Source organism: Psychrobacter luti, from assembly GCF_014192115.1.
Taxonomy (GTDB): domain Bacteria; phylum Pseudomonadota; class Gammaproteobacteria; order Pseudomonadales; family Moraxellaceae; genus Psychrobacter; species Psychrobacter luti.
Map to the genome: position 1 here is coordinate 346,029 of NZ_JACHXL010000003.1, position 115,343 is coordinate 461,371.

Consider the following 115,343-nt stretch of genomic DNA (forward strand, 5'->3'; position numbering starts at 1 on the left):
CTTTATGGCGCTGTCCGAGGACTTGTAAATCCGCGGTTAAGATAAGCGCAGAACAATTGGCAGCCTTAGCACGGCGAATCAAGTTTGCCATGAATTCTTGGTCGCGCATCACATACAGCTGAAACCAAAATGGCGCACTGGTGTTTTCTGCCACATCTTCGATAGAGCAGATACTCATGGTCGAAAGCGAGAAGGGCACGCCAAACTTTTCCGCTGCCCGTGCGGCGTGAATCTCACCATCCGCCCACATCATGCCAGTAAAGCCAGTAGGCGCGATAGCAACGGGCATTTTGACTTTTGAGCCCAGCATGTCAGTGGTAAGCGAGCGCCCTTCCATATTGACCAATACCCGCTGGCGCAATTTAATACGGTCAAAGTCAGTTTCATTATTGCGATAAGTGGTCTCAGTCCATGAGCCTGAATCGACATAATCATAAAACATGCGCGGTACTTTACGCTCGGCAACCCGGCGCAAATCTTCGATTTCCGTTATTTTCTTTAAATCTTTCATAGGTTTCTCATTATTATGATTATTTTATAATGGCGTTCTTATATTGGCTGTTTTATAAAGACTGCTTTATAAAATTCGTTTTATGACGCTACTAATAGTTGCTGCAAATCTAGCACTGAAAACGGATAATTCAAGCGTTTTGATGGCGTTAATATCACAGGAATCGTGGTGGCAAATTCCATCATGAGTGATTCATCAAAATCGGCAATATCAACATTCTGATAGCTTATGGGCTGCACTGTTTGAAACTGGCTTAGCAACTGTTCCGCGATGTCACAAAGATGGCAGCCAGATGTGCCGAGTAGCCACCATTTATCCTGATTTTCAGCGGTACCAAGGTTGGGATTGGCGGCAATCATACGTGCTCGTAGCATTGGTACGATGCTATTATTATAATCATCATTATCCATATTCACGCTCTTGTTCTTATGTCCGTTTATCACATTTGTCGCCAAGTGCTTATCTTAAGTCTTTTAAGAAAAAGTATTCATATCACTTGGTATTATTTACATGATAAAGAAATGGGGTAAATAATGACAGCGATTGTGAGATTAGGTAAGATGACCTGCTATTTATCATTGCGCATTATTAGCATCTTATTGATAGCTTGCCGTTTATAGCGCGCCATTTATAGACAGCCGCTTTTTATATGACTATTTTTTAACCACTCGGATATCGCACGCATGACAAGTTTTGGCAAATTTATCAAACGCTTATTATTGGCATTCATGTTGTTAGTCGTGGCATTCCATATATTGGTCGCGGGGCTCCTGTTGATTTGGAAAACCCAGCCGATTAATAACAGTATGTTTATGCTGACCCATCGTTTAACGGGCGGTACCGTCACCCAGACATGGGCTGAGTATGACGCCATTGCCAAATCTGCCAAACAAGCAGCGATTGTCAGTGAGGATTCGACGTTTAGCCAGCATAATGGTTTTGATATGAAAGGCATTAAGGCGGCACAGAAAAAGAACGAAGAGACTGGCAAAATGTCAGCGGGTGGCTCAACGATCACCCAGCAATTGGCCAAAAACTTATTTTTGACTTCGCATCGCTCTTATACCCGTAAAGCTGAGGAAGCGATTATCACGGTGATGATAGAAACCTTGTGGGATAAGCAGCGCATTTTGACCGCCTATCTAAATGTGGCAGAGTTTGGCAATGGCATTTATGGTATCGATGCCGCCGCCCATCATTATTTTGATAAGTCAGCTGCCAATCTAAACCGTGACGAATCTGCTTTACTAATTGCCATGCTGACCAATCCAAAATACTATGAAAGTCATCAAAGTGACAAACGCTTGCGTAACAAACAACGCATTATTAAAAAACGTATGAAAAATGCCGTTTTGCCACAATCGGCTTAACTTGCTCGCTCAAACTGGAAGTTGAACTTATCAGTTACTATAGCTGTTTAAATGGTTCATGATTTCAAATGGCGGTAAGACTAATTGTGCTATGTTATAGGATGCCAATATAGATAGTAGGTAGCTACTCTAAAAGAAATTGGCGTAAATATAATCAAAAAGAGTATTAGCGTAAAAATGGCATAAAAGTTTTTTAGGGCGTGTCCTCATTTTATAAATGGTGATAAAAATAAAAGATGATGGCGTATCGATAACGCTAAAGGAGTGGGAAGATGGCAGAGATAGATAATAAGCATGAAGTTAATGACAGTGTTGATATGAGTATAAAAACTGACAATGAAATAAGCCCAAGCCTTATTGAAGTGAGTGACAATTCGATTGATGGTTTAACCGATAGTGTGACTAACAGTTTAACGGAGAGCTTGACTGACATTGATTGGCAACGTTCAGAAGATGGCAGCTATTCACCGAGCAGCTATATCAATCGCGACCTGTCATTATTACAATTTCATTTGCGGGTTTTAGCGCAGGCGGCAAGTTCGCGGCATCCCTTATTAGAGCGTCTATTTTTCTTAATTATTTTTTCATCCAACATCGATGAGTTCTTTGAGATTCGCGTTGCCGGTATCATGCAAAAACTCAATCTAGGTGATGTATCGACCAGTGTCCACGGTATGCGCCCAAGCGAAGTATTAGAAGAGATATCCGTTATCACTCACGCTGCCATCGCTGAACAATACCGTATTTTAAATGAAGATATCCTGCCCGCACTTGCCAAAGAAGATATTCGCTACTTAAAACGTGATGAGCTAAATAGCGAGCAATCGGCGTGGATGAAGCGCTATTTTACCGAGCAAGTATCACCGGTCTTGACGCCTATCAGTATTGACCCTGCGCATCCATTTCCACGCTTGGTAAATAAAAGCCTAAACTTTATCGCTACCTTAGAAGGCAAAGATGCCTTTGGTCGTGATATCAATTTGGCGATTGTGCCAGCACCGCGCAGCTTGCCGCGCGTGATTCGTCTGCCTGACGAGCTGACAGGTGGTAAAGAGCACCATGTGATGCTATCAGCCGTGATTCATGAGCATATCGGTGAGCTCTTTCCTGGGATGAATGTCACGGGTTGCCATCAGTTTAGATTGACGCGCAATGCGGATTTGGACTTGGCAGACGATGTCGATGATATTGCCAAGGCATTGGAGGGCGAGCTTGAAAACCGCCGCTTTGGTGACAAGGTGCGTTTAGAGGTCACCACCGACTGTCCGACGCCCATTAGTGATTATTTGCTCAATGAGTTTGAGCTGCATGACAATCAATTATATCGCGTCAATGGACCGGTGAACCTAACGCGCCTGCTGTTTGACTTTAATATTCCAGCGCTGCGTTATCAGCCGTTTACCCATGTCGTACCCAAGCCTTTTCGCCGTGAAGTCGATAAGCTTGATAAAGCGACCAGTATGTTTGCAGCGATGCGTAAAGGTGATGTCTTGGTTCATCATCCGTTCCATGCGTTTTCACCGATTATCAATTTGCTCTGGCAGGCGGCAAGCGACCCAAAAGTGTTGGCCATTAAACAAACCTTATATCGTTCAGGTACCAATTCAGAAATCGTCAAAGCCCTAGCGGCAGCAGCGCGTCATGGTAAAGAGGTGACGGCGGTTATTGAATTACGCGCCCGCTTTGATGAAGCGTCTAATATAGCGGTTGCCAACTATCTACAAGAAGCAGGCGCAGTCGTGGTTTACGGAATTGTTGGCTATAAGACCCACGCCAAGCTGATGCTCATCGTGCGCCGTGAAGACGATAAGATTCGCCGTTATGTTCATCTAGGTACTGGTAACTATCACGCTGCCAATGCCAAAGTTTATACCGATTATGGCTTATTTAGTGCTGACCCCGATATCTCAGAAGATGTTCATAAAATATTCCAAGAACTAACGGGAATGGGCAAACCAGCCAATTTGAAAAAACTCCTGCATGCACCGTTTACCTTGCACGAAAAGCTAATGAGCTTTATCGATGACGAGATTGCTCATGCCAAAGCAGGCAAGCGCGCTCATATCATGGTCAAGGTTAATGCGCTGACCGAGCGCCGTCTAATTGATAAATTATATGATGCGTCGCAAGCAGGAGTTAAGATTGAGCTAATTTTGCGCTCCATGTGCTGTCTGCGTCCGCAAGTAAAGGGGTTGTCAGAAAACATTACCGTGCGTTCTGTTATCGGGCGTTTTTTGGAGCATACACGTATTTATTATTTCCATAATGATGGGGATGAGCGCTTATATTGCGGTAGTGCCGACTGGATGGATCGCAATTTATTCCATCGCGTTGAGGTGGCGTTCCCCATTGAAGACAAAAAGCTATTTAAACAGATTTATGAAGATGGTTTATTAAATTATCTCAAAGATAATGTGCAAGCATGGACGCTTGATGGTAATGGTATTTGGCAGCAGACAGAACCTGCCGCAGGTGAGCTGCCGCATATCGCGCAAGATTATTTATTAAAGGTTATCAATCGCGTTGGCGAGTCAGTTTAGAGAAATGGCTTTAATCAGCTGGTTTTACTAGCGTAGCTTGTTGATGTTTTTTATTAACCTAAATAGTATTAACTTTTAACAGTTCTAATTAAATTATTCTAATTCGAAGCCAAGCGTGGATTTAACCTGCGCTTGGCTTTTTGGTGTTAATAATCTGTATTGGGAATAATGATAAGCAGTGTAAGGACGAAACATGCGTTACAAACTGTCTGGTAACATCACATTTATTCACACATTGATACCGCAGTACACTGGTTAGCGATTGAAAGTTCTTCCTATAATTGATGTAGGCTTTGTTACTCATACATCAATTATAAAAAAATAGGAAATGAATCATGAGCAATACCAATAATGATACCTCAGATATTAAAAAAGCAGCAGAGCAAGCAGATAGTCAGCGAATCGAGAAGAATTTACAAGAAAATAAACCAGTCGATGCGCCGGAAGAATTAAGTGAAGAAGAACAGACTTCTTTTATTAATGATGAATTACGCACTGATAAGTGATATTAACTTCATTACAAAGAGATCAGTAGCAATTAGCATCTTTATTAATTCATAAAAATAAACAATATTTTAAACCATAAAAGCGAGGGACGCGCCATGCCAAATAATACCCATCCAAACCATGAAGAAGCGGTACCCGTTCGTGATCCAGCAGCCTTACACCCAGATAATACCCAAGATAGTTATGAAGGCCGTAAGCACGAGCCAGATATCGATGGACCACAGCAGAAATCACAGGAAACGGACGAGATATATTCCGATCCTCGTAAAGAAGAGGATTTACCAGCAGGCGGTAAGAATGTGGCAGATTTAAATGCTTATGATTTATCCCAAAAAGGTAACGAATAACATTAAGTTGTCGTTTAATTTTATAAGTAAATAAGCAATATTAGACATTCAATGATTAATACTAAAGATAACCGCAATATTTGAGCATGATAATAATTAAACATGATAAGGATGCCATGATGCAAAATGAAAATATGCAAACCAAAGATCCAGCTTTGACCAAAACGCGTTTAGATGATGCTGATGTTTCTACTGATATAGAAAATAGCATGACTGAAAATAAAGGGACAGATACCTTTAAAGAAGGCGTTATTAATTCAGAACACGTTAATGATAATGACAATCCTGCACGTCAACCAGATCGCCGTGACCAAGAAGGCAATGCATTTGACGAAGGTATCAACGAACACACGACTGTTAGCGATGCTGCTAAAAGCGCAGGTATCAATGACTTAAATCGCTATGCAAACGTTGATAATGCCCAAACGCGCGTATTAAATCCTGATGAAAAAGATTTCTAAGAATTAGGTTTTCAGCATCAATTTAATGAGGCGCTAGATGTTAAGGTGAATACTATTTTTCGTTTAGATAGCAGTTTATATACTACTGTATATACTAGTGATGCTAACAAGGTTAGAAAAAGTAATTGCCATGAATATGCCAGATGATAGGGATGCGGAAACGAGTGATTTAAAAACGGCTCATTTAAATGATGGTATGCCGCTCAAAGATGCCGATGATAATAATGGTATTGTTGCCGATGATGCATTGCAAACAGCCAATCCAGCAGAAGCAGCAAGGTTAACGGATGACCAAGATCCGCATCATGTCGCAAAAAACCATAAAGATTACGACAGCGCTCTAATGGAGAGCGATAAATAACAGTTTTAGAAAGCATGAAGCCAAAATGTGCAACAGTTAGCCGATTCTCATTTCGCTAATTATTGCACCTTTTTCTTTTTAAACCACCTTTTAGATTGGTTAAAATCCTAGCCGTTAAGATATGGCTCAAACTCTATAACTAAGTAGGTTCACCACTATGAAAACGTAGCTCAGTATCTGGGCTCGATATCAGCTCTGACTCTACTGCTTTAAAAAAAGCAACGCGCTCGTCGATATTGTTCTCAGACAGTGACTGCGCAAGTGCCAAATAATCTTCAAAATGACGGCTTTCTGATTTAAGTAAGTAGCGATAATATTTCGCCAGACGCTCATCATTGATGACTTCAGCCAATGCGGCAAATCGTTCACAAGAGCGTGCTTCAATAAACGCCCCAATAATTAATACATCTATCATCGCTTCTGGCTCGTAGGTACGTTTATGTTTTAGCATGCCTTTGGCATAACGTCCGGCACTTAGATATTGCCACTCTTGCCCGCGCTCATTTATGATGCTGAGCACCTGCTCATAATGCAGCATCTCCTCGCGTATCAACTGCGCCAATTTACGTTGTAAATCATAAGAAAACTCATACCGAAATAATAAGTTCATTGCTGTGCCAGCCGCTTTCTTTTCACAATTGGCATGATCTTGAATGATTAATGGCAAGTCAGCAATGGCGGCATTTACCCATGCTTGTGTGGTTCGCGCACCTAAAAACTCGTAAATAGGTGATAGGTCGACCTTTATAGGCGTTCGTAATTGCGCAATATCGACGCTATCTTCTTGAGTACTGTTTTGTTGAATGCTGTTTTCTTGGGTTAAAGTTGCAAGGTTTTGTGTGTTGATAGTCATAGTTTTATTGGGCTTTATTAACGAGTGGGTGTAGGGCAGTATTTATTAGAGAATAATGAAAAGGTCTGAGAATGAATAAGTCTGCTATAGTCGATTCAACTTAAAAAAGAATACATGGCTGTTGAGATAAATTTTGCAAAGCATCGAAAAGTGCGAAGCGCACAGCAAGCAAGAAAAATTTATCCCAGCAGCAGGCTATTTTTAACGTGCCTTTTTTATATTGAACTGAATATATATTGGCAAATATCTTTAATGGCGTTTGGAATTTCTGACATGGCGGATAATCTGACGCACTTGGTACTTTCAAATACCTTAGCTTAATAGATAACCATTAAGCATAAATCGAGATAGTAATGATTACTTACAGTTTATATATCATTTCAATTATTGGACTTGAGCAATGTTTTTATGGTATCTAAAGCCATACGTCTTATAGAGTATCATTTATCTACAGCCTAAGTATTTACTTGCTGAATGATGTTTCCTTGTTTATTTCATTATTTGATAGTAGGATGAGATTTTGCTTTTGGACATTCTGTCTTACTATTAAATGCTAGTGAATAGTTGGATACTCAGCATTATATCAATTATCAATGCTATCGCAAAAAGTAAGGATTATCGCCTTAGTATTTGCTCAAAGCTGGTCTAAATAGTAGCAACTCAGATAGTAGTAACACGGGATTAACACACTTCACGAACAGATAAGGATAATAATATGAGCCAGTCTTCTAACGCCAATCGTATTCAAAAGGGCATTCTTGCCATCGATAAGCAGATGTTCGATTTTATTGAAAACGAAGTGCTGCCGAAAGTCGGTGTGGATTCAGACAGTTATTGGTCAGGTTTTGAAAAGGTCATTAAGGAGTTTACGCCGCGTAATAAAGCGCTGCTTGCAACCCGTGACAAAATCCAAGCCCAGATTGATCAATGGCATCTAGACAATCCTGCCAAAGACGGCGACATTGACTATCCTACTTATAAAGCGTTTTTGCAAGAAATTGGCTATCTGTTACCAGAAGGTGATGATTTCAAAGTCAGTACCCAAAACGTCGACGACGAGATTGCCCATATCGCAGGCCCGCAGTTAGTCGTACCCGTACGTAACGCGCGCTATGCATTAAACGCGACCAACGCTCGTTGGGGCAGCTTATATGATGCCTTGTATGGCACAGACGTGATCAGCGATGAAAATGGTCAAGAAGCAACAGGTAGCTATAACCCAACTCGCGGCGCCGCTGTCGTAGCCTATGCCAAAAAATTCTTAGATGAAAACTTTGCCCTAGCATCAGGATCCTACAACGATGCCACTAGCTTCAAAGTTGTCGATGGCAAGCTTGAAGTAGCACAAGGCGATAGCAGCACTCAATTAAAAGATGCTGCTCAATTTGCGGGTTTTGTGGGTGAGGCTGAAAGCCCAACCGGTATCTTATTAAAGAATAATAACTTACACGCTGAAATTCAAATCGATGGCAGCCATCCAGTAGGTAAAGACGATCCTGCGAACATCAAAGATGTACTACTAGAATCAGCCATCACTGCGATTCAAGATTGTGAAGATTCAATCGCTGCGGTCGACGCTGAAGAAAAAGTTGAAGTATATCGCAACTGGTTTGGTTTGATGAATGGTGACTTGCAAGAAACCTTTGAAAAGGGTGGCAAAACCCGTACCCGTAAGCAAAATCCAGACCGTGAATACACCACGCCAGATGGCGGCACACTTACCTTACCAGGTCGCTCGCTACTATTAATTCGTAACGTTGGTCATTTGATGCAAAACCCTGCAATCTTAGTCGATTTGGGTAATGGTCAAGAAGAAATTTTTGAAGGCTTGATGGATGGTTTGATTACACCGCTATTGTCTTTGAATGATTTAAAAGGTAAAAATGAGCTATCAAACTCGCGCAAAGGTTCAATGTATATTGTTAAACCAAAAATGCATGGTCCTGAAGAAGTCAAAATGGCCAATGATTTGTTCAATGCCTCAGAGGAATTATTGGGCTTAGAACGTAATACCCTTAAAATCGGTATTATGGACGAAGAACGCCGTATGACGGTCAACCTAAAAGAAGCGATTCGCCAAGCCAAAGAGCGCGTTATCTTTATCAATACAGGCTTCTTAGACCGTACCGGTGATGAGATGCATACCAGCATGAACGCCGGACCTTTTGTACGTAAAGGCGATATGAAGTCAGAAGCATGGCAGCCAGCCTACGAGCAGTGGAACGTTGATATCGGTCTAGAGACGGGTCTACAAGGTCACGCCCAAATTGGTAAAGGCATGTGGGCGAAGCCTGATGAGATGAAAGAGATGATGGAAACCAAAGCCGCGCATCCAAAAGCAGGCGCTAGCACAGCGTGGGTACCATCACCAACGGGCGCAACCTTGCACAGCATGCATTATCATGAAGTGAATGTCGCTGAGGTTCAAGACAAGCTAAAATCACGCGCGCGTGCCAGCTTAGACGATATCTTGACCATTCCATTGGCAAAGAACACCAACTGGACGGAAGAAGAGAAGCAGCAAGAGCTTGATAATAACGCTCAAGGTATCTTAGGTTATGTCGTACGCTGGGTAAACCAAGGCGTTGGTTGCTCTAAAGTACCAGATATCAACGATGTTGGTCTTATGGAAGACCGTGCGACATTACGTATCTCAAGCCAGCATATCGCTAACTGGCTGCATCATGGGGTCATCAGTGAGCAGCAAGTGATGGATACTATGAAGCGCATGGCAAAGGTCGTCGATGAGCAAAATGCTGACGATAACGGCTATCACCCCATGGCAACTGACTTCGATAACTCGCATGCCTTTAAAGCAGCCTGTGACTTGGTGTTTAAAGGCCGCGAACAGCCAAGTGGTTACACTGAGCCATTACTTCATCAAGCACGTCTTGATTTAAAAGCCAACTGCTAAACCAATTAGTCCATATGATTGATATGGCTAGCGTCAGTTGTTAATAACGGGCTTTTCTTTAGGGCTACTTATCTAGTTATAAGTAGCCCTTTATTGTTTGTTTTTCAATAAACGCATCAAATAAGTCTATGTTGTTAGTGCTGATATTTCTCAATATCACCTCTATTTGCCCATGGCGAGTAGGGGTGTTTTTTTGTCTCTAATTAAATATAGGTTAAACCTCATAGTGGACATGGCTTTGAAGATTTTTTGTCATTAAAGACGTAAAAAATATGTTGCAAATTATGTCAAAGTTGTTATGCTTGTACTCGAAGTATGAGTTTGGTAACGGATGTTACGCAACAGAGCGATAAAGACCAACGTTTACATGGCAGTTACGATTTTGATCCCAGTTATGTAAGTCATGGTTTTTTTCATCTTACGGTAATAGAACTTCGCCACACTTGTTTCTGACTAATCTCGGTAGCCAGTTACACATTATATCTTTGAGGATTTGTGACGATACCATTTTGGGCACCGGCTAATAATAGCTCGCTCATTACTAAAATTGTAAAGTGGAGATACCCCCATGAAAAAACTACTTTTAGCTACAGCAATCGCTGCCCTATCTGTATCTGCAGCCAATGCAGCCCCAACTCTATATGGTAAAGTATCCTTATCAGTAGATGTAGTGGATTCTGATATCAGTGATTCTACCGATGTGTCTCTAAACAGCACGGCATCACGTATTGGTCTAAAAGGCTCTGAAGCTTTGACTGCTAACACTGATGTAATCTATCAGTTAGAATACGTTGTAAATCCTGATGATGCAGACGGTAAACAGTTTGAATCACGTGATACTTACATCGGTTTCAAAAACAACACAGCTGGTACTTTTAAGTTTGGTCGTAACTCTTCAGTCACAGATGGTATTAACAACGTACAGCAAGCATTCGGTGGTATTCAGGGTACTGTATCTGGCATCGCTGATGGTAACCGCGTTGATAACTCTATGATTTGGACAGCACCTACCGCTGCCAACCTCCCAGTACAATTAAACCTAATGGCTTCTACTGAAGAGAACTTTGGCGACGCAGGTTATGGCGCTTCAGTTATGTTTGACCAAGGCGCTGGTTACACACTAGGCCTAGCATATACAGATACGCTAGATGCTGACGCTGAAGTACTACGTGTTACTGGTAGCTATGACATGGCTAAAACCATGGCAATTCCTGCAGAAGTAGGCATTATGTATCAGCAAGCTGACTGGAATAATGTTCCAGGTTCTGTTAAAGAAAAAGAGCTAATGGTAACTGGCGCTTACAGTGTTGCAAACACCCCATGGACTGTATGGGCTGAGTTTGACCAAGCGAAAGATTGGGCTGGTATAGATGATGCAAAAATTACTAAAATTGCTGTAGGTGGTCGTTACGCCTTTAACCAAGTTGCCACTGGCCATATCTACGCAGGTAATGTAGACTATAAAAACGTCTTTAGTGTAGACGGTGACGATATGATTGTTGGTACTGGTATCGAATACAAGTTCTAATCTAACCATTAGAATCTGATTATAAAAAACTCATCCTTCGGGGTGGGTTTTTTTGTTGTATGAGTTTAATGATAAAAGAATGTCGATGATAAGCACCAAAAAATAAGAGTTTTGAGCAGTTTGCGCTTTTGCCCTATATTTTGTGGCGGATTTTTAGTAAAATCCTTCTTTACCAATTACCGAAAGAGTACTATGACCAAGTTTATATTTGTGACCGGTGGGGTAGTGTCCTCACTAGGAAAAGGTATTACAGCCGCTTCTCTTGCTGCCGTTCTAGAAGCGCGTGGCGTAAACGTGACCATGACCAAAATGGATCCGTATATCAACGTCGATCCAGGTACGATGAGCCCGTTTCAGCACGGCGAAGTATTCGTGACCGAAGATGGCGCCGAGACCGATTTAGATTTGGGCTACTATGAGCGTTTTTTACGCCATTCAAAGATGAGTAAAAGCAACAACTTCACCAGTGGTCGCATCTATCAAAACGTGCTGAATAAAGAACGCCGCGGTGAATATTTGGGCGGTACGGTGCAGGTGATTCCGCATATCACTGATGAAATCAAAAGCAAAATCCTTGCCAGTGGCGAAGGCTATGACATCGCTATTATTGAGATTGGCGGTACGGTCGGTGATATTGAGTCACTACCATTTATGGAAGCCGTACGCCAAATGCAAGTAGAGCTAGGTCGCAATCGTGCCATGCTGATGCATTTAACGCTGGTGCCTTATATCGCGAGTGCTGGTGAAACTAAAACCAAGCCGACCCAGCATTCAGTTAAAGAGCTGCGTTCTATTGGTTTGCAGCCTGATATTTTAATCTGCCGCTCTGATCATCATATCTCACAAGACAATCGTCGCAAGATTGCGCTGTTTACCAACGTCGAAGAGCGTGCGGTTATCATGTGTGAAGATGCGCAAAGTATCTATCAGATTCCGCGCACCCTACATGAGCAAGATCTTGATGATTTAATCTGTGAGCGTTTTGGTCTTGATTTGCCAGAAGCGGATTTAAGCGATTGGGATAAAGTGGTTGAAGCACAGCTGAATCCTGAAGCGACGGTGACGGTAGCGATGGTTGGTAAATATGTTGAATTGCCGGATGCCTATAAGTCTATCAATGAAGCCTTGCTACACGCTGGTATCACCCATAAAGCCGACGTCAAAATCGACTATATCGATGCTGAGCTATTAGAAACAGATGATGCGTTATTTGCTCGTCTAAACGATGCCGATGCTATTTTAGTACCAGGTGGATTTGGTGAGCGCGGTACCAATGGCAAAATGAAAGCCATTACCTATGCACGCGAAAACAACGTGCCCTATTTAGGTATCTGCCTTGGTATGCAGTTGGCTGTGATTGAGTATGCTCGTAATGTACTGCACATCGATGCCAACTCTTCTGAGTTCCACCGCACGGCGGCTGAACCTATCATTGGTCTGATTACCGAATGGTTAGATGAGCGCGGCGAATTACAGATTCGTAGCGATGATTCAGACCTTGGTGGTACTATGCGTTTAGGTGCACAGCAAGCGGAACTGGTTGCTGGTAGTAAGCTTGCCCAAATCTATGGCTCAACGAATATCACTGAGCGTCATCGCCATCGTTATGAGATGAACAATCGTTATATCGAGCCATTAGAGCAAGCAGGTATGAGCATATCTGGTTATTCTGCCAAGCAGCATTTGGTCGAGTCGGTTGAGATTCCTACTCATCCTTGGTTTGTCGCGGTACAGTTCCATCCTGAATTTACCAGCTCGCCACGCGGTGGTCATCCACTGTTTAATAGCTTTGTAAAAGCAGCAAGAATCTATAGTGATAATAAATAATCGTTATCGCACGACCGCTTGATAGTTATAAAAAAGACTGATCTTCGGATTGGTCTTTTTTTTGACCTTAATTTAGCATTTTTCGATGGCGGTTTTTATAAATATAGATTCTACATAGGTCAGTTATGATTATCGATTAAGTCTAATTACGCCCAATTACTCTTGAATACTTTTTTTCATGGGGCTATCGGTTACAATATGGGAGAGTAATATTAATAAGAACTGTTCATAACAACAGTAAATAACGACAGTAAATAACAATAGCGAGGTTCACCGCTTCATGGAAAATCTATTAACGGCGCAATCACATATTCAGCTTACAACGCCAAATGGCAATACGATTAAAATTGGTAATGACCAACCATTTGTATTATTTGGTGGTATGAATGTCTTAGAATCAAAAGAATTGGCGTTTGAGATTGCCGAGCAGTATGTCGAAATATGCCAACGTTTAGGTATCGGCTATGTATTTAAAGCCAGCTTTGATAAAGCCAACCGTTCAAGCTTAAATTCATATCGCGGCCCGGGTTTAGAGCAAGGTATCGATTGGCTTGGGCAAATTAAAGAAAAATTCCAAGTGCCAATTATCACTGACGTCCATGAGCCGTATCAAGCAGCGCCTGTCGCTGAAGTTGCCGATATTATTCAGCTTCCTGCGTTTTTATCGCGTCAGACTGATTTGGTGCATGCGATGGCAAAGACAGATGCGATTATCAATATCAAAAAAGCGCAGTTTTTAGCCCCACATGAGATGCGTCACATCGTTAACAAGTGCCTTGAAGGTGGTAACGATAAGCTTATCCTTTGTGAGCGTGGTAGTGCCTTTGGTTATAATAATCTGGTCGTCGATATGCTCGGTTTTGATACTATGAAGCAGATGGATATCCCGGTGTTTTTTGATGTAACGCACAGTTTGCAGCAACCAGGTGCGCGTAGTGATAGCGCAGGCGGTCGCCGTGAGCAAATCACAACCCTTGCACGCGCAGGTATGGCAACTGGATTGGCAGGGTTATTCTTAGAGGCGCATCCAAGTCCAGAAATCGCGAAGTGCGATGGCCCGTGTGCACTGCGTATGAATCAGTTAGAGCCGTTTTTACGTCAGCTAAAGCAGATTGATGAGTTGGTCAAAGGCTTTGAGGTATTAGATACGCATTAATGATGTTAATAATGATATCGATGAGAGGATAAGACGATGGCGATTAAAATGGCGCAGGTAAGTATCGAAAATATCGGCGATACCGAAGGGCTTGAGAGCGTGATGACGGCGCTAAAAAACATTACCGGTGTGACTGAAATTGAGCTGGAGCCTGAGAATGGTGTTGCCTTCATTCATTATGATGATACGCAAACGACTATTCACGCTTTCGTTGCTGCAATCAGTATGGTTGATTATGTTACTCAGCCGTTTCCTATCGATGCCCCACAAAATCCACGTTATCATGATTAGTGGTGAAGCACTGATAAAGGAACATCATTTTCGTAAAGCGGTTTCGTAAAGATACGAGTAATCAAACTTGTTGTTCAGCTTAATTGAGCTTATGCTAGTTAAATGCTGCAATTACTTTATTTAGAAAACAGTGATGAAAGCAGTTTATTTAAGCGATAAAAATACTCATTAATAAAAACTCATTTATAAAAATAAGGAGCCTCTCATGGCAAACCAAACACGTATTATTAAAATTGATGGCATGACTTGTGGCGGCTGTGTGGCAAGCGTCCATAATGCCACCGCCGATATCGATGGTTTAGATGATATCAGTATCGAGCTTGCAGACAACCAAGCGACAGTCACCTTTGATGATAGCAAAACCAGTGCAGAAGTCATTGCTGCTGCTATCGATGAAGCGGGCTTTGATGCAACCGTTGCTAACTCGTAAGCATTGTCATTTACTTAAGTAAACCAGCTATCATGGCTGGTTTTTTAATGGATATCTAAATGGTTTTTTTAATTGACAGTCACTTTTCATACATATCAGTTTGCTTCAGTCATTGTGCTAAGCGTTATTAAGCTGTAGAGAGTGTCATACTTGAATAGCCACTATTCGTAACCATTTAATATTTAGTATTCATTAATATTTGATTTTTAATCTTAGAATGCTTTATTTGTTTCATTTAGATTTCCCCTCCCTGATATTTTTATGGCCATATCAATTGATAAACGCTATAACGCGCTATAACGCAACAACGAGTTCTATTTATGAATGATTCTACCCGTACCACCAATGAGCAGTCCTATGATGTTGACACTGATATTCAGTCCAATACGACGACATCGCCTACGCGTGCACACTTGCAACTGGCCATTGATGGAATGACGTGTCAGGCCTGTGCCTCAAGAATCGAGAAGGTACTAAACAAAAAGCCGTCGGTATATGAGGTGAGTGTAAACTTCGCTGGCGAGACCGCCAATGTCGATTATGACCCAACGCAGACCACGCCTGAGCAGGTTACAGAATGGGTAAATAAGACAGGTTTCGTTGCTAACTTGCAGGCAGCCGATAGCCTGTTTGAACAGACGGATGAAGATACACGTACTCAGTATCCATGGCGATTAATTGGGTTATGGATTTGTTTGGTGCCATTTTTAATCGGTATGGCAGGTATGGTTGTTGGTCAAGGTATGGCGTGGATGCCGCCGGTTTGGATGCAGTTTATCCTAGCGACGGTTGTCCAATTTGGTTTTGCATTGCCATTTTATAAGAGCGCTTGGGCATCTATTAAAGGCGGTCTTGCCAATATGGATGTGCTTGTGGTCATCGGTACGGTAACTATTTGGGCGTATTCCACGTATCTATGGCTGACCCATGGCGATGGTACGTTAAACAGTCTGCTGCAAAGTGGGCATGCTGGTGGGCACGGTCCAGCAGTGTATTTTGAAGCAGGCGTAATGGTCATTGCCTTTGTGCGTACCGGTAAATATCTTGAAGATCGCACCAAAAAGCACAGCTTAAACAGTATTGATTTATTATTGTCATTAACCCCTGATGAAGTTGAACAACAGCAGCCAAATGGCGACTTTCATAATGTAGCGCTACAAGATGTGCAAGTAGGTGATATTCTGCGTGCTAAACAAGGCAGCCGCGTTGCAACCGATGGGACAGTTATCGATGGTAGTGGCTGGTGTGTGGAGAGTCATCTAACTGGTGAGTCAGTACCACTCAAAAAAGAAGTAGGTAATGGACTGCTAGCAGGCGCTCTAGTCGAAAATGGCAGCTTACTCTATCGCGTCAGTGCTAAAGGCAGCGATACCAAGCTGGGTGATATGGTGCAAGCGCTCAGTGATGCTCAAGGCTCAAAAGCCAATCTGGCGCGCCTTGCTGATAGAGTAACGGCAGTATTCGTTCCAGTCGTCGTTGCCATTGCACTTATTACCTTTGGCTTAACGTGGTGGCTGACCGGTATGATTGACACTGCGTTAATGCATGCCGTATCAGTATTGGTGATTGCTTGCCCATGTGCGCTTGGTTTGGCAACGCCAGCCGCTATCATGGCTGGTATGGGGGTAGCTGCGCGTCATGGCGTCTGGTTTAAAGACGCACAAAGCTTAGAGGCGGCAGGTAATATCGATACGGTCGTACTTGATAAGACGGGTACATTGACTATTGGTAAGCCGACTATCGTTGATCATGTGATGGTAGATAAGTCGCTTGCCGTTGATGATGTCTTGCAAATTGCCGCAAGTGTTGAGGCGCATGCAAGTCACCCACTAGCGACTGCACTGATTAATGCTGCTACTGAGCGAAACTTGCCATTGATGAATGTCACTGATATCAGTGTGATAAAGGGCGCTGGTATACAAGCAAATATCGAAGGATTGGGTCTGGTAAAGGTTGGTAGCGCAGAGTTTGCTAATTTGACTCTACCAAAGCTGATGCCAAAAGTATGGCAAATCGCCAGTACGGTCGCTATTAGTATTAACGATGAGCCGCTAGGTGCTTTTGCCCTTGCTGATGACTTAAAGGATGACACGCCGCAAGCCATAAGAGCGCTACAAGATGCTGGTATCAATGTGATATTGATGAGTGGTGATAAGCAATCCGTCGTCGATCATGTAGCAGGGCAGCTGGGTGTCGAGCAAGCTTACGGTAAAATGAGCCCACGCGATAAAGCAAGCCAAATTGCTTTATTGCAAACCGCTGGTCATAAAGTTGCCATGGCAGGTGATGGCGTCAATGATGCGCCAGCGATGGCAACCGCTGATGCTAGTTTTGCGATGTTTGAAGGTACGGATGTCGCCCAGCATAGTGCTTCTGCACGCTTGATGGGTGAATCGCTGATGCATATCGATGCGGCGCAAAAAATTGCCCAAGCAACGCTGCGTAATATCAAGCAGAATCTATTTTTTGCCTTTATTTATAATTGCCTCGGTATTCCGCTTGCCGCTTTTGGCTTTTTAAATCCTATGATTGCCGCGGCTGCAATGGCACTCAGCTCTATTTCAGTATTAATGAATGCCTTAAGATTGACACGATTTAAAACCAAGGTTGAGCTAGATAACACTGTCTCTAGCTCGCATACGAAAGCGGAACGTTTAACAAAAGCATAAGCGTTACCTCATTGCTAATAAAGGCGCTAATAAAACGCTTTGATAATGACTACTATAGCTGCTCATATGTGATTTTATGGGCGCGAGTTGGTGTAAGATAAGGGAAGTTTGGCAAAATTTATGCTATGATGCCAAGCATTATAGCCGACACTTAAAGTACCAAACCAACTTTCCACTATTGGCAAAACCATGTGCTAAATAAGCGAGTTGTATCACTCGTATAAGATGATATAAATCATATAAATAGGCAGGACTGGCTGGTTTGGGCATATTCGCTATACGATATTTTTTTATCTTTTTTGTATTCTAGTTGCCGTTATTTATCCCACAAACTTGGCATGACCAAAGGAATTAACAGACATTATGTACGCTGAAGAAACCACCAACGTCACCGCAATTAAAGACATTCGCGCCCGTGAGATTTTAGACTCGCGCGGTAACCCAACGATTGAAGCCGATGTTATCCTAGCTGATGGCACTATTGGCCGTGCTGCTGCCCCAAGTGGAGCATCTACTGGCTCACGTGAAGCGCTTGAGCTGCGTGATGGCGATCAAAGCCGCTACATGGGTAAAGGCGTCAAAAAAGCCGTTGCCAACGTCAATAGCCAGATTCGTAGTGCGCTAATGGACAAAGATGTCACCGAGCAGCAAGGCATTGATGATGCAATGATTGCGCTAGATGGCACAGAAAACAAAGATAGCCTTGGCGCTAATGCCATGCTAGCAGTCTCTCTTGCGACTGCTAAAGCCGCTGCCAAGTCACAAAGTCTGCCACTACATCAATACATTGCAAATTTGCGCAATCAGACGTCATTGACGATGCCTGTACCGATGATGAACATTTTAAACGGTGGCGAGCATGCGGATAACACGGTTGATATCCAAGAATTTATGATTGAGCCTGTTGGTTTCACCAGCTTCTCAGAAGCGCTGCGTGCGGGTACAGAGATTTTCCACAGTTTAAAATCTGTTCTAAAATCACAAGGCTTGAATACAGCGGTTGGTGATGAAGGCGGTTTTGCACCAAACCTACGTAGCAACGAAGAAGCTATCACCGTTATTATGCAAGCGATTGAGCAAGTCGGCTATAAAGCTGGCGAAGATATCCACCTAGCTTTAGATTGCGCGGCCAGTGAGTTTTATAAAGATGGTCAATATATTTTGGCAGGCGAGGGTAATAAGTCCTTTGATAGCCAAGGTTTCTCTGACTATCTAGTAGGCTTGGCGCGTCAATATCCTATTATCTCTATCGAAGACGGTCTTGATGAGTCGGATTGGGACGGCTGGAAGTATTTGACTGAGCAGATTGGTGATAAGGTCCAGTTGGTTGGTGATGATTTGTTTGTGACCAACCCTGCTATCTTGCAAGAAGGCATTGATAAGAAAATTGCCAATGCGATTTTGATTAAGTTTAATCAAATCGGTACTTTATCAGAAACGCTAGATGCGATTTATCTGGCGAAGAAAAACGGCTATGCAACGATTATCTCGCATCGTTCAGGTGAAACCGAAGACAGTACGATTGCAGATTTAGCAGTTGGTACGGCTGCTGGTCAGATTAAAACTGGCTCACTATGCCGCTCAGACCGTGTCGCGAAATACAATCAGTTGCTACGTATTGAGCAACAAGTACGTGCAAGCTACCGTGGCCGTGAAGAATTTATCGGTCTACGTGGCTAATAAGCTATACAGCTAAACAATTAGACTTAAAAATAAGCGATATATTGTCATTGATAGGGTGATATATCGCTTAATAAGCCTATTTGGTTTTTTACTTTAATCTTTAATCTCTTTTTCGTTTGGCGTGATCAATTTATGAAATACTTTAGCCAATTTATGCTACTTGCTTTAGCCGTTGCGGTGCTGTTAGGACTGCAATATCAGTATTGGCTGGGTGAAAACGGTCAGTTTGAGCATAATAAATTGCTGACACAGATTGATGAGCAGCAGCGCTTAAATGATAACCAAGTAGCCGCAAATAACTTGCTACGGACTGACGTTCATGATCTAAAGACAGGTCTTGAAGCAGTGGAAGAGCACGCGCGTTTAGATTTAGGCTTAATTAAGCCAAATGAGACCTTTGTACAAGTATCAACAGCGCCGACGACGCACAGCCGTTATTAATCGCTCTTAATGTTATATGATGTTCTTATACTATCTATAATAGAGACATTATTTTTCTTAAAGTCCTTTTAAAATTTCTACCTCATTTTTTGACTTCTTTCCAGTCATATCATCATGGAACCCAACCATGAGTATTAATCAAAACTACCTTATGAATACCACGCCTAATATACATGCCATGATTGTTGCTGCTGGTCGCGGTAGTCGTTTTGGTGCCTCTATTGCTAAGCAATATACCAGGTTGCAAGGGCAGACCTTGCTACAGCTTAGCGTGGCAAGGCTTGCTAGTAGTGCTTATATTGATAAGTGCTTATTGGTTATAGCGGCCGATGACAGCACGGCAAAGACACTCAACTTTGCGTTGCCGATACAGTATGCCACCGGCGGTGCTGAGCGTTGGCAATCGGTACAAGCAGGGGTAGAAGCCATCCGTCAGTCAGGTGCTGAGGATTCAGACTTGGTAGTTATACATGATGCCGCGCGTCCTGCAGTGCCTGAACAAGATATTGATAAGGTGATTGAAGCGGCGATGCTAGAGCCTTATGGCGCTATTCTCGCCACCCCAGTAGCGGATACCTTAAAACAGTCCTACACCCAGACTAATGCACAATCTGAGACCACAAACAGCCTTATAGATAAGCCTGACAATAGTAGCAGTACCCACTCTTATGTTAAGCGCACTATCGACCGTAGTCATATGTGGCAGGCCCAAACGCCGCAAGTATTTCGCCTAGGTGAGTTGCAGCGAGTACTAACCTATGTTGCTAAAAATCAGCTAGAAATTACCGATGAGGCCAGCGCTTTTGAACATTTAGAGCACCCGATTCGCTTGGTGTCTGGTAGCCGCCAAAATATTAAACTCACTTATCCTGACGATGCTATTTTGCTCGCAGCGATTCTTACCGCCCAATCCTAACGATTATAAAAAGCGATAAAACACTCTTCAGTTCTTCTTCTCCATCTAAATTATTTCTATCTAAATTATTTCTATCAATCTTACCGTTCTCAATATCCAAATTGAGCGCTTATAACTTAATGCGCGTGTTTTTTCCGTTGATATGTCTTAGTCTTTGAAATTTCTTATTCTATGAAGATAATGGATATTTATGCTATATTTTAAATATAAGTGATTCTAAAACACAGTTTGGCATTAATAAGTAGTGACTTAAGATAAACATATATTGCTTTGATGACGAAAATAGCCTATGATGTAACCAACTTAATACAATTAATATAAACATTTATAAATCAATAATATAACAAGTGTATTTGCTGTCCTGAAACGTCTTGTCAGTATTTTTTATCTAAAGTTAGTATGGTTGTCTTAGCTACATTTACCTGAAAATAGGGAGAAGCTGATTGTCAACAGTTAATGATTCGACAAATCCAGTAACGCCAGATCTCTGCCAGCTTGTATATCTGAGCCACATTACGTCGACTGGTCTTGCAAGTGCGAGTACGCTTAACGACATCGCAGAAGTCGCTATTAAGCTGAATAAAGCCGATAATATTACTGGTATTCTTTGCTACGGCAATGGATACTTTTTCCAGTGTGTGGAAGGTTCTGAGCAAGCATTAACCAATCTCAAAAATCGCTTATTGGTAGATGATCGACATAAAGACTTAAAGATATTGGATTTTTCATCGATTACTGAGCGCCGTTTTGCTGGCTGGTCACTACGTTCTATTACGCTTGAGCGTTGGATGGTGAATGAGCCTAAGCTTAAAGCCTTTATGCCGTTTAAGCCCAATACGTGGGGCGCCAATGAATGGCAGCGGTTTTTAGATATTCTGCAAGGCTATTATGAAGAACAAGAAAAATCCGGTGAGCTTGATACGCAGCCGATAAAATATAATACGCTAGGAGTAACCTTAGGCAAAGTAGTCGGACAGCACCAAGCCTTTTTCCTTATTCAGACCATATTGGGTGGCTTGATTGTATTGGCGTTACTTTGGCTGATGCTAGCAGATAAGTTTTGGTAAATTTTTCTAAATAATGAAACTCATATATTAAAAAAGCCAGCTAATCATGCTGGCTTTTTGCTGTCCTAAGTTTTTTGCTTTTATAAATTTACCATACATAAAGCGTTTTATTTTCACTCATAGGAAATTATGAGAAATGAGCAGGCATAAAAAAAGCCCAATCACAAAAAATGTGATTGGGCTTTTTGATGGTACGCTTATTAGTCTTATCAATGCTTCGCAGCAAATTTGCTAACAAGTGACGCCAAATAGTGGCGTCCCCAGGGGGATTCGAACCCCCGTTACCGCCGTGAAAGGGCGGTGTCCTAGGCCTCTAGACGATGGGGACTAGTACAACGCTTCAGCTGCTTTCACCTTTATGCTGAAGTGGTGCGTATTCTAATGGCGTCTGCGTTTTCTGTCAAGCCTTTTTCTTCGTCTTTTTAAAATTAAATATCTTTTTTTGAGCGCGCGCCGTGGATGTAGGTCATTACGCTTCAAATGATGCCGAATCCATAATGACGTACAAGTGCTAATGGTTAAAGCGAGCAGCATATAACCAATGATGGTTGCCCATAACTTAAACTGTGGCTCCATAGCAAAGTCCCTCTTGTTAAGCTTAAATAATCCATAGCAAGCTATTAACTATAGATAGCATTATTATTTGCGTTTAACAATGTAGGACGTGTGCTTTACGTTACTGGGTGTCGCTATCGGTTGGTTGTATGTTGGTGTCAGCCGTACTACCTTCTGTCATCTCTGAATCGCTCTGTTCGACATGCATTGCATTCGCTAGCATAGGGTAGCTGTTAAGGATATGACAAAAGAGCTCAGCGGTCTTTTGAGTATCATAGAGCGCTGAATGAGCGTCTTTACCATCAAAATCAATGCCAGCTGCCTTACAGGCACGTGCTAACACTGTCTGTCCAAATGCTAAGGCAGATAGGGTCACGGTATCAAAGACTGAAAAATTGTGAAATGGGTTGTGGTTTTTGCTATTGGTACGCAGCACCGCCGCATTTAAAAAGCCTAAGTCAAAATGCGCATTGTGTCCGATTAGGACGCATTGGCGGCAGTCTTCAGTACGGCGCACTTCCTTTAGACCTTTAAAAATACGGCGTAGGGCAGTTTTTTCATCTTCAGCAATGGCTTTACGTAGTGGGTTTTTAGGGTCGATACCGGTAAAAGCGAGGGCGCTTGGCTCGAGATTCGCCCCTTCAAAGGGTTCGATATGAGCATTTAAAGCCTCGCCCGGATAAAACACACCCTGCTCATTTAATAGCACAGGAATACAAGCAATTTCTAATAAGGCGTCTGTTTGCGCATTAAAGCCGGCCGTTTCGACATCGACTACGACAGGCAAGAATTTGCGAAAACGCTCCTTTAAGGTCATGGGCGCTTGTTCGTCTGTGTTGCCATTAGTCGTGCTGGTTACATTGCTAGTATTAGTGACATTGCTAGTGTTGTTTATGTTGTTTTCAGGTAGGGCGGCATCGTTTTGAATGGTCATATCAAGTTAAATCGCTTTTATCAGTCGTGCTGTGGCATTGAAGTAAAAAATTAAGTTAAAGAATTAAATTAAAAATCGCTAAAAAATAAACATCCTATGATATGAGTATTGCTAAGGAAGTTGCCTTTTAGCATAAGAGCATTGCTTATCATAGGATACAATAGAGGCGCAGATGACTTTACATCGTCTCTATTAGGCTTTAATGGACCAAGGCAACATCTCACCAGCCATTAATGGCGTTAACGACGAGCCATCAAAGTAAGGATAGTCGGTTGGTACTTGCATCGGCGTATTTATCAAAGTAATGGTGCTCTCGTGTACCGGTAAGCCATAGAATTGAGCGCCAAAGCGGCTGGCAAACCCTTCTAATTTGTCTATTTTACCGACACTATCAAAAGCGGTGGCGTATAGCGGTAGCGCAGTAGAGGCGCTATAACAACCGGCACAACCGCAAGCAGATTCTTTCGCATCCGTTGCATGAGGTGCAGAATCAGTGCCTAAAAAGAATTTCGGATTGCCACTGGTGGCGACATCTAACAGTACTTTTTGATGGCTTTCACGCTTCAAAATAGGCAAGCAATAAAAATGCGGCTTAATCCCACCGACCAGTAAATGATTGCGGTTAAACATTAAATGCTGCGGCGTAATAGTGGCGGCAACTTGATTACCTTGCGCTAAGACAAAGTCAGCGGCATCACTGGTGGTTATATGCTCTAGTACAATCTTCATAGTCGGAAATTTGATGATGATTTGCGCCAACACTTCATCTAAAAAGCGCTTTTCACGGTCGAAAATATCGACATGGTCGTGAGTCACTTCACCATGGAGTAGTAAAGGTAGATTGTATTTTTCTAATGCTTCAAAGATATCGACACGGGCATTAATATCGGTGACACCATCAGCAGAGTTGGTGGTTGCGCCAGCAGGGTAGAGCTTGACCGCTTGGACGATACCTGATTTTGCCGCCATCTCGATATCATTGGCTGTTGTGTTATCGGTGAGATATAGAGTCATGCGTGGGTCAAAAGCCGCTTTACGCTCAGCACTTAAATCACTTGCTTGTAGCTGCTGTATGATACGCGCACGGTAAGCATGAGCATCATCGACATTTTTAACTGGTGGCACAAGGTTTGGCATACAGATAACGCGGTTAAAGCTTTGGGCGGCATGAGCAACGGTGGTTGCTAACGCTTTATCATCGCGCAAATGAATATGCCAATCATCTGGCTGCAGGATGGTTAATTCTCTAATCGAATCGGTCATGGTGTCATCGCGCTCTATATTGTCATATACGGGAGTGAAGGGGCAGTCTTGCTGTGCTGCTATCATAACAGATTTGCCTACTTGACTAAATATGCGGTGAAATATCTGTACATAAATGATAAGGGTTTTATCTACCCAATTAACTTTTGCTAGAGCTTTAAGAGTGTGGTTAGAAATGATGGTTGATTAAGTTGTCTGATATTTTAAATAAGCCTATTTCTAGAATTAACCTCAAATATAAGGGAAAACCCAGTGGCTGATAGCCGTGCCACTTTTGCCGTTAGTAAATATGATGTACACTGAGCAGGCAATCTATCTTTTATTGATTTCATCCCATCATTCGCATTTTACGTCCCATTAAATGTATTCGACAATAAATTCTTATATTAGGAGTTATTCATGGCTCAGCTTGATCCAAAAACTATTAATAAAATCGTCTTGGCATATTCAGGTGGTCTTGACACCTCAATTATCGCCAGATGGCTACAAGAAACCTATGATGCAGAAGTGATTACTTTCACCGCTGACATTGGTCAAGGTGAAGAAGTTGAGCCTGCGCGCGCCAAAGCTGAAGCGATGGGTATCAAGCATATCCATATCGAAGACTTACGTGAAGAATTTGCCCGTGATTATGTATTCCCAATGTTCCGTGCCAATGCAATTTATGAAGGCGAGTATCTGCTAGGGACGTCTATCGCGCGTCCATTAATTGCCAAGCGTTTGGTTGAAATTGCTAAAGAACATAACGCCGATGCCATCAGTCATGGTGCGACCGGTAAAGGTAATGATCAAGTACGTTTTGAGCTTGGCGCGGTTGCTCTATCGCCTGATGTGGTTACCATTGCGCCATGGCGTGAGTGGGATTTGTCGAGCCGTGAAAGCTTGATGAAGTATGCTGAAGAACATAATATTGCTATCGATTATGCCGGCAATAAGAAAAAATCTCCGTATTCAATGGATGCTAACTTACTGCATATCTCTTATGAAGGCGGTATTTTAGAAGATCCATACGCCGAAGCAGAAGACGATATGTGGCGCTGGTCAGTCAGCCCAGAAGAAGCACCAGATGAGGCGCAATATTTAGAATTAGAATACGAGAAAGGGGACATCGTTGCTATCGATGGTGAAGCGCTTAAGCCTTATGAAGTGATGATTAAGCTTAATGATATTGGCGGTAAGCATGGTATCGGTCGTTTAGATATCGTTGAAAACCGTTATGTCGGTATGAAATCACGCGGCTGCTATGAAACGCCAGCGGGTACTATTATGCTAAAAGCACACCGCGGTATCGAATCATTGACGCTTGACCGTGAAGCGGCGCATCTAAAAGATGAGCTGATGCCACGTTACGCTAAAATTATCTATAACGGTTATTGGTTCAGCCCTGAGCGTATGATGCTACAAGCCTTGATTGACAAATCACAAGAATATGTCAACGGTACAGTACGCGTTAAATTATATAAAGGTGCGGTAAGCGTCGTCGGTCGTAAGTCAGATGATTCATTGTTCGATGAAAAAATCGCCACTTTTGAAGATGATGCAGGCGCTTATGATCAGAAAGACGCAGAAGGTTTCATCCGTCTAAATGGTCTACGTTTGGCGATTGAAGCCAGCCGTGGTCGTGATTTATCGAAGTAAGCAGGTTTTACTAGGCTGTGCTAGCTAAAGCATGAATAAAAAAACATGAAGAGAAAAGGCGCTATTAAGATAGCGCCTTTTTTTTGGTTTTTTGCAGGTTGGTTCGACTGCTTTTTGATGCTTAAGAAGTTATGTACTAATTTCCGTCACTTATCATTGTGCTACTTTTGCGTCTTTAGCATCAGCTTTATCATCGTCCACCATAACAATGGCCACATCTTGCTGTTGACGCTCCTTGATAAGGTCTTGCTCAACGACCTCTTCTGTCGCCAGTAACATGCCATCAGATTTTTGGCTTTGATATTTAAGAGCGGCAAGTCCGCCTAGCACCCCAATAACGGCAATAATAATCAGGATAACGGGGTTTTTCCAGAGAGGTATAGGCGCGTCGTATTCAATGGGTTTTTCACTAGCAGTGGTCGGCGTATTTTCGTTATTACCACCGATTAGACCCAAGCTGACCAAAGGTGGTTTCGGTGCGCTGGCAGGCTCGGAGGTGATACGTAGGCGGTTACGCTGTAAGTATATTTCTGAAATCTTGGCCAATTGCAGCAACCAGCGTTGGTGCGGTAAGCTGATAGCGGTCATTTCTGCAAACACCAACAAATCATTATGTTTACCTTGCTGAGCATTTGCAGATGAGCGCCCGATGACTTTTAAATAATTACCAGTTGCTAATTGCATATCTTGCACAGGCTCATGACGTTCAGGCTTGAATGTCGTGAATTCATACCAGTAAGGATTGAAAGTTGGCGGGGTATCCGCAAGCTGCGCTATGCTCAATAAGGTGCGTTCTATATTGGGACTATTTCCAGCCTCTTCTTTTATTTCTGCTGCCGAATCTAAAGCGCCTTCTGTTGGCGTAGTTAAACCTTTATCTTCATTTACTTCGATAGAGACTGACGGTTGCTGATTGGCGGCAAAACGAGCAGTTGATAAGAATTGCGGTTGTAAGGCAAACCATTTATCCATCTCGTCATTATCAAGTTGGCTATATTCGGCTAAAATAGCCAGCTCACGTAAGACAATCACACATAGAGATGTAAGCAATATTTGCACTTGCGACGTCGTCGCGTCAATCTGTTTAGCAATGTCTTCACTGGCTTTAATCACGCGGGCATTATCATAAAATATGGCATCCGCCGCTTCATGGCGATGATATAACGTCGCATTGATGGTCAAAAAATTCATCGAGTTATATTGACGTAACTCTTTAACAGCACCGCGGCCAAACAGCTTTTTGCTCACGGCTTGCCCATCATTGTGCTGCTGATAAGCAAGTAGGGCGCTGACAATGGCTTGCAAGCTGGCATCCATCGCCAAGCGTGCTTGCGGTAATGAAAGCTTGGCGGCATCTGCCAATAAGGACACCATCGGCTTGGTATCTTGATAGAGAAAATCATACATCGACACACGTGTCGGTGAAATAGTCGTCATAATCTGCTAGCATCAAAAAGTGTGCCCCTATATTACGGTGCCAAAAGCCTTGATACAATCCCTTAATAATAGAAAAATTCAATCAACTTACTCATCATGCTGTCAATAATGGTATCCATTAGATGAATGACCGCCGGAAGACTTCTATGACAAATAACGAAAAATTTAATAAAAATTCTAATGCGCATCTAGTAATTAATATTGCTCAGCAAACGCTCGCGCTCTATGAATACGATAAAGAAGTGACTCAATATACGGTATCTACTGCTAAAAATGGCATTGGCAGTCAGCAAGATAGCGGCTGCACGCCTCTTGGTAAACACTTTATCGCCAAAAAATTTGGTGCAAATGAACCCATGAATGCGGTATTTAGTGGGCGTGTTCCTACGGGCGAGATATATAGTGCAGAGCTTGGCAATTGCTATCCTGAACGCGATTGGATATTAAGCCGTATTCTTTGGTTGAGTGGTATGGAAGAAGGATTCAATAAAGGCAGCAATAGCCAAGGTGGCTGCGATACCTATCAGCGTTATATTTATATACATGGTACGCCAGACAGCGAGCCGATGGGTGAGCCGCTCTCGCATGGCTGCATACGTATGCGTAATGAAGATATTCTGGAATTATTCGAGCAGGTTAAAGAGGGCACAGTAGTAACGATTATCGCTAATTAGCTGCTAATTATTACTCATTAAAGCTTAAGTAAAATAGAATAACTTTATAGAGTGATTGATAAAATAAACTTTATAAAGAATATAATTCGTTTAGTATATTGATATAATAGCCTCCTTGTTAATGTCAACGTGTCATGCCAAATACGGCACGTTTAACCTACATTCTATTATAATTATCGGGATAATGATGATGTCTAAAGAAAGTCTAGTCACTTTACAACAAGCCTTTGATGAGCGCCGTTCGGTATATGCATTGGGCAATGAGCTACCAGTAGCGACACAAGAGATTGTAAATATGGCAGAGCGTGTTTTATTGCATACGCCTTCTTCTTTTAATTCACAATCTTCGCGCTTGGTGGTACTGTTTGGTGCTCAGCATCAGCAGTTGTGGGATATCGCTGAAGAAAAACTGCGTGCAGCTGTCGGTGATGGCGACTTTTCTGGCAGCAAGCAAAAGCTGGATGGCTTCCGTGCTGCAGCGGGTACCGTGCTGTTTTATGAAGATAAAAGCGTAACTCAAGCGCTGCAAGAGCAATTTGCGCTATATGCAGACAGATTCCCAGTTTGGGCGCAGCAAACATCAGCCATGCATCAGTATGCGATGTGGACAGAGCTACGTACCTTGAACGTTGGTGCTAACCTACAACACTACAATCCTCTTATTGATGAAGATGCCGCTAAAGCATTTTCTATCCCAGATAGTTGGGAATTGGTGGCGCAAATGCCGCTTGGTAGCATTGTTGAGCCTGCTGGCGATAAAACCTATCAGCCAGTCAATGAACGTATGAAAGTGCTGGGATTATAAGAGCGCTAAGCTTATAAAATAGCTAGGCTTAGAAAAAACGATATCAATCTTCGAGATATAATTAACTAAATTTAGATGTTGATTTTATAGCTTAGTTTAGTTCTCTAATTGAAAAAAACTCTTTAAAAAAGCGTATTTCAAAAAAAGACAGCTCATATAAAATGAGCTGTCTTTTTTATTTTAAGATTTTTTATTTTGGGGATTTATTTATTCTAAGTTTTGTTCATACTGCTATGAGTGTTTTTACTGAAATATCGAGCTGTCTATCACTTTAGCTAAGCGTTTTTCGGTATGCTTATAGTCTATCGCAAGCATTGCCGCAAACCAGCCAGCGCCATATAAGGCATTGATATCAGTCTCTGATTTCAACTGATAGCGCTGTTGATATGTTAGATAATTGCGATATTGATTCAAGGCTGTTTGCGCTTTTACCAAACGTTTGGTTTTCTTTTTTGACTTTTTCTTATCTAATAATGGCGCGGCAAATTCACTGATATAAAGTAAGGTTGTTAACTGGCGATGAAGCTCATGAATGGCTTGCTCTTCATCGTTATCATCTATATCAACGTTTTCTATATCGTCATTTTCTACATCAAGGTTTTTTGAATTGATGCTTCCTGAGTCAATATCTTTTGAACCAACACTTTTTGAATCGTCATTTATTAAGTCATTATTTTCTACAGTGATGCTATCAGATTTATCACTCTTTCTACTCTGTAGAGTCTGCGCCACTTTGCCAAGCTTTGCATACTGTTTGGATAATGTTTTTGCCAGCTTATCGATGACGGGTTTATCAGCTTGCGGTTCAAGGCTTGGGTCGCTCATGGTAAAGGCAATCAGCTCAAGTAAGGTAAGCTGAAAATCATTGGCGCTGACAGCATCCTTTGGGGTCATCTTTAGCGCATCAATGTTTGTTGTCCAATCGACGATAGGTGCGCCTTGCTTTTGCAACTCAGGCTCTATGTGCGAGGCGAGATAGGCAAGCTCTCGGTAGTCATTAATTAAAGCCGCTGTTTGTTTTATTATTGGTAGCCAGTCTGGATTGATCTCATCAGAGTAACTGGCAAATGCTTGTATGGCAGCTTGCAAGCGGGTGATACCAATGTACAGTTGCAGGATATGGTCGTCATCTTCGCTGCCCGCGACGATGGCACTGCTATTTGGCAGTATTTGCAACAGACAGTTATGCACTACTGCGCGTATAAATGCAGGTATGCTGCTGTCTTTGTTGATAGTCAGTTGGTTGAGGTCAGCGCTAACCGCTGGGCTATGATTTTGCTCAGTGATTAACAGACCACCGCGCTCAGCCTTGGTAACTGTAGACAGGCAAAGCTTATAACGCTTACACCATGTTTTGGCTGTGGCAAATAAAAAGTCTATATCGCCTGATATCAGCTCAAACTCAATCTCTTGAATAACATCGCGCTGGCTATCATCATTACCGTGGATAATTTCTCCATAATCATATGCCATTTCGATGTGGTTATTGGCCTCATGATCACTATCATCTAGCAGCAATCGTGTGGTGCGCTTTACATCGGTCAAGTATAACCGAGCAAGATTTTTGGCCAGTTTTTTTAGTTTAAATTCAGCCAAAGCAGGAGCGACAGAGGTGTTTTTATAAATGCTTAAGTCGGGCACAAGCGTATTACTATCGAGCATTGCCTGTACCTGCTCATTATCTAGTGGCGCATTGTGCTCTAAACGTGCCGCAATACCATCACCGCCCGCTTTGATGGTCTGTACCCAAGCATCGCCTTCCTTACGAATACGTAAGCCAATGCCTGCCTGTGCAAGCTGTTGGTCAGGGGTATCATAATAATGGGCCGCCAGTTGCGTTACTTCAGATGATTTGACTTGTGCTTGGCGCAGCAAGCCTTTTAGTCTCGACTCTGGTACCAAAAATTTTAGCTCTATCTCTTGCATGATGGCTCCCGATTATTTTAATAAGTTTTAAGTTATTACCATCGTATGAAAGCTATCGCTGAATAACAAGTAAAACTTTTGTTTTGGTTGGCCGGCTTAAACAATAGGAGGATTGAGTGAATGAATGGCGGTTAATGAAACGATTGCTTAAGTAGTGTTATTATTGCAGGAGATAGGGTTATGTATAGCGCATAAAAAAGCCGCCCTACAAGGTAGGACGGCTTTTCTTAAAACTTTTACTTATAAAATGTACTTATAAGTGGTCAGACATTAGAACTGGTTCATCGTGTTCTTGCCGCCGCCAGCTTTAAGGGCGTTTTCACCAGAGAAGATTTCTTTGTGATCATCGCCAAGGTCAGAACCGGCCATTGCTTGATGCTTAACACAAGCGATGCCTTCACGGATTTCTTTACGTTGTACGCCAGCTGCATAAGCAAGCATACCGTCATCACCGAAATAGCCTTTAGCAAGTTCATGAACGCTAAGAGCAGTAGTGTGATAAGTAGGTAGCGTGATTAAGTGATGGAATACACCTGCTTCACGTGATGCATCACGTTGGAAGTTTCTAGCCGCTTCGTCAGCTGCTGTATCAAGTTCAGTACCATCGTAATCAGCACTCATTAAGTCATCTTTATTGTAGGCAGAGATGTCTTTGCCTTCTTCTTCCCACTGAGCGATGATTTGCTTACGGAAGTTAAGCGTCCAGTTGAACGATGGGCTGTTGTTATAAACAAGCTTGGCTTTTGGCTCTTGCTCTTTAATACGATCAACCATCATTTTGATGTGTGCTACGTCTGGAGTTGGTGTTTCGATCCATAGTAGATCCGCACCGTTTTGCAAAGCAGTTACACAGTCAAGTACAACACGGTCGATGTTCGTTTCTTCACGGAATTGATATAGACCGTTTGGCAGACGAACTGGACGTACTAGTTTGCCGTTGTGCTTAAGCAAGCTGTCATTTTCTTTTGCGTTCTCTAGCGTCACTTCTTCCATCTCGATGAAGTCGATGTACTGAGAAGCAAGGTCGCCTGGCTCATTTGATACTGGGATTTTTTGCGTTAGTGACGCGCCTTCAGAGTCAGTACGAGCAACGATAACACCGTCTTCAACACCCAATTCTAGGAACGCATAACGAATCGCGTTGATTTTTGCGATGTAATCTTCATGCGGTACGGTTACTTTACCAGCTTGGTGACCACACTGCTTAGCATCAGATACTTGGTTCTCAACTTGGATAGCACAAGCACCAGCTTCGATCATTTGCTTGGTTAGCAAGTAAGTTGCTTCTTCGTTACCGAAACCTGCATCGATATCAGCAATGATTGGAACAACGTGTGAATCAAAGTTTTCGATTTTTTCTAGGATAGCTGAAGTGTCTTGACCGGCTTCTTCTGCAGCGTTTAGCTCACGGAAGTAATCGTTTAGTACTTTAGCATCAGCTTGACGTAAGAATGTGTAGATTTCTTCGATTAGCTTAGGTACAGAGGTTTTTTCATGCATAGATTGGTCAGGAAGAGGACCAAACTCAGAACGTAGAGCTGCAACCATCCAACCTGATAGGTATATATAAGTTTTTGACGTCGTACCAAAGTATTTTTTCTTAGCGTACATGGTTTGCTGGGCAACAAAACCATGCCATGCACCTAAAGACTGCGTGTACTGAGACGTATCATTGTCATAGTCTTCCATATCTTGACGCATGATTTTTGCAGTATATTTTGCGATATCTAAACCGGTTTTAAAACGGTTTTGTGACATCATACGTGCCGCATCAGTCTCGCTAATGTTCTGCCAGTTACCGTGCTTTTGCTTTAATTCACGTACTAAATCGATCGCTGATTTATATGCAGTTGACATCTATAGTCTCCTTGGTGGGGTGTAAAAAACGAAAAATTAATTGTCAAAACAATTAAAGATGGGGCAACTAACCTTGTATCTTACTAAATATATATCTTACTGACTTTGTATTTTACTAATACATAAACCTAATTCTTATGGTCACTATATCAAGCTTGTATGACATCAAATATGACAATTTACGTAATATGTTCAATTTAATATCGCTCAAACTAGGTTGCCGTTTAATCATCCAGCCTTACTTACCCTAAACAAACTTGCCTATTAATACAAGGCTATTACTGAACTTGTCAGTTACAGATCATTCAGCTAAAAACGAACGGGTAAAATAGTTGCTGACTATCAAATGACTATAATTAAGTGAAGGTATTTAGCTGATAGTGGTTGAGCGACGATAGCTAAATATATCGATAGTTATTAAAATTTTTATACGCCCAAAAAGCTTCTATATAATAACGTTTAAGCAATTATGGGTTAGCAGTGTCATATTTGGTGATAAGAGATGTTACAATAATCGATGCTGTCTTTAAGACAGGCGATAACACGATAATTTATGATGGCTCATTGTCCATTCAATCGTATTTTGCTATCACAACTCATTTTTTAAAGTGCTGTTATTGTTAAGCGTTTAGACTCACTACATTTAACGCTCAGACCGGATTTTTGTGGTCTTCACTGTATTTGGTCTACGGCAATCACTATAACTGCCTTACCAAGATTTATCTAATTTATGATTATTATCTTGGGTATTTCACTGGCTTATAGTATAGATAAAACAATGGCTTATGCTGGTTAAATTGAGTTATAATAGAGATATGCTAAAAAAAATCAGTGATAAACAGGGTTGTATTATGCTGTTATTGCAGCTTCAGCTAAAATAACAGCGCAAAAAATGCCAAGCTTGCTCAAGCTTATTGTAGTATTTATTCTAAGGCAAAGAGAAAAATATATGAATTTGCAGCGGGTTGATTTGAATTTATTGGTGCATTTAGATGTGCTACTTCGTGAAAAAAACGTCACACGTGCTGCTGAGCAGCTCGGCATTACCCAGCCTGCGATGAGTAATATTTTGCGTCGCCTGCGCAAATTGTTTAATGACCCATTATTGGTACGTTCCTCAGAGGGCATGACACCGACTGAGCGTGCGCTGGAGCTGCAGCCACGGATTCGTGAGATATTGGCAGATTTGACCCAAGTGCTCGAGCCGCGTACTGAGTTTCGACCTTATAGTACCTCGCGCGTTTTCCGTATTATGACCTCAGACTATGCTGAGGCGACTTTGGTGCCAAAGCTTGTTAAAGCACTGCGTTCTGAAGCGCCAAATGTCATTTTGGATTTCTTGACGCCATCTGACGTTTCATACCGAGATATGGAGCAGGGGCGGGTAGATTTGGCAATCAACCGCTTTAACGAGATCCCGCAAAGCTTCCATCAAGTGTTGGTATGGCGTGATACCTTTAGCTGCCTACTGTCTTCTGAAAGTCCTTATGCCCATCGCTTTAATCTCAAAAACTATCTAAAAGCTCAACATGTTTGGGTATCTAAAACTGGTATGGGTGTGGGCTTTGGGGTTAATCCAGAAAAATCTGGCGGCTTAGGTTCTATTGATCAGGCTTTACAGCGTTTAGGTCAAAAGCGTCAAATCAGCGTTTTTACCCGTCATTATCAGATGCCAGCAATGCTTGCCGCTAATAAAGATTTGATTGCGACCTTGCCGACCCGTGTGGCAAAAATGCAGGCTAATAACGACAGTATCATCATGGAAGAGCCACCATTTTTTATACCAGAATTTGAACTGACCATGGCGTGGTCGCCATTATTACAGCACCATCCGGCGCATCGTTGGTTGCGCCAACTTATCATGCATGTGGCTCGCCAAATCGTCGATGATGAAGAGAATCCACCGCAAGAGATACCGATTATTAATCACCTTTTTTAATACGCTAACAATAAAAATAGCGTTTAATAAATGAGTAAAACCAGCCCATACCTTATGTGCTGGTTTTTTTATGCTCATTAGACGCTCAGATTTTATTTATTCGGTTCAAGCTATTTATTTGCAGCAAAATTTTAATGACATTTTTTAATGACACATTCTTAACATCTTACGCACACTTCTTTATAACTTGTAAAACTATGGTCAAATCCTTTTGTTAGGATAGATGTATCTTAAGTAAAAAGATAGGTTTCACAGGCATTGTTAAGGAATACGATATGATTGTTAGCTCCTTTAACTATTATTTTGACTCTTTATCCATCTCAATACAGCTATTTCAATGTGAAGTGGCTTGTTAATTTCTCAATATTGTTATTTATCTAGCATAAAGACTTAGATAGTAGTTATATATAGTAATCATATTGAGTCATTTATTGATAAAACGCTTATTAAAAATAATCTTAATCAATCATTTATTAAATAATAATCAAATAAATAAGGATAATTATCATGGCAGATATTACCACTGTGAACCCAGCGACGGGTAAAGACATTAAAAACTATACTTATATGAGCAGCGATGAAGTCAATAAAATTATCGATGCTTCACATAAAGCATTTTCAGAATGGCGTTTAGTCAGTGCCGATGAGCGTGCCAAAGTGATCAATTCCATTGGCGAGACGCTGATGAAATATAAAGAAGAGCTAGCGAAGCTGATGACCGAGGAGCGCGGTAAGACCTTGGAGGCGAGCTTAGGTGAAGTGGATCTATGTAAAGCGATTTGTGATTTTACCGCTGGTGAAGGAATTGCTGCCCTAGCTGATGATGAGCGCGATATCGAAGGTATCAAAAAAGGTTTAATCAGCTACAATCCTATCGGTATTATCTATGGTATCCAGCCATGGAACTTTCCTGCTTATCAGGTATTTCGCTATACCATTGCTAACTTAATGGCAGGTAATAGCATCTTGCTTAAGCACGCCTCAAACGTGACTGGATCAGGTTTGTTGATTGAAAAAATCATGCATGAGTCTGATTTGCCAAACGATTTATTCCGTACGCTCATCATTAACCATGATCAGTCTGAAAAGGTTATTGAACATGAAAAAGTACGTGGTGTCACCTTGACGGGTAGTGATGTCGCCGGTCGAGTGGTGGCGCAGCAAGCGGCAAAAGTGCTAAAAAAGACCGTTATGGAGCTTGGTTCAAACGATGCCTTTATCGTATTAGAAGATGCGGACTTAGACCTAGCAGCCACTACTTGTGCCCATGCGCGCCTATATAATAATGGTGAAACTTGTATCGCGGCTAAGCGTTTTGTGGTCGTCGATAGTGTTTACGATAGGTTCCGTGATTTGGTTATTGAGAAGTTTAAAGGCTATAAAATCGGCGATCCAATGGACGAATCGACTGACGTAGGTCCGATGTCAAGCAGCAAGCAGCGTGATGAGCTGCATAAACAAGTGCAAGAAAGTGTCAGCAAGGGTGCGACCATTACTTTGGGCGGCGAAGTACCCGATAAGCCGGGTGCCTTTTACCCACCAACAATCTTGGAAAATATCAAACCAGATCAACCCGCTTATAAAGATGAGCTATTTGGTCCTGTTGCGGCGCTTATTCGTGCCAAAGACCAAGACGATGCTTTCCGAATTGCTAATGACAGTCGCTATGGATTGGGCGGTGCTATCTTCTCAAAAGATGAAGAGAAGGCGATTAATTTAGCGCAGCAGCATTTTGACACTGGTATGGTTTATATCAATGGTTATAACTTAGTCAATCCAGGCTTGCCATTTGGTGGCGTGAAGGATTCAGGTTATGGTCGTGAACATGGCGGTTTTGGTATCAAAGAGTTTGTGAATATTAAGGCTGTGCACGTGGTTGGTAAAAAGCCTGTTTAACTATTAAAATGCTTCAACCTTTTAATCTTAAATACCTCGTTATTCCGTAACGAGGTATTTATTTGCAATAAATTACCCATTATTTAAGCGCACAAAAAAAGCAGAACCAATTACGGATTCTGCTTTTTTAAAATATATGAATAAAATTCAAGCTTTAGTCGTTTAGCCATAGCTTTAAAGGTAAAGCGGGTAAATAAGACGATTCAGCATCATTATGCGGATTATTCAGATCAATTATACCGTGAGCAATTAGTAATATCGTCCAAGGTAGCAGTTGATGTTCACCCTGTTGTACGCGTGCTTGTAGGCTATCAGCAGTATCTTTTTGATTGATTTCAAGCAGGGCCTGAGTCAAAACAGCACCGGCATCAAGCTCAGCGGTGACCACATGGATGCTACAGCCATGATGGCGTTCGCCAGCTTGTATGGCACGCTGATGGGTATCAAGACCCTTATAAGCAGGCAATAGAGCAGGATGCAGATTAATCATTGGGGCAGGCGCATTGTCGATAAATGAGCCACTTAGCACGCGCATAAATCCTGCTAAGACAATCAAATCAGGCTGCCAAGCGCTTAGCTGTGCGCTGGCATGGGTTTCAAAATTTTTGATACCCATACGTTTGCCGCTCGCAACGTGAGATAAGATAGCCACTGGAATCGCAGCGTCATTAGCGCGTGTGATGGCATAAGCGTCTTCACGGTTACTGATGACGCCAACAATCTCAATCGGTAGCGCACCAGCTTGCATGGCATTAATCAATACTTGCAGGTTGCTACCACTACCAGATACCAAGACAGCGACGCGTAACGGTTTAGCTGATTTTTTTGCAATACTTTTTAAATTGTCGTCTGGCATTAACGGTACACCACAGCATCCGCTTCACGGCTAACCATTTCACCTAATTTCCATGCCTTTTCACCAGCATCGGTCAAGGTTTGAATAGCAGCATCTGCTTTATCTTTAGGCACCACGATGACGAAACCAACGCCGCAGTTAAAGGTGCGGTACATCTCGCTTTGCTCAATATTACCTTGAGTTTGTAACCAAGTGAATAGCTCTGAAAACTGCCAGCTAGCCGTATCGATACTAGCGGCTAAGTTATCCGGTAGTACGCGTGGCAGGTTATCTGTTAAACCGCCACCAGTAATATGTGACATGGCATGTAAGGCTGAGCTACCAAGGGTGTCTTGTAGCGCTTTAATCGCTTTAACATAAATGCGGGTAGGTGCCATCAACGCGTCTTGAATAGGCTGACCGTCTAATTGCTCATCGCTACTGGTAACATCAATACCGCTGACTTCGATGACTTTACGCACCAATGAGTAACCATTAGAATGCGCGCCACTTGAAGCAAGGGCAATGAGTACATCACCTTCAGCGACGTTTTCGCCAGTGATGACTTCCGCTTCTTCAACGACACCGACACAGAATCCCGCTAGGTCATAATCATCATCTTGATACATACCTGGCATCTCAGCCGTTTCACCGCCGATAAGCGCGCAATTTGATAATTTACAGCCTTCGCCAATACCAGTAACCACCGTCGCTGCTACATCTACATCGAGCTTGCCAGTTGCATAATAATCTAAGAAAAATAATGGCTCCGCACCACAAACCAATAAATCATTAACGCACATGGCGACCAAGTCAATACCGATGGTGTCATGGCGGTTTAGTTGTAGTGCCAGTTTAAGCTTGGTGCCGACACCGTCAGTGCCTGAAACCAATAACGGTGAGGTATAACCAGTCGGAATACGACAAAGCGCCCCAAAACCGCCAAGTCCGCCCACAACCTCAGGACGAGAGGTGGCTTTTGCCACTGATTTAATACGTTGAACCAACGCATCGCCAGCATCAATATCAACGCCAGCATCTTTGTAGCTTAAAGAAGGCTTGTTACTCATGGTCATCTCACAAATTTTATAGGGAATGAAGGTCTGTCAGTAGAAAAGCGGATCGGTCGTGTTAATTTTGCAGATAGTGCGCGCATTATACCCAAAAACGACCCCCTCTCGCAAAGCAACTTACCAATATTTGGCCGATATTTAACGAAGAGTGGTAATAAAGACTGAATAAGGCACAATAAAAATTTAAGAAACAAAAAATGACTGATTTTTTGTTGTACTCTGCGATAATAGAACGCCAAAGTTGTCGGCAAAATTTACTGCCATGACAATGATAAATACCATTATAAATATAAAGCCATCAACTACCTATTTCCGTTAAAAAACCATCGTAAGCTAGCATTTTACATTGACTTAATCGCAGGGTTACCCTTCATGATAAACCAACCACTAGATCCCTTTTTTCGACGACTATTCATCGTCGTTGCTATTGTTGTGGCTGTAGTTTTATTGTATTTAATGATGCCGGTCATCGTACCGTTTATCTTTGCTTTTGTGCTGGCTTATTTATTTAATCCGCTGGTAAAGCGTTTATCAAAATATATTAAACGCTGGATTGCCATTATTATTGTTTATTCTACGATTACTTTAGGAATGGTGTTGCTGCTTTGGTGGTTGATACCGACATTGTGGCATCAGCTGCAAGCGGCATGGGATTATTTGCCAAAGCTTTTAACTTGGTATAATGAGGTGGTACGTGGATGGTTCGCTAGCAATAGTCGCATTCAACTGCCAGAGTTGGAATCCAAAGGTTTCTCTGACACCTTGGTTGAATACATGCAAACCAATTATAAGTTTGAAGATGCCAGTACCATGATGAGCCAAGTATTGGCGTCTAGCATGAACTTTATCAATAATGCGGGCTTGATTGTGCTGGTACCGATTCTAACCTTTTATTTCTTGTTTAATTGGGATCAGCGCCTGCAAACTTGGAAAATGGCGATTCCAGCCCCTTATTGCAAAAAAGTAATCGGAATTGCTCAAGAGTGTGATCGCGCACTGATGGCATTTATTAAAGGTCAGCTGCTAGTGATGGTGCTATTGGGTGCTATTTACGCAGTACAGCTGCAGCTTATCGGACTTGAGCTTGGCTTGATTATCGGTATGGTTGCCGGTGTTGCCAGCTTTGTACCTTATTTGGGCTTTGGCATTGGTTTTATTGCGGCGATTATCGCTTGCCTGTTCCAGTTCGGCTTAAACTGGACGTATTTATCATTAATCGTTGGAGCATTTTTAGTCGGGCAAGCCGCTGAAGGCTATATCTTACAGCCCTTGTTGCTAGGCGATAAAATTGGCCTGTCACCGTTATGGGTTATCTTTGCGGTATTGGCAGGAGCAAGTTTATTGGGCTTCGTTGGTATGCTGATTGCGCTGCCTGTATCCGCTGTTCTAAACGTTTTATTCCGTCATCTATATGCTTATTATCAATCGACTGACTTTTATAAAGGTCGTAAACAATTGGCCTTGTTTGATAAAAAATAAATTCATAAAGAACAGGTTAAGAAAAAATAACTCAGCAAGGAATAAGTATTTTATGGCTCTCATCAAATCAATTTCTTAATAATTTTATAGCGTGATTAGGAGTTGATGATCACTTGTAAAGTAGATAAATGAGGATTGATTGGGCTTAATGGGTAAAAGACTTGTCAGTCATTTTGCAAATATGTTATATATAGGCGCAGTATTAACGGTATTGACCGTTACTAGGTTGGCTTTGATAAACGTAAAAGTTAGCAAAGCCAGTTTAAAGAATATTAGTCGTTTAGCCTTTTTAGTGATTGCGCTACGCAAACCGAGTTGATGATTCATGGCAGAAGCACAGCTAAGTCTCAATCTGGACATTAAGCATGATGCGAGTCTCAGCGACTTTGCCGGTCCGGGTTGGATGTCTATTATCGATGCAGTGCGGCAGCTACATGTCGGCCTGATTGGTCAGCTGTACCTATTTGGCAGCCCTGAGACGGGCAAGTCGCACTTATTATCCGCCGTTTGTGAATCGTTTATAGAGATGGATAAATCAGCGATTTGTCTATCATTAAATGAATTGATTCATACGGATGTCAATGTCCTATCTTCTTTAGAGAACTTTTCCCTGATTGCGATTGATGATTTAGAGGTACTTGAGCAAAGTAGCCAATGGCAAGAGGCTCTATTTCATCTGATTAACCGTAGCCGCGAAGGGCAGCGTCAGCTGTTGTTCGCTTCTAATAAACCGGCGACTGAATTGCCGTTTCAGCTAACAGACTTACTCACCCGTTTGGCGCAATCGCCCAGTTTTAAAGTGCCAAATGGCCATGATTTGGCTGACCGCCAAGCTTTGTTACAGTCTATCCTACGTCGGCGTGGCTGGCAGTTTGATGAGCGTATTATTAATCATTTACTGACCGAAGGACCGCATCGTATCGGCTCTATGATGGAGGTGCTGAACTACATTCAGCCGATGTTCTCCAATCTTGGCCGCAGTAATATATCCAAGGCGGTCATCAGCGATGCGCTGCGCACCATCGATGAGCAGACGCTTGCCGCCGAGCTTGCTGATATCGCGCAGGAGACGCAAGTGGATAATGATATCGCCAACCAAGACCAACATACCATGCCGCTTGATTTTTAATATGAACCGTCACTTTCTTCAAAAAATTTAGAAAACACTTTTACTATTCATGGAATAACTTATGAAAACCAACGCTTCTTTGCTAAAAAAACTGACGATGGGCACACTACTAATCACTGCTGGCTCAGTCTCAATGCTGTCGCATGCGGCAGTGACATTGCTGGTTGATGACCATATCAAAGTAACGGCTATTAATGGACAAGAAATCCAGCAAAGTGCGTTTCAGCCATTAATGAAATCCTTTACACTAGAGCCGGGTCAGCATGCGATTACGGCTAAATATGACCGTCTATACAATTTGACACGTGATGAGCACGATTATTTGCGTTCGGGTAACGTAAGTGTGACGGCAGAACTGATGGACAATCAAACCTACCGTCTCACCATGCCAAATCAGCCAGAAAAATATGTAGTGGCTAAAGAATATGCCAAACGTCCAACGCTTGCGGTGCAACAAAACAACACTGTGGTTGCAAGTCAGCAGGGCGTGGCTGGCAATGAAGGGGGGGTGCTGTCAGGTTTGGGTAAAGCATTAGGCGGCGTGTTTGGTGGTGCTGATGATGCCGAGCTGCAAAACAAACGTGCGATTGCTGCTTTAGATACGCCGGCTGTCAGCACTCAAAGCAATGTAAATACAGGGACAGTGACTACCGTTAAGCAAACGACAAGCGCTGCTTCATCTACCAATACTTTAGATCAGTTTATGCAAATTTGGCTACAAGCAACCCCAGCTGAGCGTGAAAAAATGCGTCAGTGGATTCAGAAGTAAAGTAATTGAGCAATGAGTAGCTATTGGTAAAAGAAGCATAAAAAAAGCACCTAATCTAATTAGGTGCTTTTTTCTTACTTACTATTAATAATGAATCGCTTTAGAGATAGTTATTTTAATGATGAATTATTTTTTAGCAGTTATTAGCCTAAAAAAGCGTTGTACATCCAGATAAGCTTTTCTTGCTGTTGTACATAGTCATCAACTAAGTCGGCTGTACCTTGGTCTTCACTTTCTACTGCCAGTGCCGAAACCTCACGCTGCTCAGCTATAAGCGATTGTAGACCAGTCACCACACCTTTCACACAAGCATTACCGTCTTTCACGTTTTTATCTTCTTGAATGCTAGTATGTTGGCTAAAGTCGCTATAAGCATGAAGCGGCGTGCCACCCAAAGTCAAAATACGTTCAGCGATTACATCAATTTCTACTTGTAAGCTGGTATATAACTCTTCAAATTTTGGATGTAAAGTGAAGAAGTGTTCACCTTTTACGTTCCAATGATAGCCACGCACGTTAATATAAAACATATGGTAGCTTGATAGTAGGCTGTTTAACTTAGCAATCACTTCGCTCATGTCTGATTTTTCTAGACCGATTTGGTTGGTCGCATTATTAGTTTTACTCATAATATTATCCTTATAATTTGAGTGTTCATTTGATAGATTGGTTATTGTTATAGACTTAGTATTCGACATACTCAGCTGAGTATAGGAGCACTAAGTTAAATATAGAAGCCTAAGAGTGTAGCAAGTCATATTCTTCATTGCTATGCTCGTTATCTATCTTCTATACTTTTCATCTCTTCTATACGTTATCTGTTTATGCTTATTATAATAGCAAAGAAACCATGACAAGTTAAATTCAATTAATCTAAGTCTGTAATTTATTTAACTAAACCACGGCGTCTTTATTATTTAGTTTTGGCTATTCAGTCTATATTATACAATTCAAGCTATCCTACAAGGCTAATAAGTCATGCAAACAACCTAGCAGCTGATTTATATTTTTGTAGGAGGTTGCAGATTCTCAGGGTTTAAGCCTTTAGCAGGAATCACTTCTAACAAATGCTGTCGAACCGTATCGATTGGAAACTTCTGTGCTTGTAAGCGTTTCGGAACGATTTGGCTGCCTTGCTGACCTTTCATCTCAAACATCATAAAGATATAGTCATCGGTCTCATCCCAGCTTTTAATCGAAGTCCAAGGAACAACTGCTTGCTGAGTGCTACCGGGACGCATTTGCATGCCACGCATCTGATTGCTATTAAACATGTCAGGCTGATTGACTGGCATTGCCATCACAAGACCATGTTTTTGCACCCCCAATTTCATTTGGCGCATCTCATCGGGCATTTCTTGGTCAGCGACTTGTTTTTCAAACTCTCTTTTGACATACCATTTAAACCCAAGGGTTCGCACCAATAGATAAATAACAACAGACGCTAGCATGAGCCAAAAAATAATGGTCGAGTAACCAGTTAAAAAAACCAGACCAGCAAGGGCTAAAATGACAGTCACTGCCATAATAATCCACTCTTTCATCTTAATGCTCGACAGGCCAAAAGAGGGGCTGGCACTGGCAAATAGCTCATACTGTGCTTGGTGAAATTCAGCCTCGGTTAAGTTTAAGGCGACAGGTTGTAGCGTGTAGGGGTACAGGGCCATAAAGGTTTCTCAGATACTTATATTAAGAGCGTGGGATGAAAAGCGCCAAAGCGAAGCTGCGATGCCGTGCTTGGCTGGCAGTAGAATAAAGATATGCGCTTATCTTACCGAAAACTGCTCTTAAATGAAACATATAAGCGGGTCTGTTGACGGATAGCAGGGTTATTTCTTAGATAGCATCATTATTTATATTAGGGTCAATGATACAACTTGATTCATAAGAGAATTATACGGCTCATATTATTGCTTATTTAATCCGTAAAGCTACCGTAAAAAACAGGCTGGATTTAGGCAAAATATAGCCAAAACATGGTCAAATCTGCTGGGTCTTGGTATGATAGCGACTACTATTTATTCTTATGATTGACATGGCGTCATTGCGAAGCTTTATAACCATATTATAGGGCTTTGCGCGCCATTTTTTGTTTTACCTCATTACATAGCTACTTATACTCAGTTATTATACTTAGCTACTATTTTTCTCTTTTAATTTCTTACTCACTTTTAGCGCTACAGGCAACTATTATGATTGACCCAAAACTCTTACGCGGTGATTTAACGGATTTACAACAGCAGCTGGCCACTCGTGGTTATACGCTTGATATGGCGTTTTGGCAAAGTATCGAAAACGAACGTAAGTCTTTACAAGTCAAGACTGAAGAGCTGCAATCGCGCCGTAATGCGGGTGCTAAGCAAGTAGGTGCGCTAAAGAAATCGGGCGAAGATGCTAGCGAATTATTAGCAGAAATGCAAAGTGTCAGTGGTGAGATTAAAACAGCCGAAGACGAGCTACGTACTTTGCAAGAGCGTATTAGCCAGGCGGCAATGCAAATCCCCAATATCCCGGCAGCAGATGTGCCAGTTGGTACGTCAGAAGATGATAATGTCGAAGTACGCAAATGGGGAACGCCGCGCGCGTTTGATTTTGAGATTCAAGATCATACTCATATCGGCGAAACGCTCGGTATGCTCGACTTTGAAGCGGCAGCTAAATTGACCGGTAGCCGTTTTAACGTGTTAAAAGGTCAGCTTGCACAAATGCATCGCGCCTTGATTCAGTTTATGCTCAATACCCATACCATTAAGTACGGCTATACTGAGACGTATGTTCCTTATATTGTTAACTCTGAAAGTCTAAAAGGTACGGGTCAATTGCCGAAGTTTGAAGATGATTTGTTTAAATTGACCAATCATACCAATAATGAAGGTACAGATTTTTATCTGATTCCAACGGCGGAAGTACCAATGACCAACTTGGTACGTGGTGAGCGCTTAGATATTAAAGAGCTACCATTAAAATTCACCGCACATACGCCATGTTTCCGTAGTGAAGCCGGCTCGCACGGTCGTGATACCCGTGGTCTGATTCGTCAGCATCAGTTTGAAAAAGTTGAGATGGTCAATATTGCTAGCAGCGAGCAATCAGATGAATTGCTTGAAGCGATGACTGGGCAAGCTGAGTACATCTTACAGCAGCTCAACCTGCCATATCGTGTGGTACAGCTATGTACCGGTGATATGGGTTTTGCGGCACAAAAGACTTATGATATCGAAGTATGGTTACCGAGCCAAGAGACCTATCGCGAAATCTCTAGCTGCTCTAACTGCGGTGATTTCCAAGCACGTCGTATGGGTACGCGTGTTAAAGATGGCAAGCAGACCAGTTTGGCGCATACGTTAAATGGTTCAGGTTTGGCCGTTGGTCGTACCTTACTTGCGGTGATGGAAAACCATCAAAATGCCGATGGCAGCATCACAATTCCAGAAGTGTTGCGTCCATTTATGGGTGGTATTGAAACCATTAGCGCTTAATAAGTCAGTTATCTATCATAATTTTCAACAATAAGCTGCGAGTCACTAAGCGGACTCGCAGTTTGTGATTAGGAATCTAACATTGTTTATTGTTTAACAAAACTGATAGGAGTGATTGCTAAATACAAACGCTTCTGTCAGCGCATTTTTAGTTAGGCTTATGGCAAATATGTTAAAATTGTCATTTAATATGGTCGTTTAATTAAATCCCTAATTCTTAAGAGCGTTTATCGCGTTCTTATTCTATTGTTTCATGTTTATTGTTCCATCGATTTTTTGTTTGTCATCCATACTTCTCATTTGAATATTAGGACACTCTATGCCAGCTCCAATTAGCGAACGTAAATTAGCCAATGCCATCCGTGTGTTGTCGTTTGATGCGGTTCAAAAAGCCAACTCTGGACATCCAGGCGCGCCGATGGGTATGGCTGATATTGCTGAAGTTTTGTGGCGTAAGTTTTTAAAGCATAACCCAGCCGATCCACAATGGCATAACCGCGATCGTTTTGTATTATCAAACGGTCATGGCTCGATGCTTATTTATTCATTGCTGCATTTAACGGGTTATGATGTCAGCGTTGATGACCTAAAAGGTTTTCGTCAGTTGCACTCAAAAACCCCAGGCCATCCTGAGCTTGGCTACACCCCAGGTATTGAAACGACAACTGGTCCATTAGGTCAAGGTATTGCGAACGCCGTTGGTTTTGCAATTGCAGAGAAGACGCTAGCCGCGCAGTTTAACCGTGACGGTCATAAAATCGTCGACCATCATACTTATGCGTTCTTGGGTGATGGCTGCTTGATGGAAGGTATTAGCCATGAAGTTTGCTCATTGGCTGGCACATTAGGATTGGGTAAGTTGGTATTCTTTTATGATGATAATGGCATTTCAATTGATGGTAATGTCGAAGGCTGGTTTACTGACGATACGCAAGCGCGTTTTGAAGCCTATGGCTGGCAGGTTATCAAAGTCGATGGTCATGATACCGATGAAATTACGCAAGCCACTGAGCAAGCGATTGCTGAGACCACTAAGCCAAGCTTAATCATCTGTAAAACCACGATTGGCGCGGGTAGCCCAAACAAGCAAGGCTTAGCAGCCAGTCATGGTGCACCACTTGGTGATGACGAAATTGTCTTAACCCGTGATGCGCTATCTTGGAAGCATGCACCATTTGAATTAGATGACGAAATCTATGAAGCGTGGGATGCGAAAGCCAAAGGCGATGTACAGCAGAAGAACTGGGATGCCGACTTTGAAGCGTATAAAAAGGCTTATCCAGAATTAGCAGCTGAATTACTACGTCGTTTAAATGGCGACTTGCCAGCGGAATTTGACAAGCAAGCACAAGAGTATATTCAGCAAACGCAAGAAGCGGGTGGTGATGTTGCCAGTCGTAAAGCCAGCCAAAATGCCATTAATACCTTACAGCCATTATTGCCAGAGCTATTGGGCGGTTCAGCGGATCTAGCGGGCTCGAACCTTACGTTATTTAAAGATGCTAAAGGTATCGAAAAAGATGCTGACGGCAACTATATCTATTATGGTGTACGCGAATTCGGCATGACGGCGATTGCCAATGGTATCGCGCTGCATGGTGGTTTTATCCCTTATGTTGCTACTTTCCTTATGTTTATGGAATACGCACGTAACGCTGTCCGTATGGGCGCGTTGATGAAACAACGTATCATCCATGTTTATACACATGACTCTATCGGTTTGGGTGAAGATGGTCCAACGCATCAGCCAGTCGAGCAACTAACCAGCCTACGCACTACGCCAAATCTACGTACATGGCGTCCTTGTGATGCGACCGAGTCTGCTAGTGCTTGGGTTGAGGCAATTAAATCAGAAAACAATCCATCAGCGCTAATCTTTAGCCGTCAAAGCCTGCCACATCAAGCACGTGATGCTGAGCAAGTTGCTAATATCACTAAGGGTGGTTATGTGCTTGCCAAAGAGCAAAGCGAGCTACAAGCAATTATCATCGCGACTGGTTCAGAAGTCGGCCTTGCTATGCAAGCGTATGAGACGTTAAGTGCAAATGGCGTTGGCGTCCGTGTGGTCTCTATGCCGTGTGCTGAAATCTTTATGGAGCAAGATGCTAGCTACCGTGAAGCGGTATTGCCAGCCAATATCCGTGCTCGCGTCGCTGTAGAAGCCGCCCATGTAGATTACTGGTATAAGTTTGTCGGTCTTGATGGTAAAGTCATCGGTATGACGACTTATGGTGAATCAGCGCCTGCTGAGGAATTATATAAAGAGTTTGGCATTACTACTGATGCAGTGGTTGATGCGGTCAATAGTTTGGTCTGATTAATCAAGGCTTAGACTTGGTTTTTAAGTCTATAAAAGAGCTGCTGGAGTAATCTGGCAGCTCTTTTTTATGTTTCGATGCATAAATTAAGATGTTCTAGTAGGACTAGAGTTAGGTATACAGCCCCAACTTAAAATTAACTCACCAATCTTATTCCAGTGAGTTAAAATATCCGGTTCTACATCAAGTGAGTTTAAATTTAGTTTGTTCATATAATCAAGTGATCTTTTAAGAATATTATCTCCAAACCCCTCGATTTTTCCACATTTATGGCACTCATAGCAAGTTTCATTGATGAGACATTGTGATGAGGCAAACTTATGATTTGTATGTAATATACTCAGCCAATAATCTCCATGTTTACTATCAAGATTAATAGCATTTTTTAAGGATAATCCTTCTTTATGATCAAAATACTCTCTGAAACTTATATTTACAGTTTTAAACGCTTTGATGATATCTAAACTCTCTATATCTTTAGGGACTTTGTTCTCGCAAACAACTTCTTCGATGACTTTAATAGGTAGTAATGACTCAATCTCTCTGACATCAATAATATGAGCAAGACTATTGTTATTGTATTCTTTGTCAAAATCTTTGAATAAATTTGCCGTACTACCTTTGCCTTTTGCTGGATGAGATTTATCATTATCTATTATGCACAGAGTTATCTCACTATCGTTTGTTAAATCGTCAAATCTTTGCTTGCATTGGCTACCAGCTCCCTGACAAAAATTTAAACCTACTCCAAGATTTAAAGGAGAAATTTTCCTTACATAATATTTAGCAATTAGTGTATACATATCAAAATCATTCTTTCCTTCAGTAATGAAATTTACATACTCAGTATTAGAAGTACTAACAAAGTATTTATAACCCATTCTAATAGCAAATTGGTTATTAGATAGACTGCATTCTATACCGTTAAAATTGAAATCTACAATACAATATACTAGAAGTTGAGGAACTATTTGATGGTACTCACGCCTTGTGATATCTATCTCATAAACAAAATTTTTCGTAGGTGTGTCATAAATATTTGAGTTTAATATTTGATTGATTGCGTCAGTACCTAAAATAACTATATTTTTTCTTAACCCATAACTTGTAATTAAGTTCCTTAAAGCTAAGTAACGATTTAAGTCGTTTACATAATCAGCAGGATTACAATTAATTATCTTGAATAACATTATTTCCGTCCTGAAAAGAAACCAACAGGCCATGATTCAAGAAAGCCTTCATTATTGAAATATGAAAATTTAATATTAGTGGTACTACTATCGTTGTCTTTGTCAAATAGAACTATGTTAACATCTTGGGGATCTAGCTTATTATTTTCTATACAATCCCCAAGAGTATCAATTATAGTTTGGCTATGAGTTTCAAAGGTTATAATTAATGGTATTCTTTTCTTTTTAGAAAGCTTAATTGCTGAAACGAACATTCTCGCTAGTCTAGCCTGATATTCAGGATGTAAATGTAATTCAGGTTGTTCAATAGCAAATATCAAAGTCACACGCCGATCAAAAACAGTTTTTCGTTTTGTCATTTCTATCCAAATAGATGCAACAATAGGAAGTATTTGGGAAAAACCGAAGCCCATATCATTGATATTATATTCTCTTCCATCATTTCCTATTTTTATTTTTAAAGCATAATGTAAACCTTCTTCTTTGACTTGAACTTGAAAGTCAAAATTTTCAATTGTCCAATCAGAGAACCTTTTGTTTTCATTGCTATCAAAAGACTTTAGTAACATTGCTAAGTTTGAACCAGTATGGTCAATCTCTTTAACTTGTAAGTCTTGATGCCGGTAATATCGCTCTGCTGTAGAGCGAAGAGGGGCTATATATTTGACATTCTTAAAAGTTCTTTCCATTTCATTATTTAACTGTTCTAAAACGTGAGGTATGTTTGCAGATAGGGAAAGCTGATAAACAATATCGCAAATTTCTTTTTCATTATCTTCTAAGTTTGACATGAATTTATGGTTATTTTTGAATATTTTTATTAATATGTTTTTTATCTCATCTCTTTCAACTATTCCTATACACAAAAGCTTTCGGAAGATTCTGTCTTCACTGTCTTCACTGTCTTCACTGTCTTCACTGTCTTCACTGTATAATTTCAACTTAGTAAAAAGAGAGTCGTAGAAAAAATCTCCTAATCTATCTTCATTAAAACCATACTCTGACTTATCATTTATTAAAGTAATACGAGGTAGAAACTGGTTGGTAGAAACATACCTTAATTTCTCAGGAAATGACTGTAAATTATCATTTATATATAATTCACAATCAAGATTTTCATTAAAAATAAAACTATATTTAATATCATAAATACTTATAATTAACTCTTTAGCTATAGTCTTGTTCTTAGCTTCAGTAACCCCTACGTTCACTATAACAGGTATATCTTTAGAGTTATATTTATCTATTCCTATTAGTCTTTGTTTTCTCCTGAGAACTGTATGGTCTATAAAATTCAAAGTTAGCTTAAAATCAAAATATATTATATTCTCTTTACTATCATCTTTTTTAGCTTCTGAAAAAGCTCCAAAATCTACATAAGAGCTATACCATAATATCGGTCCAGTAGTATTAGCTTCAACTGATTGTCTTAATAATGGAAGGCTTCGTAAAAACGAGCTTTTACCGCTACTATTCTTACCTATTAGAACTGTTAAAGGCTTCAAGTCTACATAAGGCGCATCATCGTCGTTCGGAAAACTACGTAGGTTTCTAAGTCTTATTGATTTTAACATTATATTATTCCAGTGAAACAAGATTAAAGTTTGCAATATATCATAGTGATAATTACTATACTCAATATATTTAGGTGGATATACAAATATTGAGCATTGAAGTATCTAATCTATATTCATTGAATTATTTTTAGTTATATTGAGAGCTATGCTTTTTATTCAAGCAAGGTGCATAATCTGACTTTAAGGAAATATGCTTTAAAACCAAAAAAAGAGTTGCTAGGATTTCTAGCAACTCTTTTTTTTGACTATTTTTAAAGTTATTTAAAATCAGTTAGCAGCAATCAGCTTACCTGATATCTCAAGTGGGATGATATTACTAATAAGTTTTGGGAAAGCCGTCACCCCGTAGTTATAGCGATCTACCATGCCCGTGGCGCGAAACTTTAACGTCGGTTGAGAGGTGACAGGGTCAATTTCGACATCCGATAAAGTCACTCTTACCGTTAACGGTTTGGTTTGACCTAAGGCGGTAAAGTCGCCCGTGACACTGGCTTCTTTAGGCGTAATCATCTTGATTTTTTTTGAGACAAACGTCATCGTCGGATATTGCTGTGTGTTTAGCAGCTCCTTACGTCGTAAAAAAGAGTCACGTAGCCTGCGCTCGGTATCGATGCTATTGGTATGCACGGTAAAATTAATGGTCGTACTCTCAGGCTTTTTGACGTCATAATTGATCGCCCCATTTACCTTACGAAACTTACCGTCAGTGGTCGCCTTGCCTAAGTATTTGACCTCAAAATCTGCGCTGGTCTTAGGTACGTCCAGCTTCCACTTTTGTGGCATCGTATTAGCGGCCAGTCCCATCATAGGCAAAGATAATAATAAAGAGGTGCCAAGCGTAATTTTTAGCAAAGAGGCGGCGCGAGTATTCATACGTATGATCCAAAGGGTAGTAATAAAGTCGTCAGTATTAAACATGCTTTTAGAGCATGACTGAGCGTTATAGCTGAAATAATAATGTGATAGCCTACTACAATTGTGCTGTTTCAATGTATTATTAAAGTTATGAGCGATTTAGAAGTAAGCATTAGTAAGGGCGTATCGCTTAAAATAAGTAATTTAATCCTTTATATAGTAGAAAAAATCATGTCGCTAATGTCCAGCTTTAAAGGTGTTTTAGGCGAAACTGTCATCAACATTGCCATGTGGCTAAAACTTGAAAAAGACGTTTATCATCGCCTGAATAATATCACTTTGCCATTAGCGGATGGCGGCAGCACCCAAATCGACCATGTCATCGTTTCTATATATGGCATCTTTGTCATCGAAACCAAAAACTATAAAGGCTAGATATTCGGTAATGAGAAGCAAAGACAGTGGACGCAGGTCATCATGGGTCGTAAGTATAAATTTCAAAATCCACTACGGCAGAATTATCTGCATATCAAAACATTAGCAGATTTGTTAGAGCTGGATTTGAGTTATTTCCATTCGATGATTGCGTTCATTGGTGAGTGTGAGCTTAAAACTCGCGATGAGCTGCCTGAGCATGTATTGACCAGCGGCATGGCATCTTATGTTAAGAAAAAACAGGATAAGTTACTAAGCGAGGATGAAGTTAAAGCTATTGTTGAGCAGATTGAAAGCAATAGATTTAGCAAGTCTTGGAAAACCAATAGACAGCATAAAGCCTATTTAAAAGACAAACATAGCCCGTCAAATAAGCAAGCTAGTGATAAACCAAATGCTAAATCAGTTACTAAACCAGCTAATCAGCTTGCGTCTAAGCCAATAGTAAAAGAGTCTCCTAAAAAAACCACCCTTCAAAGCATAGGAGTGCCGCGATGGTCTGGTCAGACTGAAATTGAGTCTAGCGATTTACTGAATGATAGTTTAAGTACTCAGCAGATAAGTACGCCACATAATATGGCTGATAAAGTGTTTGTCACGCCGTTTGAGGTTTTGGAATCAGCGCCAATAAACCAAACAACTATTTTAGCTCAAGCGCCAAATTGCCCTAAGTGCAATAGCGAGATGGTTAAACGCGTTGCCAAAAAAGGCCAGCAGCAAGGTCAGCCCTTTTTTGGTTGCAGTCAATTTTCTAAGTGTCGCGGGGTGGTGAATGTTGATTAGGTTGTCCTTATTCTAACCATAAATCTCTTCTAAACGTAAACACGCAACCAATCGACCGTCCCACTCTCGCAGTTTTGGCTCTATTTCACTGCATTGTTGTTTGGCATAAGGACAGCGCTTGTGCAGGGCGCAGCCACTTGGCGGATTAAGCGGACTCGGCAGCTCACCATGTAAGGTTAAATCATTTTTATGACCACTGACAGTCGGTGCGGCCGCCAATAAAGCAATGGTATAAGGATGCTTTGGCGCATTATAAATTGCTTCTTTAGACCCATGCTCGACGGCTTGACCCAGATACATCACCATCACATCATCAGCGACATGGCGCACTACTGATAAATTGTGTGAGATGAAAACGTAAGCGGTATGATATTCATCCTGTAAATCCATAAATAGATTTAACACTTGCGCTTGAATCGACACATCTAGCGCGGAGGTCGGCTCATCAGCGACGACAATTTTAGGGTTTAACATCATTGCGCGGGCGAGGGCAATCCGTTGGCGCTGACCCCCTGAAAACATATGCGGATAACGGCCCGCATGTTCGGGACGTAGACCGACATGTCTCATCATCTCGTTTATTTTGTCACGCTTTTCTTCTTTAGATAGCTTGGTATGAATATCTAAGGGTTCAGTCAGTTGATAGCCAATCGTATGACGCGGGTTGAGGCTGCCATAAGGGTTTTGGAATACCATTTGAATTTCGGTACGCAACTCTTTTAATGCTTTTCTACTGTAGCCGGTCGTCGCTTCATCATTGATAAACAGCTCGCCGTCAGTAGGTTGCTCGATGAGCGTTAGCTGGCGGGCAAGCGTTGATTTACCGCAGCCTGACTCACCAACGACTGCAAGCGTTTTGCCCGCTTCAAGCTCAAAAGAGATACCATTTAACGCTTTAACATACGCTTTAGGCTTACCCAATCCTTGTGATACGGGGTAATGCTTGTGTAGGTTGTCTGCTTTTAAGACCACTTTATGACTCATGCTGTGACTCCAAAGTAGCAGGGTGAGGGGTAGAGGTGCGAGAAGGTAGATTAGGCAATTCAGAGTGAATACAGCGCACTTTGCCATTGGGCGTATCTAAAATGGGCGGCGGTACTTCACAAGCAGCCTCTTTATAGGGACAACGTGGAGACAATAAACAACCGCTTGGGCGATCATATTGGCTTGGTACGACACCCGGCAAACTATTGAGCCTGTCTTGCCCAATAGCCAGCTCAGGTATGGCTTGTAGTAAAGCTTCGGTATAAGGGTGAGCGGGATGTTGAAAAATCTCTGGTACTGTACTGGTTTCAACCACTTGTCCGGCATACATGACGGCAACATCGCGTGAGTTTTGCGCGACCAAACCCAAGTCATGGGTAATCAAGACCATTGCCATTTGTTTTTCGCGCTGTAAACGGCTGAGTAAATCCATAATTTGCGCTTGCACCGTGACATCAAGCGCTGTGGTTGGCTCATCGGCAATCAGCAGTTTTGGCTCACAAGCAATTGCCATGGCAATCATAACCCGCTGACTCATACCGCCCGATAATTGATGCGGATATACTTTGAGACGATTTTTAGCATCGGGCATCTCAACCAATTCTAGCAGCTCTAAGATACGCGCCTGTACTGCCGCACCCCGTAAACCAAGGTGCTTGCGTAGTACTTCACCCAATTGCATCTCAATGGTGAAGCTTGGATTTAGGCAAGACATCGCATTTTGAAAAATCATAGAAATGTCTTTGCCAATGATGCCGCGTTTTTCTTTGGCTGGCATAATTAGCATGTCTTTATTATCAAACATCACTCGCTTGGCACGCACGGTGGCAGAAGGTGGTAATAGTCCCATGAGCGCCATCATGGTGACGGACTTACCTGAGCCTGATTCACCAACGACGGCGATAACTTCGCCCTGGGTGATTTTTAATGAGACATCATCAACGGCTCGAAAAGCACGCGCGCCTTGACCAAAGGTGACCGAAAGATTTTCAATATCTAACAAGAGTGGCGCTTCTTTTATTAACGAGCCATTCATAGAGGTATTGGTAAGCGCTGTTTTATTTAAGGTATCAGTCATCTTATGTCACCTGCTTTAATTTGGGGTCTAGCGCATCGCGTAGACCGTCACCGGTCAGGTTAATCGATAATGCGGCTAAAAAGATGGCGACACCCGGCCAAATAGCGAGCCAAACATTACTTTGAATATATTGACGTGCTGTACCGAGCATTGCGCCCCATTCAGCATCTGGCGGTTGTACACCAAAACCTAAGAAACCAATTGCCCCTGCTTCCAAAATGGCAGAGGAAAAAATCATCGTCGCTTGGACGATGAGCGGTGCCATACAGTTGGGTAGAATGGTGATGAATAATAAGCGCAGCACGCTAGCACCCATGACTTGCGAGGCAACAAAGTACTCACGTTGTAGCTCTACCATGGCGGTAGCGCGTGTCAGACGGATAAAAGGCGGCGTACAAACCAAGGCAATCGTAATAATTGTGTTGGTCATAGATGGTCCTAAGATAGCGGCAATGATGATAGCCAATAGCAAGCTTGGATAGGACATCAAAATATCATTGACCAGCATCACCGCTTTGCCCCAAACCTTTGGCCAAAACGCGGCGCTAAGTCCTAATGAGACGCCGACCAACATAGCAAGGGTCGTCGCACTTAGGCCGATAAACAAAGAGTAACGCGCGCCATACATCACCCGAGATAAGGTATCTCGACCGGCATCATCAGTACCAAGCCAAAACATCGTATCGCCACCACTCAGAAAGGCTGGTGGCAATTGCTCTTGACCGGTAAATAATTCATAAGGGTCATGCGGCGCAAGGGCGGGCGCGAGTATGGCGATAATCACCATCAAGGCCAGTACTATAAAACCAAGTACCGCGCCTTTATTGCGGTAAAATGTTGATAAAAATAGCTGCCAAGACGACGGCGGTGTGGCTGCCATCAGCTTAAGATCAGAGGGAAGAACAGAAGGCTTCATGAGCATTTCCTACAGTGACTAGTGCTTTGCTAAAATTTAAAGTTTTAGAATTTTAGCCTTAATAAGTATTAAGCATTTACTAAAAAATCACTCAAAACCATGCAAACAACAATAGCCACTATTTATAATATGAGTATTTATCAATGTTAAATTAAGAAGTATGTCTGATGCGCGGATTGATCAGACCATACAAAATATCAATAAATAAACTAACCAAAATCAAGGCGGTGGCGACCAATAAGATACCGTTTTGTACAATAGGATAATCACGGGTAAAGAAGCCATCGAGTAGCCAATTACCAACACCCGGCCAACTAAAGATAGTCTCAGTGATAATAGCGCCAGCAAGCAAGGTTGCCATTTGTAAGCCAATCACCGTCACTACAGTTATCAAGGCATTGCGCATGACGTGTACCAATATCACGCGACGCGGCGACAAGCCTTTGGCGCGTGCTGTACGAACATAGTCTTCATCTAATACTTCTAGCATAGCCGAGCGCGTCATGCGTGCAATCATCGCAAGCGGTATGGTCGATAAAGCAATAGACGGTAGGATAAAGTGTTTTACCACGTCCCAAAACGCGCCAGGTTCGCCTGATGTTAAAGAGCCAAGCAGCCATGAGCCATATAAAGGTTTGACGTCTAAAAACTGTGCGACAGATATGACACCGGCGACGGGTAACAGACCGAGATAATGGGCAAATATACCGGTCAGGATAGGTCCCAATAAATAGATAGGCATGGAGTAGCCAGCCAGCGCGCCTGACATCAAGGTGTAATCAATCCATGTACCACGGCGCAGCGCGGCAAAAATACCTAAGCTAACCCCAATGACACTGGCAATGACAATGGCACACAATGCCAGCTCTAAGGTTGGTACAAAATGGGCAAAGAAGTCTTGTAGTACAGGGGTACGGGTACGAAAGGATGCCCCAAAATCTCCGGTCAATATGCCGGTTAAGTAATCCCAATATTGGACAATAAGAGGTTTGTCTAATCCTAGCCTTTCTAAAGCACGAGCATGAAGCTCTGGATCGACCATACGCTCACCCATCATAATCTCAACGGCATCTCCAGGGACAAGCCGAATCAGGGTAAATGTCGATAGCGTTAAGCCAAGATAGACAGGAATGAGAATGGCAATACGACGCAAAATATAAAGTAGCATGGGCTGCTCAATAGTTGTGGTTCAATGGTTTTAAGTTAATGATTAGAATGTTGGCAGTGATGAGAGTATCGGTGACAGAATACTTAACAAAGCGCTTAACTAATATAAATACGGCTGGAGCAGAGTATCTGACCCAGCCGAATACCAATTAAACAATCATGCATGTCGTACCGGACTTCATCAGTTAAGATTATTCAACTTTTACACCATCGAAGCGTATTGAGCCAAGCGGACTGATTTTATAATCGATGACGTTTGGTGCGGTGAATACCGTTACTACCGAATGCGCCATCGTCGTCCAAGGCAGCTGCTCTTTAAATATCTGTTGAGCTTTTACATAGTCATTGACGCGATCATCTTGATTAGTAATCTGACGGGCGTTGGTTACCAAACTATCAAAGTCCTTATTACACCAGCGTGAGTAGTTATTGCCACCAACCGCATCACAAGACAGTAGTGTACCAAGCCAGTTATCAGGGTCACCATTGTCACCGGTCCAGCCTGCTAAAATAACGTCAGGTTCACCTTTAGCAGCGCGGTTTAGATACTCGCCCCATTCATAAGTAACAAGCTTAGTATCGACACCAATCTTCGCCCAATCTGCTTGTAGCATTTCAGCCATAAGTTTGGCATTAGGATTGTATGGGCGTTGAACTGGCATATACCATAGATTGATGGCAAGATTGTCAGCACCGGCTTCTTTTATAAGGGATTTGGCTTTTTCAACGTCATAAGGAGCGTCTTTAAGCGACTCGTCGTAACCCCATTGCGTGGGTGGCATAGGATTGGTCGCTTTAAGACCTTCGCTCTGATAAACGGCGTTAATAATAGCGTCTTTGTTGATGGCCATATCTAAAGCTTGGCGCACTTTCAGATCGCTAAGCTTCGGTTTTTCAACGTTATAGCCGACGTAGCCGACGTTAAAACCGGGTTGATCAAGAACAGTGGCCTTACCGGATTTTTTAACAGATTCAATTTCGGCAGGTTTTGGATAAGCGGACACATGACATTCGCCAGCTTGCACTTTTTGCGCACGAACCGCTGAGTCTTTAGTGATAACAAACACAAGATTGTCGATATGAATGTCGTCTTTGTTCCAATAGTCTGGATTTTTGGTATAACGAATTTGCGCGTCTTTTTGGTAGGAGGTAAAGACGAAAGGTCCTGTACCAACGGGCTTGGTATTGATATCAGCTGCGTTACCGGCAGCCATTAATTTTTCTGCATATTCAGCAGAATCGATGTAAGCAAAAGCCATTGCTAGGTTTTGTAAAAATGGCGCGTTGGTCTCGCTTAGAATAATTTTTACGGTATTTTCATCGACTTTTTCTATATTAGAGATAAGATCAGGTAGCCCCATGCCGACAGAATACGGGAACTCAGCAGGATAGGCTTTATTGAATTCAAACTCAGGATTGGTGATACGTTCTAGCGTAAAGACCACGTCGTCCGCATTAAAATCGCGGGTTGGGGTAAAGTAATCGGTTTTACCAAATTTGACGCCTTTACGTAGATTAAAGGTATAGGTTTTGCCGTCTTCACTAATATCCCAGCTTTCGGCTAAGGCTGGCTGAATCTCAGTGCCATCTCTTTTGAATTCTACCAAGCCGTTGTAGATAGGATAAGCGCTCGCATCGAAATCAGTACCTGCCGTATACTGTGCGGGATCGAAGCCAGCAGGGCTGCCTTCTGAGCAATAAAGTAAGGTTTTAGCGGCTTTGGCGTCTGAGCTGGCAGCAGAGTCATCAGTGGTTTTGTTATCGCCGCTACAGGCGCTAATACCTAAGATAACCGTCGCTAACATGGTTAATTTGAAAAGTGATTTTTGCATTATTACATCCTATGTAATTATAATTAGTTGCCAATCATCTTCATAGATTCGTTTGCGAACCATAAATATGATTGACGTACTTTTAATTCCCTTTAAAGCAATTGTTTATATCGTATTGTTGATAAGCAAATGAAAAAATGTGTCAGGTTTGCAAAAAATACTGATATAAATAAGTCGTTTAAATATACTCTGTTAAACAGTGTTAATGCAAGGCATCTATAAACTAATTTTGATAAAAAACGTCTTGTTTTAATATCTTTATTGCTGAATTTATCAGTACCCACTGAATTTATTAATCTAACGCAGCTTATCGATATTTTCGGTATTCTAAAAACCAGAACATAGACTACTAATATAGAATGGCCTAAATAAATCCTAAAAATAGCGACAAAAAAATAAGAGCCACATTTTTATATAATAAGCTCATTCTTAATTTATTGAATATGAAGTTTTGAATAGATAAGACTTTTAAAGAAAAGCAGCCATAATAAGCTGCTTATCCCATTCCATCCTAACGTATTTTATGACGCGGCTCGCTCAATATGATGATGGTTGGCTTTTATAAGGTCTGCTAGTTTTTCAGCAATCATAATCGTTGGTGCATTGGTATTGGCGCTAATCAAGGTCGGCATCACAGACGCATCAATAACCCGTAATCCACTGACGCCGCGCACTTTTAATTCTAAATCGACCACTGATTTGTCGTCTGAACCCATACGACAAGTACCGACAGGATGGTAAATGGTATCTGACTTATTACGGATATAACCGAGCATGCCGTCCTTTTCAATATAAGAAGCAGGGTAGTCTTCGGTGATATATTTGGCGATGGGCGATTCTTGCATGATGGCGCGCGTACGCTCAGCGCCCGCCACCATATACTCTACATCTTTTGGATGCGAGAGATAGTTTGGATCAATTAGCACCGCCGCTGATGGGTCTGCTGAATCAAGCCTAACGGTGCCTCGACTTTCAGGTCTTAAGTAACAGCTATGGCAAGAGACAGCAAAGCCACGTCTAAGATCACGACCATGCTCAAGCACGCGAGAGATGCAAAAATGCAGCTGGGTATTTGGCCAGTCTTGTGGGTCGTCACCAACACTAAAAAACGCGCCAGCTTCGGCATAGTTGGTAGACAGTAGGCCCGTGCCATCCTTTCTCCATTGCCGAATACTTTTGGTTAAGGTTGAAATGCTTGCCATGCCAATACCTATGACGTCGGTGGTATTGACCTCGTAATCAAAGACCACGTCTAAATGATCTTGTAGATTACCGCCAACCTCGGGTGCATCGACCAACACATCGATGTCATGAGACTGCAAATGCTCAGCAGGACCAATACCCGATAGCATCAGAACTTTGGGTGAGCCAAAAGTACCACCTGATAGAATCACTTCATGACGCGCCATCACCGTATGCTCAACGCCATCTTTTTCATAAGCGACGCCAACGGCTTGTTTGTCTTCAAAGATGACACGGTTGGCTTGGGCATGGGTAATGACGGTCAGATTTGCTCGGCTTTGAACTGGGTGTAGATAGGCGGCGGCCGCAGAGCAACGTTGACCTTGTTTTTCACCATGAAAATGCGTGACTTGATATAAGCCTGCACCGTCTTGTTTTTTGCCATTAAAGTCATCATTTTGATCTAAACCATTGGCAACGGCAGCTTCTACAAATGCTTTTGATATCTCACGCGGACTTAATAAATCACTGACATGCAGGGGTCCACTATCACCATGTAGATCATCTGCGCCATGGATATTATTTTCTGATTTGATAAAGTAGGGTAGTACATCGTCAAACCCCCAACCTTCGCAGCCTTGCTCAACCCAGCGCTCATAATCGAGCGCACTACCACGGGTATATATCATGGCGTTAATAGCAGATGAGCCACCTAAACATTGACCACGTGGTTGGAAGCCGCGACGGTTATTAAGATGTGCTTGCGGGGTAGTATGAAAGCACCAATTGTTCAATTTAAGCGGCTTGCCTGGTACCAGAAGTATCAAGCCTGCAGGGACACGAACTGCAAGGTCTTTACCTTCACCGCCATATTCTAATAAGCAGACACTGATGTCTGGATTTTCTGTCAGCCGGCTGGCAAGCACGCAGCCTGCAGAACCGCCACCCACGATGACGTAATCAAACCTTGGATCAACTTCCATGTTACCTTCCTTATAGCATCCATGCTTATTAAAACGCGCTCATTAAAGCGAGCTTCTAAAATCGCTTCCGTCTCACAGTATCTATTATTTTGCTCAAATAATGCAATAAAAATGACCAAGTGGTGTTTGGTAAAGTTATATTGTTCAAAATGTTATCAAAAATTCAACGGCCAATAAAATATAAAAATGTTCTGATATGACACTGATGGCTTATTGTAAATAACATAGCGCTTTATACCGCACATACTTCTGAACGAACGATAAAGCGCTTACCTTCAGGTATCTCTAACGAAAAACTGGCACCGCGTCCATCGACCACATCAATAGTAAGGTCAGTGTGTTGCCAAAGTTTGTACTGAGGTTTGCCCATATAAAACGGACAGCCACTAAGTTCACCGACCAGCACATCTTGCCCGCCAACCTTAAACTCACCTAATGGATAACACATCGGTGAGCTGCCATCGCAGCAGCCACCTGATAGATGAAACATCAACTCGCCATGTTTAGATTTTAATAGTTCAATTAATGCTTTGCAGGACTCTGTCGCCGTGACGTTCATAATAATTTCCTTATCATTTATGGATAGCTCATTCTTATCGCTGCTTTATTCAAGAAAAAATGCAATCTACCTTACGATAGATTGCATTTATTTATCTAAAATTAGAATATGCTTTTAGATTAAAAGAAGCCCATCGCTTTAGGACTATAAGATACCAACATATTTTTGGTTTGCTGATAATGATCAAGCATCATCAGATGGTTTTCGCGACCAATACCAGACTGCTTATAACCACCAAACGCTGAATGCGCAGGATAGAGGTGATAGCAATTCGTCCACACGCGACCGGCTTTAATGCCACGACCGAAACGATACGCGCGCGTACCATTACGTGTCCATACACCAGCACCAAGACCATATAAGGTATCATTGGCGAGCGCCATGGCTTCTTCATCGTCTTTAAAAGTAGTAACGGCAAGCACAGGACCAAAGATTTCTTCTTGGAACACACGCATATCATTGGTGCCCTCAAAGATAGTCGGCTGTACATAGTAACCGTTTGCCATGTCGCCATCATGTTTGGCGAGTTCACCGCCAACAAGGACTTTTGCGCCTTCTTTCTTACCGATATCAAGATAAGATAAGATTTTTTCTAACTGATCTGAGCTGGCTTGTGCGCCAATCATGGTGTCGGTGTCGAGCGGGTTGCCCATTTTGATGGCTTTAACACGGGCAATACAGCGTTTCATAAACTCATCATAAATGCTTTCGTGCACGAGGGCGCGTGATGGGCAAGTACAGACTTCACCTTGGTTGAGCGCAAACATGACTAAGCCTTCAACCGCTTTATCTAAGAAGTCATCGTCTTCATCCATAATATCAGCAAAGAAGATATTTGGGCTTTTGCCACCTAGCTCTAGCGTTACTGGAATGATGTTTTCACTGGCGTACTGCATGATTAATCGACCAGTGGTGGTCTCACCAGTAAAGGAAACTTTATTGATACGTGGGTTAGAGGCAATAGGTTTACCGGCTTCAACACCAAAGCCGTTAATAACGTTAAGTACACCTTTTGGTAAAATGTCTGCCGCACCTATTAAGTCAAGCATGTACAAAACAGAAGCAGGAGTTTGCTCGGCAGGTTTGAGGACGATACAGTTACCAGCAGCGAGGGCTGGGGCAATTTTCCATATAGCCATTAGAATAGGGAAGTTCCAAGGAATGATTTGACCGACGACGCCAAGTGGCTCATGAAAATGATAGGCGACGGTGTCTTCATCAATTTGGCTAATGCCACCTTCTTGCGCGCGAATAACGCCAGCGAAGTAACGTAAATGGTCAATGGCGATTGGAATATCAGCGGCTAGGGTTTCGCGAACTGGTTTACCGTTTTCATAGCTCTCGGCGATAGCGATTGCCTCTAAATTGGCTTCGATACCGTCGGCAAGTTTGAGCAACATATTAGAGCGTTCAGTGACACTGGTTTTGCCCCATGCGTCTTTGGCAGCATGAGCAGCATCTAGTGCAGCTTCGACATCTGCTTCTTTTGAGCGTGCGATCTGGCAGAAGACTTTACCGTCGATTGGGCTTGAGTTGTCAAAGTATTCGCCATCGATTGGCGCGACCCATTCACCATTGATAAAATTGTCGTATTTTTCGCGGAATTTGACGGGACTGTTTTCAGTATTGGGATAAGCGTATAACATTAACCACTCCTTGTTGTGTATTATGGTTGCTTGAGAATACTTGACCTTCCTGACCAAGTTATCAGTCTATCCTACTGAGCTTTAGCTTAGAGCGATAATGACTTTTTATAATGATATATTTCGTATCATATAACTTTAGGTTATGTGAGCTGAAATGGTTAAAGTGGTTCGCAAAAGTGGCGTAGCTGTTATAATTGTTGGCAGCTTTTTCTCTCATAATTTGTTCTTAAGCTGTTTTTCTTATTACTATTAACTAAATTGGTTTAGATATATGCGTCAATCTTCTGCTCTTGATATCTTAAAAACGGGTCAAAACGTGTTTTTGACTGGCTCAGCAGGTTCAGGTAAGACTTATACTCTCAACCAATATATTGACTATTTGCGCGCTCGCCGTGTCCCTGTGGCTGTGACCGCGAGTACGGGCATTGCTGCCACGCACATGAATGGCACGACTATTCATAGTTGGTCAGGCATTGGTATCAAGGATGAGCTAACGGATCGTGACTTGACCAATTTATCGCGCAAGCAATTCTTGGCAGATAGATTAAAAGACACGGCAGTACTCATCATCGATGAGATATCGATGTTGCACGCCAAACAGCTCAATTTGGTCAGCCAAGTACTTAAGCATGTACGTAAAAATAATGCAGCGTTTGGTGGTATTCAAGTCGTCGTTGCCGGTGACTTTTTCCAGCTGCCACCCATTGGCAGTAAAGGCGAGACCAACCGTGAGAAATTTGCCTTTATGTCTGAAGCTTGGCTCGATGCCAAGTTTCATATTTGCTACTTGTCTGAGCAACATCGGCAAGTCAGCGAGGCGGCGAATGGCGGACTTGATTTAGACGATATTCTCAATCAAATCCGCCGTCAAGAAGTGACCTTTGAAGCGATTGCTGCCTTAGAGGCCACCTTTGATCAAAACGTCGATATCAAACGTACTCGTCTGTATACCCATAATCTCAACGTTAATAGCATCAATGATAAAGAGCTTGCCGCGTTAGATGGCGAAATGATGCGTTTTACCGCCACATCTACGGGCGATAGTAAACTGGTTGAGACCCTGAAAAAAACCGTCCGTACCCAAGATGATTTGGTATTAAAAGTTGGTGCTAAGGTGATGTTTATCAAAAACAATACCGAGCTAGGTGTGTCTAACGGTACGATGGGTGAGCTGATAGGCTTTGCTGCGGTAAAAATTAATGATGATAAAGATAATAGTGATGATTTGATAGAAGACGATAGTGAAAGCGCTGAAAGTGATACTGATAAGAATATAAAAGGCAAAGGTAAAAAGACTACAAAGGATAAAGATAAACCAAAAGTTAAAAAACCAACCACGCAAAAGATGCCCGTGGTTAGACTCAACTCGGGTCGTGAAGTCATCGCTGAACCGGAAGAATGGATTATCGAAGATGAGACCGGTGATGTGCTGGCAAGCTACGAACAAGTGCCGCTATGCTTGGCTTGGGCGATTACCATTCATAAATCGCAAGGTATGACCCTTGATGCAGCGGAGATTGACTTGTCGCGCACCTTTGAGTTGGGTCAAGGTTATGTAGCATTATCACGATTAAAATCGCTGGCAGGTTTGCAGCTGCTCGGTATGAATGATATGAGCTTGCAGCTTGATCCGTTAGCACGCGGCGCGGACAAACGCTTTTTAGCATTGTCTGATGAGGCTGATGCCAATTACGCCATGCTCGATGAAGAAAGCATGACGCAAGCACATGAGAAGTTTATTTTAAAATCAGGCGGAACTTTGAGCAAGTCAGTGATTGATGCCTATGCCAATTTGCAGAAAAAACGTCGTGAGCAACAGCAGGCGCAAATAGACAAAAAACAGAAACTGGGCAATCAAGTATCTGATAAGTCGGACAGTACCTTGCTCGCCACCCGAATATTATTAGAAGAAAGCTTATCTATTGCGGAGATTTCGCAAGCACGGCAGTTATCACAATCGACTATTATGCGTCATATTGGCGAGCTAAAATCTCAAGACCCAAGCCTTGCGTGTGATCATTTGCGCCCAGACGATGAAGTGATGACGGCAGTGGGTAATGCTTATGTGGCGATTAAAGTCGCCAACAATCCAAATGACTTTAATGATGATGGCAGTATTAAGCTGCGCCCAATCTTTGACCATCTTAAGCAAAGCATCGATTACAACACCATTCGTTTGGCTTTGATTTTTATTACGCCTTAGTAAGCCAACTGAGCCAATCAATCATGGTTAAGCCATTTGTATAAAAGCCAATGATAAGAAGTCGGTCATAGTAGTCTGTTGGTTTTTTCATGAGAGCATTGAGCTTGCAGCGCTCAATTTTTATCTATCCCTTACAGCGATACCCTTTTATGTCTGATGTTATGCCTGATTTCTCTAGCGCCACTTATCAACTGACGTCTGACCCAGCGGTAGTCGCATACCCTGCCACTGGCGAGCACACACAGCCATTGAGAGTCGCTATTAATGGCTTTGGCCGTATAGGGCGCAATGTATTACGTGCCTTGCTAGAGCGCTTTGAGGTGTTAGGTCGTGCCATTCATGTGGTGGCGATTAACGATTTGGCACCGGCTGATATTCTGCTGCATTTGCTAAAATTTGACAGTACCCACGGTCGCTTAACTCGACTAGGTGTCAGCGCTGATATTGTAATGAGTGACGTCGATGCTGGTAAAGGTGATAGCAATACGACTGTTAATACAGACACTCAGCTGTGCCTGACTAAGAATAATTTAACGTACTGTATTAAGATGCTCTCAGAGCCCGATCCAAAAAACCTACCATGGCAGGAACTTGGCGTCGATGTGGTGCTAGAGTGTACGGGGCACTTTCGCTCTTATGAGCAAGCGCAATTGCATATCGAAGCTGGCGCGCAGCAAGTCATCATCGGTGCTGCGCCCTTTGATGATGTTGATGCTTGTATCGTTATGGGCGTCAATACCGATGAGCTCACACGTAGGCTGCCGATTATATCGAGTGTCTCATGTACCACGCAGGCATTGGTACCTCTAATTGCTACGCTAGATAAAGTGTTCGGCGTTAAGTCAGCAATGATGACTGAGATTCACGCCGTTACTGCTGATCAGACCGTGCTCGATCAAGCGCATCGTGACCCAAGGCGGGCACGAGCCTCTGGTCACAATATCATTCCTACGACCTCTAGTAGTATCGCGGCAACCGAGCGTGTATTGCCAGCGATGGTCGGCAAAATAAATGGCCATTCAATCAGAGTGCCTACCATCGATGTTGCCGCTATTGATGTCACTTTTGTCTTTGATACCCCTGATGTCAGTATAGATTCGGTTCGTGACGTGCTCAAAGCAGCGAGCACGGGTCATTTGCTTGATATTATGGCCTATACCGATGAGCCTTTGGTCTCAAGTGACTTTATTCATCAAACGGAATCACTGATTATCGATGGGCAACAGCTTATGCACGTAGGCGACCAGTACAAGGTTTTTGCTTGGTACGATAACGAGTGGGGCTATGCCAATAGGCTGCTTGATATGTGCTTGCACCTATCTTCATGTAAATAAAACAGCTTTGAGTAAATAGTTTAAGGTAAAGAGCTGAGTTAAAGATTTCAAGTAAACGTTAAGTCATTGATTTAAAACCATCTACAAATTAATTTCATTTTTTTAATATGAATCGCTTGCATTATGAGATGATATCTATATAATGATGCACCAATGGAGACGTGGCAGAGCGGTTGAATGCACCGGTCTTGAAAACCGACAAGGGTTCATAGCCCTTCGAGAGTTCGAATCTCTCCGTCTCCGCCAAATTCGAAAAAGCCCCAATCAATTACTGATTGGGGCTTTTTTTTATGCAATGTTTTTGCAAGTTTTATGATCATCCGCTTATTTCGCTAGCGACTGTCCGAACTCAATTTCCTGCCCATCCATTAATACTAGCTTACCTTTACTAATCTCGATGCTTATCCCTGTGTTATTTTTAATCGCACGCATGACATTGATGTCTTCAATACTACTTTCAATAATTATTTTGCCAGATTGCTCCGGCTCGATTGGTGGTTTAAACTGCGTTAACGGCACATTAAAGGTTTTGCTTTTGGTCAAATGCTTCTCTTTCATAGTCAACTTACCTCTAAAGCTTTTAATGGGCACCTTACCGTGATTTGAGAGCATAAACTGTAACTTCACTTGGTTTAAGCTATCGCTATCACTGGTTTTAACTGGTAGTAAGGCAATAGGGTAATTTTGCGCTTTGGCAGTACCGACTTGCGGACTGGTTACAATCGGGCTTTTTTTACCGGTTGGATTATTTGGGTGCAGGCGCTCATATTCACGCTGTTGGACGAGTGCTTGCTTGATGGTGATACGAGGCATCGCCCCAGATTCATACGCACCACTGAGCTTCATACGCAGCATATAGCGGCTTAGCAGCTGCCTATCACCTTCAGGCAAACGCTCAAACGTATCACCCAGCTTTTTTTGCCACTGATCAGAGTTGGTCGGTATTGTCTGCTTACTGGGATCGGCGGGCGGCTGTGAGCAGCCATTGATAACAGGCAGCATCGTCAAGGTAAATGCCAATAATATGGCCTTTCTTACATAGCTTGCATGGCCTACATGGCGTGCATTGTTTACAGGTTTATATGAACCAATCATCTTATGCCTCCTTCTCAACCCATATAAATGGTAATGACTCTTATACTAATATAGCGCCTATGATAATTTTGTATGTTTATTTATCGCTAATAGCCATTTGAAGTTGTTGGATTTATCGAGGAGGGAATATTTTAAGTGACAAATTATGTGGCAAAAAAAAGACTAAGCGCTGTTAAGCAAACTTAGTCTTCTCATTTTGTATATATTATTAGCTCACGGCTGGCGTTATTCTTTATCTTGCAGCTCAGACAGTGGATGGGTGATATTGTTATTATGAGTCACCACAATCGCCTCATCAATGATGCGTTGACTGACGCCGCGCTTACGCAGACTTTCGATAAAGACTTCATCATGGGCTAGGGTATAGTCTTGATGATCGCGATCAAGACCTTGACGAATATAGAGACGAATAAGTCCTTGAATGCGCTTAAAACCCAACTCTTTCGACGTAGCTTCTAATAACGAAATCATCTCTTCAGACAAACGAATACTGACCGGGCGCATGATTTTTTGCGGATAGTCAGAGAATTTATTTTTTACACGTACAGGTATCATAATAAACCATTATTTTTAGTGAGTAGGAGTAAAGCACTCAGACAAAAACTGACTCAGTCACTGCTAACCTTACCATACAACAAAAGTTGCTAAAAGAATACTGTTGCTATATTAATATTATGCTGACTTTTACTGATGCGATTAGCAGCTAAAAAATGCGAGCATAAAAAAACCTCCATCAAATAAGTGATGAAGGTCTTTTCAAATATGGCTCTCCAACCTGGGCTCGAACCAGGGACACACGGATTAACAGTCCGTTGCTCTACCAACTGAGCTATTGGAGAATAAGTTGTTTATAACGGTTACTATCGCAAGTTTTACAAAGGCTTTGGTAGGTGCGATTGCTTATCTTGTTTGCGTTATGTGGGGCACATTTTAGCCAAGTAGTTATGGGCTGTCAACCTTATTAGTCGATTAATTATAAATATAATTGCAATCCGTATGAAATTGAGCTTTTTTACTTTTAAAGTGGCTGAATTATTGACTGTTTTAATAAATAGCCTTGATATCGTCTGTTTAAAATATATATAAAGTCGATTTGCAATAAAGGTTATAGTTTTTACTTTATCAGCCAAATTAATTAGACTATCTATTTGAAAGTAAAGAAAAAACCTACATTACTGTAAACCTTCAAATCTCTATTTCAAGCGCTACTATAAACCTATAAAATAGCCACCCGAGCGTTTCTTTAGTATTTTGGCTTTGATTTTCTTTGATTTAAAGCTTTTTAACTTTATTCGCTACTATGCAACACGTTTTAACCACTCACGTTCTAAAAAAATGCGTTCTAACCAATATAGGTGCTTAAAATATGAATCCAACCATGATTGCTTACGGTTACCTTGCCATCGCTATTGTTTGTGAGGTGATTGGCACCACTTTTTTAGTCAAGTCAGAGCAGTTTACACGCTTTATACCTACGCTCATTATGGCGGTGCTTTATGCGATTTCTTTTTATTTATTAACTCAAACTATTAAAACCATCCCTATTGGTATTGCTTATGCCTTATGGGGCGGGCTCGGTATTGTGCTAACTTCTTTAGTGGGACTGTTCTTCTTTAAACAAACGCTGGATACTGCTGCTGTGATTGGTATTGCGATGATTGTGGGCGGTGTCGTGGTTATGAATTTGCTGTCTAATTCAGTGGCGCATTAAGCAGCTATTAATTCTTAACCTTCATTCATGAATTGTTAAGCATCAAGCTTTACATTGGTAGAAGGTGCATGGCTAATGTAAAGTAGGTTTAGAGCAAATGCAGAATAAAAAAATCTCTATCGCGTAATTTAAAAGATATAACGTCAAAGATAAAAACGGTGACCATATTGACTACATTAAAGTATATTGCTCATTATTCTGAGCAGATTCAAAGCCAAGCAGCGACGCTGATTAGCACGGGTAGATTGGGCGATTATTTAGATAAAAATTACCCCAATCGCCATCAAATACAAAGCGATAAAGCGCTATATCAATATATTAATGACATCAAAAATCAATATATGCGCAAAAGCAGCCCGCTGTCGCAAGTAACTTATAATAGTAAACTTGCCGTGCTCAAACACGCACTTGGCATTCATACTTATCAATCGCGAGTGCAAGGCAGTAAGCTAAAATCACATAATAGCATCACCGTGGCAAGCCTATTTAAAGAAGCGCCGCCTGAGTTTTTGCGTATGATTGTCGTTCATGAGCTGGCACATTTTAAGGAGCAAGAGCATAACAAGGCTTTTTATAAGCTCTGCTGCCATATGGAGCCGGATTATCATCAGTATGAGCTCGACACCCGTTTGTGGTTGCATTGGCGCGAACGCTAATCTATCTTGGTGACATGAAATCTAACTGATAATAATGCTAGGTGAAAATAGTGAGACCGAGGGTACTGGATAAAATCACTTTTTTAAAGTTAGGGTAGCCTATGAGTGGGTCAACGCGGCAAGGTATGACTAAAGGTAAAAAAGCGTGGCTCATTCCTGTGCTGTGTCTAATAGTTGGTGGTGGATTAACCGGTATTTCGACCAATCTAGCGAAATTTGCAGGCGAAATAGGTCTAACGCCGCTGGCATTTCTGTTTTGGTCTATTACGGGCGCGGCGTTTATTTTATCTAGTTATGCGCTGTTACGCCATGAACTGCCACCTTTAAGTAAATCAACCCTGAGCTATTATCTAGTGGCAGCGTTAGTGAGTGTGGCAGGCTCTAACCTAATTTTCTTCTCCGCTATTCCGCATGTCGGCGCAGGTTTTGTCGCGTTGATTATCTCTCTACCGCCACTCCTGACTTATCTGGCAGCAATTATCTTAAAAATAGAGCGCTTTACTAAGCTACGTGCGCTAGGCGTGGTCGCTGCACTTGCCGGAGCAGGGGTGCTCGCCGCACGTAAATTTGCTGCGCCCGATGCCAGTATGTTTTGGATTGGGCTTGCGCTTTGCGGGCCGGTGCTATTAGCAATTGGCAATATTTATCGCAGCTTATACTGGCCAGATAATCTATCTCCCAGCGCACTTGTACCCGGTATGCTAATAGCCGCCTCCGTGTTGCTTGGATTAGTCGGTCTCATGCCGCACTTTTCACTAGCAGTTCCGATGACAGAGATATTGCCGTTAGTATTGATTGTGGTGCAGGCGTTCGTTTTCGCTGGTCAGTTTTTACTTTTATTTTTACTGCAAAAAACGGGCGGCCCAGTGTTATTAAGTTTATTAGGCTCGGTAGGGGCGGTCGTCGGTGTGCCTGTTGCTATATTTTTGCAGGGAGAAAGTCCGCCAGAAGGCCTATTTTTAGGTGCTTCATTGATAGCGCTAGGTGTCGTATTAGTCACATATGGCGGGGTAAAAATGGCGAAATCTGTATCAGATAAGCGCTAAGATAGTGACATATTAATTAACTTATGTTGGTATTATTAAGCACTTATAAAGGATCTTAATCTTTTCATTTGCTTTCAAAGCTTTCAAAGCTTTTTACCTGCAAACGTAATGTTCAATAGGTGACATATGGATGTGTTTTCGTATTGGCAAGGGTTTTATAACGATCCTTGGTTTTGGCAGTTCCCCATGGCGACCCTTGCCATCAGCACGGCAACCTTTCTCGCAGTTGCCATCCCATGGACGATAGTTGCTTGGCGCGATCCGGTATCCTTGCGTAAATATAAGATTCAACAAAAACCGTTTGAGATGAAACAATTTTTATTACCGTCTATCGGCCGTATCATTATTAATAATATTATTTTAGCCGCGCTATTGGTGCTGGCTTGGCCGCTGTTAAAACTGACCGGCGTGCATAATGGTGAGATGCCCGTTTGGTATATTATCATCGCGCAGTTGATTTTCTTCGTGCTGCTCGATGACTTTTTATACTATTGTATGCACCGTTATATGCACGAAAATAAATGGCTGCTAAGAAATATCCACAGTGTGCACCACCGCATTCGTAATACTTGCGGTATCAATGGCAATTATATGCACTGGGTTGAGTATTCATTGACGGCAACGCTGACGTTAGTAGGTCCAATCATTCTAGGTGCGCATATCTATGTGGTGTGGATGTGGGTGATTTTACGTCAAATCGAAGGCGCGGATGGGCATATTGGCTACGATATCCCTTGGAATCCTGTGCATTTATTGCCTGTATATGAAGGTCCTGTCTACCATGACTTTCATCATGCCAAATTTAAAGGCAATTATGCGGGGTTTTTACCTTACCTCGATAAATACTTGGGCAAGACTTATATTCCTGCTTATCTTAGTTATCTTAAAGGTAAGCAAAATGGTTTAACACCGGTAGAGATTGAGCAAAACGAGTTAGCACCTAAAAAACGCAAAAAGCAGACAAACCGTTGAGTTTTTGGTTTTGAGAAATTATGTTTAAATATTAGCAGTCTTTACCATACGATTGAGCATGGCTGCTAAGCGCGCATTGTTATCGGTGATATATTTATCGCCAAGCGCAATTATCTCAGCCGCTGATTGTACCGTTTTAGGATAGTCGATTAGCCCTTTTTGAATAGTATTTTCGCCATTTGCTACCATCTTAACGATACTTTCTTTAGTCACCTCAAAATGACATTGCCAGGCCATGACCCAAGTACCGAGCGCTTTATGCCGCGGCGTTTGATACAGAAAGCCTTGATTGGGCCATGCTTCTGACGTCGCTAAAGCAATCGCTCCTTGTGGATTTTCAAAACCATCACCATGCCAATGAAAGACGGTAAAGGGCTGCTTTGGTAAGTCCTGTAATAAAGGATGCACCTGAGCGTCTTTGCTTAACTGAATAGGTAGCCAACCGATTTCTTTTACGCCCGCTGGCTCTACGCTTGCCCCCAGACAATGCGCAATAAGCTGTGCACCCAAGCAAACACCAATCACAGTTTTTCCGCTATCCACACTTTGTTTAATCAGCCGTTTTTCATCTATCAACCAAGGATGGCTATCCTCATCATGGACACTCATCGGCCCGCCCATCACGATTAGCCAATCAAAGCTGTTGAGCGCAGGCAAGGAGTCTTGATTATAAGAGCGGGTGTAGGTAATCGTGTGCTGATGATTATTTGCCCAGTGCTTAATATAACTGAGGTCTTCGTAATCTGTGTGAAATAAGGCATGAATGCGTAAGGTCATGTGATAGGCTCTTATCAGGAATTTATGTTTTTCGGTTATATCAAAAGTCTATAAGGTATGGACTGTCTTAGATAGCGGAAACTATTTAGAAGCGCCTGGTTTTCTTAAGTGCTTCATTATAAAGCTTAAAAATAAGTATTCTAATAATAACCTAATATTGTGATAGAAAAGGCTTGCAAAGTTTTAAAAACTTGCTAAAATGCATGACCTAAATAGGCGTATAGCTCAGTTGGTTAGAGCGCTACCTTGACATGGTAGAGGTCAGCAGTTCGAGTCTGCTTATGCCTACCAAATTTAGAAAGCCCCAATCATAAAGATTGGGGCTTTTTTTTGCCTGTAAAATATATGCTGTAGCGGAAAATCTTTGCTCGCATCACTCTATATTCATAATTCTTTAATCAACTCTGAATGACTCAAAAAAGAGGCAGTGACTAATACTGTGGTTTCATTGAGAATCGAGTGTTTACGGAGTATACAGTGATTCGCCTTAAAAAAATGGTGGTCATACATAAAGTACAACCACCGCCGGAGAAGTATTTTGAGAATAAAGTAGCTAAAATCTAGAAAGCAGGCTTAAATTTTTTACGATAGATACTACGTATTACTGGCATAAATATCATTAAGATAGCCAATAGCCATAATACAACAGTGATAGGGCTGCTCCATAGAATAGCCAATTCGCCTTGAGAGATAGATAGTGCACGTCGTAAGTTAGACTCCATCAGCTCACCCAGTACATAACCTAAAATAAGCGCTGATAATGGGAAGTTTAATTTGCGTAAGAAATAACCGAAAACACCAAGCGCTACCATGAATACCAAGTCAAAAGTCGTGCTATGGATAGAATATACACCAACGAAACTGACCGCTGCAATGGCAGGTATCAGGATGTAGTTCGGCACATCTAGCAATTTGGCAAACAATCCCACTAATGGGATGTTCATGATTAGCAAAATCACGTTACAGATAAATAATGAGGCAATAAGACCCCAAACGATATCAGGCTGCTCAGTAAATAACTGCGGACCTGGCGTAATGTTGTATAAGGTTAGGGCGCCCATCATGACCGCTGTCGTACCAGAACCCGGCACACCTAATGTCAACATTGGTACAAATGAGCCGCAAGCTGAGGCGTTATTTGCCGCTTCTGGTGAAGCAACACCGCGAAGATCGCCGTCACCAAAAGTACCTGTATCACCAGCGATTTTACGTTCACTGGCATAAGTCATGGCACTAGCAATCGTTGCGCCTGCGCCTGGTAAGATACCAACCACAAAGCCCATTAGACCACTACGTAGCATGGCCCCAAAGGCAAAAGTAAACTCTTTGAAGTTCAAGAGACTGCGCTTACCTTGTTCAATAACCTTGTGACCCGTCGTGGTTTTTTCTAGCAAGATTAAAATCTCACTCACACTGAAGAAACCAATAACAATGGTAGTAAATTGAATGCCATCAGACAGGTTGACAGAATCAAAGGTAAAGCGATAAATACCAGTAACCGCATCAACCCCAACAGTTGCTAAACCAAGACCAATTAACGCGGCAATACCCGTTTTAACTGGTTGATCACCTACTAGACCACTTAAGCATGTGATGGCAAATACCATCAGTACAAAGTATTCAGCAGGTCCAAATGAGATTGCCCATTTGGCTAATAACGGCGCAAATAGCACCACGCCGATTGTCGCGATAGTGGCACCAACGAAAGAGCTGACAGCAGATAAAGAGAGGGCAATGCCAGCCTTGCCTTGTTTTGCCAGTGGATAGCCATCCAAAGTCGTCATAATAGCGCCGGCATCACCGGGTACGTTAATAAGAATGGCAGAAATACGGCCACCATATTCACAGCCAAGATAAACGGCTGCTAGCAAAATGAGCGCGCTCTCTGGTGGTAAACCAAGTGCAAAGGCAAAAGGCAGTAATATCGCTACACCGTTGATCGGACCAAGACCTGGCAACATACCTACAATCGTGCCTAAAAAAGCCCCGATTAGTGCAAGAAGTAAGTTTTTTGGGGTAGATGCAACAGCAAAGCCATGCATCAAAAAATCAAAAGTATCCATATTGGCTATCCTATTATCCCTGACAACAATCCGAGTGGTAATTTGACATCTAAAAATATGTCAAATAAGACATATAGGCCAATACTGATTAACACTGAAAATATAAAACTTTTTAGGGGATTACCCGCAAACAGTAGGCCTAGTACAAAAGACATCAAAATAGTGGCAAGAATAAAGCCCAATACTTCAAAAATGAGACCATAGACTAATAAAGCGAGTGCACAAAGCACTAAATTTCTGATAATCGGTTTAGTAAGTCCCAGTTCAATAGGTTTAGTAAAGCGTGCTGGACGAAAAGCGACCACTAAAGCGCCAAATGTCAGCAATGAAAAGATTAAAATAGGGTAAGGACGAGGACCAATTGGGTCATAGGCAATCGGCGCAACATAGCCGATAGCTAGGTAGATCAAAAATAAGCTGACCAGTGCCATTAGTCCGGAAAACAGACGTTCCATTGTCATAAGGAACACTCCTTGAGTTTTGGGGGAAAAAGGCTGACAGATAGATATCCTGCCAGCCTTTGAAAATACCAAAAACATTTAGTCTTCAATTACTAAAGGTTATTAAATCTCAATGTGATTATTTGGTTGGTGCTGCTTCAACAAGACCATACTCAGCTGACAACTCACGTAGCTCACCAGTACGCTTATAGACATAGGCTTCTAGCTCATCACCAGTCATAGAGAATGGCAGTAATTCTTGCTGCTCACGTATTTCAGCGAATTTCGGATCAGCAAGCATCTTATCGAAAGCATCTTTCCACCAGTTATAAGCACTAGGACTAACGTCTGGACCCATATAGTAACCACGAACGACCGGCCAAGTCACATCGTAACCTTGCTCTTTGGCAGTAGGGATATCAGCCATGGTGCCGCCCAGTCTTTCATCTGCAAATACTGCTAATACACGTAACTTACCCGCAGAGGCTTGTGGCATAATTTCAGCAATACCAGCACTAACGGCTGTGATATGGTTGCCCATTACCGCTGTAATGGCTTCACCACCACCTTCCATCGCTACATATGTCATGTCGTTAGGGTTGACACCAACTGCCTTGGCTAAGATAGCGGTTTGCATCCAATCTTGACCACCAACACTACCACCAGCGCCAAAACTGATAGCTTTAGGGTTTTTCTTGAGCTCGGCAACTAAGCCTGCTAAATCTTTGATTGGTGAGTCAGCATTGACTGCCACAGCGCCATAATCAGTACCAACACCAGCTAACCATTTCACGTCTTTTTCAGTGAACTTACCAAACTTACCTTGTGATAGATTAAGAATAGAGCCGGTAGAGAAGGCAATAATGGCATCTCCATTGTCACGATCATTGGCAACGATTTTGTTATAGGCAACAGCGCCGACGCCGCCTGGCATATAGGTGACGCGCATAGGCTCTTTTAAGATACCAGTATCTCTTAAGCCAGCTTGGGCAAGCTTACAAGTCAAGTCAAAACCGCCACCTGGTTTGGCAGGCGCAATACATTCCGGACGTGAAGGTGCGGTCAGCTCACTTGAGCCATCTGTCGCGGCTGCGTCTGTACTTGCAGTTTCATTTGCATTATTACAGGCAGTCAAAGATAGGATAGATAGGCCAAGAGCCAGATAGGATAGTTTTTTCACACGACACTCCTTGTGTGTATTTTCACGATAAAAATTCAATGGGATTCTGATCAAAATAATAAATCATTAAAGCTTAAAGTTACGATCAGATTAACGGAGTGACTAGACTTCGTTAAAATATGTTTGTTTGTCACTGTGTAAAAGTAACAGAATATTTTGTAAATGACAAGAAACATATGTATGTATATATGAATTTTATAGTAATATATGGAATTGAAGCCGCCATAGGTTCTCTTGTTATAGCTATATGCAGGGCAAAGGAATTACATTAATACCTTCGGGAAAAGGTATTTAAGTAATTTAAAACAAATAGATAGGGTGATTTGATAATAAAGGAGATTATTGAGACGTAATAAAAATCACCTTGATGTCAGTACCATTACGAGGCTGTGACAACGATTTAAGAGATTGTATAATTAGTGGGAAGAATAGATGTTTTGGGATTAAACTATAGCAAGCAGATGTGAAAATATTAAAAAACCACGATATATTTTACTTATAGATCGTTAAAATATCAGCTGAATAACTAAAATTGCGAGTATTCCAATACCAATATCTAAGGGCACTGCCTTGAATAATAGCGCATTAAAAAGTCTGTCTTTGTTTATAACGACTTGAGAAGCGCCTAGCATCAGACTACCTCCTGATGAGAATGGGGACAGTGATGAGCTTTGTGCGCCCACAACAATACAGGTAAATAATAATAAAGGGCTTAGTCCAGAAGCAACGGCTAGGGGTAGCACTATAGGGAATAAAGTAGGGGCGACTACCCCAAGTGTACTGGCAAATATCGACATAATGGCGCTGATAACAAAGACTAAAATCGGTATCGTCCAAATAGGTACATTAGTACTTAGCCATTCTGTTAGCTCGTAAATAACGCCTATTTCCACTCCGAGGCTGATTAACATACCAACACCACAAATCATAATGAGGGTATTCCAAGGTATTAAAGCAATCACTGCTTTTTCATCGCCTAGCTTCAGAAACAAGCTAATTAAGGCGAAGAAGATGGCGATAAAACCAATGTCAATCCGGGCGTTCAAAAATTGAACCGCTGACACTTGTGGCATGAGTAGATTTAAAATGGGCACAATAAGTACAATAGCCATCATAATAAAAATCAGTATAAGAGATTGCTTTTGCTTACTATCAAAGGGTTCTGGTCTGGTCGTTTGAATCGCGACTTTGCTGTTTTTGGCATTGATCAAGCTATAAGCACCCAATACAATCACAGGCATTAAAAAAGTAACAGCGAAGATTCCCAACACATAAGTAAAGGTATTATCATTTGCGACGCCTGCGCCGCGCATGAGTTCTCTAAAGATAACACCGCTTTGTGAGGTGATAAAGTTAGCACCAGCTAAGGCACCATAGTTCACCGATAAAGTAGCAATGACAAGATTCAAGTTAGTGCGTTTAGATAACAGCAGGATCATCGGTGCCATCGTTGCTAAGACCGTATAATAACCGGCTCCTAAGCCTGCAATAGTCGTGGCCACAAAGAAAATAACTAAAGGTAAGAATGCGGGAAAGTGACGGCACTTATAGATTAAATGATTGGATAGCTTTTCTAAAGCACCGTTAGCTAGGGGAAAGTTATAAAAAAGAGTCACCGCAAAAATAACAAAGAAAATTTTGAGAGGCCATAGCTCAATAATTTCATGTGCCTTCATCCCCATACCGAAACAACCGATAAGATATGAAAATGCAATAGCAAATAGGCCAATATTAATCTTAGTGGTATAGCCCAAAATGATACATATCACGATAGCGGCTAGAATATAGATAGTCATGACGTTTCCTAGACTTTAACTGTATAAATTCTATAAAAACCATATCAACATTTATAGATTGAAGAGCATGACGATAATAATGGCCAAGAGCTTTCCAGATAAGAAAACTGTCCAAGCCTTAAAGGCGCATCTAATGGAGTAGAATCATAGCAAAAAAACCAGCTGCTATTAGATAAGATTAATCATAAAAATATAATAGTGCTTTAAAATTAGTGTCATACATATCGAATGCGCTGAAAGCTTAAGAGAAGTTGATCGGGATAACGTAGTTTTACGGCTATAGCAGTGCTTGATGAGATAAAGACAATTAATAAAAACCTTTCGATTGTGGTGAAAAAAATGCTAAATAATTTCAATGATTTTAAAATGCCACGCTATGAGCAAGTGCGATGGCACATACAGACGTTACTGACAGAGAGTAAATGGGATGAAAACACGCCCCTACCCACGGAGCAGGAGTTTGCAGATAAGTATGAAGTATCTGTAGGAACGGTCCGTAAAGCTGTCGAAAAACTGGTAGAAGATGGGGTGTTAATAAAGCAGCAAGGCAAAGGCACTTTTTTAAAGCGTCCAGATTTTGCAAGTTCATTATTAAGGTTTTTTAAGTTTCGTGATAAAGATGCTCGCTATGTCACACCGACGGGCATAGTCACAAAAGTCATGGTCATAGATGGTATCGAGGATGTTAATAAAAAACTAAGTATAGATAAAAACAAAGCGCTAATTTATATAGAACGTATGCGTACGGTTGAAGACAGAGTCTTATTGAGTGAAAAGATTTGGCTACCTAAGAGTCGCTTTAAAGCCTTTGCAACCCTAAACCCTGAAGATTTCGACAATCTTCTCTATCCGTTTTACTATACAAAGTGCGGTCAGTTTGTATCGTCTGCTGTAGAGACGCTGTATTTTATAACCGATCACAGCGACGAGTATCTGGGCAATACTAAGCAAGAAAATTTAGTTAAAGTATGCCGCATTGCTAAGAATTTAGAGGGTAATGCTATCGAGTATAGAGAATCCTATGGACTGGCAGAGAAGTTCAGCTATGAAATTAATATCATTTGATAATTGCAGCGTGTCATCAGTTAAGCTAAGCGACATAGAATGCTCGATGTGCAGTACTCAATAAGTAAAAGACTAACTCATAGCTGATGAAGAGGCTTACCCCAAGTATAGATTATTTATTAGAACAGCACATTGACGTTTCTTATTATCATTATTAGACCACTGATGACCATTAGCATCAGCAGCATTACCCTAAACTGACTAATACTCATGCCCGCCAAAAAGCGTTTACCAATGACATTGCCAACAACGGCACCTAGCCCTAATACCAGACCATATATCCAAAGCTTGGCAGTGATTACGCCAAAAAAACTGTAGCTAGCTATTTGTACAATACCTACAAAAAAAGAATTAGCGGTTTTAGTGGCAATAAGGTTTTCTTTTTCTAGTCCGGCATTCATATAAAAAGGGTTAAGTATAGGGCCGAGACCACCCACCAATGTGCTCATAAAAGCAATGATAAAGCCCAAAGGTATAAAGCCTACTTTTGGCATATCAAAGGTTTTATCTACTTTACCAAACTTATATTGGAAGATAGTAGACACTAAAAACACGCCAACCAATAACTGAATCCAGTCTGCATCTAAACGACTAAAAACCAATGCTGCTAGCCATGCCCCTACGATGGCACTTGGTACATAGTATTTGGTCAATGACCAATCAATATCATTCCAGAATAAATAAAGCCGCGAGGCGTTACTAGTAAGGGTAGCCAAATTGATGACAGGGGGCGCAACTGCTGTCCCTATCATCGAAGAGGTAACTGGTATCAGCAACATGGCACCGCCACCACCCGATACAGTAGAGATGATAAACGCGACCATGCCAGCGACAAATAGGCCTACTAAATGCCAATTTGGGATGGTTTGTAATAAATCTAAAACGATGGACATTATGAAATCCTATTTCAGGAATTACACCAAGTAATGGTTTTCTACATAATCAATGCACAGCGCCTAAAGATTGGGCTGGCGAGAGGTATACTTCTTCGCCAGTTTAAATATACCTATTTGTCTGTTTAAAAAAAGATTGGGTAATCTTATTGAGTTAGTACTAATTTTTTAGAAAAAGAAGAAGGTTTAGGTAAGGTAGTGATAGCAAAATCATACCGCAATAATGCAAACAGTGAGGTAGTATTTTTACCATTTATTGAGCCATGTCATTAAACATTTATGCACAGGTATAATCGAGTAACTTACAAAGAGCATCATAAGTAGGCAAACATACGGCCATCATCCATATCTAAATGCCACATTACAGAAGAAGGCACTTGAGCGTTGTCGCGTCCTAAAATAGGTTGAAACATTATGTTTTAATATAGTTATATTACAATGCTATCGTTCGAGCTATACGCTGTTTGAGAAAAAAACAAAGCTTCATGGCTGGGCAACATAGAAATGTTACTATCGGTATTAAACACGAATGAACATCACGATGACAATACTCAATATTGCTTGTCTAATAGCAGTCATTTATCAATAACAATTCATTTAAAATTAAAATAAAACGGGGCAGGATATGGGCTTATTAGTCGACGGTCAGTGGCAAGACAAATGGTATGACACGAAGGCAAGCGCAGGACGTTTTGAGCGTGAAGATGCTGGTTTTAGAAGCTGGGTAACAGTCGATGGCAGCGCAGGTCCATCAGGTGTCGGCGGCTTTAAAGCTGAAGCGAATCGTTACCATTTATATGTATCGCTCGCGTGTCCTTGGGCGCATCGCACCACGATTTATCGTAAGCTAAAGGGCTTGGAGGATATGATTTCGCTGTCTGTCGTGCATCCATTTATGGGCGACAAGGGTTGGACATTTGCAGAAGGTACAGGCGTTGTTGCCGATCCGATTGTCAATGCAAGCTACCTATACGAAGTTTATGTTGCTGCTAAGCCTGATTATACTGGACGCGTGACGGTACCAATCTTATGGGATAAAAAAACCAATACCATCGTCAGTAATGAATCTTCTGAGATTATTCGGATGTTTAACTCAGCCTTTGATGAGATAGGGGCAACGGCAGTTAACTTTTTACCAAAAAAGTTGATAGCAGAAATTGATAAGGTCAATGAGTTTGTTTATTCAGCGGTGAATAACGGGGTTTATAAAGCAGGGTTTGCCACGACCGAAGCTGCCTATAAAGAAGCAGTAGTAGTGCTATTTGATGCGCTCGACACGTTAGAGGCGCGTCTGGTAGACCAACGTTATTTGCTCGGTGATACGATTACTGAGGCAGATTGGCGCTTATTTACCACGCTGGTGCGGTTTGATGCCGTATATGTTGGGCATTTTAAATGTAATATTCGTCGCATTGTTGATTATCCCAACCTTTGGGGTTATCTGCGTGATTTATATCAGGTCCCCGGTATTGCCGAGACGGTAAGTATCGAGCATATTAAGGCGCACTATTACACTAGCCATGCCAATATCAATCCTACGCGTATTATCCCTGTAGGCCCCGTGCTCGACTTTAACGAGCCGCATGACCGTGCGCATTTATAGATTTTATTAAACTTTTTAAATAATGCTCATAAAAAACCGCGCCAGCTAATACATAAGCTCGCACGGTTTTTTTATATACAAAGCCGTTTAATGCATATTAAGCATTATTCAATTGACGAGCCGCTTCTAGGGCAAAATAAGTCAAAATTCCATCAGCGCCCGCACGGCGGAAACCTATCAAGGATTCCAAAATTACTGCATCGGTTAGCCAGCCATTTTGAATCGCAGCCATATGCATGGCATATTCACCAGACACTTGATACGCAAAAGTCGGTACGCCAAAGGTATTTTTGACTTCGCGGATAAGGTCTAAATACGGCTGACCGGGTTTAATCATCACCATATCTGCGCCCTCGTTGATATCCATGGCGACTTCATGTAGCGCTTCGGCGCGATTACCAAAGTCCATCTGATATTGCTTTTTATGACCGCCTTTTAAATTACCAGCACTGCCGACCGCATCACGGAACGGACCGTAGTAAGCAGAAGCGTATTTGGCAGAGTAGGCCATGATAGCGGTATTGACAAAGCCTTCGGCTTCAAAAGCGTCACGCATGGCTTTGATTCGGCCATCCATCATATCACTTGGCGAGATGATATCCGCACCAGCCCGGGCATGGACAAGTGCTTGCTTGACCAATACTTCTACAGTCTCGTCGTTTACTACATAGCCGCTATCATCGAGCAGACCATCTTGACCATGTGAGGTATAAGGATCTAGCGCCACATCGGTCATCACCACCATTTCTGGCACAGCATCTTTGACTGCTTTTACTGCACGTGCGCTAAGGCCGTTTTCATCATAAGCTGACTTGCCATCAGGCGTTTTTAATGAATTATCAATGACAGGGAAGATGTCGATAGTGGTGACACCCTCTGCTAATAATTCTTTGGCGTAATTGATCAGCAAATCAATCGATAAGCGCTCAACACCCGGCATACTAGCGATTGCTTCACGATTATTTTTGCCTTCTATAACAAAGACAGGGGCGATAAAGTGCTTAGGATGCAACTCCACTTCACGAATCATCGCGCGGACATTGTCGTTATAACGCAAGCGACGTAGGCGAGTTTCAGGGAATTGACGGTTAAAAGTATAAGTCATGAGGTTTCCTTATTTGATTTTAAGCATTATTATTCATCAGCTTTATGGAATCAGCTGTTTTAATGCATATTTTTTATAAAATTGGCACAGCTAAAATGATAAAAGTGTCGTTAATATAATTTCGTGTTATAAGTACTACTATAACGAATAGCCACTATAACCAATAGTCACTGTCGAAAGCAAAAAGCCCTACCAAGTCGGTAGGGCTGATTGTACGTATCGACTGTCAATGTGAGTGTAGTTCCCTCACAATATCTAGGACTGTTTAAGGCTCAACGATCTGCGTGACCGGCACTTGCTCAACGCTGGTCTCGTTAATAGTCGTCTTCTCTGTGAGTACGCCTACTGCCGCGTCTGTTTTGCCATCATTATTGACATCAACGACCGCGGTTGGACTGAAGGTTGTCTTTTCTGTTGGTTGCGCTTGCTTAATCGCTTGCGCTTCTTGTACAGAAGCTACCCGAGCTGAACTAGCCGCATCAATGGCATCAACCGCTTTTGCTTTATTACTATTGGCAGGTAGATTCACCAATTGCACTAAGTTTTTATGCGGTACAGGAATAACCGTCGGTACGTCAAGGTTAGCGCCGCCGCCTAAGACTTGATAAAGCTCGACTTGGCTGATGATTTTTTGTAGCTCTAAATCTAAGATACCTTGCTGCGTTGAGAACAATGAACGCTGCGCATCAAGTACGTCTAAATAGTTTGCAATACCCGCTTTAAAGCGTGCATCTGCAATTTGATACGTCTGTTCAAAGTTATCTTGCAGACGGTATTGCGCGGCGAGCTGATCGCCCAAAGTCGCACGTGTGGCTAATACATCGGATACTTCGCGGAACGCCGTTTGGATAGACTTCTCGTAACCTGCTAACGTCTGTTCACGCTCAATTTTCGCCACATCGTAATTGGCATCCAAGCGACCAGCATCAAAGATAGGCACGCTAATACTTGGGCCAAATGACCAACCGACCGAACCACTCTTAAACAAGTTATCTAAACTGCCGCTACTCAAACCTACGCTACTGGCTAGGCTGATAGATGGGAAGTAAGACGCGCGCGCCACTTCGATATTGGCACCAGCGGCTTTTAGATTGTATTCTGCTTGCAACACATCAGGACGATAACGCAGCAACTCACTCGGCAAGCCTGCACTAAATATCTGCTGGCTAGTGATGTTGCTGACTGCAGGTGTTGGAATGAGATTGGCTGGAATCGGTCCACCCACCAAAAACTGCAGGGCATTACGTGCTTTTAAAATACTGCTTTGCGCCCGTAGGACGGCAAGTTTGGCATTTTCTAATGACGCACTTGCTTGCAAAGATGGCAGCTTAGGATCAATACCTGCTTCAAAGCGTTTATCGGCAATAAATAGTGATTTCTCACGACTTTCAACCGTGGCCTCTGCCAACTTCAACTGCGCTAAGCTATAGCTTAAGTTGGCATAGCTTTGGGCAATATTACTAATCAGGCTGATTTGGGTCGAATCTTTCGCCGCTGTAGTGGCCAAGAAATTCTGTAACGCTTGATCTTTTAAGCTGGCGATTTTACCCCAAAAGTCTAATTCATAGTTGGCCAGACCAAGATTGACGTTATATGAGCTGTTAGGGTTTTTATCAGTTCTATTTTGTGCTGAGCGCGTGTAACCACCACTACCATCAATTCTAGGTAGGTCATTAAGATCGGTGATTTGATATTGCGCACGTGCTTTTTCAATCGCTAAGCGGGCACTTTCAAAGTCTTTGTTATTCTCTAAACCTAACGCAATCAGACCTTTTAGGCGCTCGTCGCTATAGAAATTCTGCCAGCGATGACCAGCGATACTTGGCTGATCGGCGCTGCTGACCGTTTCTTTATCAAACGCACCATAGGTTTGTTCGATAGGCACATTCGGCTCAGCAAGGACAGGACGCATATCCGCTTTCGGAATGGTATTACAAGCCGCCATGCTTAACGCTAAAGCAGTCAAGCCGATTAGCCGACCGCCATTTTTGCGCAGTACTGCAAGCGCCGGTTGCGCAGTGGTAGCAATGTTTGCTACCGCTGCTGAGCTTAAGGTAATATTTTTTTGAGCACTCATTGTGTATTATCTCCAAGGCTTACAGGCTGATAACTCTCAGAAGGCATTGGGTCAGAAGGCGTTGGGTTCTGCGGACCAGGTGTGCCGTCGCTGCCATCATCTCTATCGTTTGGTTTGTTGTTCTCGTATTTATGCGGGAACATACTACGAACCCAAATATAGAACATCGGAATAAAGAAGATACCTAAGAAAGTCGCAGTCACAACACCGCCAACCACACTGGTACCAATGGCGTTTTGACTACCAGAACCAGCACCTGTGGCGATGAATAATGGCACAACACCAAGACCAAAGGCAAGCGAGGTCATAATAATAGGACGCAGACGCTGACGTGCGGCAGTCATGACGGCCTCTTTTAGGGTATAACCTTCCTCTTGATGGTCCCTTGCAAACTCAATAATCAAGATGGCGTTTTTGGCGGAGAGCCCAACCACGGTGAGTAGACCAACTTGCAAGTAAACATCATTGGATAAACCACGCAGCCAAGTGAATACCACCGCACCAAGTACCCCAAGCGGAATAACTAATAGTACTGAGAATGGAATTGACCAGCTTTCATACAAAGCAGCAAGACATAAGAATACCACTAAGATTGAGATAGCATACAGCATCGGCGCTTGAGCACCTGACTTTTGCTCTTCTAATGATAGACCTGTCCACTCGTAACTGATGCCTTCTGGTAACTGTTCAACCATGGCTTCCATGGCCTCCATCGCTTCACCGGTACTAAGACCAGGAGCGGCACTACCTTGGATATTCATTGACGCCAGACTGTTATAGCGCGTGAGACCCGGTGAACCGGTTTCCCATTTACTACTAGAGAAAGCATCAAATGAGATCATCTCGTTGCTATCGTTACGGACATACCATTTACCGATGTCATCAGGATTGGTACGACTACTAGGCTCACCTTGTACAAACACACGCTTAACACGACCACGGTCAACGAAGTCATTGATATAACTTGAACCCCATGCGGTTGAGATTACGCTATTGATATTTGCCAACGACAAACCATAAGCGGCAGCTTGTTCTTGGTTGATATCAATTTTAAGCTGCGGCGCATCTTCTTGTCCGTTTGGACGTACGCCAGCTACTTTATCGTTTTGAGCGGCCATACCAAGCAACATATTTCGTGCTTCGAGTAGACCTTCGTGTCCGACACTACCTGAATCTTGGAGCATCAAATCAAAGCCACTAGAGTTACCAAGCCCGCTAATCGCTGGTGGGATGATATTAAAAACAGTTGCTTCGTTGATTTGGGTAAAGAAATAACCTTGTGCACGATCAGAGACTGCCCGCGCTGTATTTTCTTCACCCTTACGATCTGCCCAATCATTCAGTTTTACGAAGGCAAGACCGACGTTTTGTCCTTGTCCAACAAAACTAAAGCCTGCAATTGTAAACGCTGAAGCCACATTATCTGGCTCTTGGCTACTATAATAAGCGCTCACTTTATCGAGCACTGCTTGCGTTTCATTCAAAGTCGAGCCAGCAGGCAGCTGTACTGCGGTAAACATAATGCCCTGATCTTCTTCTGGTAAGAATGAACCAGGAATACGTAAGAATACCACTGCCATAATACCGATAATAGCAGCATAGGCAATTAGATATAACCATTTCAAGCGGAAGCTTTTACCGACAAAATTTTCATAAGAGCGACTGGCTTTGGTAAAAGAGCGGTTAAACCAACCAAAGAAGCCTTTTTGATTTTCGCTATTGCCTTTTTCATGGCTTTTACTGCGTTTTAGTAACGTCACACAAAGGGCAGGGGTAAAGATAAGTGCGACCAGTGCTGATAGCACCATACTGGTAATCAAGGTAATGGCGAACTGACGATAAATTACCCCAGTTGAGCCGCCGAAAAATGCCATCGGGACGAATACTGCTGATAAGATAAGCGCAATACCTACAACGATTTTACTAATCTCACCCATTGACTGTATCGTAGCGTCTTTGATAGAGATATTTTGGTCTTCTTCCAAAAGCCGCTCGACGTTTTCTACCACGACAATCGCATCATCGACCAACAGACCGATGGATAGGACCATAGCAAACATGGTTAAGACGTTGATACTAAAGCCTGCAATATAAAGTACTGCAAAGGTACCTAATAGAACCACAGGAACGGCAAGGGTTGGAATAATCGTCGCGCGCCAGTTCTGTAAGAAAATGAACATGACGATAAATACCAAGACAATCGCTTCGATTAAGGTCATGACCACTTGTTCAATAGACAAGCGTACAAATGGCGTAGTGTCATAAGGAATAACTGACTTTAGACCGATAGGGAAGTTTGCTTCTAGCTCGGCGACTCGATCACCAACCAATTCGCGCGTTTCAAGTGCGTTCGCACCACTTGCGAGTGAGATGGCAAGACCTGCTGCTTCTTTACCGTTGAATAAGGCAATCGTACTGTAGTTTTCACTACCAATTTCAACCTTTGCAACATCGCCTAAACGTACTTGCGCGCCTGAAACATCGGTTTTTAGTAGGATGTTTTTAAATTCGTCAGGCGTTTTTAAATAACTCTGTACGGTGACGGTCGCATTAATAACTTGTTCATCGACATCAGCAGGTGCTTGACCTAATTGACCTGCGGATACTTGTGCATTTTGCGCTCGTACCGCATTGACCACATCAGATGGCACTAAGCTATAGCCACGTAAGCGTTCAGGATCTAGCCAAATACGCATGGCGTAAGAGGCACCAAACGCTTGGACTTGACCAACGCCTTCAACACGGCTGAGCTGATCGACGACATTAGAGTTGATGTAATCACCGATATCAGCGGGATCCATACTGCCATCTTCGGAGACAAAGCCAAATACGGCTAAGAAACCTTCAGAGGCTTTATTGACGTTGACGCCTTGACGCTGTACTTGCTCAGGCAGCGAGCTCATGGCGGCTTGTAATTTGTTCTGTACCTGAACCTGAGCGGTATCAGAATCTGTACCATTTTCAAAGAAAAGCTGTACAGAGGCACTACCGTTTGAAGAACTCGACGACTTCATATACATCAAGCCATCAAGCCCTTTCATACGCTGTTCAATAATCTGTACTACTGAGTTTTCAACAGTTTCAGCGTTAGCACCAGGATAGCTGGCACTGACTGTTACGGTTGGCGGCGCAATTGCCGGATACTGCTCAATCGGCAGGTTGATAACCGATATTATCCCGATGAGCATGACTAAAATAGCCATCACCCATGCAAAAATAGGGCGATCAATAAAAAAACGTGACATAGTAAATCCCTAAGTCTTCCTAGCTTTGAATGGAATTATTTGGCGGCTGATTTTGCAGCTTGCTGCGGTGTTTTGGCAGCAGGCTCTTTTGCAGCAGGCGCAGGGTTTGGATTTTCTAATGGCTTCGCAATAACCTCTTGTTCAGGCTTCACTTTTGCTCCGCCGATAACCACTACTTTATCGCCTGCTTGTAGACCGTCTGTAACCACCCATTGTCCTTTATAGGTACCATTAACAGTAACAGGACGCACTTGGATTTTATTGTTTTCATCAACGATATAGACTTGCGTCTCACTCTTGGTTGAGCGCATGACTGCACTTTGCGGGACGAGTGCTGCATTGGTAATGACGCTTTGAGTTAAGCGCGCACTGACATACATACCGGGTAATAAGATATTGCTTTTATTTGGGAAGACCGCACGTAAGGTCACCGCACCTGTAGATTCATCAACTTTTGCTTCAGATAAAGCAAGTTCACCGCGTACGGGATAAGTTGAGCCATCTTCTAACACCAATTCAACCGAGTTCATTCCTGCTTGTGCTTTACCTGCAGAGATTTGCTGGCGTAATTTGAGCAGCTCAGACGAAGACTGGCTGATATCGACATAGATAGGGTCTAAGCGTGAGATAGTCACTAAAGGAGTGGGTTGACCGGCGCTAACCAAAGTGCCAGCAGTTGCGCTAGAGCGATCACTACGACCTGAAAGCGGCGCACGTACGATAGTACGGTTTAAATCTAAAGTGCTTGCTTGTAAACCTGCCTTGGCGGTTTGGATGCCAGCTTTTGCGCTTTCAATACCGGCTTGTGATTGACCGATAGCAGCATTGGCGCTTTGCACGGCAGCCTGAGCAGTACGCACAGCAGTTTGTGCTTGGTCATACTGCTGCTTTGAGATGGCATCAATAGCAACCAAACCTTGCAGACGTTGCAAATCATTTTGTGCTTGTGATAGCGACGCTTGGCGGCTGGCCAAATCCGCTTTTGCATTAGCATTGTTAGCCAATGCCGTCTGATAGTTGGCTTCTGCTTGTGCTATCGCTGCCTGACCACTGGTGATAGACGTTGCGTAGTTATCAGTATTGATACGATATAAAGGTTGGTCTTTTTTGACGTTGCTGCCCTCACGGAACAAAACCTCGTCAATAATGCCATTAACCTGTGGGCGGACGTCTGCGGTTTGATAAGCCGCGGTACGTCCAGCAAAGGTCTGTACTTGAGGTATGGTGTCTAGAGTGACAGTCTGAACGTTGACGACAGCAGGTGGCATTTGCTGCTGTGCGGCTGCGTCACCAGCTGCGTCCTCGTTTTTGTCACAGCCAACCAGTACAGCTCCAGATAGTACAGATGCTATTACAAGCGCAAGAGTAGAGTGCTTCATCAATGTCCTCGGCAATATAAATATCATATAATAAATAATTACAGTATTAAAAGTTTAGGGGTAAATCTTAACGTAGTAGATATGAAAAGTAAGATGCATTTACCGTTGCCAATATATTAATCGCTAAACGCGTAACAATCGGATAAGCAGATTTAATTTAATGAATGATTATAAACTATAGGGTATACCCTACAGTCAAGGTGCAAAAAACCGTTTTTGCGCCTCGTAACTGTCTTCTAGCTCAATAAATGCTTAATAGCCATTGATAATACAAGCATGGCGTTAAAAATACCTTGTAAAATTCGTAATGAATGCCGAACTAGAATATTGTTAATTTTTGTTTTTTTAATGAGATTCAGAGATAGTAGCAAGAAAGCTGTATAAAAATACAGTAAAAAACAGAGGAGACAGAAAAATTCTGTATAAGCAATACTTAAGTGTGAACGCTAAAATATGTAGGTAAAACAAATAAGCTTAAGTAAGTGTTTCTATGATTAATGAGCGAGCTGCTAGTATCACAGCCCAAACTTCCTCATTTTTATGTTTTATTATTATAAAGTTGGGCTTAACTTAACCTTTAATAAATACGGCGGATTTGCCTAATATATTGGAATGTTTATATATAGGAAGTATACAAAGATTCAGATATATCAGACAAATAAATAGCCTTTATACTAAACGAGCGCTGGCAAGTTCTGTCAATTGATATAGCCCTTGGCGGTAGCGGTTATCAGGTAAGCTGCTAAGCGCTTGCTGTGCTAGTTTGGTCTCTTCTAACGCGCGTTGCTTACAGTATTCAAGCGAGCCTGACTGACGTACCAGCTCGATAAGCTGCTCAGCATCTGGTGTTTTACCAGTTTGTACAGCGATACGTAACTGCTCATAGCCTGCTGTATCGCTGTTTTTTAATAATTCAAGCGCCTTGATGGTTGGCAGCGTTGGTTTACCTTCCGCCAAATCATCGCCAAGGTTTTTACCCATAAGCTCACTATCGCCACTATAATCGAGCACGTCATCGACGATTTGGAAAGCATTACCGAAATGCTGACCGAAATCAGCCAATGCTTGCAGATGCTCAGTTTTATTTTGCAAAATAGCAGCGCCCTGGGTCGCCATCATAAATAAGCGTGACGTTTTTCCATCGATGATGTTTAGATAGTCAGCTTCAGTGGCTTCAGGATTGTGCTGATGCTGTAGCTGTAACACTTCGCCCTCGGCGATATCACAAGTACCATCTGAGAACACTTGCAATAAAGGTAAGCTCTGAAAACCAACCAATAGATTAAAGGCGCGGGCAATAAGATAGTCACCAACCAGCACTGCCGTGGCGTTATCCCAAGTAGCGTTGGCAGTTGGCTTACCACGACGCTGACCTGATTCATCAATCACATCGTCATGAACTAAAGTTGCGGTATGCAGCATCTCAGTAATCGCCGCCAAATGCATCGCTTGCTGCGACGGCTCATCATTAAACATCCGCGCGCATAACAAGGTAATGAGCGGGCGCATACGTTTGCCGCCAGCATTAATCACATGCTGCGAGACGCTCATGACCAGTTGAACTTTGGAATTCAAACTGCCAAAAACTTGCTTGTCCATAATGTCAAAATCATCAGCAACGATGCTTTGAATATCGGCATAGCTTAGGGTGTCAGCATTGCTTGGCGTGCTTGCTAAGTTAGTTAGGGGGGTGGTTGATGCTGCAGCGGCGTTAGATAAAGAGTTACTGGTCATAATGAGTCGTCATACCAATGAAAATAAAAAAGGGTGTGGATAGCGGTCTGTCTATTTATAGTAAATGCTTATAACAAGTATTGATAGTACGGCTATCGTTTGACGCATAATAGCATAGCTATCTGGGTCAATTGTTGATTTAAGTATAGCAGAATACACGGCGGCCTTTATATGCCGCCACCAGTTTAGCCCTTTATTTTGATATATGGGTCGCCTAATTAAAAAGTAATATACCGATGTTTATTAAGCCATTTATCATATCGAGTGGAACTTATTCGCTCACATTGAGTAATAATAAGTTAATATTTACAAAAAACTGTAAGTAACTGATTATATAAGTTATAATAGCCGCTGTTGGATTTTAACCAATGATGGTTCGATGTCTTATACTTGGAAAAATAGTGGTCTTAACAGCGGTGGTTTATACGCTTGTTAATTAATCACATCGTTACTATATATAAGTATATATAAGTATATATAAGTATATATAAGTATATATAAACATTTGAGCCAGTATTATTGGTATTACCACCTGAGCAAAACAAGAGATGCGGCTTGCTTTTATGAGCAAAAAGCCGTAAAATCTTGCCTTTAATTTTTCCCTGTCGTGTTCGTCGTAAAAGCGTTGGTATGATATCAGCCACGGCACACGGGTTAAACGGAGTCATACAATGTACGCAGTAATCAAAACTGGTGGTAAACAGCACCGTGTAGTCGTCGATGAATTGCTTAAAGTTGAATTACTAAAAGCAGAAAAAGGCGAAACAATCAAATTTGAAGACGTGTTGATGGTTGTTGATGGTGAAACTGTCAAAATCGGTCAGCCTGTCGTTGAAGGCGCTAGCGTAGAAGTTGAAGTGGTTGAACATGGTCGCGGCGAAAAAATCCGTATCATTAAACACAACCGTCGTAAGCATTATCACAAAGAGCAAGGTCACCGCCAATGGTACACCTTGTTAAAAATCAAAGCGATTAATGCTTAATTAACGATTGTCAGTTTATTGATAATTAATAACGCACTAAAAGCTTAAGAGTTGTCGCATTAGCGATAAGTCACATTAACAAGGAGATTTTCTCATGGCACATAAAAAAGCTGCCGGTTCAAGCCGTAACGGTCGTGATTCAAACCCAAAAATGCTAGGCGTAAAAATCTTTGGCGGTCAAGCCATCGTCGCTGGTAACATCATCGTTCGTCAACGTGGTACAGAATTCCACGCAGGCGAAGGCGTTGGCATGGGTCGTGACCATACTTTATTTGCACTAAATGACGGTGTGGTAAAGTTTGCGACCAAAGGTAAATTCAACCGTCGTTATGTTATGGTTGAAAGCGCATAATTGCCCATCTGGGCTATTTTAATCGAAGATTAAAATAGCTTGATGACTAAAAAAAGCCCTTATTACCGTTTGGTAGTAAGGGCTTTTTTTATGGCGCTAGTTTGTTATTAGTAGCAGGTTATTAGATTACCAATAGCTCGAAAAATGCTTTTAGATAGCCTTAATTCATATATAAAGCAGATAATGAATGGCGGTGAATACTATGTAACGCTACTGGTTACAAGCGTGTATGGCAGCGGTAGTAATGATTGCAAATCATGACTAGGCGCGTAATAAAAAAACTGGCACACTGTCTGCATTGTTTAATCACGTCAGTTTAATTTTATTAATTCTGAACTGAGCGTCGTGAGATAAGCACTTATTGAAAACAAAAATTTTAAATAAAACGTTTTATCTTTATGCTATTTTGCATTTAAAAGAGGATTTATAATGACTTTATTAACTAACAAAATGACTAACAAAACGACCTTAAAACAAAAAGTAATGAGCGGTGCTTTAGCGGGTGTATTGATGACCTCACTTGGTGTTGCCGCGCCTATGATTGCCTTGACGCAATCGGCAACGGCTGCTCCTGCTGATAATCTAACTGCCGCTAAACGCTTAAACAAGCTATTAAGTAATACCAAAAGCATGACGGCTAACTTTAGCCAAACCACCAAAGGCGCCAATAGTGGCACCTTTACGGGTACGATGAGTGTTCAGCGTCCGAATAACTTTCGCTGGGAAACCAAGTCACCTTCAGAGCAGCTGATTGTCGCAAATGGCAGCTCGATGTGGGTTTATGATAAGGATTTGGAGCAAGCGACCAAGCAAAATGTCGATAGCCAAGTGGGTAATACCCCAGCGCTACTATTGTCAGGTGATCCAAGCAAAATTGATAAGAACTTTAAAATCACTCAGCCATACGCTAATAAAAACTACTATGTATTATATCCAAAATCAGAGAGCGCTAGCTTTAAGAGCTTATCGATGAGCTTTAGCGGTGGTAAGCCGGTGATGATGGTACTGAATGATAGCTTAGGACAAACCACGACGATTAAGTTTAGTGGTATCAAAATGAACCCAAGTATCGGTAGTAGCCAGTTTAAATTTACGCCACCAAAGGGTGTTGATATTATTAATCAATAATAAGTACTATTAATTTAACCGTACTGATTTAAAAATCTGATTCCAAAAAAAGGACAAACCTATTCGGTTTGTCCTCTTTTATGGGAGTAAGAATATTGTGTAGGTCTTATTTTAAACTATCTAAGAGAAAGCTTTGATGCTAAGAGAGCGTTTTAATGGCTTCCATATTTGGCAATGCGGGCAGCTCATCTAAATTGGTCAAACCAAACGCATCTAAAAATTGCGACGTAGTATGTAGTAGTGCAGGGCGACCCAAAGTATCTTTGTAGCCTTTCTCTTCAATCCAGCCTTTATCAAATAGCTGGCGGAGTATATTACTCGATAGCGTTACACCGCGTACGTGCTCGATGTCACCGCGTGTCACTGGCTGCTTATAGGCAATCACACTCAATGTTTCAAGCAGCGCTTGGCTGAGGCGTTCTTGTCGCTGCGGGAATACGCGCTGAATTAACGGGCTATAGCTATCTGCGATTTGTAGCCGATAACCACTGGCTGTTTTATGCAAGCTTAAGACATTTGCCTTTAAGCGTTGCTCTAATAAGTCTAATGCTTGATTTAAGGTATTGGTTGTCACTGACAGATGCTTTTTTAAGCTCGCAGCAGTCAAGGGTGCTTCTGATGCATGCAGGAGCACTTCAATATGTTTGCTCATCTCTTCTAAATATCGATGCTGCGTATCTGTCATTGCACATACTCTCTATTAAAAGCCATTAAGCATTAAGCTAGCCACTGTAACGTTAATTGCCTTATATGGCTGTTTTCTGCAAACTCATCGTCAGCAGTAGTATCGTGACCTTTTAAATCAGTATTTATGACACCAACCAACTGCCGTTTCATCAGCTCTAATACCGCGACAAAGCTGACCACCACGCCAATTTTACCTTGAGTTTTATCCAGTAGCTCATAAAACGAGTGCGCGCCATCCGTGCTTAGCTGCCTGCTAATACTGGCAATACGGTCGGAAAGGGGTACGGCATCAACTTTGATGGTGTGCATCTGATAGTCAGGCTGTAGTTGCATTTTAAATAAGCTATCAATCAAAAGGTTCGGCGAGTAATTGGGTAATTCCGCATTCATAACGTCTTGACTGGGCATACTGACCATCGCTAAAAACACATCGCGCTCAAGACGCACCAGATTGTCCAAACGCTGACTGGCTACTTTTATTTGCGCATATTCTTCAAGGCGCTCAATCAGCTCAGCTTTCGGATCACGCTCATCGCTCGGCGTTTCGGGCTTTGGTAGCAGTAGCTCGGTTTTAATCGCAATCAACGTCGATGCCATCAGCAGATAGTCACCGGCCAATTCAAAATGTTCGGTATCCAGCTCACTGATATAAGCCAAATATTGCTCTGTAATCGGCAATATTGGCATTTGGGTCAGATCAACGTTATTTTTTTTGACCAGATATAATAAAAAATCCAATGGCCCGGCAAACTGCTCTAACCAAATGGCAAACGCTTGCGGCGGCACATATAAATCTTCTGGCAGATGCTGCACTGGCGTTTGATAAATACGCAGCGACATATCATTAACAATTGAATGATTATGTTGGCCATCATGCTCGCCATTGCTATTTATAAACTCAGAGTTTTGATACGCGCCTACAAGAGAAGCGGCTTTTGGTAAAGCCGCCGGTTGATTTTTTAGCTTAGTCTGCACGCTTAGCATCGGCTTTGATTACGATAAGTTAAAGCAATCAAAGGCTTATTTAAGCTTAGCAAGTGGACGGATACCAATGGCACGACGAGTTTTATCTAGTTGCTTACGGCTATGACGACGGGCTTTTTCTGCGCCCATTTGTAGGATTTCTTCTAGCTCTTTTGGATTGGCCATCAGCTCTTCGTAACGTGCACGGAATGGGGCAATCTCGCTATTGATTTTATCAAATAACGCTTGCTTAGCATCACCCCAGCCAATACCAGCGGCAAACTGCGCACGCATATCGGCAATCTCAGTAGGCGTTGCGAAGGCTTTGTAAATCTCAAAAATAGCAGAATCGTCAGGGTCTTTTGGCTCAGCTGGTAATTGTGAGTTGGTCACAATTTTCATAATGGCTTTATGCATCTGTTTTTCTGGGCTGACTTGCGGATTAGGCTCGCCAAATAGAGGAATGGTATTGCTATAGCTCTTACTCATTTTACGACCATCGAGCCCTGTTAGGAGCGGGATGTCTTCATCAACAACCGCTGACGGCAGGGTAAAAAGAGTTTTATAACGATGGTTAAACGTACCAGCGATATCACGCGCCATCTCAATATGCTGTACTTGGTCACGACCGACGGGTACATGAGTCGCATTAAACATCAAGATATCGGCAGCCATAAGCACAGGATAGCCAAATAGACCCATGTTGATACCTTGATCTGGATCGACATCTGCTTTTTCAGTATTAATATCGACCGCCGCCTTATAAGCGTGCGCGCGGTTCATCAGACCTTTGGCACATGAGCAATTTAAAATCCAAGCAAGTTCTGGAATCTCTGGTACATCGGACTGACGATAAAAAGTCACACGTTCAGGGTCAAGACCGCAAGCAATCCACGTCGCTGCAATAATCTTGGTCGATTCATGAATGACAGCAGGGTCGTAACAGCCGATAATGCCATGATAATCAGCCAAAAAGAAAAATGCTTCGTCATCACTATCTTGAATAGACTGAATCGCTGGGCGAATGGCACCAACATAATTACCCAAATGCGGAATGCCCGTCGGTTTGATACCGGTTAGGATACGTTTGCTTTCTCTTTTAGGTGCGTCTGTAACTGCGTCAGTTTGGGTGCTCATGAAAAATCCGTTATTTTGTTTCTCACGTTATTATTGATAATTAATATAAGTGAGTTATTGGTATAAGTAGGTGACTAATATAGGCGATATGCAGGATAAAAATATCAGCTGCAAAGTATAGCAAATTTCAACGCGATTTTATTGCCAAAAAAGGCTACCGATAGATATCAGTGCGACCATTAGGGCCGTTTTTAAAGCGACGGTGAAACCACATCCATTGGGTTGGATCGATACGAATCAAGCCTTCTAGTACTTCATTAACGCGCGTTGCATCAGCAACCTCGTCATCACTTGGATAATTATCCAGCTCTGGCGTAATGGTTAAATGATAATGCGGACGTTTGCCCTTTGGTAGGTTATCTGGCGTTTGTCGATAGGTATGCAGTGCCATCAATGCAGGTGGATGCTGTTTGTCGCCTAATTTCGCCATACGCCGTGAGGCCGTAATGGTGGCTGCTGACACACCAAAAAATGGTGCCATGACGCCTTGTTTCAACCCGTAATCTTGGTCAGGTGAGTACCAAATCACGTGGCCTTCTTTAATCGACTCAACAAAGCTACGCATATCTCTACTGGCTATTTGCTTACTTAATATATTGGTGCGGCCATTATAGATAAACCAATCGAGCAACGCGTTATTCTGTGGTCGATACATGCCATCCATAGGGAAAAACTGCGTACATAACATACCGCCAAGATCGAGCATCGTATAATGTGCCCCGAGCAAAATGACAGCACGACCTTCGTTTTGTGCATTAACTAAATGCTGTAAGCCTGAGATAGAAACGGTACGCGTAAAAACATCGGGACGAAACCAAGCGCATAGGGTCTCAAACACACCAATACCTTGGTTGACAAAAACTTGCTTTGCCATCAGTTCACGCTCAGTTTCGGGCTTTTCTGGAAAAGCCAATCTTAAGTTAATCAAGGTATCACGCCTGCGTGAGCCTACTACTTTATAGATTAAAATACCAAGCTTACGACCCAGCCAAAACTGCCAACGTAGTGGCAGATATATCATTGGTAGAAAAATTGCCAAGACTAGCCAGATACCCCAATATTTAGGCAATAAAAACTGCCATTGAAAGGGTTTTTTATCCGCTTGCGTCGTTTGTTTATGCGTTTGCGTAATCGTTGGCGTGCCGACAGGGATAGCAGGTGACTTAGCCATTTTGCTATGTTTATTACTATGCTCGCCTACAGTCGGTGCTGGCATATCGGTTTTTACAGGCTTACTAGGGTCGTATTGTTCAGGGGCTTTCATAATGAGGACAAGGTAATAAAAGTTATGATTATGATGGGGCAGTGAGCGTGGCTTTGCAAGGTGATTTATGCACAAAAACTGGCACAGGTAAAAACCATCATTCAAGAATACTGGCTAAAAACTGCCGTTAAAAAAGCATGGCTAAAAATAATCGCTAAAAACTAGCCATAAAAAAACCTTATAAGCTGTGACCAGCTTATAAGGTTTTGCAAATCTATTCCTTTGCTTAATACTACTATGGCGACTCTGAGATAAAGCCGGCAACAGTAAAAAGCAAAGAGATAGCTTTGATTAACGTTTCGAGAATTGTGGACGTTTACGTGCTTTACGTAGACCCAATTTCTTACGTTCAACTTGACGTGAGTCACGAGTAACAAAACCAGCTGCTTTTAGAGCAGGTTTGTTAGATTCATCAAGCTCAATCAATGCACGCGTGATGCCGTGACGGATTGCGCCAGCTTGACCACTAATACCGCCGCCTTTTACAGTGATGTAAAGGTCATAAGCAGTAGGTGTGTCAAGTAATTCTAAAGGCTGACGAACAACCATGCGCGACGTTTCGCGGCTGAAATACTCATCAAGTGGTTTGCCGTTAACAACGATAGCACCAGTACCTTTAGCTAAAAAGACACGAGCGGTAGAAGTTTTGCGACGACCAGTTCCGTAATTGCGTTCCATAAGTATATCCTTAGATGTCTAGTTCTTTAGGTTGCTGAGCTTCATGTGGATGTTCGGTACCCGCATATAGTTTCAGCTTTTTGATCATCGCGTAGCCAAGAGGACCTTTTGGAAGCATACCCTTAACCGCTTTGTGTAGAACATCTTCAGGCTTATGTGCAATCAGCTTGGTGAAGTTGGTTTCTTTAATACCGCCTGGGTAACCACTGTGACGATAGTACTTTTTATCTTGTGCTTTTTTACCCGTTACCGCGATTTTCTCTGCGTTGATAACAACGATAAAATCACCAGTATCTACGTGAGGCGTATAACAAGTCTTATGTTTGCCACGTAAGCGTGTAGCGATTTGAGTAGCTAGGCGACCAAGGGTTTTGCCGTCAGCATCTACGACATACCAGTCATGGGTCACTTCAGCTGGTTTTGCACTAAGTGTTTTCATGATAAAACCTTAAAATTAGAATTCGTTGAGAGTTTAGCTGGGAACGGGGCTCTCAAAAAACAGACTGCACATTATAAGCAGTAGCGCCTACGCTTGCAAGCTGCATTGGGGTTTATTTTCGCCTTATATACATTAAACTGCAGCGTTGGCCAGTTTTTTAGCGGTTTTAAACATTTGTAAATTTTATTAATAGTATTCATTAACCGGACAATTATGACGGCAATAGACGATAAAGTCCAGCGACAACTTGTCCAACTTTAGTTTGTTTTAAGCACTCAAAACCTACGATGCCTTGCACTGTCTCTACTTGAGGCTCGGATCGAGGCTCAGAACTTTCGTTAAGACTTGCTACCAATTGATTCAATTGCAGTGTTAAATCTTTATCCGCCTCTAGATAAATCAGCGTTTCTGTACTGATTAATAATTGCTTTATCAATGCTGTTAAAATCGGCTGCCATAAATCTTGGGCATAAGGTGGGTCGATAAAGACGATATCAAAATGATGAGGAAGGGTTTGGTTTTGAGTCAGTACTTGCTCGGCAGTCCCTTGAATGATTTGATAGTTAGCGGTGTCTAAGCGTAACTGCTCAGCGCTTTGACGCAGCATATTGTTTTGCACCGGATTTATTTCGATAAAGGTAGTATACGCTGCGCCACGTGATAACGCTTCAAAGCCTAAAACACCGCTGCCAGCGCAGCTATCAAGCACTTGGGCGTCATGAATATCGGCAATTAACCAATTAAATAAGGTCTCACGCAAACGGTCTGGCGTCGGACGCAAGCCTTCAGCATCGATGAAGCTCACGCTACGGCGCTTAAACTGACCACCAATAATCCGCACATCACCAGCAGCACTATTTTGTGTTTTTGCTTTTGTTTTCAGCGTTTTTTTAGGCTGTCGCGCACGGGATGTTTTTTTCATAGCGTTTTCTTTTTCACCCTGTTATTAACTATCTTATGAACCGTTCTTATTGATGAATACTATCTTATTCAGAGGTAGCCGCGGTCGTTGTTGCTTCCGCACCTTGTGCTTCTGCTTGCTCTGCGAGCGCTTGTTCGTTATCACGCATAGCATCACGCATGGCTTTTTCAAACGCTTTTTGGCGTTTAATGACTTTTAATTGATCGGCAGTAGGCGGCAAAATAGGGTCGGTTTTGCGCTGTAACATCCAATAATCAAACAAGGCACGACCGATAGGAGCGGCAACCACACTACCGCCACCACCGTTCTCGACTAAGACAGCAAGGGCAATCTCTGGGTTCTCTACAGGGGCAAATCCATTAAACCAAGCATGGTCCCAGTGGCGTTTATCAAGGGCGGCTTTATTATAGCTTTTACCTTGGGCAATCGATTTTACCTGCGCCGTACCTGTCTTGCCAGCGATACGATAGCGCGGCGTATAGACCCCACGTCCAGTACCTGCCTTAACTGTTTCTTCCATGGCATCGTGCATGCGTAACCAGTCAGAAGGTTTGCCGTTATATTCGATTTTGCCATCAGGCTTAGTAATAACGTCGACCGCCGCCGCCCCGTCGCTGCTTTTTAATAAATGCGGGGTGATGTGATAGCCTTTATTGGCAGTCATGGCGGTGGCATTGGCAATCTGTAGCGGTGTGGCTAAGAAATACCCTTGACCAATACTGACAGAGATGGTTTCACCTGGCAGCCAACCTTTATCATAGGTGTCTTTTTTCCATTTAGGCGATGGCATAATCCCTGATTTTTCATTGGGCAGGTCAATCCCCGTTTGTTCGCCAAAACCAAAGCGCACCATCCAGTCGTGTAAGCGCTGAATGCCCATCTCGTATGCCAGTTTATAATAATAAGTATCGACCGACATCACGATGGATTTTTTCAAATCCACCGTACCGTGTCCGCCTTTTTTCCAGTCACGAAAACGGTGCGAGTCACCCGGTAGGCTAAAATAACCAGGGTCGTAAATGGTCGTTTCCCAATCACGTAAGCCGTAATGAATACCACCTAAACCTTCAAAAGGCTTAATAGTTGAGCCGGGCGGATAGGTGCCTTGTAGCGCACGATTATAGAGCGGCTGGTCAAGGTCTTCTCGCAGGTCACCATAATCTCTAAAAGAGATACCAGAGATAAAGGGATTGGGGTCGTAGCTTGGATTACTAACGAAAGCCAACACATCGCCGTTTTTTGGGTCGATAGCGACGATTGCGCCGCGACGACCATCAAGCTGCTGCTGTGCCACGACTTGCAAGCCATAATCTAGACTGAGGGTTATATCATTACCAGCGATTGGGGCTTTGGTATCGAGTTGGCGGATGACATTGCCGTGTGCATCGGTTTCTACTGACTGGTAACCTGGCTGTCCAAGTAAAATATCTTCATAAAAATCTTCTATGCCAATCTTGCCAATAAGGTCGGTACCAGCATAACGGTCCTTATTGATTTGCTTCGACTCTTTATCGTTAATCCGTCCGACGTAACCAATTACATGCGCAAACAGCTCGTCATAAGGATAAGAGCGCGTGAGCTTACTCTGAATACTGACGCCACGAAAAAAGGGTTTTCGTTCACTAAACTGCGCCAACTGCGCTTCGGTTAAATCAATCTTGATGGTCACAGGGTCATTTTTGGTTTTGCTTAAGCGCGCCAAAATATCGGTGATGTTTTCATCGGTTAAATCAAAGATAGGCGCGAGCAAATTTAGCGTGCGTTCTGGGTCTTCAACTTCATCCGGACTCAACATAGCAGTAAATACGGGCTGATTGTCCGCCAATATAACGCCATTACGATCGTAAATATAACCGCGACTGGGCGGCGCAGAAATCAGCTTAATGCGATTGTTATCGGCTTGGGTGGTGTATTTATCGTGGGCATAGACTTGCAGATAACCATAACGCGCAATCAAACCTGTCAAACCCACAAACATGCATAGCCCAAGGATGATAACGCGGCTGGTAAAAATACGATTAACCTGTTCGGTATCGGGAGTGAGCGGTTTGTTCATATAAGGTCAGTACCCGGACGGTCAGTGAATCGGTCGTTTATGCATTGATCATGAATAAATCAATAAGAGTCAGTATGAGGAGAGATAGAGAGCGCTAGGTTCATTCATTTAAAGCGAGGTGAGCATAAAGGATAAGCTGCACTCTTTCAATAATATAGCATGATATTTTATCAATAAAATCTCGATTGATTTGCCTGCGTATAGCGACTAACAGTCAGCGCAAGGCAACCATAAATTATAACAGAACAAATGAACCGGCGCAGTACGCTGTTACTTATTTTATAGAGTTATCATTATGATAATCATCTTTGTTTTTAGTGTGGCTGCTGTCACCGTGTTTAGCCTTGTCATGGCGTTTTTTTTGATTGAATCAAACGCTGTGATTAGCGATATGCTGATGGTTCATGCTGCTAGATGATAGTAAAGGTTTTAGGAGTGAAAGTAGCGGGCAAAACGTGTCATCGCTAGTCACAACTTGCCTAGGGTCGATATGTGCTAATGAATAGCAAGTATGCTAAAATCAGGCGATTTATTTTAGCTAGTTACAGCGTTATTTCTTAGCTATGTGGTTATTGGGGATAGAGCGGCTTTTTGTTAAGCGTTCTTAATCTGCTCAGGATATTTGGTTAACAACGACAATCATTACCTCAAGGATAAGTAGAGTCATGGATGCAAATTCATTGTGGCAGACGATAGCGGAACATCCCGAGTTTTTTGCTATGCTGACCATTCCACCGGTGACGGCGTTTGTCACTTGGATACATGTGTGGATGGCACTCAAGATGCTATTTTATCCGGTCAAGTTTTGGGGCATTCGGATTCCAAACTTTCCGTTTTTTGGCTTACCGGGATTAGGTTGGCAAGGTATTGTGCCGCGCAAAGCTGGCAAGATATCTGGTGTCATCGTCGATCAGACGCTCTCAAAGCTCGGTTCGCTCGATGAGTTTTTTCAGGCGATGGAACCAGATCAGATGGCGGTATTTATCACCAATGCGGTCGATGAAAATCTTGAGGTCTTGATTGATGAGATTATGCTTGACCACTCGCCAGCGCTGTGGGGCAATCTTCCTTACGCATTAAAGCGCCGAGTTTATGCTCAAGCGCACCAAGAATTGCCAAATATTATGCAGTCTTTGGTGACAGATTTGACCTATCACGTCGAAGATTTGGTCGATATGCGTAAGATGATTGTCAATAAGATGGAAAGCGACCGTCGCTTGATGGTCAATATGTTCCTAAAAGTTGGGCAAAAAGAGATCGATTTTATTTGGCATATCAGTGCCTTGATTGGCTTGGTATTCGGTATTATCCAAATGTTTATATTTTTGGTGGTGCCGCAGCATTGGACCGTACCGTTTTTTGCCGCTATTTGGGGGTTTCTAACCAATTGGATTGCGATCTGGATGGTCTTTAATCCTGTTGAGCCGCATTTTATTCCCTATGTGAAGTTTTTTGCACTGCAAAGTCGCTTCCCATTTATTAAGCCGCAGCTACCGCACATCGCTCCGTACCGCTTTCAAGGTGGATTTATGAAGCGCCAAGAGGAAGTCTCTGAGGTTTTTGCTGAGATTGTAGTCAAAGATTTAGTGACACTTGAAAACATCATGAATGAGATGATGTATGGTGACCGCGCTATTGAAACGCGTGAGCTGATGAAATCCCACCTGTATAAAGTGTTAGAATCGCCAGTTATAAATACAACCTTAAGAGTAGGGCTGGGTCGCCGTGAGTTTGGGCAATTAAAAAATACCATTATTGACAAATCAATCGTCGCTACTATGGTGCCACTGCGTGACCCTGAGCTCAATGAAAGCCGAGCCAGTAAAATTTTTGGGCTATTTCGCGACCGTATTCGCGCGCTATCACCCGATGAGTTTCAAAACTTATTGCGCCCTGCTTTTCGTGAAGATGAGATGACCCTTATTGTATTGGGCGGCTTGACAGGGTTTTTGGCAGGTTGGTTGCATCTGGTCTTGGTGTTTTTCCCTGCAATGCAGTAATAGATGGTTTTTTATGTTCTTTACACACATCGCATACAGAGTGGATACAGAAACGTGACAAGTTGACGCTAATGTACGATGCTGTAAGCGCCTCAAGCTGCAACGGCTGATGGCGATAAGCGTATAATAATAGCAACCGAACACACCTACAGTAACGAATACGGGATACTTTCGAATATCCCGCAACACCAATCCCTAAAATAAACAATGACCGTATTAAGGTAAACAAGGTTAGACCGTATGTTAATCACAGAATTGGGTTATTTTGCCTTGCTGGCCGCTTTCGTATTGGCGATTTTGCAGGTGGTATTACCAACTATTGGCGTCATGAGTAACCATGTTGCTTGGCAGCGTCTCGCACCAAGCTTAGCATGGGCACAGTTTGCGGCCATGATTGTGTCGTTTGGCGCATTGATGGCAGGCTTTTATTTTAATGACTTTAGCTTGGTCTATGTCACTCAGCATTCTAATACCTTGTTGCCTTGGTATTATAAGTTGTCCGCGACTTGGGGCGGGCATGAAGGCTCGCTATTGCTTTGGATGACCATCATGGCCACTTGGTGTGCGCTGGTGTCCTACTTTAGCCGTGGTTTGCCATTGTCAATGCGCGCACGCGTACTGGTGATATTGGCTGGCGTACAGCTGATGATGCTAGCGATGCTCATCTTTACCTCGTCGCCGTTTGATCGCACGTTGCCAAACCTACCGGTCGATGGCGCAGATTTAAACCCTGTGCTCCAAGATTTCGGTTTAATTATCCATCCACCGATGCTCTATATGGGCTATGTGGGCATGGTTGTGCCGTTTGCCTTTTGTATGGCGGCATTATGGGAAGGGCGCTTAGATGCCGTTTGGACTCGTTGGTCGCGTCCATGGGCGCTGGCTGCTTGGGGCTTTTTGACGATTGGTATCGCACTTGGCTCTTGGTGGGCCTATTACGAGCTTGGCTGGGGCGGTTGGTGGTTCTGGGATCCGGTAGAAAACGCTTCACTGATGCCTTGGCTTGCCGGTTTAGCATTGCTGCACTCGTTGGCTGTGACCGAGAAGCGCGGTGTGTTTAAAGCATGGACCATTATGCTGGCCATCTTTGCGTTTGCCTTAAGTCTCTTGGGTACTTTCCTTGTACGCTCTGGGGTCATTACCTCAGTGCATTCGTTTGCTGCTGACCCAACGCGTGGTCTGGTCATTTTAGTGATTTTGGGTATTATCGTTGGTGGTGGCCTGCTGATGTTTGCCATTCGCGGTTGGCGTTTGACGGTTGAAAGTCAGTATCAGCTGGTATCGCGTGAATCATTTTTAGTGATTAATAACGTTATTATCCTCATTTCAACCTTAGTGGTACTGCTCGGGACGCTTTATCCTATTATCGCGGACTCCTTTAATTTGGGTCAGGTCTCTGTAGGTCCTCCGTATTTTAATGCGCTATTTGTGCCATTAACTTGGTTGTTGCTAATAGCGATGGGTATGGGCTCTAATATCCGCTGGAAGAAAGACAGTCGTCCGCTGTTGGGCGCAGGCATGGTCATTGCGGTCAGCAGTCTGGTATTGGCGGCGATTATTGCTTATTTCTTCAGCCCTTCTGACATGCTTAATATTGGCGTGACGCTAGCCGTGAGTTTTTGGGTGTTGTTTTGGATGGTCGTTGACTTTAAAGACAAAACCAAAAATGCACCGAGTTTCTTTAAGGGTCTAGGTCAGTTACGTTTGAGCTATTGGGGTCAGCAGACCGCGCATATTGGGGTAATAATAGCTGTCATCGGTGTTGCCTTTACCAGTACCTTAAGTATTGAGCGGGATGTGGCATTGGGCGAAAATGATACCGTGCATGTGCAGGGCTATGACTTTGAAGTCAAAGATTTTCACGAGGTCAGAGGCAGCAACTTTGATGGTGTGCAAGCGCAGGTAGAGGTGACCAAAGACGGGCAAAAAGTGACGACCTTGTATCCTGAAAAACGTACTTATGTGATTAGTATGATGCCAATGACCGAGGCGGCGATTGATGCCAGTCTCATGCGTGATGTCTATGTGGCACTTGGCGAGCCTATCGCTGAAGACAGTAATAAGTGGGCGGTACGTATTTATGTTAAGCCACTTATTCGCTGGATATGGCTTGGTGCGATTATCATGGCGTTAGGTGGTCTATTAAGTATGCTCGATAGCCGCTATCGTATTAAAAAGACTAAAACACCCGCTCAAATGGCGGCGAATAAAGCAGGCTTCATCACCGAAGCTGAAATAGGGGAGAAATAAGATGAGTCCATCAGATAATTCTTCCCAAAAAACGCCTGAGAACAAAGCAGCTGCTAATAATAAAGCCACTAAAACGATGAAAAAAAGCCAAATCAGAATATGGTTTTTGATTCCGCTGATTGTCTTTGCTGGTTTTGTAGTCATGCTATATATGCGCTTGGGTCAGCCAACGGATATCGTCACCAACACCGCGCTTGAGCGTCCGGTACCAACATTTGAGCTGCCATTATTGTCAGATACCAGTCGTATTATGACCAATGATAATCTGCCGGATCAGCCGTTTTTGATGAATATTTGGGGCTCTTGGTGCCCAACTTGTATCATTGAGCATCCTTTTTTGATGCAATTAGAAGAACGCGGCGTCAATCTGGTTGGGGTCAATTATAAAGATGATATCGGTGACGCCTTAGGATATCTAAATCGCGGCGGCGATCCTTTCTCAATGTCTATTCAGGATTTGTCTGGTCAATTTGCCTTAGATTTAGGTTTAACAGGCGCTCCTGAAACCTTTGTGGTTGATGGCGAAGGTGTTATTCGTCAGCATATCGTTGGTGAGATTAATGAGAGCAATTGGCAAAGCCGTATCACGCCTTGTTTGATGCTGCTCAATGAAGCCGACAAGAATAATGTTAGCCCAGACGCTACTCAGGTTAAGGAGATGTGCAAATGATGGCTCTCTACTTAAAAGCTAGACGCGTAAAAGAAATACGCTCAAAAGCTATGTATGTACAAGCAATGCCTTTAAAAAACCTCACGATAAAGCTAGCAGGCTTACTGCTTGCTTGTCTGCTCAGTTTTGGCATTAGTTTTAGTGCGCATGCAGCGATTGAGGTTTATGACTTCGATTCCGTACAGCAAGAAGCGCAATATCGCGGTCTTATTGAAGAGCTGCGCTGTCCAAAATGCCAAAACCAAAATCTAGCTGGTTCTGATGCGCCGATTGCGCAAGATTTAAAGCAAAAAACCTATGATTTGATTAAAGAAGGTCGTAGTGATACCGAGATACGTGCTTATATGCAAGAGCGTTATGGTGACTTTATTACTTATAAGCCGCCCGTCCGTCCATCGACATGGATACTATGGTTTTTTCCGCCGTTATTATTGATTGTGCTGGTGATTGGCTGGTTTTGGCAAAGTAAACGTAGCCAGCGCGTTGCCCGTGGTCAAAGCGGTGTCACTGTAGATAGTGTTGCAGCATTATCAGCGGCAGAAAAAGCGGAACTTGATCGTCTGTTATTGCGTAGCAATAAACATAGCAATGACAATAACGAGCATGACATCACCAGTACAGAGGACAAAAAATGAACCTATTTTCTACTTTTGGCTTATTTATTGCCCTAAGCTTACTGATTGCGCTGTTACTGGCGGTCATCGTTATCATGCCATGGCTGCGGGCGTCACGCTTACGAGATAAGCCGGTTGACAATCAGCTGCTAGATATCAATATTGCAGTATTTCGTGAGCGCCTAGCAGAGCTGCAAACGGATAAAGACGGCGGCACTATCGATGAGGTGCATTATCGAAATCAAAAGCTTGAGCTTGAGCGCCAGTTATTGGATGCGCAGCGTACCGTAACGCCGATGGTCGCGCCCGGTATCAAAAGCCGTCTGATTATCATGGTATGGGTGCCAGCATTAGCAGGATTGGCTTACTTTTTAATCAGCGACCGCACGCCGGTGTTTGAATTATGGGCAGCGGAAGATAAAGTCGCGCAAGTAGCCGATGACTTATTGACCGGTAAAATCGATCAGCCACCAGCTTGGGCGATTGAAGACGGTACACAATTGATTAGTGCCATGCAGACCAACGTCTATCGTCACGCTGATGATCCTGATCGCTGGATGCGTCTGTCTGAATTATTCTTGTCATTAGAGGCCACCGATTCGGCACTTGAAGCATTGTCGCGCGCTTATCGTTTGTCACCAGATAATGAAGAGATTGCCACTACTTATGCGCAAATCAGCTTTTTTGCTAATAAAGGACAGCTCGATGCCAATAGTCGCCGTGTCTTACAAGATGTGTTGGCGAAGAATCCACAACATGAAGGCGCTCAAATGCTGATGGCAATGGGCGAAGCACGTGGTAATAACTTTGAACAAGCACAAGGCTGGATTAAGCGTCTACGTGCCAGTATTGCTGCCAAACCGGGCGACCATAGCCAAGCGCTGGCAAGCCTTGATGAGTTGAGTGCGAATGTAAGCACGCAGCAGCAGCAAGCTTCTGAAGGCGTTGACGTTACCGTCTCTATCAGTGCCAGTCTGTTGCCATTAGTCAAAGCGGATGATGTGTTATTTGTCGCTATCCGTGATGTCAAAGGTGGGCCGCCATTTGCCGCTAAGCGTTTACCGATTAGTGTGATTAAGCAGGGTGAGGCAAATATTAGCCTAAGTGACTTGGATGCTATGATGCCAGAGCGTACGTTAGCTTCTGCCCGTGCTGATAAAGTTCAGCTCGCCGTCATTGCCCGTATCAGTCATAGTGGTAACGCTACTGCGGAGTCAGGCGATTTATCGGGTAATCCTGTGGTGATTAGCGCCGACCAAAATCAGGTCAATGTGGCTATTAATCAGCAGACTCCTTAATGACTAAATATCAAAATATAAGTGGTTAATAATTGCGCGCTATCAGGCTTCTGGTGGCGTGCAATCTCGTCCTATGAACAGATAAGTCATCGTAACTTGCCGCATCAAGACTAAAAATACTTGAGCTTTTGAAAGCCACAAGGTAAGGTAAGCTCTGCAACCCACCAATCCCTAAGTTTTATTAGTCCCAAAATCCTATCTTTTAAGGAGAGTCGTATAATGATGCGTATTATTTTGCTAGGTCCACCAGGCGCCGGTAAAGGCACCCAAGCCCAGTTCATTTCTAAAGAATATGATATCCCGCAAATCTCAACGGGCGATATGCTACGTGCTGCCATCAAAGAAGGCACTGAGCTTGGCAAACAAGCCAAAGACGTAATGAACGCTGGTGGTTTGGTTTCTGATGATCTTATCATTAACCTCGTGCAAGAACGCATCGCTAAGCCTGACTGTGTCAATGGCTGCATTTTAGATGGTTTCCCGCGTACTATTCCACAAGCCCAAGCGCTTGCAGATGCCAACGTGACGATTGACCATGTGATTGAAATCAGCGTACCTGATGATGAAATCGTTAAGCGTTTATCAGGTCGTCGTCAGCATGCAGGTTCTGGTCGCGTTTATCATATTGACCACAATCCACCTAAGGTCGATGGTATTGACGATGTGACGGGCGAGCCATTGATTCAGCGTGAAGACGACAAAGAATCTACCATTCGTGACCGCCTAGCGACTTATCATGAGCAGACATCAACCTTGGTTGGTTTCTATCAAGACAAGGCTAAAGAAGGCGGTGATGCCCCTAAATATGACAAATTCGATGGCACTCAAGGCATTGATGATGTTAAACAACAGATTTTATCTGCGCTAAAAGGCTAATGCTTTTTTAGAATTGCTGATAAGATTTATTTATTAACAGTCATATTCAAAACCCTGCCGCTAGCCATAACTAGCAGCAGGGTTTTTTAATGGTTAAAATAAAAGCTAAAAAATGTCCATAAAAAAAGCCGCTTACTTAGAGAAGTAAACGGCTTTTCGCTACTATTAGTTTAATGTAGCTTAGCTAATGCTTTATCCTGCTAAGTTTTACGCATTACCTTGCGCATCAACTTGTGCTTGCTGTTGGCTTTGCGCGTACGCTTGGTCAAAGTTAACTGGCGCAAGTAATAACTGCGGGAAGCTACCACGTGTAACGATGTCGCTGATGACTTCACGAGCATACGGGAACAGCACGTTCGGGCAGTAAGCGCCTAGAATTTGACCGATTTGGTCTTCTGGAATATCTTTTAATAAGAAGATACCCGCTTGATGAACTTCAGCGATAAATGCCGCTTCTTCTGCGTTTTTAGCATTGACACTGACCGTCAATACCACTTGGTAATGGTCGTCATCCAGTTTTTCAGCATTGCTAGATAGATTGATATCAAGCTCAGGATTCCACTCTTTGGTGAATACGCCCGCGCCTGGGACTTCAAGTGACATATCTTTTACGTAAATGCGTTCTAGTGCCAATTGTGGTTGTGCTTGTTCTTCAGCCATGGTAATTCCTCTAAAAATTAATCAAATAATGGGCAAATGGTCATTGTCATAAAATATCATTGTAATATAAATCGAGATAGAGTTTTAAGGTTTTATCTCGATGTTTTTCAGCAACATGGTTTTTAACAAGTTGATTTACCCTTGCTACCGTCTATTTTTAACTCGATAAAAACAGACCGCAAAACAAGATAGCAAATTAACCTGCCAATAGCTCGTCAAGTTTGCCTTGTTGGTTCATTTGATTGAGCTCATCAAAACCACCGACAAAGGTCTCGCCAATAAAGATCTGTGGCACAGTGCGATAGTTATTGGTTTTTTGCATCAATGCTTGGCGCTCTTCACGGCTTATATCATGCATGCCAATCTCTTCATAATCAACGCCTTTGGTTTTTAGCAATTGCTTGGCGTTTGAGCAGTATGGGCAGATAGGGGTGGTGTAAACTTTCACAGATACAGTCATGGTTAGTCCTTGTTTATAAATTTATGCGGCAACAGTTTTATTATAAGTAATATGATAAATGGTGATATAAAAAATCATAGCGTAGAAATTAGCATAATCCGTTACCAATATGTAAATTGCAAATCTATTCGATGTTGCTCAGTATAAAGTGGGGATGGCACTGCTAAATTCAAGCACTATTGGCTGAAAAACGCTGACGGTAGCATAACTGCCACATAAAAAAAGACACCTTGTTAAAAGGTGTCTTTTAGATTAGCTCTGTATATTCCCAAAGCTACATTGTGCTTATGATTAGCCCTGCGTAAACCGACGCTTAATCTATTGTCTTACTTATGCAAACTTGGCTTGGCTTTGCCTTTATTCTTTGGCTTAGCATCTTTTACACCAACCAACGGCATGCCAGCGCCTTGCCAGCCACCGATACCGCCTTCTAGGCGATAGACACTGTCTTTACCAATCATCTGAATCGCTGCGCCTGCTTGCACGCCCATATCACAGATGATAATTACTGGCTGCTCAATCGCACGAATTTCTTCTAAGCGGTCTTTAAGCTCAGTGAAAGGTATGTTACGGCTGCCTTGGATATAACCAGTTTCAAATTTCTTTTTGGCGCGAATATCGATCAGCTGCGCATTTTGCGAGTTGACCATCATACCCAAAGTATTGGGCGATATTTTTCTGCCACTACGTTTGTTTTCAATAGCAAAAAATAGCACGGCAAGTACGGCTAATATACCAAATAAAAACGGGTGGTTGCCCACAAATTCCAGCGCACGATCCAAACCATACCTCCAAAAAAATAAGTGTTCGGTTAAGCTGAGAAGACAGCCTAACGATATGAACAAGGCGCTATTATACCGATTAGACTAGCCATAGTAAACGTGTGATGAGCAACGTTCACTATGGCAGTGATTAATAAGATAAGGGCTAACAAGTCACTGATTAATAAAGCAAGCATTAATAAGGCACTGATTAATAAGGTTTAGTATCTGCTTCTTCTCTTAAGGTGACAAGGTTTTCAACACGGCGTTGTAATACCACGCCATCAGCAACCGCCTGCCATAACGCGCAGCCTTTGCTGTTATGAGTATGGCGACAATCGCGGAATTGGCAATCACCTGCCAGTGGGGCAAGCTCAACAAACCCTGAAATGATATCATCAGGGGTCAAATGCCAAATACCGTACTCGCGAATACCAGGGGTATCGACAATGCCACCTTGGGTTAAGTCGTCTGGGTTAAATGGTAATAGTCGACTGGTCGTCGTGGTATGCTGACCGAGTTTTGAGTTCTCAGAGATAATATTGACGCTCTGTGCCGATTCAGGTAGCAGAGCATTGATTAGACTGCTTTTACCAACGCCTGATTGCCCCGCAAAAATAACCAACTTTTTATCAATGTAGCGCTTTAACTCATCCAGTCCTTCTTGCTTATCGCTATCAGCGACATTTTCAGGACAATCAACTGATGTCAGTACGCTCTCATAACCAAGCGCTGCATATTGTGCGAGTAGCTCATTGGTATCGACACCGTTTTCTTGCGCGAGCAGGTCGGCTTTATTGAGCACTAAGAGCGGCTTCACACCAGCATGATGACAAACGACCAAATAGCGGTCAATGAGAGTCGGCGCAGCAGCAGGCAACGGTGCAAATACAATCGCTAAAATATCGACATTGGCGGCGACAGGTTTGAGCTTATGATAGCGATCAGGACGCGAGATTAGAGAGGTGCGTGGCTTTACGGATTCGATACGTCCAAAGCCAGTATTGGGATCAGCACTCCAGCGCACTTGGTCGCCAGCCGCTAGCATCGGTAAGTTGGTACGTACATGACAACGCCAGATATCGCCTAAAGTTAATTCCTGCCAAAACGGCTCAGGATCATCGGGTGCAATCTCCGGCTGCACGGGAATCACTGCTGGCAAGCTGGTCACCTGTACTTCTAACTGCTTACCATAATGCGCCATGACCACGCCATCCATCAAACTGTCATCGATGCTGTCTTGACTGTCAAGCTGCTGTTTGTCGATGCGACGAATCTGCTGTTTAGTCAGTTTGCGTTGCCGAATTAATGCCATGGGTTTTGAACCTATTAAAAAAATATTGCTAAGTGTAGCGTGAAAATTTGCTAACATACAGCCTAAAGCGCCGCTAGCCGATAGTGGTTTTGTAATGTTTTAGATTTTTTAGACAGTACCACTGACTAAGCGCAAACATATGTTATTTGAGCATGACCATTTATAGGTGATTTATTTGGTTAACATTGCTCGTAAGTTGTTCCAAAATTTATTGACTATAGGATATTTTATGAGTACCGACGACCATCCCAATAAAATCAAAATCAAAAACCAAGGTAAAAAAGGGTTGGTATGGATTGACCTAGAAATGACTGGGCTTGATACCGTAAACGATGAAATCATCGAGATTGCTACCGTGGTGACAGATGAGGATTTAAATGTCCTTGCCGAAGGGCCTGTATTTGCCATTAAAGTATCAGATCAAGTATTAAATAAAATGGATGACTGGAATACCAAGCAACATGGGCAGTCGGGACTGGTCGACCGTGTGCGCCGCAGTACCGTGACCTTGGCAGAAGCCGAAGCTGAGACTATTAAGTTTTTGAATAAGTGGGTCGATAGTGGCAAGTCACCAATGTGTGGTAACTCCATTTGCCAAGATCGCCGCTTTATGGCGCGTCAAATGCCTGAGCTAGAGCGCTTCTTCCACTATCGCAACCTTGATGTGTCGTCGATTAAAGAGCTATGCTTCCGATGGCGTCCTGATATTCTCAGAAACTTTGAAAAAGGCGGCAGTCATTTAGCGTTAGATGATATTCGCGACTCTATCCGTGAGCTAAAGCACTATCGTCAGCATTTCTTTAAACTCATGCCTTAGAGATTGATATTTTATTAATATTGTTTTAGCGAAAAGTCAGTTCAACATACCAAGCACTAAAAAATCCCGCAAATGAAACGAATGCTAAAATATGGCACGTTTCTTTGCGGGCTTTTTGCTTAATCAATATTTTATTTAACTTGTCTTGGGTTAACTCTCATATAAATGGATTAGCGATTCTCATCAGGGCGTTTAATGCTATCTGGACTGGCTTCATAAACAGTATTTAACTCTGTTTCCGTCAGATATTTTTCTACCGTAGGGTATAACTCTCGTTCTTCAAATCGAATATGGTCGTATAATAAAGTGCCAAGCGCTTTAACCTGCGCGACTGTGATGTCTGTATTCCCAGATTTTTTTGATTCTTTAACTTCATTTATTAGCTTATATAATTGCTTATGTTGTCCATCAAGGGTTTCGAGTACTGACGCCACATCAGGTTGAGTAGCACGATAAGGCTCTAATGCATTAGCGATTAAGTTGTCTTCAATTTGGAAATGATATTGCATATCGTTAAGATAGGAAGTGAGATTATGCCAATGTTTGGCAATCTCTTCGGGTTCGTCAGCGCATTCTTTTGCATGGCGCGACAGGTTAAGGCCAAGATGGTGTTGGCGGGACAATGGCTGTAATTGATTGGCGCGTTTCATAATTAAAACCTTAATGTTTCAAGAAATCATGATTGGTTAATTATTTGGAGTGATACGGTATGTTCAACTATCTATTAATTCTGCACCTACTTGGCGCAGCAATATGGACAGGTGGTCATTTAATACTAGCATTAGTGGTGCTGCCTAAAGTACTAACTTCACGTAATTTAGACGCATTGTTACAATTTGAGGGACAGTTTGAAAAAATCGGTATGCCAGCATTGGCCATTCAAATCATCACTGGGCTATGGATGGCACATAGAATATTACCCAATGTGGGTATGTGGTTTGCCTTTGATAATGACATTAGCGTATTGATTGGTATGAAGCTGATATTATTATTGCTGACGGCTGTCGTCGCTATGCATGCACGTTTTTGGGTAATACCAAGATTATCAACCAACAACTTGAATGGTTTTGCCATTAATATTATTTTGGTGACGCTATTTTCAGTGGCATTCGTTGTGGTCGGTACGTTGTTCCGTACGGGATTTTGATGAGTAGCGATTTATAAGCTAAAAAAATACCTAAGCAAGAAAGTAGCAAATGGCCTGGAATAGCACAAAGTCGTTTTTAGATAAAGATTTCCATAAGGCAATATTAGTTAAGTAGTGGTTAGAAGCTTTCAATAAAGTGAGAAGTATGGCAGATGAATAGCTGATAAAAATCAACAAGCACAAAAAAACCTCAAGTAAACAAATACTTGAGGCGAAACTTGCTTAAACTTTACAGTTTAAATTCGTTTTAAATATGGCGCAGCGGACGGGACTCGAACCCGCGACCCCCGGCGTGACAGGCCGGTATTCTAACCAACTGAACTACCGCTGCTGAGGTCTTTTTAGTTTATTTAGCCACTTAGTGTAAACACTATACTAGATAGTGGTGGGTGATGACGGATTCGAACCGCCGACATTCTGCGTGTAA

The 115,343-nt window shown here is 42.4% G+C and carries 97 protein-coding genes, 6 tRNA genes and 1 pseudogene (2 of these 104 cut by a window edge); 51 read left to right on the forward strand and 53 right to left on the reverse strand.

Annotated elements, in window-relative coordinates; translation table 11 throughout:
* A protein-coding gene (locus FHS24_RS08385; RefSeq protein WP_183620618.1) for an alpha-hydroxy acid oxidase crosses the window boundary here: on the reverse strand, window positions 1-511 show its start. It extends 677 nt beyond the left edge of the window; the window shows 511 of its 1,188 coding nt (coding positions 1-511); the start codon lies at window positions 509-511; its stop codon lies beyond the left edge, outside the window.
* Between the two features lie 80 nt (window positions 512-591).
* Window positions 592-870, reverse strand: a complete 279-nt coding sequence (locus FHS24_RS08390) for a glutaredoxin family protein (protein WP_227671754.1) — start codon at window positions 868-870, stop codon at window positions 592-594.
* A gap of 324 nt (window positions 871-1,194) precedes the next feature.
* Between FHS24_RS08390 and mtgA the strand changes: the two genes are divergently transcribed.
* The 6 genes from mtgA (at window position 1,195) to FHS24_RS08420 (ending at window position 6,097) form a co-directional block, all read left to right on the forward strand.
* On the forward strand, window positions 1,195-1,881 hold the full coding sequence (gene mtgA / locus FHS24_RS08395) for a monofunctional biosynthetic peptidoglycan transglycosylase (RefSeq protein ID WP_183620620.1): 687 nt from the start codon (window positions 1,195-1,197) through the stop codon (window positions 1,879-1,881).
* A 272-nt stretch (window positions 1,882-2,153) separates the two neighbouring features.
* On the forward strand, window positions 2,154-4,421 hold the full coding sequence (gene ppk1, locus FHS24_RS08400; protein WP_183620621.1) for a polyphosphate kinase 1: 2,268 nt from the start codon (window positions 2,154-2,156) through the stop codon (window positions 4,419-4,421).
* Between the two features lie 335 nt (window positions 4,422-4,756).
* The gene (locus FHS24_RS08405; protein ID WP_183620622.1) at window positions 4,757-4,927 is read left to right on the forward strand and encodes a hypothetical protein; all 171 of its coding nucleotides are present in this window, start codon (window positions 4,757-4,759) and stop codon (window positions 4,925-4,927) included.
* Window positions 4,928-5,023: 96 nt separating this feature from the next.
* Window positions 5,024-5,275: a hypothetical protein gene (locus FHS24_RS08410; RefSeq protein WP_183620623.1), complete on the forward strand. Its 252-nt coding sequence runs from the start codon at window positions 5,024-5,026 to the stop codon at window positions 5,273-5,275.
* A gap of 119 nt (window positions 5,276-5,394) precedes the next feature.
* Window positions 5,395-5,736, forward strand: a complete 342-nt coding sequence (locus tag FHS24_RS08415) for a hypothetical protein (protein WP_227671744.1) — start codon at window positions 5,395-5,397, stop codon at window positions 5,734-5,736.
* A gap of 130 nt (window positions 5,737-5,866) precedes the next feature.
* Window positions 5,867-6,097: a hypothetical protein gene (locus FHS24_RS08420; protein WP_183620624.1), complete on the forward strand. Its 231-nt coding sequence runs from the start codon at window positions 5,867-5,869 to the stop codon at window positions 6,095-6,097.
* A 139-nt stretch (window positions 6,098-6,236) separates the two neighbouring features.
* Here the strand turns inward: FHS24_RS08420 and FHS24_RS08425 are convergent, their stop codons facing one another.
* Window positions 6,237-6,950, reverse strand: a complete 714-nt coding sequence (locus FHS24_RS08425; protein ID WP_183620625.1) for a MiaE family protein — start codon at window positions 6,948-6,950, stop codon at window positions 6,237-6,239.
* A gap of 715 nt (window positions 6,951-7,665) precedes the next feature.
* Between FHS24_RS08425 and FHS24_RS08430 the strand changes: the two genes are divergently transcribed.
* From FHS24_RS08430 to FHS24_RS08480, 11 genes are all read left to right on the forward strand, one after another.
* Complete coding sequence (locus FHS24_RS08430; protein ID WP_183620626.1) at window positions 7,666-9,864, forward strand: malate synthase G; 2,199 nt, start codon at window positions 7,666-7,668, stop codon at window positions 9,862-9,864.
* 568 nt (window positions 9,865-10,432) lie between these two features.
* A complete protein-coding gene (locus FHS24_RS08435) occupies window positions 10,433-11,392 on the forward strand; it encodes a porin (RefSeq protein ID WP_183620628.1) in 960 nt (319 codons plus the stop codon).
* 192 nt (window positions 11,393-11,584) lie between these two features.
* On the forward strand, window positions 11,585-13,219 hold the full coding sequence (locus FHS24_RS08440; protein ID WP_183620630.1) for a CTP synthase: 1,635 nt from the start codon (window positions 11,585-11,587) through the stop codon (window positions 13,217-13,219).
* A 280-nt stretch (window positions 13,220-13,499) separates the two neighbouring features.
* Window positions 13,500-14,375, forward strand: coding sequence for a 3-deoxy-8-phosphooctulonate synthase (gene kdsA, locus FHS24_RS08445; RefSeq protein ID WP_183620632.1), 876 nt, complete (start codon window positions 13,500-13,502; stop codon window positions 14,373-14,375).
* A gap of 36 nt (window positions 14,376-14,411) precedes the next feature.
* Window positions 14,412-14,666 carry a heavy-metal-associated domain-containing protein gene (locus FHS24_RS08450; RefSeq protein ID WP_183620634.1) on the forward strand — a complete coding sequence of 85 codons (255 nt, stop codon included), beginning with the start codon at window positions 14,412-14,414 and terminating at the stop codon, window positions 14,664-14,666.
* 205 nt (window positions 14,667-14,871) lie between these two features.
* Window positions 14,872-15,096, forward strand: coding sequence for a heavy-metal-associated domain-containing protein (locus FHS24_RS08455; protein WP_087814437.1), 225 nt, complete (start codon window positions 14,872-14,874; stop codon window positions 15,094-15,096).
* Window positions 15,097-15,416: 320 nt separating this feature from the next.
* Window positions 15,417-17,765 (forward strand): heavy metal translocating P-type ATPase, encoded by a 2,349-nt coding sequence (locus FHS24_RS08460; protein WP_183620636.1) that lies wholly within the window; start codon window positions 15,417-15,419, stop codon window positions 17,763-17,765.
* Between the two features lie 363 nt (window positions 17,766-18,128).
* Window positions 18,129-19,445, forward strand: a complete 1,317-nt coding sequence (eno, locus tag FHS24_RS08465; RefSeq protein ID WP_183620638.1) for a phosphopyruvate hydratase — start codon at window positions 18,129-18,131, stop codon at window positions 19,443-19,445.
* 135 nt (window positions 19,446-19,580) lie between these two features.
* Entirely contained in the window at window positions 19,581-19,889 is a 309-nt protein-coding gene (locus FHS24_RS08470; protein ID WP_183620640.1) for an FtsB family cell division protein, read from the forward strand.
* A gap of 127 nt (window positions 19,890-20,016) precedes the next feature.
* A complete protein-coding gene (gene ispD, locus FHS24_RS08475) occupies window positions 20,017-20,805 on the forward strand; it encodes a 2-C-methyl-D-erythritol 4-phosphate cytidylyltransferase (RefSeq protein WP_227671745.1) in 789 nt (262 codons plus the stop codon).
* A gap of 443 nt (window positions 20,806-21,248) precedes the next feature.
* Window positions 21,249-21,872 carry a BLUF domain-containing protein gene (locus FHS24_RS08480; protein ID WP_183620641.1) on the forward strand — a complete coding sequence of 208 codons (624 nt, stop codon included), beginning with the start codon at window positions 21,249-21,251 and terminating at the stop codon, window positions 21,870-21,872.
* 252 nt (window positions 21,873-22,124) lie between these two features.
* Here FHS24_RS08480 and FHS24_RS08485 read toward each other — a convergent pair.
* From FHS24_RS08485 to pyrC, 3 genes are all read right to left on the reverse strand, one after another.
* A tRNA-Glu gene (locus tag FHS24_RS08485) sits at window positions 22,125-22,200 on the reverse strand.
* Window positions 22,201-22,548: 348 nt separating this feature from the next.
* The gene (rnt, locus tag FHS24_RS08490) at window positions 22,549-23,244 is read right to left on the reverse strand and encodes a ribonuclease T (RefSeq protein WP_406947782.1); all 696 of its coding nucleotides are present in this window, start codon (window positions 23,242-23,244) and stop codon (window positions 22,549-22,551) included.
* A 309-nt stretch (window positions 23,245-23,553) separates the two neighbouring features.
* Entirely contained in the window at window positions 23,554-24,624 is a 1,071-nt protein-coding gene (pyrC, locus tag FHS24_RS08495) for a dihydroorotase (RefSeq protein WP_183620836.1), read from the reverse strand.
* A gap of 399 nt (window positions 24,625-25,023) precedes the next feature.
* Here pyrC and FHS24_RS08500 point away from each other — a divergent pair, with 399 nt between their 5' ends.
* On the forward strand, window positions 25,024-26,262 hold the full coding sequence (locus tag FHS24_RS08500) for an argininosuccinate synthase (protein WP_183620645.1): 1,239 nt from the start codon (window positions 25,024-25,026) through the stop codon (window positions 26,260-26,262).
* Between the two features lie 153 nt (window positions 26,263-26,415).
* Here the strand turns inward: FHS24_RS08500 and FHS24_RS08505 are convergent, their stop codons facing one another.
* Window positions 26,416-27,699 carry a hypothetical protein gene (locus FHS24_RS08505; RefSeq protein WP_183620647.1) on the reverse strand — a complete coding sequence of 428 codons (1,284 nt, stop codon included), beginning with the start codon at window positions 27,697-27,699 and terminating at the stop codon, window positions 26,416-26,418.
* Window positions 27,700-27,845: 146 nt separating this feature from the next.
* Here FHS24_RS08505 and FHS24_RS08510 point away from each other — a divergent pair, with 146 nt between their 5' ends.
* Together FHS24_RS08510 and FHS24_RS08515 are read left to right on the forward strand one after the other, a co-directional pair.
* A complete protein-coding gene (locus FHS24_RS08510; protein WP_183620649.1) occupies window positions 27,846-28,373 on the forward strand; it encodes a L,D-transpeptidase in 528 nt (175 codons plus the stop codon).
* Window positions 28,374-28,563: 190 nt separating this feature from the next.
* Complete coding sequence (locus FHS24_RS08515; protein ID WP_406947779.1) at window positions 28,564-29,178, forward strand: nitroreductase family protein; 615 nt, start codon at window positions 28,564-28,566, stop codon at window positions 29,176-29,178.
* Window positions 29,179-29,421: 243 nt separating this feature from the next.
* Here the strand turns inward: FHS24_RS08515 and FHS24_RS08520 are convergent, their stop codons facing one another.
* Together FHS24_RS08520 and FHS24_RS08525 are read right to left on the reverse strand one after the other, a co-directional pair.
* On the reverse strand, window positions 29,422-31,104 hold the full coding sequence (locus FHS24_RS08520) for a CYTH and CHAD domain-containing protein (protein ID WP_183620653.1): 1,683 nt from the start codon (window positions 31,102-31,104) through the stop codon (window positions 29,422-29,424).
* Window positions 31,105-31,374: 270 nt separating this feature from the next.
* Complete coding sequence (locus FHS24_RS08525; protein WP_183620655.1) at window positions 31,375-32,961, reverse strand: isocitrate lyase; 1,587 nt, start codon at window positions 32,959-32,961, stop codon at window positions 31,375-31,377.
* A 949-nt stretch (window positions 32,962-33,910) separates the two neighbouring features.
* On the opposite strand from FHS24_RS08525, the gene FHS24_RS08530 reads away from it, so the two are divergent.
* On the forward strand, window positions 33,911-34,900 hold the full coding sequence (locus tag FHS24_RS08530; protein ID WP_183620657.1) for a LysR family transcriptional regulator: 990 nt from the start codon (window positions 33,911-33,913) through the stop codon (window positions 34,898-34,900).
* A gap of 507 nt (window positions 34,901-35,407) precedes the next feature.
* Complete coding sequence (locus tag FHS24_RS08535; RefSeq protein ID WP_183620659.1) at window positions 35,408-36,796, forward strand: NAD-dependent succinate-semialdehyde dehydrogenase; 1,389 nt, start codon at window positions 35,408-35,410, stop codon at window positions 36,794-36,796.
* 154 nt (window positions 36,797-36,950) lie between these two features.
* Here FHS24_RS08535 and purN read toward each other — a convergent pair whose 3' ends face one another.
* Entirely contained in the window at window positions 36,951-37,652 is a 702-nt protein-coding gene (purN, locus tag FHS24_RS08540) for a phosphoribosylglycinamide formyltransferase (protein ID WP_183620661.1), read from the reverse strand.
* Window positions 37,652-38,701 carry a phosphoribosylformylglycinamidine cyclo-ligase gene (purM, locus tag FHS24_RS08545; protein ID WP_183620663.1) on the reverse strand — a complete coding sequence of 350 codons (1,050 nt, stop codon included), beginning with the start codon at window positions 38,699-38,701 and terminating at the stop codon, window positions 37,652-37,654. The genes purN and purM overlap by 1 nt, the downstream gene beginning before the upstream one ends.
* Before the next feature lie 375 nt (window positions 38,702-39,076).
* On the opposite strand from purM, the gene FHS24_RS08550 reads away from it, so the two are divergent.
* From FHS24_RS08550 to FHS24_RS08560, 3 genes are all read left to right on the forward strand, one after another.
* Window positions 39,077-40,183, forward strand: coding sequence for an AI-2E family transporter (locus FHS24_RS08550; RefSeq protein ID WP_183620665.1), 1,107 nt, complete (start codon window positions 39,077-39,079; stop codon window positions 40,181-40,183).
* Window positions 40,184-40,508: 325 nt separating this feature from the next.
* Window positions 40,509-41,312 (forward strand): DnaA regulatory inactivator Hda, encoded by an 804-nt coding sequence (gene hda / locus FHS24_RS08555; RefSeq protein ID WP_183620667.1) that lies wholly within the window; start codon window positions 40,509-40,511, stop codon window positions 41,310-41,312.
* Between the two features lie 61 nt (window positions 41,313-41,373).
* A complete protein-coding gene (locus tag FHS24_RS08560) occupies window positions 41,374-42,081 on the forward strand; it encodes a DUF2057 family protein (protein ID WP_183620669.1) in 708 nt (235 codons plus the stop codon).
* A gap of 143 nt (window positions 42,082-42,224) precedes the next feature.
* On the opposite strand, the gene FHS24_RS08565 is transcribed toward FHS24_RS08560, so the two are convergent.
* Both FHS24_RS08565 and FHS24_RS08570 read right to left on the reverse strand, forming a co-directional pair.
* Window positions 42,225-42,710 carry a Dps family protein gene (locus FHS24_RS08565; RefSeq protein WP_183620671.1) on the reverse strand — a complete coding sequence of 162 codons (486 nt, stop codon included), beginning with the start codon at window positions 42,708-42,710 and terminating at the stop codon, window positions 42,225-42,227.
* Window positions 42,711-43,082: 372 nt separating this feature from the next.
* Entirely contained in the window at window positions 43,083-43,748 is a 666-nt protein-coding gene (locus FHS24_RS08570) for a YcxB family protein (RefSeq protein WP_183620674.1), read from the reverse strand.
* A gap of 525 nt (window positions 43,749-44,273) precedes the next feature.
* Here FHS24_RS08570 and serS point away from each other — a divergent pair.
* A complete protein-coding gene (serS, locus tag FHS24_RS08575; protein ID WP_183620676.1) occupies window positions 44,274-45,560 on the forward strand; it encodes a serine--tRNA ligase in 1,287 nt (428 codons plus the stop codon).
* 319 nt (window positions 45,561-45,879) lie between these two features.
* Complete coding sequence (tkt, locus tag FHS24_RS08580) at window positions 45,880-47,877, forward strand: transketolase (protein ID WP_183620678.1); 1,998 nt, start codon at window positions 45,880-45,882, stop codon at window positions 47,875-47,877.
* Between the two features lie 87 nt (window positions 47,878-47,964).
* Here tkt and FHS24_RS08585 read toward each other — a convergent pair whose 3' ends face one another.
* The 3 genes from FHS24_RS08585 to FHS24_RS08595 all read right to left on the reverse strand — a co-directional run bounded on the left by FHS24_RS08585 (window position 47,965) and on the right by FHS24_RS08595 (window position 51,518).
* Entirely contained in the window at window positions 47,965-49,068 is a 1,104-nt protein-coding gene (locus tag FHS24_RS08585) for a hypothetical protein (RefSeq protein WP_183620680.1), read from the reverse strand.
* Window positions 49,068-50,642, reverse strand: a complete 1,575-nt coding sequence (locus tag FHS24_RS08590; RefSeq protein WP_183620682.1) for an AAA family ATPase — start codon at window positions 50,640-50,642, stop codon at window positions 49,068-49,070. Before FHS24_RS08590 ends, FHS24_RS08585 begins: the two co-directional genes overlap by 1 nt.
* Window positions 50,643-50,912: 270 nt before the next feature.
* Window positions 50,913-51,518 carry a YceI family protein gene (locus FHS24_RS08595; RefSeq protein ID WP_183620684.1) on the reverse strand — a complete coding sequence of 202 codons (606 nt, stop codon included), beginning with the start codon at window positions 51,516-51,518 and terminating at the stop codon, window positions 50,913-50,915.
* Window positions 51,519-51,788: 270 nt separating this feature from the next.
* Between FHS24_RS08595 and FHS24_RS12455 the strand changes: the two are divergent.
* Window positions 51,789-52,031 (forward strand): annotated as a pseudogene (locus tag FHS24_RS12455) (nuclease-related domain-containing protein); the annotation flags it as partial.
* 120 nt (window positions 52,032-52,151) lie between these two features.
* Window positions 52,152-52,718, forward strand: coding sequence for a hypothetical protein (locus FHS24_RS12460; RefSeq protein WP_227671757.1), 567 nt, complete (start codon window positions 52,152-52,154; stop codon window positions 52,716-52,718).
* A 12-nt stretch (window positions 52,719-52,730) separates the two neighbouring features.
* On the opposite strand, the gene FHS24_RS08605 is transcribed toward FHS24_RS12460, so the two are convergent.
* The 8 genes from FHS24_RS08605 to exaC form a co-directional block, all read right to left on the reverse strand.
* Window positions 52,731-53,702, reverse strand: coding sequence for a peptide ABC transporter ATP-binding protein (locus FHS24_RS08605; RefSeq protein WP_183620686.1), 972 nt, complete (start codon window positions 53,700-53,702; stop codon window positions 52,731-52,733).
* Entirely contained in the window at window positions 53,692-54,780 is a 1,089-nt protein-coding gene (locus FHS24_RS08610) for an ABC transporter ATP-binding protein (protein WP_233449104.1), read from the reverse strand. Before FHS24_RS08610 ends, FHS24_RS08605 begins: the two co-directional genes overlap by 11 nt.
* 1 nt (window position 54,781) lies before the next feature.
* Window positions 54,782-55,696 carry an ABC transporter permease gene (locus FHS24_RS08615; protein WP_183620688.1) on the reverse strand — a complete coding sequence of 305 codons (915 nt, stop codon included), beginning with the start codon at window positions 55,694-55,696 and terminating at the stop codon, window positions 54,782-54,784.
* A 151-nt stretch (window positions 55,697-55,847) separates the two neighbouring features.
* A complete protein-coding gene (locus tag FHS24_RS08620) occupies window positions 55,848-56,864 on the reverse strand; it encodes an ABC transporter permease (protein ID WP_183620690.1) in 1,017 nt (338 codons plus the stop codon).
* 190 nt (window positions 56,865-57,054) lie between these two features.
* Window positions 57,055-58,695 carry an ABC transporter substrate-binding protein gene (locus FHS24_RS08625; protein ID WP_183620692.1) on the reverse strand — a complete coding sequence of 547 codons (1,641 nt, stop codon included), beginning with the start codon at window positions 58,693-58,695 and terminating at the stop codon, window positions 57,055-57,057.
* 521 nt (window positions 58,696-59,216) lie between these two features.
* A complete protein-coding gene (locus FHS24_RS08630) occupies window positions 59,217-60,860 on the reverse strand; it encodes a GMC family oxidoreductase (protein WP_183620694.1) in 1,644 nt (547 codons plus the stop codon).
* A 232-nt stretch (window positions 60,861-61,092) separates the two neighbouring features.
* A complete protein-coding gene (locus FHS24_RS08635) occupies window positions 61,093-61,419 on the reverse strand; it encodes a DUF779 domain-containing protein (RefSeq protein ID WP_183620695.1) in 327 nt (108 codons plus the stop codon).
* A 119-nt stretch (window positions 61,420-61,538) separates the two neighbouring features.
* Window positions 61,539-63,065 carry an acetaldehyde dehydrogenase ExaC gene (gene exaC, locus FHS24_RS08640; RefSeq protein ID WP_183620697.1) on the reverse strand — a complete coding sequence of 509 codons (1,527 nt, stop codon included), beginning with the start codon at window positions 63,063-63,065 and terminating at the stop codon, window positions 61,539-61,541.
* A gap of 271 nt (window positions 63,066-63,336) precedes the next feature.
* On the opposite strand from exaC, the gene FHS24_RS08645 reads away from it, so the two are divergent.
* From FHS24_RS08645 to FHS24_RS08655, 3 genes are all read left to right on the forward strand, one after another.
* Complete coding sequence (locus FHS24_RS08645) at window positions 63,337-65,268, forward strand: AAA family ATPase (protein WP_183620699.1); 1,932 nt, start codon at window positions 63,337-63,339, stop codon at window positions 65,266-65,268.
* Window positions 65,269-65,429: 161 nt separating this feature from the next.
* Window positions 65,430-66,602 (forward strand): type I glyceraldehyde-3-phosphate dehydrogenase, encoded by a 1,173-nt coding sequence (locus FHS24_RS08650; RefSeq protein WP_183620838.1) that lies wholly within the window; start codon window positions 65,430-65,432, stop codon window positions 66,600-66,602.
* 155 nt (window positions 66,603-66,757) lie between these two features.
* Window positions 66,758-66,848 (forward strand) — tRNA-Ser (locus FHS24_RS08655).
* A 78-nt stretch (window positions 66,849-66,926) separates the two neighbouring features.
* Here FHS24_RS08655 and FHS24_RS08660 read toward each other — a convergent pair.
* The 3 genes from FHS24_RS08660 to FHS24_RS08670 form a co-directional block, all read right to left on the reverse strand.
* Entirely contained in the window at window positions 66,927-67,697 is a 771-nt protein-coding gene (locus FHS24_RS08660) for a hypothetical protein (protein WP_227671746.1), read from the reverse strand.
* Between the two features lie 225 nt (window positions 67,698-67,922).
* The gene (locus FHS24_RS08665) at window positions 67,923-68,252 is read right to left on the reverse strand and encodes a CopG family transcriptional regulator (RefSeq protein WP_183620701.1); all 330 of its coding nucleotides are present in this window, start codon (window positions 68,250-68,252) and stop codon (window positions 67,923-67,925) included.
* A 208-nt stretch (window positions 68,253-68,460) separates the two neighbouring features.
* Window positions 68,461-68,536 (reverse strand) — tRNA-Asn (locus FHS24_RS08670).
* Between the two features lie 527 nt (window positions 68,537-69,063).
* Here FHS24_RS08670 and FHS24_RS08675 point away from each other — a divergent pair.
* The 4 genes from FHS24_RS08675 (at window position 69,064) to FHS24_RS08690 (ending at window position 72,082) form a co-directional block, all read left to right on the forward strand.
* The gene (locus FHS24_RS08675) at window positions 69,064-69,408 is read left to right on the forward strand and encodes a DMT family transporter (protein WP_183620703.1); all 345 of its coding nucleotides are present in this window, start codon (window positions 69,064-69,066) and stop codon (window positions 69,406-69,408) included.
* A 158-nt stretch (window positions 69,409-69,566) separates the two neighbouring features.
* A complete protein-coding gene (locus tag FHS24_RS08680) occupies window positions 69,567-70,064 on the forward strand; it encodes a M48 metallopeptidase family protein (protein WP_265088151.1) in 498 nt (165 codons plus the stop codon).
* Window positions 70,065-70,165: 101 nt separating this feature from the next.
* On the forward strand, window positions 70,166-71,110 hold the full coding sequence (locus FHS24_RS08685; RefSeq protein ID WP_183620705.1) for a DMT family transporter: 945 nt from the start codon (window positions 70,166-70,168) through the stop codon (window positions 71,108-71,110).
* Between the two features lie 126 nt (window positions 71,111-71,236).
* Window positions 71,237-72,082, forward strand: coding sequence for a sterol desaturase family protein (locus tag FHS24_RS08690; RefSeq protein WP_183620707.1), 846 nt, complete (start codon window positions 71,237-71,239; stop codon window positions 72,080-72,082).
* 24 nt (window positions 72,083-72,106) lie between these two features.
* Here FHS24_RS08690 and FHS24_RS08695 read toward each other — a convergent pair whose 3' ends face one another.
* Complete coding sequence (locus tag FHS24_RS08695; RefSeq protein WP_183620709.1) at window positions 72,107-72,859, reverse strand: type 1 glutamine amidotransferase; 753 nt, start codon at window positions 72,857-72,859, stop codon at window positions 72,107-72,109.
* A gap of 214 nt (window positions 72,860-73,073) precedes the next feature.
* On the opposite strand from FHS24_RS08695, the gene FHS24_RS08700 reads away from it, so the two are divergent.
* Window positions 73,074-73,150 (forward strand) — tRNA-Val (locus FHS24_RS08700).
* Between the two features lie 269 nt (window positions 73,151-73,419).
* Here FHS24_RS08700 and FHS24_RS08705 read toward each other — a convergent pair.
* The 4 genes from FHS24_RS08705 to FHS24_RS08720 form a co-directional block, all read right to left on the reverse strand.
* Complete coding sequence (locus FHS24_RS08705) at window positions 73,420-74,922, reverse strand: tripartite tricarboxylate transporter permease (protein WP_183620711.1); 1,503 nt, start codon at window positions 74,920-74,922, stop codon at window positions 73,420-73,422.
* A gap of 5 nt (window positions 74,923-74,927) precedes the next feature.
* A complete protein-coding gene (locus tag FHS24_RS08710; protein WP_183620713.1) occupies window positions 74,928-75,383 on the reverse strand; it encodes a tripartite tricarboxylate transporter TctB family protein in 456 nt (151 codons plus the stop codon).
* A gap of 118 nt (window positions 75,384-75,501) precedes the next feature.
* Complete coding sequence (locus FHS24_RS08715) at window positions 75,502-76,542, reverse strand: Bug family tripartite tricarboxylate transporter substrate binding protein (protein ID WP_183620715.1); 1,041 nt, start codon at window positions 76,540-76,542, stop codon at window positions 75,502-75,504.
* 506 nt (window positions 76,543-77,048) lie between these two features.
* Window positions 77,049-78,338: an SLC13 family permease gene (locus FHS24_RS08720; RefSeq protein WP_183620717.1), complete on the reverse strand. Its 1,290-nt coding sequence runs from the start codon at window positions 78,336-78,338 to the stop codon at window positions 77,049-77,051.
* A 339-nt stretch (window positions 78,339-78,677) separates the two neighbouring features.
* On the opposite strand from FHS24_RS08720, the gene FHS24_RS08725 reads away from it, so the two are divergent.
* Window positions 78,678-79,403: a GntR family transcriptional regulator gene (locus FHS24_RS08725; RefSeq protein ID WP_183620719.1), complete on the forward strand. Its 726-nt coding sequence runs from the start codon at window positions 78,678-78,680 to the stop codon at window positions 79,401-79,403.
* Between the two features lie 119 nt (window positions 79,404-79,522).
* On the opposite strand, the gene FHS24_RS08730 is transcribed toward FHS24_RS08725, so the two are convergent.
* On the reverse strand, window positions 79,523-80,296 hold the full coding sequence (locus FHS24_RS08730; RefSeq protein WP_183620721.1) for a sulfite exporter TauE/SafE family protein: 774 nt from the start codon (window positions 80,294-80,296) through the stop codon (window positions 79,523-79,525).
* Between the two features lie 625 nt (window positions 80,297-80,921).
* On the opposite strand from FHS24_RS08730, the gene FHS24_RS08735 reads away from it, so the two are divergent.
* Window positions 80,922-81,899 carry a glutathione S-transferase family protein gene (locus FHS24_RS08735; RefSeq protein ID WP_183620723.1) on the forward strand — a complete coding sequence of 326 codons (978 nt, stop codon included), beginning with the start codon at window positions 80,922-80,924 and terminating at the stop codon, window positions 81,897-81,899.
* A gap of 97 nt (window positions 81,900-81,996) precedes the next feature.
* Here FHS24_RS08735 and hemB read toward each other — a convergent pair whose 3' ends face one another.
* The 5 genes from hemB to FHS24_RS08760 form a co-directional block, all read right to left on the reverse strand.
* Window positions 81,997-83,004 carry a porphobilinogen synthase gene (gene hemB / locus FHS24_RS08740; protein ID WP_183620724.1) on the reverse strand — a complete coding sequence of 336 codons (1,008 nt, stop codon included), beginning with the start codon at window positions 83,002-83,004 and terminating at the stop codon, window positions 81,997-81,999.
* Between the two features lie 265 nt (window positions 83,005-83,269).
* Window positions 83,270-85,081, reverse strand: a complete 1,812-nt coding sequence (locus FHS24_RS08745) for an efflux transporter outer membrane subunit (protein WP_183620726.1) — start codon at window positions 85,079-85,081, stop codon at window positions 83,270-83,272.
* Complete coding sequence (locus FHS24_RS08750) at window positions 85,078-88,326, reverse strand: efflux RND transporter permease subunit (RefSeq protein WP_183620728.1); 3,249 nt, start codon at window positions 88,324-88,326, stop codon at window positions 85,078-85,080. The genes FHS24_RS08745 and FHS24_RS08750 overlap by 4 nt, the downstream gene beginning before the upstream one ends.
* Before the next feature lie 35 nt (window positions 88,327-88,361).
* Window positions 88,362-89,705, reverse strand: a complete 1,344-nt coding sequence (locus tag FHS24_RS08755; RefSeq protein WP_183620729.1) for an efflux RND transporter periplasmic adaptor subunit — start codon at window positions 89,703-89,705, stop codon at window positions 88,362-88,364.
* A gap of 669 nt (window positions 89,706-90,374) precedes the next feature.
* On the reverse strand, window positions 90,375-91,304 hold the full coding sequence (locus tag FHS24_RS08760; protein ID WP_406947783.1) for a polyprenyl synthetase family protein: 930 nt from the start codon (window positions 91,302-91,304) through the stop codon (window positions 90,375-90,377).
* A gap of 806 nt (window positions 91,305-92,110) precedes the next feature.
* Between FHS24_RS08760 and rplU the strand changes: the two genes are divergently transcribed.
* The 3 genes from rplU to lolA all read left to right on the forward strand — a co-directional run bounded on the left by rplU (window position 92,111) and on the right by lolA (window position 93,902).
* Window positions 92,111-92,422 (forward strand): 50S ribosomal protein L21, encoded by a 312-nt coding sequence (rplU, locus tag FHS24_RS08765; protein WP_144297745.1) that lies wholly within the window; start codon window positions 92,111-92,113, stop codon window positions 92,420-92,422.
* A gap of 94 nt (window positions 92,423-92,516) precedes the next feature.
* Window positions 92,517-92,774 carry a 50S ribosomal protein L27 gene (gene rpmA, locus FHS24_RS08770; protein WP_010199200.1) on the forward strand — a complete coding sequence of 86 codons (258 nt, stop codon included), beginning with the start codon at window positions 92,517-92,519 and terminating at the stop codon, window positions 92,772-92,774.
* A 429-nt stretch (window positions 92,775-93,203) separates the two neighbouring features.
* On the forward strand, window positions 93,204-93,902 hold the full coding sequence (gene lolA, locus FHS24_RS08775; RefSeq protein ID WP_183620731.1) for an outer membrane lipoprotein chaperone LolA: 699 nt from the start codon (window positions 93,204-93,206) through the stop codon (window positions 93,900-93,902).
* A 139-nt stretch (window positions 93,903-94,041) separates the two neighbouring features.
* On the opposite strand, the gene scpB is transcribed toward lolA, so the two are convergent.
* From scpB to mrdA, 8 genes are all read right to left on the reverse strand, one after another.
* The gene (gene scpB, locus FHS24_RS08780; protein WP_183620732.1) at window positions 94,042-94,587 is read right to left on the reverse strand and encodes an SMC-Scp complex subunit ScpB; all 546 of its coding nucleotides are present in this window, start codon (window positions 94,585-94,587) and stop codon (window positions 94,042-94,044) included.
* A gap of 32 nt (window positions 94,588-94,619) precedes the next feature.
* Entirely contained in the window at window positions 94,620-95,429 is an 810-nt protein-coding gene (locus FHS24_RS08785) for a segregation and condensation protein A (RefSeq protein WP_183620841.1), read from the reverse strand.
* A 180-nt stretch (window positions 95,430-95,609) separates the two neighbouring features.
* Complete coding sequence (locus FHS24_RS08790; protein ID WP_183620733.1) at window positions 95,610-96,689, reverse strand: tryptophan--tRNA ligase; 1,080 nt, start codon at window positions 96,687-96,689, stop codon at window positions 95,610-95,612.
* 154 nt (window positions 96,690-96,843) lie between these two features.
* The gene (locus FHS24_RS08795) at window positions 96,844-97,953 is read right to left on the reverse strand and encodes an LpxL/LpxP family acyltransferase (RefSeq protein ID WP_183620734.1); all 1,110 of its coding nucleotides are present in this window, start codon (window positions 97,951-97,953) and stop codon (window positions 96,844-96,846) included.
* A 291-nt stretch (window positions 97,954-98,244) separates the two neighbouring features.
* Complete coding sequence (gene rpsI, locus FHS24_RS08800) at window positions 98,245-98,631, reverse strand: 30S ribosomal protein S9 (protein WP_183620735.1); 387 nt, start codon at window positions 98,629-98,631, stop codon at window positions 98,245-98,247.
* Window positions 98,632-98,641: 10 nt separating this feature from the next.
* Window positions 98,642-99,070 carry a 50S ribosomal protein L13 gene (gene rplM / locus FHS24_RS08805; RefSeq protein ID WP_183620736.1) on the reverse strand — a complete coding sequence of 143 codons (429 nt, stop codon included), beginning with the start codon at window positions 99,068-99,070 and terminating at the stop codon, window positions 98,642-98,644.
* A 211-nt stretch (window positions 99,071-99,281) separates the two neighbouring features.
* Window positions 99,282-99,992 carry a 16S rRNA (guanine(966)-N(2))-methyltransferase RsmD gene (gene rsmD / locus FHS24_RS08810; protein WP_183620737.1) on the reverse strand — a complete coding sequence of 237 codons (711 nt, stop codon included), beginning with the start codon at window positions 99,990-99,992 and terminating at the stop codon, window positions 99,282-99,284.
* A 64-nt stretch (window positions 99,993-100,056) separates the two neighbouring features.
* On the reverse strand, window positions 100,057-102,048 hold the full coding sequence (gene mrdA, locus FHS24_RS08815; RefSeq protein ID WP_183620738.1) for a penicillin-binding protein 2: 1,992 nt from the start codon (window positions 102,046-102,048) through the stop codon (window positions 100,057-100,059).
* Between the two features lie 295 nt (window positions 102,049-102,343).
* Here mrdA and FHS24_RS12505 point away from each other — a divergent pair, with 295 nt between their 5' ends.
* The 7 genes from FHS24_RS12505 to adk all read left to right on the forward strand — a co-directional run bounded on the left by FHS24_RS12505 (window position 102,344) and on the right by adk (window position 109,756).
* The gene (locus FHS24_RS12505; protein WP_265088152.1) at window positions 102,344-102,466 is read left to right on the forward strand and encodes a hypothetical protein; all 123 of its coding nucleotides are present in this window, start codon (window positions 102,344-102,346) and stop codon (window positions 102,464-102,466) included.
* 247 nt (window positions 102,467-102,713) lie between these two features.
* Window positions 102,714-104,048 (forward strand): hypothetical protein, encoded by a 1,335-nt coding sequence (locus tag FHS24_RS08820; RefSeq protein ID WP_183620739.1) that lies wholly within the window; start codon window positions 102,714-102,716, stop codon window positions 104,046-104,048.
* A gap of 240 nt (window positions 104,049-104,288) precedes the next feature.
* Window positions 104,289-106,298, forward strand: a complete 2,010-nt coding sequence (locus FHS24_RS08825; protein WP_183620740.1) for a heme lyase CcmF/NrfE family subunit — start codon at window positions 104,289-104,291, stop codon at window positions 106,296-106,298.
* Window position 106,299: 1 nt separating this feature from the next.
* Window positions 106,300-106,968, forward strand: coding sequence for a DsbE family thiol:disulfide interchange protein (locus tag FHS24_RS08830; RefSeq protein WP_406947780.1), 669 nt, complete (start codon window positions 106,300-106,302; stop codon window positions 106,966-106,968).
* 65 nt (window positions 106,969-107,033) lie between these two features.
* Window positions 107,034-107,603 carry a cytochrome c-type biogenesis protein gene (locus FHS24_RS08835; RefSeq protein WP_221185051.1) on the forward strand — a complete coding sequence of 190 codons (570 nt, stop codon included), beginning with the start codon at window positions 107,034-107,036 and terminating at the stop codon, window positions 107,601-107,603.
* Entirely contained in the window at window positions 107,600-108,880 is a 1,281-nt protein-coding gene (gene ccmI / locus FHS24_RS08840) for a c-type cytochrome biogenesis protein CcmI (protein ID WP_183620741.1), read from the forward strand. The genes FHS24_RS08835 and ccmI overlap by 4 nt, the downstream gene beginning before the upstream one ends.
* Window positions 108,881-109,099: 219 nt before the next feature.
* On the forward strand, window positions 109,100-109,756 hold the full coding sequence (gene adk / locus FHS24_RS08845) for an adenylate kinase (protein WP_183620742.1): 657 nt from the start codon (window positions 109,100-109,102) through the stop codon (window positions 109,754-109,756).
* A gap of 207 nt (window positions 109,757-109,963) precedes the next feature.
* Here adk and secB read toward each other — a convergent pair whose 3' ends face one another.
* From secB to rsgA, 4 genes are all read right to left on the reverse strand, one after another.
* The gene (secB, locus tag FHS24_RS08850) at window positions 109,964-110,416 is read right to left on the reverse strand and encodes a protein-export chaperone SecB (RefSeq protein ID WP_149488954.1); all 453 of its coding nucleotides are present in this window, start codon (window positions 110,414-110,416) and stop codon (window positions 109,964-109,966) included.
* Between the two features lie 196 nt (window positions 110,417-110,612).
* The gene (gene grxC / locus FHS24_RS08855) at window positions 110,613-110,876 is read right to left on the reverse strand and encodes a glutaredoxin 3 (RefSeq protein WP_183620743.1); all 264 of its coding nucleotides are present in this window, start codon (window positions 110,874-110,876) and stop codon (window positions 110,613-110,615) included.
* A 326-nt stretch (window positions 110,877-111,202) separates the two neighbouring features.
* Window positions 111,203-111,658 (reverse strand): rhodanese-like domain-containing protein, encoded by a 456-nt coding sequence (locus FHS24_RS08860; protein ID WP_183620745.1) that lies wholly within the window; start codon window positions 111,656-111,658, stop codon window positions 111,203-111,205.
* A gap of 190 nt (window positions 111,659-111,848) precedes the next feature.
* Window positions 111,849-112,952, reverse strand: coding sequence for a ribosome small subunit-dependent GTPase A (gene rsgA / locus FHS24_RS08865; protein WP_183620747.1), 1,104 nt, complete (start codon window positions 112,950-112,952; stop codon window positions 111,849-111,851).
* A gap of 229 nt (window positions 112,953-113,181) precedes the next feature.
* Here rsgA and orn point away from each other — a divergent pair, with 229 nt between their 5' ends.
* Complete coding sequence (gene orn / locus FHS24_RS08870) at window positions 113,182-113,769, forward strand: oligoribonuclease (RefSeq protein WP_183620749.1); 588 nt, start codon at window positions 113,182-113,184, stop codon at window positions 113,767-113,769.
* Between the two features lie 170 nt (window positions 113,770-113,939).
* Here the strand turns inward: orn and FHS24_RS08875 are convergent, their stop codons facing one another.
* Entirely contained in the window at window positions 113,940-114,419 is a 480-nt protein-coding gene (locus FHS24_RS08875; RefSeq protein WP_183620751.1) for a hemerythrin domain-containing protein, read from the reverse strand.
* A 59-nt stretch (window positions 114,420-114,478) separates the two neighbouring features.
* On the opposite strand from FHS24_RS08875, the gene FHS24_RS08880 reads away from it, so the two are divergent.
* Window positions 114,479-114,916 carry a CopD family protein gene (locus FHS24_RS08880; RefSeq protein ID WP_183620753.1) on the forward strand — a complete coding sequence of 146 codons (438 nt, stop codon included), beginning with the start codon at window positions 114,479-114,481 and terminating at the stop codon, window positions 114,914-114,916.
* 254 nt (window positions 114,917-115,170) lie between these two features.
* Here FHS24_RS08880 and FHS24_RS08885 read toward each other — a convergent pair.
* Window positions 115,171-115,247: transfer RNA gene (locus tag FHS24_RS08885), tRNA-Asp, on the reverse strand.
* Window positions 115,248-115,299: 52 nt separating this feature from the next.
* Window positions 115,300-115,343 (reverse strand) — tRNA-Val (locus FHS24_RS08890) (it continues 32 nt past the right edge of the window).

What these genes read in the sequence shown, in the direction of transcription:
- FHS24_RS08390 (WP_227671754.1), bottom strand. Translation starts at nt 870, where the DNA reads ATGATTGCCGCCAATCCCAACCTTGGTACCGCTGAAAATCAGGATAAA.
- mtgA (WP_183620620.1), top strand. Translation starts at nt 1,195, where the DNA reads ATGACAAGTTTTGGCAAATTTATCAAACGCTTATTATTGGCATTCATG.
- ppk1 (WP_183620621.1), top strand. Translation starts at nt 2,154, where the DNA reads ATGGCAGAGATAGATAATAAGCATGAAGTTAATGACAGTGTTGATATG.
- FHS24_RS08405 (WP_183620622.1), top strand. Translation starts at nt 4,757, where the DNA reads ATGAGCAATACCAATAATGATACCTCAGATATTAAAAAAGCAGCAGAG.
- FHS24_RS08410 (WP_183620623.1), top strand. Translation starts at nt 5,024, where the DNA reads ATGCCAAATAATACCCATCCAAACCATGAAGAAGCGGTACCCGTTCGT.
- FHS24_RS08415 (WP_227671744.1), top strand. Translation starts at nt 5,395, where the DNA reads ATGCAAAATGAAAATATGCAAACCAAAGATCCAGCTTTGACCAAAACG.
- FHS24_RS08420 (WP_183620624.1), top strand. Translation starts at nt 5,867, where the DNA reads ATGAATATGCCAGATGATAGGGATGCGGAAACGAGTGATTTAAAAACG.
- FHS24_RS08425 (WP_183620625.1), bottom strand. Translation starts at nt 6,950, where the DNA reads ATGACTATCAACACACAAAACCTTGCAACTTTAACCCAAGAAAACAGC.
- FHS24_RS08430 (WP_183620626.1), top strand. Translation starts at nt 7,666, where the DNA reads ATGAGCCAGTCTTCTAACGCCAATCGTATTCAAAAGGGCATTCTTGCC.
- FHS24_RS08435 (WP_183620628.1), top strand. Translation starts at nt 10,433, where the DNA reads ATGAAAAAACTACTTTTAGCTACAGCAATCGCTGCCCTATCTGTATCT.
- FHS24_RS08440 (WP_183620630.1), top strand. Translation starts at nt 11,585, where the DNA reads ATGACCAAGTTTATATTTGTGACCGGTGGGGTAGTGTCCTCACTAGGA.
- kdsA (WP_183620632.1), top strand. Translation starts at nt 13,500, where the DNA reads ATGGAAAATCTATTAACGGCGCAATCACATATTCAGCTTACAACGCCA.
- FHS24_RS08450 (WP_183620634.1), top strand. Translation starts at nt 14,412, where the DNA reads ATGGCGATTAAAATGGCGCAGGTAAGTATCGAAAATATCGGCGATACC.
- FHS24_RS08455 (WP_087814437.1), top strand. Translation starts at nt 14,872, where the DNA reads ATGGCAAACCAAACACGTATTATTAAAATTGATGGCATGACTTGTGGC.
- FHS24_RS08460 (WP_183620636.1), top strand. Translation starts at nt 15,417, where the DNA reads ATGAATGATTCTACCCGTACCACCAATGAGCAGTCCTATGATGTTGAC.
- eno (WP_183620638.1), top strand. Translation starts at nt 18,129, where the DNA reads ATGTACGCTGAAGAAACCACCAACGTCACCGCAATTAAAGACATTCGC.
- FHS24_RS08470 (WP_183620640.1), top strand. Translation starts at nt 19,581, where the DNA reads ATGAAATACTTTAGCCAATTTATGCTACTTGCTTTAGCCGTTGCGGTG.
- ispD (WP_227671745.1), top strand. Translation starts at nt 20,017, where the DNA reads ATGAGTATTAATCAAAACTACCTTATGAATACCACGCCTAATATACAT.
- rnt (WP_406947782.1), bottom strand. Translation starts at nt 23,244, where the DNA reads ATGACCTTAAAGGAGCGTTTTCGCAAATTCTTGCCTGTCGTAGTCGAT.
- pyrC (WP_183620836.1), bottom strand. Translation starts at nt 24,624, where the DNA reads ATGACCGATTCGATTAGAGAATTAACCATCCTGCAGCCAGATGATTGG.
- FHS24_RS08500 (WP_183620645.1), top strand. Translation starts at nt 25,024, where the DNA reads ATGGCTCAGCTTGATCCAAAAACTATTAATAAAATCGTCTTGGCATAT.
- FHS24_RS08505 (WP_183620647.1), bottom strand. Translation starts at nt 27,699, where the DNA reads ATGACGACTATTTCACCGACACGTGTGTCGATGTATGATTTTCTCTAT.
- FHS24_RS08510 (WP_183620649.1), top strand. Translation starts at nt 27,846, where the DNA reads ATGACAAATAACGAAAAATTTAATAAAAATTCTAATGCGCATCTAGTA.
- FHS24_RS08515 (WP_406947779.1), top strand. Translation starts at nt 28,564, where the DNA reads ATGTCTAAAGAAAGTCTAGTCACTTTACAACAAGCCTTTGATGAGCGC.
- FHS24_RS08520 (WP_183620653.1), bottom strand. Translation starts at nt 31,104, where the DNA reads ATGCAAGAGATAGAGCTAAAATTTTTGGTACCAGAGTCGAGACTAAAA.
- FHS24_RS08525 (WP_183620655.1), bottom strand. Translation starts at nt 32,961, where the DNA reads ATGTCAACTGCATATAAATCAGCGATCGATTTAGTACGTGAATTAAAG.
- FHS24_RS08530 (WP_183620657.1), top strand. Translation starts at nt 33,911, where the DNA reads ATGAATTTGCAGCGGGTTGATTTGAATTTATTGGTGCATTTAGATGTG.
- FHS24_RS08535 (WP_183620659.1), top strand. Translation starts at nt 35,408, where the DNA reads ATGGCAGATATTACCACTGTGAACCCAGCGACGGGTAAAGACATTAAA.
- purN (WP_183620661.1), bottom strand. Translation starts at nt 37,652, where the DNA reads ATGCCAGACGACAATTTAAAAAGTATTGCAAAAAAATCAGCTAAACCG.
- purM (WP_183620663.1), bottom strand. Translation starts at nt 38,701, where the DNA reads ATGAGTAACAAGCCTTCTTTAAGCTACAAAGATGCTGGCGTTGATATT.
- FHS24_RS08550 (WP_183620665.1), top strand. Translation starts at nt 39,077, where the DNA reads ATGATAAACCAACCACTAGATCCCTTTTTTCGACGACTATTCATCGTC.
- hda (WP_183620667.1), top strand. Translation starts at nt 40,509, where the DNA reads ATGGCAGAAGCACAGCTAAGTCTCAATCTGGACATTAAGCATGATGCG.
- FHS24_RS08560 (WP_183620669.1), top strand. Translation starts at nt 41,374, where the DNA reads ATGAAAACCAACGCTTCTTTGCTAAAAAAACTGACGATGGGCACACTA.
- FHS24_RS08565 (WP_183620671.1), bottom strand. Translation starts at nt 42,710, where the DNA reads ATGAGTAAAACTAATAATGCGACCAACCAAATCGGTCTAGAAAAATCA.
- FHS24_RS08570 (WP_183620674.1), bottom strand. Translation starts at nt 43,748, where the DNA reads ATGGCCCTGTACCCCTACACGCTACAACCTGTCGCCTTAAACTTAACC.
- serS (WP_183620676.1), top strand. Translation starts at nt 44,274, where the DNA reads ATGATTGACCCAAAACTCTTACGCGGTGATTTAACGGATTTACAACAG.
- tkt (WP_183620678.1), top strand. Translation starts at nt 45,880, where the DNA reads ATGCCAGCTCCAATTAGCGAACGTAAATTAGCCAATGCCATCCGTGTG.
- FHS24_RS08585 (WP_183620680.1), bottom strand. Translation starts at nt 49,068, where the DNA reads ATGTTATTCAAGATAATTAATTGTAATCCTGCTGATTATGTAAACGAC.
- FHS24_RS08590 (WP_183620682.1), bottom strand. Translation starts at nt 50,642, where the DNA reads ATGTTAAAATCAATAAGACTTAGAAACCTACGTAGTTTTCCGAACGAC.
- FHS24_RS08595 (WP_183620684.1), bottom strand. Translation starts at nt 51,518, where the DNA reads ATGAATACTCGCGCCGCCTCTTTGCTAAAAATTACGCTTGGCACCTCT.
- FHS24_RS12460 (WP_227671757.1), top strand. Translation starts at nt 52,152, where the DNA reads ATGGCATCTTATGTTAAGAAAAAACAGGATAAGTTACTAAGCGAGGAT.
- FHS24_RS08605 (WP_183620686.1), bottom strand. Translation starts at nt 53,702, where the DNA reads ATGAGTCATAAAGTGGTCTTAAAAGCAGACAACCTACACAAGCATTAC.
- FHS24_RS08610 (WP_233449104.1), bottom strand. Translation starts at nt 54,780, where the DNA reads ATGACTGATACCTTAAATAAAACAGCGCTTACCAATACCTCTATGAAT.
- FHS24_RS08615 (WP_183620688.1), bottom strand. Translation starts at nt 55,696, where the DNA reads ATGAAGCCTTCTGTTCTTCCCTCTGATCTTAAGCTGATGGCAGCCACA.
- FHS24_RS08620 (WP_183620690.1), bottom strand. Translation starts at nt 56,864, where the DNA reads ATGCTACTTTATATTTTGCGTCGTATTGCCATTCTCATTCCTGTCTAT.
- FHS24_RS08625 (WP_183620692.1), bottom strand. Translation starts at nt 58,695, where the DNA reads ATGCAAAAATCACTTTTCAAATTAACCATGTTAGCGACGGTTATCTTA.
- FHS24_RS08630 (WP_183620694.1), bottom strand. Translation starts at nt 60,860, where the DNA reads ATGGAAGTTGATCCAAGGTTTGATTACGTCATCGTGGGTGGCGGTTCT.
- FHS24_RS08635 (WP_183620695.1), bottom strand. Translation starts at nt 61,419, where the DNA reads ATGAACGTCACGGCGACAGAGTCCTGCAAAGCATTAATTGAACTATTA.
- exaC (WP_183620697.1), bottom strand. Translation starts at nt 63,065, where the DNA reads ATGTTATACGCTTATCCCAATACTGAAAACAGTCCCGTCAAATTCCGC.
- FHS24_RS08645 (WP_183620699.1), top strand. Translation starts at nt 63,337, where the DNA reads ATGCGTCAATCTTCTGCTCTTGATATCTTAAAAACGGGTCAAAACGTG.
- FHS24_RS08650 (WP_183620838.1), top strand. Translation starts at nt 65,430, where the DNA reads ATGCCTGATTTCTCTAGCGCCACTTATCAACTGACGTCTGACCCAGCG.
- FHS24_RS08660 (WP_227671746.1), bottom strand. Translation starts at nt 67,697, where the DNA reads ATGATTGGTTCATATAAACCTGTAAACAATGCACGCCATGTAGGCCAT.
- FHS24_RS08665 (WP_183620701.1), bottom strand. Translation starts at nt 68,252, where the DNA reads ATGATACCTGTACGTGTAAAAAATAAATTCTCTGACTATCCGCAAAAA.
- FHS24_RS08675 (WP_183620703.1), top strand. Translation starts at nt 69,064, where the DNA reads ATGAATCCAACCATGATTGCTTACGGTTACCTTGCCATCGCTATTGTT.
- FHS24_RS08685 (WP_183620705.1), top strand. Translation starts at nt 70,166, where the DNA reads ATGAGTGGGTCAACGCGGCAAGGTATGACTAAAGGTAAAAAAGCGTGG.
- FHS24_RS08690 (WP_183620707.1), top strand. Translation starts at nt 71,237, where the DNA reads ATGGATGTGTTTTCGTATTGGCAAGGGTTTTATAACGATCCTTGGTTT.
- FHS24_RS08695 (WP_183620709.1), bottom strand. Translation starts at nt 72,859, where the DNA reads ATGACCTTACGCATTCATGCCTTATTTCACACAGATTACGAAGACCTC.
- FHS24_RS08705 (WP_183620711.1), bottom strand. Translation starts at nt 74,922, where the DNA reads ATGGATACTTTTGATTTTTTGATGCATGGCTTTGCTGTTGCATCTACC.
- FHS24_RS08710 (WP_183620713.1), bottom strand. Translation starts at nt 75,383, where the DNA reads ATGACAATGGAACGTCTGTTTTCCGGACTAATGGCACTGGTCAGCTTA.
- FHS24_RS08720 (WP_183620717.1), bottom strand. Translation starts at nt 78,338, where the DNA reads ATGACTATCTATATTCTAGCCGCTATCGTGATATGTATCATTTTGGGC.
- FHS24_RS08725 (WP_183620719.1), top strand. Translation starts at nt 78,678, where the DNA reads ATGCTAAATAATTTCAATGATTTTAAAATGCCACGCTATGAGCAAGTG.
- FHS24_RS08730 (WP_183620721.1), bottom strand. Translation starts at nt 80,296, where the DNA reads ATGTCCATCGTTTTAGATTTATTACAAACCATCCCAAATTGGCATTTA.
- FHS24_RS08735 (WP_183620723.1), top strand. Translation starts at nt 80,922, where the DNA reads ATGGGCTTATTAGTCGACGGTCAGTGGCAAGACAAATGGTATGACACG.
- hemB (WP_183620724.1), bottom strand. Translation starts at nt 83,004, where the DNA reads ATGACTTATACTTTTAACCGTCAATTCCCTGAAACTCGCCTACGTCGC.
- FHS24_RS08745 (WP_183620726.1), bottom strand. Translation starts at nt 85,081, where the DNA reads ATGAGTGCTCAAAAAAATATTACCTTAAGCTCAGCAGCGGTAGCAAAC.
- FHS24_RS08750 (WP_183620728.1), bottom strand. Translation starts at nt 88,326, where the DNA reads ATGTCACGTTTTTTTATTGATCGCCCTATTTTTGCATGGGTGATGGCT.
- FHS24_RS08755 (WP_183620729.1), bottom strand. Translation starts at nt 89,705, where the DNA reads ATGAAGCACTCTACTCTTGCGCTTGTAATAGCATCTGTACTATCTGGA.
- FHS24_RS08760 (WP_406947783.1), bottom strand. Translation starts at nt 91,304, where the DNA reads ATGGACAAGCAAGTTTTTGGCAGTTTGAATTCCAAAGTTCAACTGGTC.
- rplU (WP_144297745.1), top strand. Translation starts at nt 92,111, where the DNA reads ATGTACGCAGTAATCAAAACTGGTGGTAAACAGCACCGTGTAGTCGTC.
- rpmA (WP_010199200.1), top strand. Translation starts at nt 92,517, where the DNA reads ATGGCACATAAAAAAGCTGCCGGTTCAAGCCGTAACGGTCGTGATTCA.
- lolA (WP_183620731.1), top strand. Translation starts at nt 93,204, where the DNA reads ATGACTTTATTAACTAACAAAATGACTAACAAAACGACCTTAAAACAA.
- scpB (WP_183620732.1), bottom strand. Translation starts at nt 94,587, where the DNA reads ATGACAGATACGCAGCATCGATATTTAGAAGAGATGAGCAAACATATT.
- FHS24_RS08785 (WP_183620841.1), bottom strand. Translation starts at nt 95,429, where the DNA reads ATGTCGCTGCGTATTTATCAAACGCCAGTGCAGCATCTGCCAGAAGAT.
- FHS24_RS08790 (WP_183620733.1), bottom strand. Translation starts at nt 96,689, where the DNA reads ATGAGCACCCAAACTGACGCAGTTACAGACGCACCTAAAAGAGAAAGC.
- FHS24_RS08795 (WP_183620734.1), bottom strand. Translation starts at nt 97,953, where the DNA reads ATGAAAGCCCCTGAACAATACGACCCTAGTAAGCCTGTAAAAACCGAT.
- rpsI (WP_183620735.1), bottom strand. Translation starts at nt 98,631, where the DNA reads ATGGAACGCAATTACGGAACTGGTCGTCGCAAAACTTCTACCGCTCGT.
- rplM (WP_183620736.1), bottom strand. Translation starts at nt 99,070, where the DNA reads ATGAAAACACTTAGTGCAAAACCAGCTGAAGTGACCCATGACTGGTAT.
- rsmD (WP_183620737.1), bottom strand. Translation starts at nt 99,992, where the DNA reads ATGAAAAAAACATCCCGTGCGCGACAGCCTAAAAAAACGCTGAAAACA.
- mrdA (WP_183620738.1), bottom strand. Translation starts at nt 102,048, where the DNA reads ATGAACAAACCGCTCACTCCCGATACCGAACAGGTTAATCGTATTTTT.
- FHS24_RS12505 (WP_265088152.1), top strand. Translation starts at nt 102,344, where the DNA reads ATGATAATCATCTTTGTTTTTAGTGTGGCTGCTGTCACCGTGTTTAGC.
- FHS24_RS08820 (WP_183620739.1), top strand. Translation starts at nt 102,714, where the DNA reads ATGGATGCAAATTCATTGTGGCAGACGATAGCGGAACATCCCGAGTTT.
- FHS24_RS08825 (WP_183620740.1), top strand. Translation starts at nt 104,289, where the DNA reads ATGTTAATCACAGAATTGGGTTATTTTGCCTTGCTGGCCGCTTTCGTA.
- FHS24_RS08830 (WP_406947780.1), top strand. Translation starts at nt 106,300, where the DNA reads ATGAGTCCATCAGATAATTCTTCCCAAAAAACGCCTGAGAACAAAGCA.
- FHS24_RS08835 (WP_221185051.1), top strand. Translation starts at nt 107,034, where the DNA reads ATGCCTTTAAAAAACCTCACGATAAAGCTAGCAGGCTTACTGCTTGCT.
- ccmI (WP_183620741.1), top strand. Translation starts at nt 107,600, where the DNA reads ATGAACCTATTTTCTACTTTTGGCTTATTTATTGCCCTAAGCTTACTG.
- adk (WP_183620742.1), top strand. Translation starts at nt 109,100, where the DNA reads ATGATGCGTATTATTTTGCTAGGTCCACCAGGCGCCGGTAAAGGCACC.
- secB (WP_149488954.1), bottom strand. Translation starts at nt 110,416, where the DNA reads ATGGCTGAAGAACAAGCACAACCACAATTGGCACTAGAACGCATTTAC.
- grxC (WP_183620743.1), bottom strand. Translation starts at nt 110,876, where the DNA reads ATGACTGTATCTGTGAAAGTTTACACCACCCCTATCTGCCCATACTGC.
- rsgA (WP_183620747.1), bottom strand. Translation starts at nt 112,952, where the DNA reads ATGGCATTAATTCGGCAACGCAAACTGACTAAACAGCAGATTCGTCGC.
- orn (WP_183620749.1), top strand. Translation starts at nt 113,182, where the DNA reads ATGAGTACCGACGACCATCCCAATAAAATCAAAATCAAAAACCAAGGT.
- FHS24_RS08875 (WP_183620751.1), bottom strand. Translation starts at nt 114,419, where the DNA reads ATGAAACGCGCCAATCAATTACAGCCATTGTCCCGCCAACACCATCTT.
- FHS24_RS08880 (WP_183620753.1), top strand. Translation starts at nt 114,479, where the DNA reads ATGTTCAACTATCTATTAATTCTGCACCTACTTGGCGCAGCAATATGG.